This window comes from Butyricicoccus sp. OF10-2 (assembly GCF_003481925.1).
GTDB lineage: Bacteria > Bacillota > Clostridia > Oscillospirales > Butyricicoccaceae > Agathobaculum > Agathobaculum butyriciproducens.
The window spans coordinates 1-112,906 of the sequence record NZ_QUMC01000006.1; the positions used below are offsets into that span (position 1 = coordinate 1).

At 56.3% G+C, this 112,906-nt stretch carries 100 protein-coding genes, 1 tRNA gene, 11 pseudogenes, 2 riboswitches and 1 other annotated feature; of the genes and pseudogenes, 80 read left to right on the forward strand and 32 right to left on the reverse strand.

The window, feature by feature from the left end; genetic code table 11:
* Positions 1–239 precede the first annotated feature (239 nt).
* The 22 genes and pseudogenes from DXB00_RS04790 (at position 240) to DXB00_RS04895 (ending at position 16,200) form a co-directional block, all read left to right on the forward strand.
* A tRNA-Lys gene (locus tag DXB00_RS04790) sits at positions 240–315 on the forward strand.
* A 197-nt stretch (positions 316–512) separates the two neighbouring features.
* Positions 513–758, forward strand: coding sequence for a hypothetical protein (locus DXB00_RS04795; RefSeq protein ID WP_119214575.1), 246 nt, complete (start codon positions 513–515; stop codon positions 756–758).
* 156 nt (positions 759–914) lie between these two features.
* Positions 915–1,385 carry a VOC family protein gene (locus DXB00_RS04800; RefSeq protein ID WP_118359680.1) on the forward strand — a complete coding sequence of 157 codons (471 nt, stop codon included), beginning with the start codon at positions 915–917 and terminating at the stop codon, positions 1,383–1,385.
* 2 nt (positions 1,386–1,387) lie between these two features.
* On the forward strand, positions 1,388–2,110 hold the full coding sequence (locus DXB00_RS04805) for an alpha/beta fold hydrolase (protein ID WP_158581254.1): 723 nt from the start codon (positions 1,388–1,390) through the stop codon (positions 2,108–2,110).
* A 5-nt stretch (positions 2,111–2,115) separates the two neighbouring features.
* Entirely contained in the window at positions 2,116–3,282 is a 1,167-nt protein-coding gene (locus DXB00_RS04810; RefSeq protein ID WP_119214577.1) for an aminotransferase class I/II-fold pyridoxal phosphate-dependent enzyme, read from the forward strand.
* Positions 3,283–3,291: 9 nt separating this feature from the next.
* Complete coding sequence (locus DXB00_RS04815; protein ID WP_110436655.1) at positions 3,292–3,675, forward strand: VOC family protein; 384 nt, start codon at positions 3,292–3,294, stop codon at positions 3,673–3,675.
* A 12-nt stretch (positions 3,676–3,687) separates the two neighbouring features.
* Positions 3,688–4,443, forward strand: coding sequence for an exodeoxyribonuclease III (locus DXB00_RS04820; RefSeq protein ID WP_119214578.1), 756 nt, complete (start codon positions 3,688–3,690; stop codon positions 4,441–4,443).
* A gap of 213 nt (positions 4,444–4,656) precedes the next feature.
* The gene (locus DXB00_RS18120; protein ID WP_119214579.1) at positions 4,657–4,800 is read left to right on the forward strand and encodes a CPCC family cysteine-rich protein; all 144 of its coding nucleotides are present in this window, start codon (positions 4,657–4,659) and stop codon (positions 4,798–4,800) included.
* A 502-nt stretch (positions 4,801–5,302) separates the two neighbouring features.
* Entirely contained in the window at positions 5,303–6,457 is a 1,155-nt protein-coding gene (locus DXB00_RS04830) for a D-alanyl-D-alanine carboxypeptidase family protein (RefSeq protein WP_158581255.1), read from the forward strand.
* Positions 6,458–6,604: 147 nt separating this feature from the next.
* The gene (locus DXB00_RS04835; protein WP_117490610.1) at positions 6,605–7,015 is read left to right on the forward strand and encodes a hypothetical protein; all 411 of its coding nucleotides are present in this window, start codon (positions 6,605–6,607) and stop codon (positions 7,013–7,015) included.
* Positions 7,016–7,357: 342 nt separating this feature from the next.
* Positions 7,358–7,615, forward strand: coding sequence for an AtpZ/AtpI family protein (locus tag DXB00_RS04840; protein WP_158557226.1), 258 nt, complete (start codon positions 7,358–7,360; stop codon positions 7,613–7,615).
* Positions 7,616–7,619: 4 nt separating this feature from the next.
* A complete protein-coding gene (locus DXB00_RS04845) occupies positions 7,620–7,994 on the forward strand; it encodes an ATP synthase subunit I (RefSeq protein ID WP_110436662.1) in 375 nt (124 codons plus the stop codon).
* Between the two features lie 4 nt (positions 7,995–7,998).
* Entirely contained in the window at positions 7,999–8,721 is a 723-nt protein-coding gene (locus DXB00_RS04850) for a F0F1 ATP synthase subunit A (protein WP_242988059.1), read from the forward strand.
* Between the two features lie 54 nt (positions 8,722–8,775).
* The gene (atpE, locus tag DXB00_RS04855; protein ID WP_117490611.1) at positions 8,776–9,033 is read left to right on the forward strand and encodes an ATP synthase F0 subunit C; all 258 of its coding nucleotides are present in this window, start codon (positions 8,776–8,778) and stop codon (positions 9,031–9,033) included.
* A gap of 126 nt (positions 9,034–9,159) precedes the next feature.
* Positions 9,160–9,663: a F0F1 ATP synthase subunit B gene (gene atpF, locus DXB00_RS04860; protein ID WP_118645701.1), complete on the forward strand. Its 504-nt coding sequence runs from the start codon at positions 9,160–9,162 to the stop codon at positions 9,661–9,663.
* A 6-nt stretch (positions 9,664–9,669) separates the two neighbouring features.
* Entirely contained in the window at positions 9,670–10,218 is a 549-nt protein-coding gene (gene atpH, locus DXB00_RS04865) for an ATP synthase F1 subunit delta (RefSeq protein WP_118729773.1), read from the forward strand.
* Between the two features lie 5 nt (positions 10,219–10,223).
* Positions 10,224–11,728 (forward strand): annotated as a pseudogene (gene atpA / locus DXB00_RS04870) (F0F1 ATP synthase subunit alpha).
* 21 nt (positions 11,729–11,749) lie between these two features.
* The gene (gene atpG, locus DXB00_RS04875; protein ID WP_118729774.1) at positions 11,750–12,613 is read left to right on the forward strand and encodes an ATP synthase F1 subunit gamma; all 864 of its coding nucleotides are present in this window, start codon (positions 11,750–11,752) and stop codon (positions 12,611–12,613) included.
* 111 nt (positions 12,614–12,724) lie between these two features.
* On the forward strand, positions 12,725–14,122 hold the full coding sequence (atpD, locus tag DXB00_RS04880; protein WP_118729775.1) for a F0F1 ATP synthase subunit beta: 1,398 nt from the start codon (positions 12,725–12,727) through the stop codon (positions 14,120–14,122).
* Position 14,123: 1 nt separating this feature from the next.
* Entirely contained in the window at positions 14,124–14,525 is a 402-nt protein-coding gene (gene atpC, locus DXB00_RS04885; RefSeq protein WP_110436669.1) for an ATP synthase F1 subunit epsilon, read from the forward strand.
* A gap of 160 nt (positions 14,526–14,685) precedes the next feature.
* Positions 14,686–15,396, forward strand: a complete 711-nt coding sequence (locus tag DXB00_RS04890; RefSeq protein WP_118729776.1) for a YoaK family protein — start codon at positions 14,686–14,688, stop codon at positions 15,394–15,396.
* A 3-nt stretch (positions 15,397–15,399) separates the two neighbouring features.
* Positions 15,400–16,200 carry a Cof-type HAD-IIB family hydrolase gene (locus tag DXB00_RS04895; RefSeq protein ID WP_118729777.1) on the forward strand — a complete coding sequence of 267 codons (801 nt, stop codon included), beginning with the start codon at positions 15,400–15,402 and terminating at the stop codon, positions 16,198–16,200.
* Between the two features lie 135 nt (positions 16,201–16,335).
* Here DXB00_RS04895 and DXB00_RS17050 read toward each other — a convergent pair whose 3' ends face one another.
* From DXB00_RS17050 to iolE, 3 genes and pseudogenes are all read right to left on the reverse strand, one after another.
* Positions 16,336–16,989, reverse strand: coding sequence for a Gfo/Idh/MocA family protein (locus DXB00_RS17050; RefSeq protein WP_242989729.1), 654 nt, complete (start codon positions 16,987–16,989; stop codon positions 16,336–16,338).
* A gap of 5 nt (positions 16,990–16,994) precedes the next feature.
* Entirely contained in the window at positions 16,995–17,351 is a 357-nt protein-coding gene (locus tag DXB00_RS17055) for a Gfo/Idh/MocA family protein (protein ID WP_243107162.1), read from the reverse strand.
* Between the two features lie 58 nt (positions 17,352–17,409).
* Positions 17,410–18,308: pseudogene (iolE, locus tag DXB00_RS04905) on the reverse strand (myo-inosose-2 dehydratase).
* Positions 18,309–18,985: 677 nt separating this feature from the next.
* Between iolE and DXB00_RS04910 the strand changes: the two are divergent.
* From DXB00_RS04910 to DXB00_RS17060, 7 genes and pseudogenes are all read left to right on the forward strand, one after another.
* Positions 18,986–19,633, forward strand: a pseudogene (locus tag DXB00_RS04910) (AraC family transcriptional regulator); the annotation flags it as partial.
* Positions 19,634–20,003: 370 nt separating this feature from the next.
* Positions 20,004–21,494: an oligosaccharide flippase family protein gene (locus tag DXB00_RS04915; RefSeq protein WP_243107163.1), complete on the forward strand. Its 1,491-nt coding sequence runs from the start codon at positions 20,004–20,006 to the stop codon at positions 21,492–21,494.
* 379 nt (positions 21,495–21,873) lie between these two features.
* Entirely contained in the window at positions 21,874–22,074 is a 201-nt protein-coding gene (locus DXB00_RS04920) for a DUF1858 domain-containing protein (protein ID WP_110436676.1), read from the forward strand.
* Positions 22,075–22,137: 63 nt separating this feature from the next.
* Positions 22,138–22,824 (forward strand): tRNA (adenine(22)-N(1))-methyltransferase, encoded by a 687-nt coding sequence (locus DXB00_RS04925; protein WP_118729780.1) that lies wholly within the window; start codon positions 22,138–22,140, stop codon positions 22,822–22,824.
* Positions 22,821–23,597 (forward strand): Nif3-like dinuclear metal center hexameric protein, encoded by a 777-nt coding sequence (locus DXB00_RS04930; RefSeq protein ID WP_118729781.1) that lies wholly within the window; start codon positions 22,821–22,823, stop codon positions 23,595–23,597. Before DXB00_RS04925 ends, DXB00_RS04930 begins: the two co-directional genes overlap by 4 nt.
* A gap of 12 nt (positions 23,598–23,609) precedes the next feature.
* Positions 23,610–25,163 (forward strand): Rqc2 family fibronectin-binding protein, encoded by a 1,554-nt coding sequence (locus DXB00_RS04935; protein ID WP_243107164.1) that lies wholly within the window; start codon positions 23,610–23,612, stop codon positions 25,161–25,163.
* Positions 25,160–25,387: a hypothetical protein gene (locus tag DXB00_RS17060; protein ID WP_243107165.1), complete on the forward strand. Its 228-nt coding sequence runs from the start codon at positions 25,160–25,162 to the stop codon at positions 25,385–25,387. Before DXB00_RS04935 ends, DXB00_RS17060 begins: the two co-directional genes overlap by 4 nt.
* 79 nt (positions 25,388–25,466) lie before the next feature.
* On the opposite strand, the gene dapB is transcribed toward DXB00_RS17060, so the two are convergent.
* From dapB to asd, 3 genes and pseudogenes are all read right to left on the reverse strand, one after another.
* Entirely contained in the window at positions 25,467–26,231 is a 765-nt protein-coding gene (gene dapB / locus DXB00_RS04940; RefSeq protein WP_117750876.1) for a 4-hydroxy-tetrahydrodipicolinate reductase, read from the reverse strand.
* 15 nt (positions 26,232–26,246) lie between these two features.
* A pseudogene (dapA, locus tag DXB00_RS04945) lies at positions 26,247–27,136 on the reverse strand (4-hydroxy-tetrahydrodipicolinate synthase).
* Between the two features lie 18 nt (positions 27,137–27,154).
* Entirely contained in the window at positions 27,155–28,237 is a 1,083-nt protein-coding gene (gene asd, locus DXB00_RS04950; protein WP_118729784.1) for an aspartate-semialdehyde dehydrogenase, read from the reverse strand.
* A gap of 221 nt (positions 28,238–28,458) precedes the next feature.
* Positions 28,459–28,641: riboswitch (Lysine riboswitch) on the reverse strand.
* A gap of 94 nt (positions 28,642–28,735) precedes the next feature.
* Here asd and DXB00_RS04955 point away from each other — a divergent pair.
* The 5 genes and pseudogenes from DXB00_RS04955 to brnQ all read left to right on the forward strand — a co-directional run bounded on the left by DXB00_RS04955 (position 28,736) and on the right by brnQ (position 34,071).
* Positions 28,736–29,983 (forward strand): SpoIID/LytB domain-containing protein, encoded by a 1,248-nt coding sequence (locus DXB00_RS04955; protein ID WP_119214581.1) that lies wholly within the window; start codon positions 28,736–28,738, stop codon positions 29,981–29,983.
* Positions 29,984–30,039: 56 nt separating this feature from the next.
* A complete protein-coding gene (locus DXB00_RS04960; RefSeq protein WP_119214582.1) occupies positions 30,040–30,441 on the forward strand; it encodes a hypothetical protein in 402 nt (133 codons plus the stop codon).
* Between the two features lie 81 nt (positions 30,442–30,522).
* Positions 30,523–31,548: a tRNA preQ1(34) S-adenosylmethionine ribosyltransferase-isomerase QueA gene (gene queA, locus DXB00_RS04965; protein WP_119190778.1), complete on the forward strand. Its 1,026-nt coding sequence runs from the start codon at positions 30,523–30,525 to the stop codon at positions 31,546–31,548.
* Positions 31,549–31,571: 23 nt separating this feature from the next.
* Positions 31,572–32,713, forward strand: a pseudogene (gene tgt / locus DXB00_RS04970) (tRNA guanosine(34) transglycosylase Tgt).
* 74 nt (positions 32,714–32,787) lie between these two features.
* A complete protein-coding gene (brnQ, locus tag DXB00_RS04975) occupies positions 32,788–34,071 on the forward strand; it encodes a branched-chain amino acid transport system II carrier protein (RefSeq protein WP_118729787.1) in 1,284 nt (427 codons plus the stop codon).
* 67 nt (positions 34,072–34,138) lie between these two features.
* Here brnQ and DXB00_RS04980 read toward each other — a convergent pair whose 3' ends face one another.
* From DXB00_RS04980 to aroF, 8 genes are all read right to left on the reverse strand, one after another.
* A complete protein-coding gene (locus DXB00_RS04980; RefSeq protein WP_119214583.1) occupies positions 34,139–35,959 on the reverse strand; it encodes an S-layer homology domain-containing protein in 1,821 nt (606 codons plus the stop codon).
* Complete coding sequence (locus tag DXB00_RS04985) at positions 35,956–37,140, reverse strand: phosphodiester glycosidase family protein (protein ID WP_119214584.1); 1,185 nt, start codon at positions 37,138–37,140, stop codon at positions 35,956–35,958. Before DXB00_RS04985 ends, DXB00_RS04980 begins: the two co-directional genes overlap by 4 nt.
* 100 nt (positions 37,141–37,240) lie before the next feature.
* Positions 37,241–38,626, reverse strand: a complete 1,386-nt coding sequence (locus DXB00_RS04990; protein ID WP_119214585.1) for a shikimate kinase — start codon at positions 38,624–38,626, stop codon at positions 37,241–37,243.
* A gap of 3 nt (positions 38,627–38,629) precedes the next feature.
* Positions 38,630–39,901, reverse strand: coding sequence for a 3-phosphoshikimate 1-carboxyvinyltransferase (gene aroA / locus DXB00_RS04995; protein WP_118729790.1), 1,272 nt, complete (start codon positions 39,899–39,901; stop codon positions 38,630–38,632).
* 15 nt (positions 39,902–39,916) lie between these two features.
* Positions 39,917–41,047 carry a prephenate dehydratase gene (gene pheA, locus DXB00_RS05000; protein WP_118729791.1) on the reverse strand — a complete coding sequence of 377 codons (1,131 nt, stop codon included), beginning with the start codon at positions 41,045–41,047 and terminating at the stop codon, positions 39,917–39,919.
* The gene (gene aroC, locus DXB00_RS05005; protein WP_118729792.1) at positions 41,040–42,134 is read right to left on the reverse strand and encodes a chorismate synthase; all 1,095 of its coding nucleotides are present in this window, start codon (positions 42,132–42,134) and stop codon (positions 41,040–41,042) included. The genes pheA and aroC overlap by 8 nt, the downstream gene beginning before the upstream one ends.
* A gap of 12 nt (positions 42,135–42,146) precedes the next feature.
* Positions 42,147–43,190, reverse strand: a complete 1,044-nt coding sequence (gene aroB, locus DXB00_RS05010) for a 3-dehydroquinate synthase (RefSeq protein ID WP_118729793.1) — start codon at positions 43,188–43,190, stop codon at positions 42,147–42,149.
* A gap of 139 nt (positions 43,191–43,329) precedes the next feature.
* Positions 43,330–44,346, reverse strand: coding sequence for a 3-deoxy-7-phosphoheptulonate synthase (aroF, locus tag DXB00_RS05015; RefSeq protein ID WP_118729794.1), 1,017 nt, complete (start codon positions 44,344–44,346; stop codon positions 43,330–43,332).
* Between the two features lie 78 nt (positions 44,347–44,424).
* Positions 44,425–44,675: a binding site (T-box leader), on the reverse strand.
* 290 nt (positions 44,676–44,965) lie between these two features.
* Here aroF and DXB00_RS17065 point away from each other — a divergent pair.
* The 21 genes and pseudogenes from DXB00_RS17065 to tyrS all read left to right on the forward strand — a co-directional run bounded on the left by DXB00_RS17065 (position 44,966) and on the right by tyrS (position 62,739).
* Positions 44,966–45,861: pseudogene (locus tag DXB00_RS17065) on the forward strand (stage III sporulation protein AB).
* The gene (locus DXB00_RS05030; protein WP_158581256.1) at positions 45,855–46,373 is read left to right on the forward strand and encodes a stage III sporulation protein AB; all 519 of its coding nucleotides are present in this window, start codon (positions 45,855–45,857) and stop codon (positions 46,371–46,373) included. Before DXB00_RS17065 ends, DXB00_RS05030 begins: the two are co-directional and overlap by 7 nt.
* A gap of 13 nt (positions 46,374–46,386) precedes the next feature.
* Positions 46,387–46,581 carry a stage III sporulation protein AC gene (gene spoIIIAC / locus DXB00_RS05035; RefSeq protein ID WP_110436696.1) on the forward strand — a complete coding sequence of 65 codons (195 nt, stop codon included), beginning with the start codon at positions 46,387–46,389 and terminating at the stop codon, positions 46,579–46,581.
* 14 nt (positions 46,582–46,595) lie between these two features.
* Positions 46,596–46,970, forward strand: a complete 375-nt coding sequence (locus tag DXB00_RS05040; RefSeq protein ID WP_158581257.1) for a SpoIIIAC/SpoIIIAD family protein — start codon at positions 46,596–46,598, stop codon at positions 46,968–46,970.
* Entirely contained in the window at positions 46,967–48,079 is a 1,113-nt protein-coding gene (locus DXB00_RS05045; protein ID WP_119214590.1) for a stage III sporulation protein AE, read from the forward strand. The genes DXB00_RS05040 and DXB00_RS05045 overlap by 4 nt, the downstream gene beginning before the upstream one ends.
* Positions 48,076–48,552, forward strand: a complete 477-nt coding sequence (locus tag DXB00_RS05050) for a stage III sporulation protein AF (RefSeq protein WP_117490660.1) — start codon at positions 48,076–48,078, stop codon at positions 48,550–48,552. Before DXB00_RS05045 ends, DXB00_RS05050 begins: the two co-directional genes overlap by 4 nt.
* The gene (locus DXB00_RS05055; protein ID WP_118729796.1) at positions 48,549–49,094 is read left to right on the forward strand and encodes a hypothetical protein; all 546 of its coding nucleotides are present in this window, start codon (positions 48,549–48,551) and stop codon (positions 49,092–49,094) included. Before DXB00_RS05050 ends, DXB00_RS05055 begins: the two co-directional genes overlap by 4 nt.
* Before the next feature lie 30 nt (positions 49,095–49,124).
* Positions 49,125–49,655 (forward strand): SpoIIIAH-like family protein, encoded by a 531-nt coding sequence (locus DXB00_RS05060; RefSeq protein WP_118729797.1) that lies wholly within the window; start codon positions 49,125–49,127, stop codon positions 49,653–49,655.
* 103 nt (positions 49,656–49,758) lie between these two features.
* Positions 49,759–50,205, forward strand: coding sequence for an Asp23/Gls24 family envelope stress response protein (locus DXB00_RS05065; protein ID WP_117490664.1), 447 nt, complete (start codon positions 49,759–49,761; stop codon positions 50,203–50,205).
* Between the two features lie 156 nt (positions 50,206–50,361).
* Entirely contained in the window at positions 50,362–50,841 is a 480-nt protein-coding gene (gene nusB, locus DXB00_RS05070) for a transcription antitermination factor NusB (RefSeq protein WP_117750856.1), read from the forward strand.
* A complete protein-coding gene (locus tag DXB00_RS05075) occupies positions 50,834–51,763 on the forward strand; it encodes a DNA-binding protein (RefSeq protein WP_110436704.1) in 930 nt (309 codons plus the stop codon). Before nusB ends, DXB00_RS05075 begins: the two co-directional genes overlap by 8 nt.
* Before the next feature lie 77 nt (positions 51,764–51,840).
* Positions 51,841–53,115: an exodeoxyribonuclease VII large subunit gene (gene xseA, locus DXB00_RS05080; protein ID WP_118729798.1), complete on the forward strand. Its 1,275-nt coding sequence runs from the start codon at positions 51,841–51,843 to the stop codon at positions 53,113–53,115.
* 1 nt (position 53,116) lies between these two features.
* Positions 53,117–53,353, forward strand: a complete 237-nt coding sequence (gene xseB, locus DXB00_RS05085; RefSeq protein ID WP_117490672.1) for an exodeoxyribonuclease VII small subunit — start codon at positions 53,117–53,119, stop codon at positions 53,351–53,353.
* Positions 53,350–54,234 (forward strand): polyprenyl synthetase family protein, encoded by an 885-nt coding sequence (locus DXB00_RS05090; protein WP_118729799.1) that lies wholly within the window; start codon positions 53,350–53,352, stop codon positions 54,232–54,234. The genes xseB and DXB00_RS05090 overlap by 4 nt, the downstream gene beginning before the upstream one ends.
* Positions 54,235–55,072: 838 nt before the next feature.
* A complete protein-coding gene (locus tag DXB00_RS05095; RefSeq protein ID WP_199677294.1) occupies positions 55,073–55,657 on the forward strand; it encodes a hypothetical protein in 585 nt (194 codons plus the stop codon).
* 45 nt (positions 55,658–55,702) lie between these two features.
* Complete coding sequence (dxs, locus tag DXB00_RS05100) at positions 55,703–57,580, forward strand: 1-deoxy-D-xylulose-5-phosphate synthase (RefSeq protein WP_118729800.1); 1,878 nt, start codon at positions 55,703–55,705, stop codon at positions 57,578–57,580.
* Positions 57,555–58,376: a TlyA family RNA methyltransferase gene (locus DXB00_RS05105; RefSeq protein WP_117490678.1), complete on the forward strand. Its 822-nt coding sequence runs from the start codon at positions 57,555–57,557 to the stop codon at positions 58,374–58,376. The genes dxs and DXB00_RS05105 overlap by 26 nt, the downstream gene beginning before the upstream one ends.
* Positions 58,373–59,224 (forward strand): NAD(+)/NADH kinase, encoded by an 852-nt coding sequence (locus DXB00_RS05110; protein ID WP_118729801.1) that lies wholly within the window; start codon positions 58,373–58,375, stop codon positions 59,222–59,224. The genes DXB00_RS05105 and DXB00_RS05110 overlap by 4 nt, the downstream gene beginning before the upstream one ends.
* A 101-nt stretch (positions 59,225–59,325) precedes the next feature.
* Positions 59,326–59,712, forward strand: coding sequence for an arginine repressor (locus DXB00_RS05115; RefSeq protein WP_243107166.1), 387 nt, complete (start codon positions 59,326–59,328; stop codon positions 59,710–59,712).
* 18 nt (positions 59,713–59,730) lie between these two features.
* Complete coding sequence (gene recN, locus DXB00_RS05120) at positions 59,731–61,410, forward strand: DNA repair protein RecN (RefSeq protein WP_118729802.1); 1,680 nt, start codon at positions 59,731–59,733, stop codon at positions 61,408–61,410.
* Positions 61,411–61,515: 105 nt separating this feature from the next.
* Entirely contained in the window at positions 61,516–62,739 is a 1,224-nt protein-coding gene (gene tyrS / locus DXB00_RS05125; RefSeq protein ID WP_119214591.1) for a tyrosine--tRNA ligase, read from the forward strand.
* An 85-nt stretch (positions 62,740–62,824) separates the two neighbouring features.
* Here tyrS and DXB00_RS05130 read toward each other — a convergent pair whose 3' ends face one another.
* Positions 62,825–63,739, reverse strand: a complete 915-nt coding sequence (locus DXB00_RS05130) for an AEC family transporter (protein ID WP_117750848.1) — start codon at positions 63,737–63,739, stop codon at positions 62,825–62,827.
* 43 nt (positions 63,740–63,782) lie between these two features.
* Between DXB00_RS05130 and DXB00_RS05135 the strand changes: the two genes are divergently transcribed.
* On the forward strand, positions 63,783–64,637 hold the full coding sequence (locus DXB00_RS05135; protein ID WP_158557221.1) for a LysR family transcriptional regulator: 855 nt from the start codon (positions 63,783–63,785) through the stop codon (positions 64,635–64,637).
* Between the two features lie 12 nt (positions 64,638–64,649).
* On the opposite strand, the gene DXB00_RS05140 is transcribed toward DXB00_RS05135, so the two are convergent.
* A complete protein-coding gene (locus tag DXB00_RS05140; RefSeq protein WP_117750846.1) occupies positions 64,650–65,648 on the reverse strand; it encodes a D-isomer specific 2-hydroxyacid dehydrogenase family protein in 999 nt (332 codons plus the stop codon).
* Between the two features lie 5 nt (positions 65,649–65,653).
* Entirely contained in the window at positions 65,654–66,847 is a 1,194-nt protein-coding gene (locus DXB00_RS05145) for an aminotransferase-like domain-containing protein (protein WP_110436717.1), read from the reverse strand.
* Between the two features lie 307 nt (positions 66,848–67,154).
* Here DXB00_RS05145 and DXB00_RS17070 point away from each other — a divergent pair, with 307 nt between their 5' ends.
* The 4 genes and pseudogenes from DXB00_RS17070 to DXB00_RS05155 all read left to right on the forward strand — a co-directional run bounded on the left by DXB00_RS17070 (position 67,155) and on the right by DXB00_RS05155 (position 70,150).
* A complete protein-coding gene (locus DXB00_RS17070; protein WP_243107167.1) occupies positions 67,155–68,690 on the forward strand; it encodes a GTP-binding protein in 1,536 nt (511 codons plus the stop codon).
* Positions 68,687–68,809 (forward strand): annotated as a pseudogene (locus DXB00_RS17075) (hypothetical protein); the annotation flags it as partial. The gene DXB00_RS17070 and the pseudogene DXB00_RS17075, both read left to right, overlap by 4 nt.
* A gap of 50 nt (positions 68,810–68,859) precedes the next feature.
* A complete protein-coding gene (locus DXB00_RS17080) occupies positions 68,860–69,654 on the forward strand; it encodes an NYN domain-containing protein (protein ID WP_243107168.1) in 795 nt (264 codons plus the stop codon).
* A 70-nt stretch (positions 69,655–69,724) separates the two neighbouring features.
* Positions 69,725–70,150, forward strand: a complete 426-nt coding sequence (locus tag DXB00_RS05155; RefSeq protein ID WP_110436718.1) for an RrF2 family transcriptional regulator — start codon at positions 69,725–69,727, stop codon at positions 70,148–70,150.
* Between the two features lie 168 nt (positions 70,151–70,318).
* Here DXB00_RS05155 and DXB00_RS05160 read toward each other — a convergent pair whose 3' ends face one another.
* The 4 genes and pseudogenes from DXB00_RS05160 to DXB00_RS05175 all read right to left on the reverse strand — a co-directional run bounded on the left by DXB00_RS05160 (position 70,319) and on the right by DXB00_RS05175 (position 73,571).
* Entirely contained in the window at positions 70,319–71,374 is a 1,056-nt protein-coding gene (locus DXB00_RS05160; protein ID WP_119214592.1) for an oligosaccharide flippase family protein, read from the reverse strand.
* A 358-nt stretch (positions 71,375–71,732) separates the two neighbouring features.
* Positions 71,733–71,912 carry a phosphatase PAP2 family protein gene (locus tag DXB00_RS18125; RefSeq protein ID WP_119214593.1) on the reverse strand — a complete coding sequence of 60 codons (180 nt, stop codon included), beginning with the start codon at positions 71,910–71,912 and terminating at the stop codon, positions 71,733–71,735.
* 23 nt (positions 71,913–71,935) lie between these two features.
* Positions 71,936–72,307, reverse strand: a pseudogene (locus DXB00_RS05170) (phosphatase PAP2 family protein); the annotation flags it as partial.
* Positions 72,308–72,383: 76 nt separating this feature from the next.
* The gene (locus tag DXB00_RS05175; protein ID WP_199667432.1) at positions 72,384–73,571 is read right to left on the reverse strand and encodes a cation:dicarboxylate symporter family transporter; all 1,188 of its coding nucleotides are present in this window, start codon (positions 73,569–73,571) and stop codon (positions 72,384–72,386) included.
* Between the two features lie 239 nt (positions 73,572–73,810).
* On the opposite strand from DXB00_RS05175, the gene DXB00_RS05180 reads away from it, so the two are divergent.
* The 4 genes from DXB00_RS05180 (at position 73,811) to DXB00_RS05195 (ending at position 78,793) form a co-directional block, all read left to right on the forward strand.
* Positions 73,811–75,445, forward strand: coding sequence for a VanW family protein (locus tag DXB00_RS05180; RefSeq protein ID WP_118729807.1), 1,635 nt, complete (start codon positions 73,811–73,813; stop codon positions 75,443–75,445).
* A 20-nt stretch (positions 75,446–75,465) separates the two neighbouring features.
* Complete coding sequence (locus DXB00_RS05185) at positions 75,466–76,398, forward strand: DUF975 family protein (RefSeq protein ID WP_158578341.1); 933 nt, start codon at positions 75,466–75,468, stop codon at positions 76,396–76,398.
* A gap of 181 nt (positions 76,399–76,579) precedes the next feature.
* Complete coding sequence (locus DXB00_RS05190) at positions 76,580–77,452, forward strand: mechanosensitive ion channel family protein (RefSeq protein ID WP_158578342.1); 873 nt, start codon at positions 76,580–76,582, stop codon at positions 77,450–77,452.
* 183 nt (positions 77,453–77,635) lie between these two features.
* A complete protein-coding gene (locus DXB00_RS05195) occupies positions 77,636–78,793 on the forward strand; it encodes a Gfo/Idh/MocA family protein (RefSeq protein ID WP_118729810.1) in 1,158 nt (385 codons plus the stop codon).
* Positions 78,794–78,877: 84 nt separating this feature from the next.
* Here DXB00_RS05195 and DXB00_RS05200 read toward each other — a convergent pair whose 3' ends face one another.
* Positions 78,878–80,035 carry a DHHW family protein gene (locus DXB00_RS05200; protein WP_118729811.1) on the reverse strand — a complete coding sequence of 386 codons (1,158 nt, stop codon included), beginning with the start codon at positions 80,033–80,035 and terminating at the stop codon, positions 78,878–78,880.
* A 13-nt stretch (positions 80,036–80,048) separates the two neighbouring features.
* Positions 80,049–81,425 carry an MBOAT family O-acyltransferase gene (locus DXB00_RS05205; protein ID WP_118729812.1) on the reverse strand — a complete coding sequence of 459 codons (1,377 nt, stop codon included), beginning with the start codon at positions 81,423–81,425 and terminating at the stop codon, positions 80,049–80,051.
* A gap of 206 nt (positions 81,426–81,631) precedes the next feature.
* On the opposite strand from DXB00_RS05205, the gene DXB00_RS05210 reads away from it, so the two are divergent.
* The 4 genes from DXB00_RS05210 (at position 81,632) to DXB00_RS05225 (ending at position 86,046) form a co-directional block, all read left to right on the forward strand.
* Entirely contained in the window at positions 81,632–81,853 is a 222-nt protein-coding gene (locus DXB00_RS05210; protein ID WP_117487955.1) for a hypothetical protein, read from the forward strand.
* A complete protein-coding gene (locus DXB00_RS05215) occupies positions 81,808–82,971 on the forward strand; it encodes an S-layer homology domain-containing protein (RefSeq protein ID WP_119214595.1) in 1,164 nt (387 codons plus the stop codon). The genes DXB00_RS05210 and DXB00_RS05215 overlap by 46 nt, the downstream gene beginning before the upstream one ends.
* Before the next feature lie 147 nt (positions 82,972–83,118).
* Positions 83,119–84,438: an MATE family efflux transporter gene (locus DXB00_RS05220; RefSeq protein ID WP_118729814.1), complete on the forward strand. Its 1,320-nt coding sequence runs from the start codon at positions 83,119–83,121 to the stop codon at positions 84,436–84,438.
* A gap of 840 nt (positions 84,439–85,278) precedes the next feature.
* Positions 85,279–86,046, forward strand: a complete 768-nt coding sequence (locus DXB00_RS05225) for a tRNA threonylcarbamoyladenosine dehydratase (RefSeq protein ID WP_118729815.1) — start codon at positions 85,279–85,281, stop codon at positions 86,044–86,046.
* Positions 86,047–86,090: 44 nt separating this feature from the next.
* Here the strand turns inward: DXB00_RS05225 and DXB00_RS05230 are convergent, their stop codons facing one another.
* Together DXB00_RS05230 and DXB00_RS05235 are read right to left on the reverse strand one after the other, a co-directional pair.
* A complete protein-coding gene (locus tag DXB00_RS05230) occupies positions 86,091–86,507 on the reverse strand; it encodes an acyl-CoA thioesterase (protein ID WP_118729816.1) in 417 nt (138 codons plus the stop codon).
* Between the two features lie 528 nt (positions 86,508–87,035).
* The gene (locus DXB00_RS05235) at positions 87,036–90,767 is read right to left on the reverse strand and encodes a phosphoribosylformylglycinamidine synthase (RefSeq protein WP_199677295.1); all 3,732 of its coding nucleotides are present in this window, start codon (positions 90,765–90,767) and stop codon (positions 87,036–87,038) included.
* A gap of 445 nt (positions 90,768–91,212) precedes the next feature.
* On the opposite strand from DXB00_RS05235, the gene rpe reads away from it, so the two are divergent.
* The 3 genes from rpe to DXB00_RS05250 all read left to right on the forward strand — a co-directional run bounded on the left by rpe (position 91,213) and on the right by DXB00_RS05250 (position 94,921).
* Positions 91,213–91,896, forward strand: coding sequence for a ribulose-phosphate 3-epimerase (rpe, locus tag DXB00_RS05240; protein WP_117750831.1), 684 nt, complete (start codon positions 91,213–91,215; stop codon positions 91,894–91,896).
* Between the two features lie 76 nt (positions 91,897–91,972).
* Positions 91,973–92,770 carry a hypothetical protein gene (locus tag DXB00_RS05245; RefSeq protein WP_118729817.1) on the forward strand — a complete coding sequence of 266 codons (798 nt, stop codon included), beginning with the start codon at positions 91,973–91,975 and terminating at the stop codon, positions 92,768–92,770.
* A gap of 564 nt (positions 92,771–93,334) precedes the next feature.
* Positions 93,335–94,921 carry an ROK family protein gene (locus tag DXB00_RS05250; RefSeq protein WP_119214596.1) on the forward strand — a complete coding sequence of 529 codons (1,587 nt, stop codon included), beginning with the start codon at positions 93,335–93,337 and terminating at the stop codon, positions 94,919–94,921.
* A 127-nt stretch (positions 94,922–95,048) separates the two neighbouring features.
* Here DXB00_RS05250 and ftsH read toward each other — a convergent pair whose 3' ends face one another.
* The 3 genes from ftsH to DXB00_RS05265 form a co-directional block, all read right to left on the reverse strand.
* Entirely contained in the window at positions 95,049–96,887 is a 1,839-nt protein-coding gene (ftsH, locus tag DXB00_RS05255; RefSeq protein WP_118359499.1) for an ATP-dependent zinc metalloprotease FtsH, read from the reverse strand.
* Positions 96,884–97,339, reverse strand: coding sequence for a MarR family winged helix-turn-helix transcriptional regulator (locus tag DXB00_RS05260; protein WP_118729819.1), 456 nt, complete (start codon positions 97,337–97,339; stop codon positions 96,884–96,886). The genes ftsH and DXB00_RS05260 overlap by 4 nt, the downstream gene beginning before the upstream one ends.
* Before the next feature lie 163 nt (positions 97,340–97,502).
* Entirely contained in the window at positions 97,503–97,844 is a 342-nt protein-coding gene (locus tag DXB00_RS05265; protein ID WP_158575149.1) for a phenylpyruvate tautomerase MIF-related protein, read from the reverse strand.
* Positions 97,845–98,100: 256 nt separating this feature from the next.
* Between DXB00_RS05265 and DXB00_RS05270 the strand changes: the two genes are divergently transcribed.
* Positions 98,101–99,087, forward strand: a complete 987-nt coding sequence (locus DXB00_RS05270) for an alpha/beta fold hydrolase (protein WP_118729820.1) — start codon at positions 98,101–98,103, stop codon at positions 99,085–99,087.
* A 45-nt stretch (positions 99,088–99,132) separates the two neighbouring features.
* Here the strand turns inward: DXB00_RS05270 and DXB00_RS05275 are convergent, their stop codons facing one another.
* Complete coding sequence (locus tag DXB00_RS05275) at positions 99,133–100,341, reverse strand: MFS transporter (protein WP_118729821.1); 1,209 nt, start codon at positions 100,339–100,341, stop codon at positions 99,133–99,135.
* Between the two features lie 262 nt (positions 100,342–100,603).
* Positions 100,604–102,046: a nicotinate phosphoribosyltransferase gene (locus tag DXB00_RS05280; protein WP_118359491.1), complete on the reverse strand. Its 1,443-nt coding sequence runs from the start codon at positions 102,044–102,046 to the stop codon at positions 100,604–100,606.
* Positions 102,047–102,298: 252 nt separating this feature from the next.
* Between DXB00_RS05280 and DXB00_RS05285 the strand changes: the two genes are divergently transcribed.
* The 8 genes and pseudogenes from DXB00_RS05285 (at position 102,299) to DXB00_RS05320 (ending at position 111,286) form a co-directional block, all read left to right on the forward strand.
* Positions 102,299–103,552 (forward strand): argininosuccinate synthase, encoded by a 1,254-nt coding sequence (locus DXB00_RS05285; RefSeq protein ID WP_118729822.1) that lies wholly within the window; start codon positions 102,299–102,301, stop codon positions 103,550–103,552.
* 70 nt (positions 103,553–103,622) lie between these two features.
* Positions 103,623–105,016, forward strand: a pseudogene (gene argH / locus DXB00_RS05290) (argininosuccinate lyase).
* Positions 105,006–105,926 carry an N-acetyl-gamma-glutamyl-phosphate reductase gene (gene argC / locus DXB00_RS05295; protein ID WP_119214597.1) on the forward strand — a complete coding sequence of 307 codons (921 nt, stop codon included), beginning with the start codon at positions 105,006–105,008 and terminating at the stop codon, positions 105,924–105,926. Before argH ends, argC begins: the two are co-directional and overlap by 11 nt.
* 34 nt (positions 105,927–105,960) lie before the next feature.
* Positions 105,961–107,154 (forward strand): annotated as a pseudogene (gene argJ / locus DXB00_RS05300) (bifunctional glutamate N-acetyltransferase/amino-acid acetyltransferase ArgJ); the annotation flags it as partial.
* Between the two features lie 43 nt (positions 107,155–107,197).
* A complete protein-coding gene (gene argB, locus DXB00_RS05305) occupies positions 107,198–108,070 on the forward strand; it encodes an acetylglutamate kinase (RefSeq protein WP_118729825.1) in 873 nt (290 codons plus the stop codon).
* A 65-nt stretch (positions 108,071–108,135) separates the two neighbouring features.
* A complete protein-coding gene (locus DXB00_RS05310) occupies positions 108,136–109,317 on the forward strand; it encodes an aspartate aminotransferase family protein (RefSeq protein ID WP_118729826.1) in 1,182 nt (393 codons plus the stop codon).
* Between the two features lie 113 nt (positions 109,318–109,430).
* Positions 109,431–110,345 (forward strand): ornithine carbamoyltransferase, encoded by a 915-nt coding sequence (gene argF, locus DXB00_RS05315; protein ID WP_118729827.1) that lies wholly within the window; start codon positions 109,431–109,433, stop codon positions 110,343–110,345.
* A 109-nt stretch (positions 110,346–110,454) separates the two neighbouring features.
* Positions 110,455–110,586: riboswitch (FMN riboswitch) on the forward strand.
* Between the two features lie 88 nt (positions 110,587–110,674).
* Positions 110,675–111,286 (forward strand): ECF transporter S component, encoded by a 612-nt coding sequence (locus tag DXB00_RS05320; RefSeq protein ID WP_110436750.1) that lies wholly within the window; start codon positions 110,675–110,677, stop codon positions 111,284–111,286.
* A 210-nt stretch (positions 111,287–111,496) separates the two neighbouring features.
* Here DXB00_RS05320 and DXB00_RS05325 read toward each other — a convergent pair.
* Both DXB00_RS05325 and DXB00_RS17910 read right to left on the reverse strand, forming a co-directional pair.
* Positions 111,497–112,689, reverse strand: a pseudogene (locus DXB00_RS05325) (IS256 family transposase).
* A 132-nt stretch (positions 112,690–112,821) separates the two neighbouring features.
* The coding region (locus DXB00_RS17910; RefSeq protein WP_330427911.1) for an IS3 family transposase at positions 112,822–112,906 on the reverse strand (85 nt) is incomplete at its 5' end.

The following is a 112,906-nucleotide window of genomic DNA, read 5'->3' on the forward strand; positions in this document are numbered from 1 at the left end:
ACAAGGTTGATAGGTCAGGAGTGGAAGTGCAGTAATGTATGGAGCGGACTGATACTAATAGGCCGAGGGCTTGACCTTAAATGTTAGGTAACCTCGAAAGATAGCTTGCGAGTAGGATTGTTCAGTTTTGAAGGTGTAAAGACCTTCTAAAAAGTTTTCTGAGAGAGAAAACAGCGAAGAAGATAGCGCGTGAGCGCAGGTAAAGCTTCTTTTGCATACTTTCTCTCGAAGAAAAGTATGCACCATTAGCTCAGTTGGTAGAGCAACTGACTCTTAATCAGTGGGTCCACGGTTCGAGCCCGTGATGGTGTACCACGAAACCCGAGTTTTCTAACGAGAACTCGGGTTTTTGTTATGTCTTAATTTAATTTTACGCTTTTGTATCTCTTTTCCTTGTGTTTGTTAAAACTGTAATCCGGCTGCCGCATGACGATTGACAAGCCGCATTCTCTGGGGTATGATAAGCACAAGGCAGGATAATTATTTACGGAATTGCACAGGGAGGGAATGCAATGCTGTTCAAAACAGAGCTTACCGAAGTCTCCACCATGGAGGAGATGGACAAAATCGTCAAGGCACTCAGCGTGAAAGGCATAGATGCGGCCACGAAAACAATCGATCTGATGAGCGGCGGACTGTTCGAAAACCGACGTTCGTCCGGCACGTTCGGCATGAATGCCGAGGCGAGAGTCGTTTACAAAATCTACGTTAAACGTGCGGAGCTGGAGCCTGCAAAGAGCGTTCTGGCGACAATCTGATTGCAAGAAGGGAATGAAGTAAAATTCATTCCCTTTTTCTATGCCTACTTTACCGATTCATCAAAATGTGATAAAATAGAAGCCAAACAGAAAATTTAGTTTCTATTCCGAGCGGATTTTCCGCTTTTGGTTTGGGTTGATGGAGGCTGCACTATGATAAAGTTCCGAATGCCGCTGCTGGCGGTGCGTGATGTGGAGATTTCAAAGAAATTTTACCATGATCTGTTCGATCAGGAGGTTGTGCTGGATTTAGGCGGAAACGTGACGTTTTCCGGCGGCTTTTCCGTTCAGCAGGATTTTGACAGGCTGACCGGCGTGCCCAAATCCACGATCCTGCACCAGTCGCACAACATGGAGCTTTACTTTGAGGTGGACGACTTTGACGCGTTCACGGAAAAGCTGCGCGGACACCTGGACGTGGAACTGGTGCATCCGCCGATGACGCATGCGTGGCAACAGCGTGTGGTGCGCCTGTACGACCCGGACTGGCACATGATCGAGGTCGGTGAGTCCATGGAGCACATCGCACTTCGCTTGCTGGACGAGGGCCGTTCCGTGGAGGAAACCGCCGCTCTCATCCATCACCCGACTGATTTTGTGGAGCAATGCAGAAAGGGTTTGAAATAGATATGTTCGGTTATGAACCGGAATTCGTCGTGTGCGGCGATGCCCGGATTGCTTATTACGATGTCGGCCGAGGAAAGCCGCTCGTGCTGCTGCACGGCAACGGCGAGGACAGCTCGTACTGGAACGCCCAGATACCCGAGCTGACCCGCTTTTACCGCGTTATTGCGGTGGACAGCCGCGGGCACGGCGCCTCCGGGAGCGGCGGGCACGGCCTGTCGTTTGAAATGATGGCGGAGGATCTCAAAACCGTGCTGGACACGCTCGGCGTGAAGAAAGCGCACTTCCTCGGCTTTTCGGACGGCGGCAATCTGGCGATCAAATTCGCACTGACGTACCCGGAATATATAGATAAACTCATCCTCAACGCGGCTAATGTGGAGATGTTCAGCGGCGTTAAACCGCAGGTGCAGCTGCCCATTATGGCAGGATACGGTGTTGCTGCGGCGCTGAGCCGTTTCAGTAAAAAGGCGGCGCGTCGAAGGGATGTGCTCGGACTGATGGTGCACCCGTACGGGGTGACGATGAACGATTTGGAGCGGCTGACCATGCCGACCCTCATCATCGTCGGTGAGCACGATTCAATACGCGAAAAGCAGACAAAGGAGATGGCCTCGCACATTCCCCACTGTGCAGTGGAGGTTTTCCGCGACGGCGACCACTTTGTTGCAGCAAAGCAGCCGTCCCGCTTCAACCGGACGGTTATAGAATTTTTACTTGGGAGATAATCAGCATGAAATTCATCAAAGCGGGAGAAATCGCAGACAGCAATATTTTTAACAAGCTCGACGAGCGCAAGAAGTCGCTCCTCGAAGGCGGCATGGACGTCATCAATCTGTCTATCGGCACGCCGGATTTTCAGCCGGGCCGGCATGTGATGGAGGCTGTCAGCCGCGCTGCGCTCGACCCGGATATGTACAAGTATTCGCTGAACGAAACGCGCGAGCTGCTCGACGCCGTAGAAAACTGGTACAAGCGCCGCTATGACGTCACGCTTGCCGACGACGAGATCATGGCTGTGTGCGGCTCGCAGGAGGGCATTGCACACGTTGGCTTTGCCTTCGCCGGCCCGAACGACCTGATCCTTGCACCGGACCCGGGCTACCCGATCTTCTCGTTCGGCCCGATGATGACCGGCGCAACGGTCGGTCTGTACCCGCTGTACGCCGAGAAAAACTGGCAGCTGGACTTTAACGACATTCCGGAGGACGTGGCAGAGCGTGCAAAGGCGATCGTTGTTTCCTATCCGAACAACCCGACCACCGCCGTTGCCGACCGCAGGTTCTACGAAAAGCTGGTCCTCTGGGCGCGTGAGCACAACATCATCGTTCTGCACGATAACGCGTATTCCGACATTATGCTGAACGGGGAAAAGGGTCTGTCCTTCCTGTCCATTCCGGGCGCGAAGGAGGTCGGCATTGAGTTCAACTCGCTGTCCAAGACCTACAACCTGACCGGCATGCGCGTGTCCTTCGCACTCGGCAACCGCGAGGTTATCAGCCGTTTCCGCGCGTTCCGCTCGCAGATCGACTATGGCATGTTCTACCCGATCATGGCGGGGGCGGCTGCCGCGCTCAACGGTCCGCAGGATGTGGTAGAGAGCAACCGCACCGGCTACATGGCACGCCGCGACGCGCTGTGCGGCGGTCTGCGCTCGATCGGCTGGAACGTGCCGGATGCACAGGGCACCATGTTCGTCTGGGCGAAGATTCCGAAGCGCTTTGCGTCCTCGGTGGACTTCGCCATTGAGCTGATGGAAAAGACCGGCGTTATCGTGGTTCCGGGCAGCGCCTTCGGTGCGCAGGGCGAGGGCTACGTCCGCATGGCGCTTGTCGTTCCGCCCGAGCGCATGGCAGAGGCGGTTCGCCGCATTGACAAGAGTGGTATTGTAAAGGAGTGAGTTTCTGTTATGCAGATCGACCATATTGCACTGTACACGCGTGATTTAGAGCGCCTGTGTGAATTTTACACCAAATATTTTGACGGTACGGCGGGCAAGCTGTATCAGAATGAGGAGACCGGCACGCAGGCGTGCTTTGTGTCCTTCGCTGACGGCGCACGGCTTGAAATCGTGACCCGTCCGCAGTTTGAGGACGCCGAGCATTCGCGTCTGTGGACCGGCTGGGCGCATACGTCGTTCAAGGCGGGCACCCGAGAGAACGTGGACGCACTGACCGAGCAGATGCGCTCGGAGGGTTATGAGATCACGGATGGCCCTGTCGTCGGCAAGGATGGCTGCTACGGCAGTTTTGTGCTCGACCCGGACGGCAATACCGTCCGCATCGTAGCGTAAAGGAGAACGCAAATGAAGCTGATTTCATGGAATGTAAACGGTCTGCGTGCGTGCATGGGCAAGGGTTTCCTTGATTTCGTCGCCGCCGAGCAGCCGGATATGCTGTGCCTGCAGGAGACCAAAATGCAGCCGGGACAGGCTGATGTGCCGCTCGAGGGCGGCTACCGCGAATACTGGAACTCGGCAGAGAAGAAGGGATACTCCGGTGTGGCGCTGTTTACCAAGACCGAGCCGCAGAGCGTTGCTTACGGTCTCGGCATTGAGGAGCACGACCACGAGGGTCGTGTCATCACCGCTGACTACGGCGAATTCTACCTCGTTACCGTGTATACGCCCAACTCGCAGAATGAGCTGAAGCGTCTGGATTACCGTATGACGTGGGAGGATGCCTTCCGCGAGTATCTGGTAAAGCTGGATGCGGAGAAGCCGGTCATCGTGTGCGGCGATATGAATGTCGCGCATCAGGAAATTGACCTCAAGAACCCCAAGACCAACCGCAAGAACGCAGGCTTCACCGACGAGGAGCGCGGCAAGATGACCGAATTGCTCGCCGCAGGCTTTACGGATACGTTCCGCCATTTTAACCCCACGCTCGAGGGCGTGTATTCGTGGTGGAGCTACCGTTTCCACGCCAGAGAGAAGAACGCAGGCTGGCGTATCGACTATTTCCTCGTGTCCAATCGCTTTGCCCAGCGGGTCAAGGACGCGCGTATCCTGACCGACGTGTTCGGTTCGGATCATTGTCCGGTGCTGATCGAAATTGAATAAGGACGAGTATGCCTTTCTGCCGGAGGCGTTTTTCGACGGCGTGCAGGAGCAGGAGGACGAGGAGGTGCTCGACCCGTACTTCCGGCCGGATGCCATATCCGAGGACGAGGAACCCGAGCCGGATATGAGCTGGCTGCCGGAAACACCGACCGAGCCGTGTCCGTGCTGCGGCGCAGAGATTCCCGAGAATCCTCGTGGGGGTATATCTGCCCCATGTGTGGCTGGGAGATTGATTACGATGTCGAAGGCGAGCCGGATAAGCCGAGCGACCAGAATCATGGGCTGTCGCTCACCGAGGCCCGGTGGAATTTTCATTCGTTCGGTACGGTCGCACCGTGGAAGGTAATGGAGAATTGAAAATGGAGAATGGAGAATGAACTCGATGGGGGCGCGTTCTCCATTTTTTTCATTCAGAAATAAATTCACTTTCCGTCAGATCAGTCAGAAATGCAGAGTGCTCTGCTCTGTTACTCTTTTCTTCTCTGCTCTGGTCTGCTCTACTCTACTGTACTGTACTGTTCTCTGCTCTTCTGTACTCTTCTCTGCTCTGTGTACTTTCTCGCCAAGAAATGCCCATTTCTCGCCAAGAAATAGCGATTTCTCGCCAAGAAATCCGGAACACTGGAAGATCAATACAATTCTTTGCAATATGCAGGCGATTCACACGGCGTGGCACCCCAGGGTGGCCTCTCTTGCCCTTCGGGCAATTCACCTTCTGAGGGCACCACACCCTGCGGAAAAACTTTACCGTTATATGCGCAGCGCGACTGAAGGCTGCGCAAGGATAGCGCAATTCTCCATTCTCAATTTTCAATTACTGCATAATTGCGTTCCGCCGCACATAAGCTATGCTGAAAGGGTGAGTGGATGTGCGGAAATTGATCTGTGCCGCTTTGCTCAGCGTCTGTTTACGGTGCAGGCGGCGGCGCTGCCCGAAATGGGCGCGCTCTACGCGAAATCTGCGGCGCTGTATGCGGCAAACGGGCAGGAGCTTTACGTCTATAACGCCGACGAGCAGCTGCAGCCTGCGTCGGTGACAAAGATTATGACCATGCTGCTGGCGATGGAGGCGCTCGAGCGCGGCGAGGTGACACTGGACACGATGATAACCGGCAGTGAGTACGCCTGCTCGATGGGCGGCACGCAGATCTGGCTGGAGCCGGGCGAGCAGCTGACGCTGGATGAAATGCTCAAGGCGATTGCAGTCGGTTCAGCGAACGACTGTGCGGTTGCGGTGGCGGAGCATCTGGCGGGCACAGAGGCCGCCTTTGTCGAGCGGATGAACACACGCGCACGCGAACTCGGCTGCACGAACACAACGTTCATCAACGCCAACGGACTGGACGGCGAAGGTCAAAAGACGCTGACCTCGGCACGCGATCTTGCGCTTATTTCCTGCGAGCTGCTGCGCCACCCGAAGATACTCGACTACACCGGCATCTGGATGGACACCGTGCGCGGCGGCAAATTCGGTCTGGCGAACACGAACAAGATGCTCAAAAGCTATCAGGGTCTGACCGGACTCAAAACCGGCTACATCCGCGAGGCCGGCTTCTGCATTTCTGCAAGTGCCGAGCGGGATGGACTGAGCCTTGTAGCGGTTGTGATGGCGGCGCCCACCAAGGAGAACCGCACAGCGGACGCGACCGCGCTGCTCAACTACGGCTTTGCCAACTTCACGGCGTACACGCCTGCGGCGGAGGACTTGGAACCCATTCCGGTGACGCTCGGCACCGCGGAGACCGTGCAGCCGGTGCTCGAGGGCAGCGACTCGTTCGTGATTGAAAAGACGAGAGCAGGGGATATGCAGACCGCGTTCGACCTGCCGGAGACGCTCGCCGCGCCGATACAGGCCGGTCAGCGGTTGGGCGAAATGACGGTATCCGCCGGCGGAGAGACGGTTTTGACCGTTCCCATCATCGCTGAAGCCGGTGTGGACGCGCTCGGACTGTCCGGGCTGCTTATTTCCTTTGTGCGCGGCCTTGCAGGAAATGTTGTAAAAGATGCAAAATAACGTCAAAATTCGGTGTTTTCCGAACGAAATTGGAAAGGGTGAGAAATTTACCATACAAAATGACGGAAAGTTTGCAATTCGGACTTGTGATTTTGGCTAAACTATGGTACACTAATAGCAACCTCAAAGGTTGGGAGGATAAAAACTATGGTAAAACTTATTATTGGCGGTACCGGTTCCGGTAAGACCAAGGAGCTTATTGATCAGGTCAACGCTGCAGTAAAAGAAGAAAAGGGCAGTGTCGTTTGTATTTCCCGCGGCAACAAGCTGACTTTCGATATCTCGCATGACGCGCGTCTGATCGACGCAGCGGATTATCCGGTTAGCGACATCGCAAGCCTGCTCGGCTTTGTCGGCGGTCTGCATGCCGGCAACTACGATATCACCCGTGTCTTCATCGACGGTCTGTACAAGATCATCGGCGGCAAGGACGCAGCCAAGGCTGAGGAGTTCCTCACCGCTCTGGACGCATTCTCTTCCAAGCACAGCGTAAACTTCACCGTTTCGCTCAGCGAGGAGCCGGAGTCTGCTACCGAAGACATGAAGCGTTTCCTGTAATCCTTAAACGGAAATACATATCGCAAGCACAAAAAAGCAACGATGAAAATCGTTGCTTTTTTCTTTTGCCCGCAGTCGTGCTGGTAAGAAAAAACAATGGGGAATGCTGCGTCTTTTTCCCTTTGTGATAAAAAAGACAATCTGGCATTTTGTATATACTTAATAAGAATAATTTATGCAGAATGTATGATACGACACAAAGTCACAAAAAATATTTAGCTTTTCTGAGCAAAAGTATTTTACTTTTTGGGCAAGTTGTTTATAATAAGTAATATAGCGTGCCGAGAGAGCACGCTGCATTTTGTACAATGTTGCTATGGCGTTCATGAAGGGGGAATGCGATTGCAAAGAGGGAAAGAAGGCTTTAGTGTGCTGCGCTACCTGATCTATTTTTCTCAGGTAGGCTTCACAGTGATCACACCGCCGGTGCTTTGCTGCTTCGGAGCGATATGGCTCCGCAACCGGTTCGGTTGGGGCAACGGTGTGGTGATTATCGGAATCCTGCTCGGTATCGCGGTTGCAGCCTGCAGCCTGCGTGACTTTCTGCGATTTACCGAGCGCAAAGCCAGAGAAAGCGCAGAGAAAGAAAAGGAGCTGTGACGGAATGCACATCGTTTATGAGGAAACGAAGCGCATGCTGCGCGGCATGCTCCCGCTGGCGCTGGTGACCTTCGGTGTGTTCGCTCTTTGCGGACAGGGTATCGCTCGGTCCGGCGCAAGCGTTCTGCTCGGTACGGCGTTCGCGCTGCTGCTGTTCTACATGATCGGCAGGAGCACGGTAAGGGCAACCGCCTTTCCGCCGGCACAGGGCATTCGCATTACGCGGCGCGGCTATGTAGTTCGCTACATGCTCACGGCGGTGTTCGTTATCGCGGCGATCAAGCTGCCGTATCTGAACGCAGCTGCAGCGGTCATCCCGCTGTTTTTCACCAAGGCGCTGCTCCTCTGGCGCCACGCAGTTCAGCGGAAAGGAGGTTAAACGGTTGAACGTCGAAATAAACGGTCCTAAAATACTGGGTTATTTGTTCGGCAATACCAATCTGCCGATCACGGAGACCATGAGAAACTCATGGATCATCATGGCGTTTATCCTGTTCCTGTGTATCTTTTTAACACACCGCATGCAGAAGATCCCCAAAGGCAAGCAGGCACTGGCCGAAAAGGCGGTGCTGATGATCGACGGTCTGGTCGAAAGCACGATGGGAGAAGGCTGTCAGGCTTTCTCGCCGTACATTATGACGCTGATGATGAGCTCGCTGTTCGGTTCACTGGCCAGCCTGTTCTGGATGCGCTCTACCACGGCAGACCTGAACACCACGCTCGGCTGGGCGCTCATCACGTTCGTGCTGATCACATTCAATAAGATCAAGTACGGCGGCATCAAGGGCTACCTCAAAGGTTTCCTCGAGCCGATCTTCGTTATGGCGCCGCTTAACGTGCTCAGCGAGATCGCAACGCCGGTCTCCATGTCGTTCCGTCACTTCGGCAACATGGCAGGCGGCCTTGTCATCACTACGCTGATCATGGGCGCACTCAAGGTGCTGTCTAATGCGGTATTGGGTTTCCTGCCCGATAATATCGCGCTGCTGCAGATCGGTCTGCCCGGTGTGCTGTCGCTGTATTTTGACTGCTTCACGGCCTGCATGCAGGCGTTCATCTTCAGTATGCTCACCATGGCTTATGTAGGCGACGCACGCAACAGCTGACGTGAAGAAAAAACAAATTCCAATTTCGTTATCTGAATTAGGAGGAAGAAAAGTATGGATCCCAAAGCATTCGTAGCAGGTATGTCCGCTCTTGGTGCAGGTATGGCAATGATCGCCGGCCTTGGCCCTGGTATCGGCGAGGGTTATGCCGCCGGTCAGGCGTGCTCCGCAATCGGCCGTCAGCCGGAGGCACAGGGCGATATCACCCGTACCATGATCCTTGGTATCGCAATGGCAGAGTCCACCGGTATTTACGCGCTGGTTATCGCGCTGATCCTGCTGTTTGCCAATCCGTTTGTTAGTCAGTTTTAAGGGAAGCGTCAATATCCCAACTGGGTTTGCCAGTTGAAATATTGCCTCTTTATAGACCGTGCGTATTGAGCGGTCTATGATTGAAAAGACGAAACGGATTCTTCCGTTTGGGAAGGAGGTAAACCAGTGACAGAAGCATTATATGAAGCGTTCGTCAGCATCGGCTGGTGGGAGATCCTCGTGACGATGTGCAACACGCTCATTACGTTCCTGATCATCAAGAAGTTTCTGTACAAGCCGGTGCGCAAGATGCTCGCTGCCCGCAGCGAGGAGGTACAGTCCATGTACGCCACCGCCGAGAAGGCGCAGAGCGAGGCTGAGCAGATGCGCAGCGAATATACCGAGCGTCTGTCCAAGGCGAAGGAGGAGGCTGCCGAGATCGTCGGCTCCGCTACCCGCCGTGCCGCAGAGCGCAGCGATGAGATCCTGCGCGAGTCCTCGCAGCAGGCATCCGCTATGGTCAAGAAGGCCGAGCGCGTCATCGAGCAGGAGCGCATCAAGGCGCACAAGGAACTCAAGGATGAGGTTGCGGATCTGTCCGTGATGATCGCCTCCAAGATCGTGGAGCGCGATGTAAAGCCGGAGGATCACGAACGCTTTATCGAAGACTTTATTGACAAGGTGGGGTGAGCAAACATGGCGGATATGGTAAGCGAGCGCTACGCACTGAGCCTTTACGAGGTCGCGCAGGACGAGAAGCAGGAAAAGCTGTATCTCGATCAGCTGATCGAGGTGTGTGCGGCGTTTGACAGCGAACCGGATTTCCTCAAAATGCTCACAACGCCCTCTATCGCGGCGGAGGACAAACGGAATGTCCTGAAAGCTGTGTTCGAGGGACGTATCGAGCCTTTTCTGCTCAATTTCCTGATGCTTGTAACGGATAAGAACCGCATCGGTCTCATCCACGAGATGTGTCAGGCGTATAAGGAGCAGTATTATTTTGAAAACGGCATCGTAGAGGTGCTGGCGGTCACGGCAGTGCCGATGAGTGCGGCGCTGACCGACAAGCTGCGCGGCAAGATGGAACAGGTTACGGGTAAAAAGGTAGAGCTGAAATGCTCGGTCGATCCGAGTATTATGGGCGGCATCGTTGTGAAAGTCAACAACGAGCAGTTCGATACCAGCCTGCGCACCCGTCTGGAAGAGCTTGCAGCACGGTTGACCGGTACACAGGAAAGCAGGTGATTTTTATGGAATTGCGCTCCGAAGAGATCAGCAGCATTATCAAGGAGCAGATCACGCATTATCAGAGCCAGATCAAGCTGACCGACGTGGGCACGGTTGTTACCGTCGGTGACGGTATCGCGCATATCCATGGCCTTGAAAACTGCATGGCAGGCGAGCTGCTCGAATTTCCGGGCGGCGTGCAGGGCATGGCGCAGAACCTCGAGGAAGAGCTGGTCGGCGCGGTTATCCTCGGCTCGGATCAGAACATCCGCGAGGGTGACACGGTAAAGCGCACCAAGCGAATCGTAGAGGTCCCGGTCGGCGAAGCCATGCTGGGCCGCGTTGTTGACGCACTCGGCAAGCCGATTGACGGCAAGGGCGCTATCGAAACCAAGGAGAGCCGTCCGATCGAAATGCCCGCACCGGGCATCATCGAGCGTGCACCCGTTAATGTGCCGCTCCAGACCGGTATCAAGGCGATCGACTCCATGATCCCGATCGGCCGTGGTCAGCGTGAGCTGATCATCGGTGACCGTCAGACCGGCAAGACCGCGATCTGTCTGGACACCATCATCAATCAGAAGGGCACCGGCGTTATTTGTATCTATGTAGCAATCGGTCAGAAGCGTTCGACCGTTGCACAGGTTGCAGAGACGCTCGCTGCCAACGGCGCGATGGATTATACCTGCATCGTCGCCGCAACCGCATCCGAGTCTGCACCGCTGCAGTACATTGCGCCGTACGCGGGCTGCTCGATCGGTGAATTCTTCATGCACAAGGGCAAGGACGTTCTGGTCATTTACGACGATCTGTCCAAGCACGCGGTAGCTTACCGTGCACTTTCCCTTCTGCTTCACCGTCCGCCAGGACGTGAGGCTTATCCGGGTGACGTATTCTATCTGCACTCCCGTCTGCTCGAGCGTGCAGCGAACATCCAGAACGGCGGCAGCCTGACCGCACTCCCGATCATCGAGACGCAGGCAGGCGACGTTTCGGCGTATATCCCGACCAACGTAATCTCCATTACCGATGGTCAGATCTTCCTCGAGACCGAGCTGTTCAACTCCGGTATCCGTCCGGCGGTAAACCCGGGTATTTCGGTATCCCGCGTCGGCGGCAACGCGCAGATCAAGGCGATGAAGAAGGTTGCCGGTACGCTCAAGCTGGCGTACTCGCAGTTCCGTGAGCTGCAGGCGTTCTCGCAGTTCGGCTCCGACTTGGACGCGGACACCAAGAAGCGTCTGGAACAGGCGCGCGCATCGTAGAGGTGCTCAAGCAGCCGCAGAACAGCCCGATTCCGGTCGAGAAGCAGGTTATCATCATCTATGCCGTTGTTTCGGGCGCACTGCTTGATATTCCGGCAAATCAGATCAGCGAGTTCGAGAAGGAGCTGTTCTCCTTCGTGGACAGCGTTTATAGCGACATTCCGGAGTCCATCCGCACCACCGGCAAGCTGGAGGACGATGTGAAGGAAAAGCTGACAAAGGCAATCGAGGAATGCAAGAGTAAGTTCCTTTCCGAGCACTAACGCGAAAGGGAGGGACTGAAAATGGCTTCCGGAAATATGAAGGACATCAAGCGCCGTATCAAATCGGTGCAGTCCACCATGCAGATCACCAAGGCGATGGAGCTGGTCGCGTCCTCCAAGATGCGCCACGCGAAGGAGCGTGCGCTCGGCGCAAGACCGTACTTCAACGCCCTGTACCAGACGATTACGCATCTGGCAGGTGCAACGCGCGGCAGCGAATCGGTTTATACCAGACCGCGTGAGGTCAAGAACAGCCTGTACATCGTCATCGCGGGCGACCGCGGACTGGCAGGCGGCTACAACGCCAACCTGTTCAAGCTCGCCGCTGCCGAGATGCAGGGCAAGCAGGCACAGGTCATCACCATCGGCAAAAAGGCGCAGGAGCATTACGCAAAGCGTCCGGTAACGGTGGCGGCGGACTATCCCGGCATTGCCGAGACCATGCGCATCAGTGATACGCATCCCATCGTGGAGGACATGCTGAAGCTGTTCCGCGAGGGCAAGGTGGATGAGGTTTTCCTGTGCTACACGGAGTTTATCTCCCCTCTGCAGCAGGAGCCGAAGTGCCTCAAGCTGCTGCCCGCGCACTTTGATGCGGCAGACAAGCAGCCGGCAGGCGCTCATGTTCTGACCGAATACGATCCCTCGCCGGAGAGCGTGTTTGATGCAGTCATTCCGGAGTACCTGTACGGCGTGCTGTACGGCGCGGTAGTGGAAAGCTACTGCTCCGAGCAGTCGGCGCGCCGCATGGCAATGGAGGCTGCGTCGGATAACGCGGGCGAGATGATCGAAAATCTGAATCTGTCCTACAACCGTGCGCGTCAGGCAGCGATCACACAGGAAATTACAGAGATCGTGGCCGGCTCGGGCGAGGTAGGAGCTTAAAATAAGTTAGGAGGTAGGAGTGCTGCGGTATGCTTTATTCGCAGCAGACTCGATACACCAAAGGGAAACTCCACACTCCTAACTCCTCACTGAATTAAGGGAGTTTTGCCAATGAGTGAGCAGAATATTGGCACCGTTGTCCAGATCACCGGACCGGTGCTTGACATTAAATTTGCCGCTGACGCGCTTCCGAAGCTGCTGAATGCTATTACGATCGACAACCACGGTCAGATCATCACGGTCGAGGTTGCGCAGCACATCGGTCAGGATACCGTGCGCTGCATCGCAATGGAATCCACCGACGGCTTGGTGCGCGGCATGAAGGCAGTCGATACCGGCAGCCCGATCACGGTGCCGGTAGGCGACAAGAACCTCGGACGTATCTTCAACCTGCTCGGTCAGCCGGTGGACAACAAGCCGGCGGTCGAGGGCGAGGAGCGCTGGCCGATCCATCGTCCGGCACCGTCCTACGAGGAGCAGCAGTCCACGACCGAGATCCTCGAAACCGGCATCAAGGTCGTTGACCTGATCGCGCCGTTCGCCAAGGGCGGCAAGATCGGTCTGTTCGGCGGCGCAGGCGTCGGCAAGACCGTTATCATCATGGAGCTGATCAACAACATCGCAAAGCAGCACGGCGGTATTTCGGTATTCACCGGTGTCGGCGAGCGTACCCGTGAGGGCAACGACCTGTACAACGAGATGCAGGAATCCGGCGTTATCAACAAGACTGCGCTGGTTTACGGCCAGATGAACGAGCCGCCCGGAGCGCGTATGCGCGTTGCACTTTCCGGTCTGACTATGGCGGAGTATTTCCGCGATGTCGAGGGTCAGGATGTGCTGTTGTTCATCGACAACATCTTCCGCTTCACGCAGGCCGGTTCGGAGGTTTCCGCGTTGCTCGGCCGTATGCCGTCTGCCGTAGGCTATCAGCCGACGCTGGCAACCGAGATGGGCGCGCTGCAGGAGCGAATCACCTCGACGAAGAAGGGCTCGATCACGTCCGTACAGGCTGTTTATGTGCCTGCCGATGACCTGACCGACCCGGCTCCGGCTACCACGTTCTCGCATCTGGATGCAAAGGTCGTTCTGTCGCGTGATATCGCATCCATGGGTATTTACCCGGCGGTTGATCCGCTGGATTCGTCCTCGCGTATCCTGTCGGCGGACGTTGTCGGCAAGGAGCATTACGAGGTTGCCCGTGCGGTGCAGTCCATTCTGCAGAAGTACAAGGATCTGCAGGATATCATCGCCATCCTCGGTATGGATGAGCTGTCCGACGAGGACAAGCTGACCGTAGCGCGTGCCCGTAAGATCCAGAACTTCCTCTCGCAGCCGTTCCACGTTGCAGAGCAGTTTACCGGTATGGCGGGCAAGTATGTGTCGGTCGCTGAGACCATCCGCGGCTTCAAGGAGATTCTTGAGGGCAAGCATGACGATCTGCCTGAGTCGGCGTTCCTGTTTGCCGGCACGATCGACGAGGTAGTGGAGAAGGCTAAGAAGGGGGCATAATATGGCTACCTTTCATCTCAAGGTGCTCACGGTCGATAAGCAGTTTTTCGACGGTGAAGTGGACCGTATCGTGGTTCGCACCTCACAGGGCGATGTCGGCATCCTGCCGAACCATGTGCCGTATGTTGCGGCGCTCGGCGTCGGCGGTCTGACCATTATCCGGAACGGCGAACGCCGTGTAGCGGCGGTTTCGGGTGGTTTTGTGGATGTTTCGGCAGAGCAGACGGTCGTGCTGGCGCGTACCTGCGAGTGGGCCGACGAAATCGACGTTGCCCGTGCCCGTGAGGCCGCAGACCGTGCGAAAGCGATTCTGCAGAAAAAGGCCGGCGACCGTGAAATGGATATCGCACAAGGCAAGCTGAAAAAGGCGGTAAACCGTATTCGCATCGCGGAGAGCAAATGATACAATTTCCGGCAGAGGAATTGTATCAGTATCACTGAATAATTCGGCATATTGACCGAATATAAATCCCTCGATTTGATTGAATCGGGGGATTTTTTGTGCTATAATAGCCGCTGGAAGACAAAAAAGTTCTCTGCTGAAGTGAAATGGGGGAATTTCCATGAAACGAGCGCACGGGCAGATGTCGGAATCGCTGCTGTTGGGCGCACTGCTGGCTATGGCCGGCGGTTTTTTTGACGCATATACCTATCTCTGCCGCGGCAAGGTGTTTGCTAACGCGCAGACCGGCAATATTGTCCTATTCGGCGCGAATATTGCCGAGGGCAACTGGCTGCGGGCAGCCGAATATTTCCTGCCGATTCTGGCGTTCGCACTGGGCGTTGTGGCGGCGGAGATTGTCAAGCGGCGGTACAAAAAACGCCAGAGCGACATCAACATTCACTGGAGACAGATTGTCGTGCTGGTCGAGATCGCGCTGCTGACCGCAGCGGCTTTTATGCCGCAGACGCTGAATACCACGGTCAACATTATGATCTCGTTCATCTGCGCGATGCAGGTCGAGTCGTTCCGCAAGGTGCGCGGCAGCGCATTTGCAACCACGATGTGTACAGGCAACCTGCGTTCGGGCACAGAGCAGCTTGTGATCTGGGCACAGACCGGCGACCGGAATGCGATCCGCAAAACGCGCAACTATTACGCAATCATCCTGTTTTTTATCCTCGGCGGTGCGATTGGCGCACTGACGACCGCGAGAATTGGCGAAAAAGCGCTGCTGCTGACCTGTATCCCGCTGAGTCTGGTCTTTGCAGTCATGTTTGTCGAGGAAGAACATACGCTCGAGGCGGAGGAGACCGCCGGAAAGGAACGGTAAACCATGTCGATCAAACTGATCGCCGCAGATATGGACGGCACGCTGCTGTCCAGCCGCAAGCAGCTGCCCAAGGGCTTTTTTCCGCTGGTGCGCACACTGAAAAAGATTGGTGTACGCTTCGCACCTGCATCCGGACGGCAGTATTACAACCTGTACGAGCAGTTCGGTGAGATAGCGGACGAGCTGATGTACATCAGCGAAAACGGCGGCATGGTGTGCGACGGACGCAAAATCGTGTCGTTCGAGGCCATGCCGCAGCAGCTGGTGTGCGCGGCTGTGGAGCTGGCGCGCGGTCTGCCGAATGTGCACGCAATCGCGTCCATGCGGGACGGCGCAGCCTACGAGGACGACGATCCGGTGTTCGTGGAGAACATGGCGATGTACTACGCACGTCGCAAAAAGGTGCCTGATCTGCTTGAAGCCGTGCAGCAGGAGCCGGTGTGCAAGGTGGCGCTTTTCTGCAAAAATGCGGCGGAAACCAACGTGCTGCCGTACTATCGGCAGATGTTCGACGATAAGCTGCAGGTAGCGCTCTCCGGCGCGGACTGGGTGGATTTGATGCGTCTGGGGCTGAGCAAGGGCGTGGCCGTGGGCGTTATGTGCGATAATCTGCACATCACATCCGCGCAGTGCATGGCGTTCGGCGATTATCTGAACGATGTGGAGCTTCTGCGCTCGGTGGGCGAGTCCTACGCGATGGCGAATGCACATGAGCGGCTCAAGAAGGTCGCAAAGCATGTTTGTCCGTCCAATGATGAGGACGGCGTGTGCCGCACGATCCGCAGCGTGCTGGCGGTGGAATAAACAGCGAAACCCGGGAATCGAAGGATTCCCGGGTTTCTTTTTGAATTAGGCTGTATTTGTATTCTGTTTGGAGACTTGAATATAAATAAGAGAGAATAAATTGAATGTGGAATAAGAATGCGGTTTCGAGAACGATTATTCGAGGGTCAGCTTCTTGTCGGTCAGGAAGGACTCCTTGCAGCGGAAGGCGATCTTGGTGGACTGGGTGCCGTCGATAACGCCCGGAGTTGCCTTGCGGCCGGTTGCTACGCAGTCGCAGAATTCCTCAATCTCAGTGATGTATGCATCGTGCCAACGGGTGATGAAGTCCTGATAGCACTCGCGGCATACGCCATGCTGGCTCATAACCTCTACGAGAGAGTCGGTCGGAACGGATGCGATACGCAGGGTGCCGCGGGTACCAACGATTTCGGTCTCAACATGAGAGCCGTGAGCTGCTGCACGACCGGCAAAGAAGAATGCCATAGCATCGTTTTCCATCTTCATCAGGCCGGAAACGTTGTCGCCGTCGTCCCAGTCCTTGTACTGCTTGAACTCATAGCAGCCGCCGGTAGCCCACAGCTCCTTGACCTCGGAGCCGGTCAGCCAGCGAATCAGGTCGAAGTCGTGAATGGACATATCGATGAACTGACCGCCGGAGCGCGGAGCGTACTCGAGGGTGCCCTCGATGATGGAGATCGGGTCCTGCGAGTAGCAGCGAACCAGAATAACATCACCGATGTCGCCGTTCTCCATCTTCTTCTTAGCTACCTGATAGGAGTGGTCATAGCGGCGCATGAAGCCCAGCATAAAGGTCAGCTCCGGGTGAGCGGCGATGATGGCCTCGGCCTCCTTGCACTTTTCAACCGTGTCAGCCAGCGGCTTTTCGCAGAAACGTGCTTGCCGGCATCCATCGCAATCTTGATCATCTCAACGTGAGAAGCGGTGTTGGTGATGATGGCAACGGCCTCAACGTTCGGGTCAGCGCACAGATCCTTCGGGTCGTTGTAAACGGCGGTTACGCCCAGTTCTTCAGCGACCTGCTTTGCGCGGTCGAAGTTTGCGTCTGCGATAGCTACCAGCTCGGAGCCCGGAACGCGGTTTGCAATGTTGCAGGCGTGCTCGTAACCCAGACGGCCTACACCGATGATACCAATCTTCAGTTTTTTCATAGTAATACCCTCCTTTGTGATCTTTTCTTGCTCTTTTTATTAAAAATAATGGGTTAACTCACAGTCCGGTGTGCTCCTTGACGTAGGCGCGGGCCATGCGGGCGTACTCGAGCGGATTTGCGATAGCCGGATCCTGCTCAGCCTCTACGACCAGCCAGCCTCGTAGTTGTACTCGTCGAGCAGCTTGAATACGGTCGGGAAGTCTACGCAGCCTTCCGGATCGCCGGGAACGGTGAATACGCCTTCCGGAATCGAACGGAGGAAACTCTTGTTCTCAGCGTAGCACTTGTCCATTGCAGGCTTGCGGACATTTTTGAGATGGACATGGCCGATGCGGTCGTGGTGCTTCTTGAGAATTTCGATCGGGTCCTCGCCGGAGAAGGTGAGATGACCGGTATCGTAAATCATGCTGACGTACTTCGGGTCGGTCATAGCGAGCATACGGTCGATTTCGTCGGTCTTCTGCACGGTAGTCGTCATGTGATGATGGTACACGATCTTCATGCCGCTGTCATAAGCGATCTTGCCGAGGTGATCCAGACCCTTGGTCAGTACCTCCCACTCATCGTCGTTCAGCACCTTCTTGTTGGAAAGCGGAGTGTTCCACTGATGCTGAATGGAGAACGACTGATCGGACGTGTTGATAATCGTAGCGCCGATCGACTTCAGGAAGTTCATGTGGTCAACGAACGCACGCTCGTTCTGCCACATCGGCAGTTCATTTAAGTAGGTGCTGATCCAGCCGGTGATGGCGGAAATACCGCGGCGGCCAAACTCCTTATTCAGAATCGCCGGATCACGCGGGAACTGGCAGCCGATCTCGGTGCCAACATAACCGGTCAGAGCGATTTCACTGATCGTCTGCAGGAAGCTGTTTTCAGCACCCATCTCCGGCATGTCGTCCTCGGTCCATGCAATAGGCGCGATACCGATTTTAACCTTTTTGGGATCTAACATAATGCTTCGTCCTTTCATTCTTGTTGTATCTCACAACTGAGCTGTGAGATTCTTTCTTCTCTTTGTGCTTATAGTTTAGCAGATATGGCGAACGGTTTCTTTTAGATTCTTGGCTTGATTCAAAAAACGGAAACTTTTTTTCGGACACCCGAAAATCCCATATATATAATATATTAGAGGTAAAAGCGGCGGTAAAAATGCACAGTATTTTTTCGGAGCGGGTTTGAGGCTGTGCGCTTGTTTTTATAAATCCTGCTTTTTGCCGGTCGGAGACCGGCGAATCGGCAGGTTTGTGAAAGCTGAAAAACCGCAGAGAAACACACGCAGGATTCTCGGTCGGATATGCTATACTATAAATAAGCGAGAACAAAAAACAAGAATCTGCGAATAGCAAGAATCTATAATTATTCTCAGCCCGACCGCAAAAAAGCACGATATACGGCGGTCTGCAAAAGCAAATATGTGCTAGCGCACAACGGACCCGTGTGCTATACTTTTATAAGAGTAAAATCACCGTCAGAGAAAGAGAGGAGCTGCAAAAAACTATGCCGAAGGCAAGCCTGAACGTACAGTGCTTTGTAGAGAAGGAAGTTAAATCAATTTTTGAGGGGGAGAATCAGCCGAAGCTGCTTTACGTCAGTGAAATCCGACCGGATGCCAGTGCGCATCCGCGTGTCATGCACGCGCATGAGGATTTTGTCGAGCTGATTCTCATTTGCAGCGGTTCAAGTGAATACCTGATTCACGATAAAAAAGTCATCATCAAGCCGGGTGATCTGCTCGTATACAACGCAGGCGTGGTGCACGACGAGGTTTCCGGTCCGGATATGGAGGTCGGCAGCTACTGCATTGCCGTCGGCGGGCTGCATATGCCCGGTCTGCGCGAAAACGCACTCATTCCGGATGATGCGGGCTATGTATTCCCGACCGGCAAGTATTTTGCTGATCTGCACTGCCTGTTTGAAATGATGTTCCGCACCCTGTCGGCAGGCGAGCCGAATGCTGAGTTGTTCTGCAGTTCGCTGATGCACGCGCTGCTGATGTCGGTGCTGACGGTCACCGCCGGTTCTCACGCGGAGTCGGAAAAGCCGCTGGAGGAGCCGCACATTCTCGGCAGACGAATTAAGGAATATATTGACAAGCATTATATGGAGCCGATCACGCTGCAGAGCATGGGTGAGGCGCTGCACATCAGTCCGTATTACTTATCGCATGTTTTCAAGCAGATGAGCGGGTATTCGCCCGTGCAGTATCTGCTGCGCCGCCGCATTGGTGAAGCACAGACGCTGCTGATCACGACCGACCTGTCCATCACGAGTATCGCGGAGAGGGTGGGATATGACACGCAGAGCTATTTCAATCTGCAGTTTACCAAAAACGTCGCATGCCGCCGAATAAGTTCCGGCAGAATTATATTGTGTCCACCGGCATCGAGGAGAAGCCTAAGCGCAAACGCAAGTAAAAAATCCCTGTACAGAGTGAGAATTCTGTGCAGGGATTTTTTTAATGAGGAAAACTGCGGAAAAGAAGCATTCTCGTGGACAGAGCAGGCGGTTTGCTGCGGGAGTTTTTGTACGCATATTCCATCCGAAATCCGCATAGAATTTCGTGAAATGGGGTCATGCTGTGCGGGTCAGAAAAGGAACGATTTTATACGCGGCAGGTGTGCTCGCGTGCGGAAATGTGCTGCTGCAGGTGCTCGGATTTGTCTATCGCGTGGTGCTCAGCCGCTTTGCGGGTGCGGAAGGTCTGGGCGTGTATCGGCTGGTCAATTCGGTGTATTTAGTATTGAATGCGGGCTGTCTGTCCGGCGTGACAACAGCGTGTTCGCGGCTGAGCGCGGCGTGCGAAGCAAGAGGGGAGAGCCATCGCTTAGGCGCGGTTTTGCGGCTGGCGTTCCGCGCCTTTTTTGCGCTGAGTGCGGCCTGCACAGCGGTGGTGCTGCTGTGCGGCGGCAGTATCGCGGCAAATCTGCTCGGTGACGGACGCTGTGCGCGCGCGTTTCCGTACATGCTGCTGTGTCTCGCACTCACTGGCGTGGAAAATATTTTTAAATCGCTGTTTATCGGACTGGAAAAGGTGCAGTACACGGCCTGCTCCGAGGTCGGGGAGCAGCTTATCCGCATATTCGCGGTCAGCTTTCTGCTGTACGAATATGGCAGCGGCGACTATGGCAGAATCGCCATGCTCATCTTCGCGGGCATGGTTTGCAGCGAAGTGTTCAGCGCACTTTTCCTCACGCGGCTGTTCCGACGAAATATGCGGCATATTCGCTTCACAAGACCGGATAAGGAACTTTACGGTCATTTTTTCGGCATTGCCGCGCCATTATCGGCCTCGGCGCTGATCGGGAATATGCTTGGCTCGGCAGGCTCCGTTTTGCTGCCGCAAAGGCTGATGGCGGCCGGTCTGGACTATGAGCAGGCGCTGTCCGCGCTCGGCGTGATCTCGGGCATGGCCATGCCGCTGCTGCTGTTTCCGGTCGCGTTCGTCAGCTCGGTCTGCACGGCGCTGCTGCCCGCCGTCACGGCAGCGCAGGCAGTCGGTGAGCAGGCACGCGTGCGTGTTTTGACCGGCCGTGCCGTTACGACTGTGGGTCTCATCGGCATACCGGCAACTGCTGTTCTCGTGCCGCTGGCACCGCAGCTGAGCGAGCTGTTTTTTCGCCAGCCGCTCACCGGCGGCTACGCCGCGCTGCTCGGCGCGGCAGCCGTGGCGGCCTACTACCAGATGGCGACCGGCAGCCTGCTCAATGCGCTCGGTCTGCAAAGGTGGAACGTGGCAACCGCCATCTCTGCGGAGCTGTGCCAGCTTGCGCTGCTGTACCGCTGGTGCGCAAGGCCAACGCTCGGCATTTACGGCTACCTGCTTGCCATGTTTTTGACCGGAGCGAGCGCCGCTGCGGTCAACCTTGCCATCCTGCACCGGCGAACAGCGTTCCGCCTGAAACCCTTCCGGCGGTTCGGCGTGCCGCTGCTCTGCGGCACTGCGGTTTACCTGTGGACTCGCTTTTTCGCGCAGACATTTGTCTGCCGGTTTGATAACCCCGTGACCGCCCTCGCGGCAGCACTCGTGTCAGCTATCATACTGTATTTGCTCGTGCTGAGGCTGCTTGGCATCCGTCTCGGGCGGTATCTGGCACATCGCGTGGAAAATCCGGCAGTCCTTCCAGTATTCTTGTGGTAGGAAAATAGAGAAGTGCTATCAGTGTGAAGATTGGAGAAAGGGTAACGGGTTGCCGCTGTGCAGGCGCCGGCTTTTTCGTTGCAGGAATAAAAAATGAAAACAGAGCGCTTCACAGCAGTGAAACGCTCTGTTTTTGTATGGGTATCATCGGATTTGCGTGCTCCGGAGCCTCATGCAGCCATTGCTCGAAAATCCGGATGAAGCAGTTCCGCAGCAGCCGGAGATGATTCGCACAGCGGGAACTTCTCGGTGAATACATGATTTGTCTGCTTTACGCAGTTTTCCGACCGATTTCACAGGGAATACTATTTACTACTTGAATAGTACGGATTTTTGCGGTATACTATAAACAAACAAAAAGCAACAGGAGGTTACTATCATGGCTGCTATTACGAAGAAGTCCACCATTGGTGAGGTTCTGAATATGAACATCGAGACCGCTCGTTTCTTTATGGAAATCGGCATGCACTGCCTCGGCTGCCCGGCATCTCAGGGCGAGAGCATCGAGGAGGCCTGCATGGTACACGGCACCAATGCAGATGAACTGGTTGCCAAGCTCAACGCTTTTCTGGGCGAATAAGTCGAGTGAGTAAGAAAATTAGAGCTGGCATTGTTTGCCGGCTCTGTTTTTTTGGAGTTTTACATGGAAAGTATGATTTTAACACCGCGGCTGGCCTGTATGGCGGCTCTGGTGCCGCAAAATGCTCGATTGGCGGATATCGGAACGGATCACGGCAAGCTGCCGATCTCACTGCTGCTGGATGGGCATATTGCATCGGCTATCGGCTCGGATATCCGTTCAGGACCGCTGGCACATGCGGAGCGCAATGCGAAAGAGCATAACGCATCCCTGTCTCTGCGGCTTGCGCCGGGACTGGAGGCCGTGCGGGCGGAGGAATGCGACACCGTAACGATCGCAGGCATGGGCGGCCAGACCATCTCAGAGATTTTGACTGCCGCACCGTGGACCGCCCAAGGTGACCACCTGCTGCTGCTCCAACCGATGACCATGATTGCCGAGCTGCGCCGGTGGCTGTACGCGCACGGCTACGCCATCGAGCATGAAACGCTGTGCCGCGAGGACAGACGGCGTTACGTCGTTCTCAGCGTACGCGGCGGTGCACCGAAGCGGGAAATACCGCTGAGCGAATGTGCGGTTTCTCCGGCCTTGCTGCGTGCAGAAGGCGCTGCCGATTACCTTGAGCAGCTCTATCTGCGGGAGAAAAAGGCACTGGACGGCATGGAACAGGGTACATCGGAGAACAAGCGTCTCGCGTACCAGCGTGCGCTGGTGCAGTGCATCCAATCTGCAAGGGAGGAACTGAAATGACGACAGTTCAGGATATTTTGACATTTATGGAGGGTCTTGCTCCCTACGAGCTGGCGGAAAGCTGGGACAATGTCGGCCTGCTGTGCGGCGATCGTGTGCAGGAGGTCACGAGCGTGCTTTGTGCGCTCGATGTGACAGAAACGGTCGTGCAGGAAGCGGCTGAGCGTGGTGCGCAGCTTGTTGTTGCACACCATCCGGCGATCTTCACTTCGGTCAGCCGTGTGACATCGGACGATACGACCGGCCGAGTGCTGCGTTACGCAATCAAGCACGATATTTCTATTATCTGCATGCATACTAACGCAGACTGTGCGGAGGGCGGTGTCAATGACGCGCTCGCATCCGCGCTGTTCCTCACCAATGTGGTGAGCATGGAGGCCGGCGAGAACGGCATGCTCGGTCGTGTGGGCGATCTGCCGCGCGAAATGCAGCCGCGCGAATTTGCACTCTATGTCAAGGAATGCCTGCGTGCGGGCGGTGTGCGCTTCTGTGACGGCGGCAAGCCGATCACGCGCGTAGCGGTCGGCGGCGGTGCCTGCGGCAAGCTGATGGACTATGCAGTCGCAGGCGGCGCACAGGCGTTCGTCATCGGCGACTGCAGCTACGATCTCATGCAGCGTGCGCAGGCCATCGGTCTGTCTCTGGTGGATGCAGGACACTTCCCGACCGAAAATCCGGTCGCGGCCGTGTTCGCCGATAAAATCACAGCCGCATTCCCGCAGGTGCTCACCGAGGTTTCCGAGCGGCACGCGGACTGTATCCAATTTGTTTAAGGAAGAATTGATATGCCATTAGATGCGATCTGCCTGCGGGCAGTGACAAATGAACTCAATAACGTACTGGCAGGCTGTCGTGTAGAGAAGGTCTATCAGCCGGACCGCGATGAAATCGTGCTGCAGACACGCGGCGGTCAGGGAGGCCCACGCCGACTGCTGCTGTCGATCGCGGCAGGTGCGCCGCGCGTGCATTTTATTGACGCGGCTCGAGAGAATCCGGCGGCGCCGCCGATGTTCTGCATGCTGCTGCGCAAGCATGTGCAGGGCGCAAAGATTGCGGCAGTGAGCCAGCCGGCGGTCGAGCGTATGCTCACCATCGAACTGGATACGACGGATGAAATGGGTGTACCCTGCAAAAAGCACCTCATCTGCGAGCTGATGGGCAAGCACTCTAACGTCATCCTGTGCGGCGAGGACAACCGCATTATTGACGCTCTGCGCCGTGTAGACGGCGACCTGTCCGGCAAGCGGCAGGTTCTGCCCGGTCTGTTTTACCGCATGCCGCCCGCACAGGACAAGCACGACCCGTTCACGGTTTCCGGCACGGGACTTGCCGCCGCCGCATCGCAGGCGGAAGAAGGGCAGACGCTCGACCGCTGGCTGCTCAGTCAGCTTCTGGGTTTTTCGCCGCTGCTCTGCCGTGAACTGTCCTTCCGCGCGACCGGTGACGCAGCCAAGCCGATCGCACGCATGACGGATGAGAACCGTCAGCAGCTCGGCAAGGTGTACGACGATTTCATGTCGTATGTCGAGGATAACCGAGCCAAGCCTTTCCTGCTGACCAAGGTCGAGGACGGTGCGGTGTTCGACTTCACCTTCCTTCCGGTGACGCAGTACGAGGGTCTGATGAATGTCACGCAGGCGGACAGCTTCAGTGCGCTGCTTGCAGCCTTCTTTGAGAAAAAGGGTAAGGCTGAGCGAATGCAGCGCCGCACCGGCGACCTGCACAAGACCGTCACAAATGCCCGCGACCGCGTGGCCCGCAAGCTGGCGGCGCAGAAAAAGGAACTCGCGGCTACACACAACCGTGAGCAGTACAAGCGCACCGGTGAACTCATCACCGCGAACCTGTACCAGCTGGAAAAGGGCATGAACAAGGCGAAAGTGGTCGATTACTACGCTGAAAACTGTCCGGAGGTTGAAATTACGTTAGATGTGCGGCTGACGCCGCAGCAGAACGCACAGAAATATTTCAAGCTGTACAACAAGGCCAAGACCGCCGAGGAAGTGCTCACACAGCAGATCGAGCAGGGCACAGCCGAGCTGGATTATCTGGAAAGTGTTCTCGCTGCTCTCAGCGAAGCCGAAAACGAGCGTGATCTTGCACAGCTGCGCGAGGAGCTCACGCAGTCCGGTGTGCTCTCTGCCAAGCAGACGCGCAACAGGAAGCTGCGCGGCAAGCCGGTGCAGGCCAAGCCGTTCCATTATCGCACGAGCGACGGATTTGATGTATTTGCAGGCAAAAACAACCTGCAGAACGATCTTTTGACACTCAAACTGCGTTCAAGAGCGATATCTGGTTCCACACGCAGAAGATTCACGGCTCGCACGTTATCCTCGTGACGGACGGCAGGGAGCCGACTGACGAGGCCATGACCGAGGCTGCCATGATCGCAGCGTACCATTCGCGCGGCCGTTCGTCCTCACTGGTTCCGGTGGACTACACGCCCGTCCGTCAGGTGAAAAAGCCCGCAGGCGCGAAGCCGGGCATGGTCATCTACCATGTGTACCAGACCGCGTATGTCACGCCGAACGAAGCCGAAGTAGAAAAGCTCCGCGTAGAATAAAAATAAACCGCTCTCGAACTTTCAAGAGCGGTTTTTACACGAAAAAAGGGATTCTGTCAGAAACAGAATCCCTTTTGCTTTACTTGTGGGATGCGATAACGTCGCTCATGTCGTACATACCCGGCTGGGTGCGCTCGGCCATGAAAGCGGCTGCATCAACCGCACCGACCGCGAAAACCTCGCGGGACAGGGCGGTGTGCTTAATCTCGATGATCTCATCGCGGCCGCAGAACAGCACGCTGTGCTCACCGACGATGGTGCCGCCGCGGATGGCGGAGATACCGATCTCGTGCGCCGGACGCTTTTCGCGGCGCTCGTGACGGTCGTAAACGTACTCCGCGTCATAGGGGAGTGCGCTCGCAACTGCGTCAGCCAGCATGAGAGCCGTGCCCGAAGGAGCATCCAGCTTCTGGTTGTGGTGCTTCTCAATGATCTCCACGTCGTATTTGTCACCCAGAACAGCGGCGGACTGCTTGAGCAGCTCGCTCATCAGGTTGATGCCAAGCGACATGTTGCCCGAACGGAACACCGCGATCTTTGCAGAAGCCGCACGGATGCGGTCCAGCTGCGCCGCAGAGTGACCCGTGGTGCAGATAACGACCGGCGTGCCGTGCTGCTCGCAGTAATCGAGCAGGCGCTCGGTAGAAGCGGCGTTGGAGAAGTCGATGATTACATCGCATTCGCCGGTAAACTCAAACGGATCGGCAAAAATCGGGAAATCTGCATACTGCACCGTATTGATATCAAATCCCGCAACGATCTCCATACCTTCTCTGCCGCTGACAATGTCGTTGATGACATGGCCCATACGGCCGCAGCAGCCGGAAAGTGCAATTTTCAACATCTTTTTATAGCTCCTTTAGATCTTGCAGCCGGCGTTTTCCAGCTCGCGCTTGATGTACGCGATGTGCTCCTCGCTCGGCTCAACCAGAGGCAGGCGCAGACCGCCGACCTTCCAACCGAGCAGCTCCATAGCCTTCTTGACCGGAATCGGGTTGACTTCGCAGAACAGCGAGTCGATCAGATCGTGATACTGCAGCTGCAGCTTAGCAGCTTCCGGATAACGGTTGTCAAAGCACAGCTGAGTAATGTCGTGTGCAACCTGCGGTGCTACGTTGGACAGCACCGAGATAACGCCCTTGCCGCCGAGAGACATCAGCGGAACGATCTGGTCGTCGTTGCCGGACCAGACATTCAGGTTGTCGCCGCACTTAGCCATGGCCTCAGCCAGCAGGCTGAAATTGCCGGATGCGGCCTTGAGACCATTGATGTTCGGATGCTTGGACAGCTCATACAGGGTATCGGCGGTAAAGCATACACCGGTGCGGCTCGGTACGTTGTACAGAACGATCGGCAGATCGCAGCAGTCTGCGATTGCGGTGTAGTGTGCGATCAGGCCGCGCTGCGTAGTCTTGTTATAGTACGGCGTAACCGACAGACCGGCATCTGCGCCGCATTCAGCTGCAAACTTGGTCAGCTCAATGGCGTATGCGGTGTCGTTGGAACCCGTGCCGGCAATGACCGGAACACGATGGTTGACATACTCACAGCACCATGCCAGTGCTTCGCGGTGCTCCTTATCGTGCAGGTAGATGCCTCACCGGTGGTGCCGCAGACAACGATGGCATCCGTGCCGTGTGCGATCTGGTGGTCGATGATCTTGCCGAATTCCTCGTAATCGACCTCACCGGTGGACTTGAACGGTGTGATAATAGCAACCGCAGCACCGGTAAAAACAGGCTTCTTCATAATAAAACGGTGACCTCCTTAACGGTCCATGTAGCCCTCGGCGCAAAGCAGCTCTGCCATCAGAACAGCGCCGCCTGCTGCGCCGCGCAGAGTGTTGTGCGACAGGCTGACAAACTTGTAATCAAAGATGGTATCTTCACGCAGACGACCGATGGAAACACCCATACCATTCTCAAGGTTGCGGTCCAGCTTGGTCTGCGGACGGTTATCCTCTTCAAAGTAAGTAAGGTAGTGCTCCGGAGCGGACGGCAGGTTCAGTTCCTGTGCGCGGCCCTTGAAGTTGTTCCAGCGCTCGATCATAACTTCCTTGCTCGGCTTGTTCTTAAACTTGACCGAAGCGGCAGCCATGTGGCCGTCAGAGCATGCAACGCGCAGGCACTGTGCGGAGATAACCGGAGTGGTCGCAGACTCGATGTGGTCGCCCTCGATGTGGCCCCAGATCTTCATCGGCTCCTTCTCGCTCTTCTCTTCCTCGCCGCCGATGTACGGAATAACGTTGTCTACCATCTCGGGCCAGGTCTCGAAGGTCTTGCCGGCACCGGAGATCGCCTGATAGGTGCAGACGGAAACCTCGGTCGGCTCAAAGTCCATCAGAGCGGACAGCGCCGGAACGTAGGACTGGATAGAGCAGTTGGACTTAACGGCGATAAAGCCGCGCTTGGTTCCCAGACGCTTGCGCTGTGCCGGAATGATCTCGGCATGGTCAGCGTTGATCTCCGGAATGATCATCGGAACATCCGGGGTACCGCGGTGAGCGGAGTTGTTGGAGCAAACCGGGCACTCGAGCTTTGCGTACTTCTCCTCAAGGGCGCGGATCTCGTCCTTCTTCATATCTACTGCGCAGAAGATGAAATCAACCTTGGAGGCGATCTCCTCTGCGTCGGCAGTTGCGTCGTACATAACCATGTCCTTGTACTTGCCGGGCATCGGAACGGTCATCTTCCAGCGGCCCTCACAAGCCTCGGCATAGGTCTTGCCCTTGTTTCGGCCGGATGCAGCGAGTGCTACGACGTCGAACCACGGGTGGTTTTCCAGCAGCAGGGTGAAGCGCTGACCGACCATACCGGTCGCGCCGACGATGCCTACTTTGTACTGCTTCATGTTTATCAAATCCTTCCAAAAGGTATTCTAACAAAGAAATTATGTGATGAAAAACATACAGAAAGAATATCCAGAGGTGACTTCGGATGATTCGGCAAGAGCAATTTCCCGCAAAGTGCCGCAAACGAATTGTACAGAGTTACCTCAAAAGAAAAATACCGGTTGAAAAACCGGTATGATCTATACTATAATAGAGGGAGCGGAACAAACCGCTGCGCTCTAAACAGAATAGCTCTCCACCGGCGTTTCCGCTGATGACAGACGCTGGGATATTTTCCGACGGCGTCCAGCACGGCCTTTCCGCAACAAGCACCGGCTTCGGCGGAGGTCCCTTTCCCGGGTGATTATCGGGTCTGCGGACCCTTCCAACCGGTACTGATGAAAACCGCACCTCTATCTGTATTGATACTTTCGCTTTTTATTTTAGAATATACCCTTGAGTTTGTCAATAAGAACAAGGCGAAACAAGGATAAAAAATAAAACAGGAGTTGATAAAAATGAAAAAGCTGTTATCCATGCTGCTTTGCGCCGTGATGACGGTCACCTGCATCGGTGCTGTTCCGGCACATGCAGCAAACAGCGATACACGCCTGCGTGTCGGTCTGACGATCAGCGGCGCTTCCACCTTTGCTGCGCCGCAGCTTGAAAATGTCAGCGGCTGCAAAACCGGCTACACGGTCGGCACCGTCAGCGGCACCGCGTTCTCCGGCAGCAAGTCGATCACGAGCAGTGCGCTGACCGTCAAACTGGTGAACGATGCCTTTCAGGTCAGCGATACCGACAGCGGCTCGGTGCTGTATACGTCCGCAGCGGGTGCAGACCATATCGCCATTCGTCCGAACAGCACGCTGACGTGGTTCAAGGGCTACAAGTGGTACGGCGATTTTGTGTACCGCCGCGCATCGAACGGCAGCATCACTGTTATAAACTATGTGGGTGTGGAGGATTATGTGAAGGGCGTGCTGCCGTATGAGATCGACCCGGACTGGCCTGCCGAAGCGCAGAAGGCACAGGCAGTCTGTGCTCGTTCGTTTGCACTCGGCACACACAAGCACGGCGATGAGTACGATCTGTGCAACACCACGAACTGTCAGGTGTATCTGGGCGCCAACCGTGCAACCGAGGCTTCTGATGCGGCAGTAGATGCGACCAAGGGTGAAACGCTGTCGTACAACGGCCGCTCGGTCATTGGTTATTTCTATTCGTCGGACGGCGGCGCAACCGAGGACGCAGCGAACGTCTGGGGCGGCGATTACGCGTACCTTAAGGGCAAGGCTGACCCGTATGAGGACCCGAGCAAGGACAGATGGACGGTGACGCTCACCGCCGATGAGATTCAGCAGAAGGTGAATGCCGCAGGCTACTCCATCGGCAAGGTGGCAAATGTGCAGGTCACCAAGCGCACCGCAACCGATAACGTAAACGAAGTGACGGTGACGGATACGAGCGGCAAGTCGGTTACGATTTCCAGGAGCAGCGTCCGCACAGTGTTCGGTCTCAAGAGCATTCGCTACACGATCACGCCGGTCGGCGGCTCGGGCAACAAGACAAGTCTGCAGGTCAAGGCTTCGACGCATAACGTCAAGGTCAACGGCAAAAACGTATCTCCGCAGGGGTATTACATTGTAAACGGCACGCAGTATGGCAACAATTATTTCAAGCTGCGCGATATTGCATATCTGCTGAGCGGCACCAAAGGCCAGTTCAATGTCCGCTGGATAAGGAGAATGAACGCATTCTCCTGACCTCCGGCACGGCGTATGAGACCGTTGGCGGTGAGCTTGCGGATTCGTCCACGGCGGTGGAGAAAATCGGCAAATCCACCTCGACGATCGTGCTCGACGGCGAGGAGATCACACTGGACGGCTACATCATCAACGGCAACAACTACTACAAGCTGCGCGATATCGGCAAGGCGATTGGCTTTGACGTTGATTTTGACAACGCAAGCAGCACTGTGCTTGTCAAAACCACGAGCGACTATTCCGGCGATGACGAGGACACAAACAGCGGTAATTCGGGCAATACCGGCTCGAATACCACGCCGACCGTTACCAATCCGACCAGTTATACGTTCAGCGGCTCCGGCTGGGGACACAGCGTCGGCATGAGTCAGTGGGGCGCTTACGCAATGGCGCAGAAGGGCTTCACCTATGACCAGATTCTGAAATTCTACTTTACCGGCATTGAGATTGCCGAGTAATCTATAAAAAAACACGCAAGGGAGGAAAAACGGCAGGGACGCTCAAGGCGATATTGCCTTAAAAGCGTCCTTGCCTTTGTGATGAAGAAAAGCGATTTTTATTTTGACTTGCCCGAACGTCTGATTGCCCAGCATCCGCTGGAGCAGCGCGACGCGTCCCGTTTGATGGTGCTCGACCGCAGGGACGGCTCGGTGACGCACCGCCATTTCCGCGATCTGCTGGAGTACGTTCAGCCGGGCGACTGCATGGTGTTCAACAATTCCCGTGTCATTCCGGCGCGGCTGATGGGCCACGCTGTCGGCCATGTTACGCCGATCGAGGTGCTGCTGCTGACCGACAAGGGCGACGGCCTGTGGGAATGCTTGACGCGTCCGGGCAGAAAGACCCGCACCGGTGTAGAGCTGACCTTCGGTGACGGCCTGCTGACTGCAACCGTTGAGGCGGTTCAGCCGGACGGCAACCGCCTGATCCGTTTCCACTATGAGGGCATTTTCCTGGAAATCCTCGACAAGCTCGGCACCATGCCGCTGCCGCCGTATATCAAGGAAAAGCTGGATGATCCCGAACGCTACCAGACGGTTTACTCCAAAACACCGGGCTCTGCAGCTGCACCGACCGCCGGCCTGCACTTCACGACCGAGCTGCTTGACGCGCTGAAAGCCAAGGGAGTAAAACTGGCGTTCGTGACGCTGCATGTCGGTCTGGGTACGTTCCGCCCGGTCAAGGAGGATGAGATCACCGACCACATCATGCACTCCGAGTATTATATCATGGACGAAGAGACCGCGGGAATCATCAACGATACGCGTGCCGCAGGCGGCAAGATCTGGGCGGTCGGCACAACAGCCAGCCGCACGCTGGAGACCATCGCGGCTGACGACGGTACCGTGCGCGCACAGTCCGGCTGGACGGATATTTTCATCTATCCGGGCTATAAATTCAAGGCGGTCGATCATCTCGTGACCAACTTCCATCTGCCGGAGAGCACGCTGATGATGCTGATTTCGGCATTTGCGACACGAGAAATGGTCATGAATGCGTATCAGGAAGCCATTAAGGAAGAATATCGTTTCTTCTCGTTCGGCGATTCGATGCTTTTGTACTAATAAAAACAGGATAAGAGGGAATTATGGAAATCGGAAAATTTAACCTAATCAAAACCGAGGGCCGCGCCCGCCGCGGCGAGTTCTGCACGGCACATGGCGTGGTGCAGACGCCGGTATTCCAGAATGTCGGCACAGCGGGTGCTATCAAGGGTGCGGTTGACGCGTTCGATCTCAAGGAGCTTGGCTGCCAGATTGAGCTGTCCAACACCTATCATCTGCACGTCCGTCCGGGCGACCAGATCGTCAAGCAGATGGGCGGTCTGCACAAATTCATGCGCTGGGACGGTCCGATGCTGACCGACTCCGGCGGCTTTCAGGTGTTTTCGCTGGCGACCCTGCGTAAGATCAAGGAGGAAGGCGTAACCTTTCACTCGCACGTTGACGGTCGCAAGATTTTCATGGGACCGGAGGAGAGCATGCGCATCCAGTCCAACCTCGGCTCGGACATTGCGATGGCGTTCGACGAGTGTATCGAGAACCCCGCGCCGCGTGAGTATGTCAAAAACTCCATTGACCGTACCACGCGCTGGCTCAAACGCTGTAAAACCGAGCTTGACCGTCTGAACACGCTTCCGGATACGGTAAACCCGCACCAGATGCTGTTCGGTATCAATCAGGGCGGCACTTATGACGACCTGCGTATCGAGCACATGGAAGCGATTGCGGAGCTGGATCTGCCGGGTTATGCCATCGGCGGTCTTGCCGTCGGTGAAAGCACCGAGGTCATGTACCATATTCTCGATGTTGTTCTGCCGCATGCGCCCGAGCATAAGCCGCGCTACCTGATGGGTGTCGGCACACCGAGCAACATTATTGAAGGTGTCGCTCGCGGCATTGATTTCTTCGACTGCGTTATGCCGACCCGCAACGCGCGTCACGGTCATCTGTTCACGCATAACGGCGTCCTGAACATTATGAATGCCAAGTACCAGACCGATGACCGCCCGATTGAAGAAGGCTGTCAGTGCCCGACCTGTCAGCGGTTCAGCCGCGCTTATCTGCGCCACCTGCTCAAGAGCGGTGAAATGCTGTCTCAGCGGCTGCTCGTCATGCACAATCTGTGTTCTACAACCACCTCATGCAGGAAATCCGTGACGCACTCGATAATGGCATATTCGAGGACTATCGCGCAGAATACAGCGAAAAAATGAGCAAACGCATCTGACCCGGATGCAAACCCGAGCGCCATTGTCCCGCGATGATGGCGCTTTCACTATTCATAAGGAAGAGAGAACTGCTATGCAAAAGTTAAACCGAAGGAGCCTGCTTTTGGTAGGTTTTACACTATTTTCTATGTTTTTCGGTGCCGGAAACCTGATTTTCCCGCCGTATCTCGGTGCACAGGCGGGCACTAACGCGTGGCTGGCCTTTATCGGATTTGCGTTCAGCGCGATCGGTCTGCCGGTGATTGGCGTGATTGCGGTCGCGCGTGCAGGCGGGCTGTCCGAGCTGGCCGGGCGTGTGCATCCGCGATTTGCGCAGATATTTGCGCTGCTGGTTTACCTGTCGATCGGTCCGTGTCTGGCCATCCCGCGCACGGCGAGCACATCGTTCCAAATGCTCGCGCCGCTCATTGGTGGAGATGCAATGCGGCAGCTGATTTACTCTATCGTGTTCTTTGCGGCAGCGTTTTTCGTTGCACTGCACCCGGAAAAGCTGACAAGCTGGCTCGGACGCATTTTGTGTCCGACGCTGATCGTACTGATTTTCGTGCTGTTTTTCGGCTGCCTGTTTCATCCGGTGGCAGAGCATTACGGCGTGCCGACCGCAGACTACGCTTCGCTGCCGGGCCTGACGGGCATTCTGAATGGCTACCAGACAATGGATACGCTGGCGGCACTCAATTTCGGCGCGGTTATCGCGCTGAATATTCGGGATTACGGTATCGAGGACGAACAGCAGGTGCGCCGCAGCACCATCCGTGCAGGCTGGATTGCAGGCGCAATGCTGCTTCTGGTTTACGCGATGCTGACGCACGTTGGCGCGCTGTCCGGCGCGGCATGGCCGGGCGGCTCGACTGGCGCGGACACGCTGAGCAATATTGCCAGAGGTCTGTTTGGCCCGGTCGGGCAGGTGCTGCTTGCCGCAATTTTCGTTATTGCATGCTTCAATACCTGTGTCGGCCTGATTGCCTGCGTCGGTCAGTATTTCCATGAGCTGCTGCCGCGTATTCCGTATCCGGCCATTGCGGCGTTTTTTGCTGCGGCCAGCATGATTATTTCGAATATCGGTCTGGCGGGTATTATCCGTCTGTCCACGCCGGTGCTGAACGCGATTTATCCGGTCGCTATCGTGCTGATCGCGCTGTCGTTCCTCCCGAAGCCGGAGAAACACGGTGCGGTTTACCGCCTCTGCATTGCCTTTACTGCGGTGCAGAGCATTGCCGCGGCATTCCCGATTCCGGTCGTGTCGCCGCTGCTGCGGGCACTGCCACTGAACGCACTCGGCTTCGGCTGGCTGATACCGGCTGCGGTCGGTCTGTTGATTGGCTTGCTGGTTCCGAAGAAAGCTGAAAAGGCATAAGAAAACACCCGTCAAGATTCTTCTTGACGGGTGTTTTTGTTGTAAAACTGCGGTTGCGCGGCAGCTATCAGAACAGAGCCAGAATTTTCGCAATCTCACCGCGGGTGATATTGCCGTTCGGTCGGATAGTACCATCCGAGTAACCGCCGATGACACCGGCGGAAACGCAGGTCTTGACCTGCTCGGTCGCCCACGACGGAATCACGGACGCGTCCGTATAATTCAGGCTGACCGCCGCATAGCCGCGCGGCAGGCAGCGGCCGATGACCGTCATAACCTCAGTACGCGTCATGGTGGCCTGCGAGTTGAAGTATAGCTTACCGTTGCTGCTCGAGCCGTTCATAATGTTCGCACGCGAAACTGCGGCAACTGCGCCGCGTGCCCAACTTGGGATGCTGTCCTCATCAGCAAAGCCGAGCGTGCCGGAGGTGCTGGAGGTATCCAGATTCAGCAGACGCGCCATCGTCACCGCGAACTCCTGACGGGTCAGGTTGCGGTTCGGGCGGAAATAGGTGCTGCCGTTTGCGGTTTCGCCCTTCATGATGCCGCGTGCGCTCAGCAGGGAAGCATAGCCGTTCGCCCAGTGCGACGCGGTGTCCGCGAACACGTTGGATGCCGAACCGGCGGTTACGGTCGCACAAACGCGCGTGCGGTTGCCTGCATCATCGGACACGTCGGCAGTCACGGTATGCGTGCCGGCAGACAGCGTGCCGGTCGTAATGGTCATGGTCGAGCCGCTCATCACAGCTGCACCGGAAACGGCTTTGCCGTCCACCTTGACCGCAATATTGCTTGCGCGGACCGGATATTTGCCGTTTTCCATGGTGGCAGTGCCGGAAAGCGCGGCATTTGTGCCGATGCTGACCGTTGCCGAGGTCGTATTCAGCTTGACCGACGGCGCATCTGTATTCGTCACCGCATGATCTGCGCTCAGTACGATCTGGTCGAGGTACAGCGCCGAGCCGCCGGAGCCTGCGCCGGATTTGTCAAACCGCAGACCGGTGAACTGCTGTGCGCCGTCCGGCACGCTTGCCGTCAGCTGTTTCCAGCTGTTGCCGGTTGCAGCGGACAGGGGAGCGGTCAGCTCATTGCCTTCCGCGTCGGCAAACACCGCCGTGAGCGTGCCTGCCGTGTTCCTGCTGTGCGCCCACAGTGTCAGGTGCTTCATGCTCGAAGCATCAGCCGCCGGAGCGAAAATCGTAAAGCCGTCCGTACCGGTGCCGTTCCACATCGCCTGGAGCGAACCGGTGCCGCGTGCCACCGAGGTGTAATCCGTCACCCGCGAGAGCGTTACGCCGTCCGATGCGGTCAGATTGTTCAGACCGTTTTCAAAATCCGCAACGGTGTAAGCGCTCTGCGCATCGCCCATACCGACATTGATTGGAATGGACTTGCTTACGCTGCCATACGAGCAGGTGAGCGTGCCGGAGGCCATCCGGCTGCCCGCAGTGAACACGCCGTCCGCATTTACCGCACCGACATCGCCGGACACGCTCCACTTGAAGCAGGAATCCGCAGCTCCCATCGTATGACCGAGGTGATACGCGAGCGCATCCACGTTGATGCTCTGGCCCGGTTTGACCGAGATAGAGCTGAGCGCTTTGCCGCCGCTCTGCAGTGCGATCGAGTCCACACCGGTGGTGATGCACACGTTCATCGAGCCGGAAACCGCGCCGTTTGAGCCGGTAATGGTCGCGCGACCGGCCTTGCTGCCTGCGGTGAAGGTTTGGCCGGAGACCGTGCCCAGCTCATCATTCACCGTGTAGCTGAGGTCGGTCGGTGCGTCCGCCGAGGCGTAAGACGCATCTGCACCCTTGACCGAGAACCAGGTACTTCCGCCCGGGAGCACATAGCGGTGGCTGGGCGTAAGCACAGCATGAGCCGTCACACCGTCCGACGCGATGTTGTTGACAAAGAAAATGTAGTTGGCGCACGCACGCTGCGAGCGTCCGACGGCTGGGAGATCAATGCTGCGGTGCTCTCGCCGGGATTGCGGACCGCCATCGCGGAGGAGCCGCCGCCATCCAGACAGATGGCGCGGACACAGCCGAGATCCTTCAGCTCCCGACCGAGTTCTGCCGCCGTCAGACCGACGCTGTACGAGGGCTGGTTGCCGTCGATTTCATACAGAACAACCGTGCCGTCCGCCTTCACGCCGACTGCGCTGCGTGCTCTGCGGGTCGAGCCTGCGTCAATGCCGTCGGTCGTGATCGTGCTGTTGTCCATCAGCAGCTTGCCGCCGACCGCATACTGCACGTCGCTCCAGCTGCTGTCGTTCGCTGCGATAGACAGTGTGACTTCCTCGCCAACCTCGAAATCCACCCACGAGGGCACATTTGCGCCATCCGACTTGGTGAGCACCATCTGGTTTTTTGTGATCGTAATGGGACTGCTGCCCGTGCCCTTGTTCACGACCTTGAGCTTGACCGAGCCGTTGACCTTGACCGGTGTATCATCCACGCGCTCGAGGATAATGCTCGTGCCCTTGGCCGCAAAGTGCGTCGAGTCATCGTAGTTGTGATCGAGCAGGTACGCGCCAGCCGTCGTGCGCGTCTTGTTGAAGTAAGACACGTTGACCGTGCCGCTCTTGCCGCTCACGCGGATGCCCATAGTCGGGCGGCCGAGGACAGCTGTGCCGTCCTGCTTGAAGCCGACCGCATACTGCCAGGCATCGGACGAAATGAGCTCGCCGCTGTCGATGACCAGACCGATCGGAATGCCGGTAGACATAACGAAAAAGTCTGCATTCATGCCGCCAAGCACGGTTTTTCCCTGGTTCTGCAGATATTTCACCGCATTTGTGATGGTGGCCTTGCTGCCGTACAGCTGCTCATCGGCGTAGACCATGAGGGGCGTTACACCGGTGTTCGGCGAGTACGTCAGCACGTTCGCGCGTTGCAGACCGGCACTGTTTTTGCCCTCGGTGCGGCTGTACTGCAGACCGCTGCCGAGGGAGTAGGTGTAGCTGAAGCTGTTGTCGAAAACGGCTCCGGCAGCGCCTGCGCATAGCTGCAGAGCGGCAAGCGCGGCTGCAATCAAGCGATAGGGACGTTTGACTGATGTTCTCATAATCCTTTGAGTTCCTCCTTTTATTGCGGGTGTGAAAAAAGGGACATACTTTTCAGTATGTCCCTAATTGTAAACGCATTTGGTGGATTTGTCCAGTGCCTTACACGCTCTTTACTACTTTTTCCAGAACCTCGGACAGCTTGGGACTGCGCACCGCAATATCGGCCACTCGATAGTAGAGCGCCTTGCGCGCATTGTACAGGCGGTGTGTTTCTGCCTGCTTGTCCGGCTTATCGAGCAGCGGGCGATTTGTGGAATAGGAAAGGTTCTTCATAATGCGGTAGAACGGTGTGTCGAGCAAGATGAGCAGACCGGTCTCCTTGACAGCCGCCACATTCTCCGGACGGAGGACAGAGCCGCCGCCGAGCGCAAGTACGATGCCGTCTCTTTGAGACAGCTCTTTAATATACGCGGTCTCGCGGTCGCGGAAATAGGCTTCGCCCTTTTCGGCGAAAATCTCGGAGATTTTCTTGCCTTCCTTCGCCTCAAGGTAGATGTCCGCGTCAATAAATTCCAGTCCGGTCAGACGCGCCAGCTTACGGCCGATAGTGGTCTTGCCGCTGCCCATAAAGCCGCACAGCACCAGATTTTTCTTGCCATGCTTCTCGTGCAGACGCTTGACCGCCATTTTGCCGTAGGTGCGGCGCAGAATGGTTTCGTATGCCTGCGGCTTGAAGGTCACGCCGGTCCAGATAGTCTGCGCATGCGCCGCCTGCATGACCAGCATGAACAGTCCGTCGCGTGTTTTGGTCTTGCGCGGATTGGCGAGCTTCATGGTCGAGGTCACCGGCGGATTGTAGATTGCATCGAACACATACTCGGTCTTGTGCGGCAGATAATGCAGCGGAGCCGCGTTTTCCTTCGGGTACATGCCCACCGGCGTGGAATTGAGCACGATATGAATATCGCGCGGAATGTGCCGGCGGCTGAACACGGAAATGCGTGCGCCCGGAACGGCATCGGTCAGCTGCTTCTGCAGCGCTTCGGCCTTCTCGAGGTTGCGTCCCGTGATGATTAGGTACGCGCCCTGCGTCACGCAGTGGTATGCCATCACGGAAGCCGCGCCGCCATAGCCGAGCAGCAGCACCTTTTTGCCCTGGAGCGATACGCCGTCACGGTTCAGCGACTCCGCAAAGCCGAGGATATCCGTGTTGAAGCCGGTCGCCTTGCCGTCCGCAAAGCGGACTGTGTTGACTGAGTGCAGGTCGCGGGCAGCGGTGTCAATCTCATCGAGCAGGGGGATGACAGCCTTTTTGTGCGGAATCGTGCAGTTGATGCCGCCGAGCTTGCGCTTGGCCAGCTCGAACGCTTCCGGTAAATCCTCGGGCGGCACGGCAACGCCGATGTAGTCCGCGTCCTGACCGGAGGCCTCGAACAGCTGCGCGTGCAGCTCCGGGCTCATCGTGTGACCGAGCGGCCAGCCAAACAGGGCATAGGTGGTCTTTTTCGGCTCGAAAGCGCGAAATTCGTCCATGGAAAGCAGCATAACTCAGTCCCCCAGACGTTCGAGGGTGTTGAAGAAATCGGGGTAGGAGATGGCAACGACCTCCGGCTTGTCAATGCGGCTTGCGCCCTCGGCTGCCAGACCGAGCACGGCAAGGCTCATCGCAATGCGGTGGTCCTTATAGGTCTCGAAGGATGCGCCGTGCGGTTTGGCACCGCCGTGAACGATCATGCCGTCATCGGTCTCCTCAACGTCCACGCCCGCCTTGGTCAGCTCGGTGACCATAGCGGCAATGCGGTTGGACTCCTTGACCTTGAGCTCCTGCGCGTCGCGGATAACGGTCTCGCCCTCAGCGAATGCAGCGGCTACCGCGATAACCGGCAGCTCGTCGATCAGGCGCGGGATGATAGCGCCGCCGATTTCTACGCCGTGCAGCTTGCTGTATTTGACGGTCAGGTCGCACACCGGCTCAGCCTCATCGCGGAAGTTCGACTCGGTGATGTCCGCGCCCATATCGCGCAGAACGTCCAGAACGCCCGTGCGGGTCGGATTGACGCCTACGTTTTTAATCGTCAGCTCACTGCCCGGAATGATCGCACCGGCAACGAGGAAGAACGCCGCGGACGAAATATCGCCCGGGACGGCAATATCGACCGCATGGAGGTCCTCCGGCGGGTCGAGCGTGATGGTGCTGCCGCTGGTTTCGATTTCAACGCCGAGTGCGCGGAACATGCGCTCGGTGTGGTCGCGGGAGGGAGCCGGCTCGATAACGGTCGTCTGACCCTCGGCGTACAGACCTGCCAGCAGGATGGCGCTCTTCAGCTGAGCGGATGCTACCGGCAGACGGTATTCAATACCGTGCAGCTCGCTCGGGAACAGGGTCAGCGGGCAGAAATTGTCGTTCTTGCCCTCGATGGACGCGCCCATTTCACGCAGCGGCTTCATCACGCGGCCCATCGGGCGCTTCTGGATGGACGGGTCGCCGCTCATGGTAACGGTGAACGGCTGACCGGCCAGAATGCCGCACAGCAGGCGGGTGGTCGTGCCGGAGTTGCCGGTGTACAGCGCTTCTGACGGCGCTTCGAGACCGTGCAGACCAACGCCTTCCACGATAACCTCGTCGTCGGTGATATTGATCTCGACACCCATCTTGCGGAAGCAGTCAATGGTGGACAGGCAATCCTCACCCATCAGAAAGCCGGTGATGTGGGTGGTGCCGTTGGCAAGTGCGCCGAGCATAACGGCACGGTGCGAGATGGATTTGTCGCCCGGCACGGTAATTTCACCGCGCAAAGGGCCGCAGGGTTGAATTTGCATGGGTTTGTACTCCTTTTATTCGTTAGGCACGCAATAGCTGCCGATTACTTTGATATAGGGAAGCTCCTCATGAAGCTGATACAGCAGGGACTGCACCGCATGGTCGCGCATGTTGCCGGTGAAATCGACATAGAACACATAGCACCACGGGCTGTCCTTGAGCGGACGCGAGTGGATTTCGGTCATGTCGATGCCGTAGTGCGCGATGGTGTCCAGCACGGTGATGAGCGTACCGGACGCGTTCGGGATGTGGAACGCGATCTCGATACGGTTGTCCTCCGGCTGACAGGTCAGCGTTTTGCTTACCGCGATAAAGCGCGTTTCGTTGTGCTGCATGTCGTTGATGCCCTCGGCGAGGATATCGAGACCGTAGCGCACAGCCGCCTCCTGCGAGCAGATGGCAGCAAGGCTCTTGTCGCCCTTTTTCTGCACGTTCTGGGCCGCAATGGCGGTGTTTGCCACCTCGATGGCCTCCAGATCGTGCTCGGAAATGAAGCTGTGGCACTGCGGCAGCGCATGGGGATGCGAGCAGACGCGCTTGACGTCCTCGAGCTTTGTGCCGGGCACCGCCGCCAGACAGTGCGAGATTTTCTTGATGTACGAGCGGTTGATGTACAGGTCGTAGTCGAGCAGGAGGTCATAGACTTCGCTGACCGTGCCTGCGGTTGTGTTCTCGACCGGCACAACGCCGATATCGGCCTTGCCGTCGCGGACGGACTGGAAAACCTGCTCCCAGGTGGGTACGTTCTGCGGTTCGCAGCTCGGGAACAGCGCACGCGCGGCCAGCTCCTGATACGCACCCGGAACCCCCTGATAGAACACGGTTTTCGGCTTTGCAAGCGTTTCTGCGGGATAGAACGGGAACTTTTCCGGCGTCTGACGCAGAATCTCACTGTACTGATACTCACGGCTCGCGCGGATCATGCTCTGCAGAAGGGAAACATACTTGAGCTGCAGCTCCTCCTCCATACCGGCGGAGCGCTTCTCAACGATTTCCGCCTCGCGGTCGGGCTTGTAGATTTTATCATCCGACTGCGCCTTGGTCTTGGCGACCTCAAGCGCGAGCGACATACGGAGCAGAAACAGCTCTCGGATAGCGGAGTCAACGCGGTTGATGTCCTGCCGGATTTCGGAAAGTTCACGCATGATAACCCTTCGCCTCCCTCAGAAGATCTGCCAGTGCAACGGCGCAGGCGGCCTCGACCACCGGCGCGGCACGGGTGACGATGCACGGGTCGTGCCGTCCGTGGATGGACAGCGGCTCGACCTTGCCGGTGCGGATATTGAGCGTATCCTGCACCATGCCGATGGACGGCGTAGGCTTGATGCACGCGCGGACAATGAGCGGCATGCCGCTCGTAATGCCGCCAAGGATACCGCCGTTGTTGTTGGTTTCGGTCTTGACAACCCCGTTTTCCTCATAAAACGGGTCGTTTGCGTGTGAGCCGCGCAGCGCAGCGAAGGCAAAGCCTGCGCCGAACTCCACGCCCTTGACAGCGGGCACGCCGAACAGGATAGAGGACAGGCGGCTTTCCACGCTGTCGAGCATCGGGCTGCCGATACCGGCCGGCAGGCCGACAGCTGCGCACTCGATGACGCCGCCGACCGAATCCTGTTCCTCACGCGCTTCCTCGATAGCGGCCAGCATGGCCTCGAGTGCACGCGGGTTGTTGACCGGATATTCGGCGTTCCGCAGCGCATCCAGCTGCTCGGCGGTGACTTCTACATCATCAAACGGCATATCCTGAATCTGGGCGATGGACTGGATGTGCGAACCGACCGTCACACCCTGCTCCTTGAGCCACAGCTTGCACAGCGCACCGGCAAACACCAGCGGAGCTGTCAGCCGGCCGGAGAAATGGCCGCCGCCTCGCGGGTCGTTGCAGGAATCGTAGCGCAGCATACCCGTGTAGTCCGCGTGACCGGGACGCGGCTGCGCCGCCAGTTCGGCGTAGTCGTTCGAGCGCTGATTGGTGTTGCGGATGACGGCACAGATGGGCGTGCCCGTCGTTTTGCCATTGTAGATTCCGGACTGAATCTCCGGCCTGTCCGGCTCCTTGCGCGCGGTGGACTGCTTGTTGCGGCCCGGTGCGCGGCGCTCCATCTCGCGCAGGACAAACGCCTCGTCATACGCCACACCGGACGGGAATCCGTCGATCACAACGCCGATGCCCGTGCCGTGCGATTCACCGAAAATGGAAATTTTGATTGTATTGCCCCAGGTAGAACCCATGCTTCTCCCTCCTTACAGCTTCAGAACGTCTTCGTGCAGCTTTTCTGCATCAATCGGGGTGATTTCTGCCCGACCGGCTTCGCGCACGAGAATAAAGTTGACCGTTGCGCCGAATTTCTTTTTGTCCGACAGCAGAGCATTAAAGATGGCTTCGCGGTCGTAGTTCAGCTCGGTCGGCAGACCGATGTGCTTCAACAGGTCGATGAGCGGCGCGGTCAGATCCTCGTTGCCCAGCAGAGCAGAGAGCCGCATCGCGGCCACCATGCCGATCGCCACCGCCTGACCGTGAGTGAGGTCGGTGTAGTTGCCCAGTTTTTCTGCTGCATGGCCGATGGTGTGGCCGAAGTTGAGAATCATGCGAAGTCCGGTGTCGTGCTCGTCGATGGCAACTACATCGCGCTTGATCTTAACGCACTCGTAAATGATATTCTCAATGTTGGACTTGTAGTCCGGCTGAGAAACCATCGTCAGGATTTCCCGGTTGGAAATATAGCCGTACTTAACGACCTCGGCCATGCCGTCCGCAAAGGTGCTGTCCGGCAGGGAAGCGAGCACGTTCGGGTCGATGAGCACGAGCCGCGGCTGATAGAACGCGCCAACGAGGTTTTTGCCCTCGGGAAGATCCACGCCGGTCTTGCCGCCGACCGAGGAATCCACCTGCGCGAGCAGCGTGGTCGGGATTTGACACAGCGATACGCCGCGCAGGAAGGTCGCTGCGGCAAAGCCGGTGATGTCGCCGACAACACCGCCGCCGAGCGCGATAATCAAATCCTTGCGGGTCATGCCGGCGGTCAGCAGATCATGGTAAATGCCTTCGACCGTGGAAAGCTGCTTGTGCTCCTCACCGGCGGGAATGACCGTGTGTGTCACCGGCAGGGAGAACTGCTTTTCCAGCTTTTCGAGATACAGCGGCGCCACCGTTGAATCCGACACGATATGCACGCGGCTGGGCGAAAAGGTTTCGAGGATTACCGCGCCTGCACGGTCCAGCAATCCGGTTTCGATATGAATTTCGGACACGCCGTTCGCGCCCGTCAGACTCAGCGTTTCTGCCATTTTTACAACACCCTTTTGGTTGAATTAGTAATTAGGAATTCGTAATTAGTCGGTGCGAAACCGGATTACTGATTCCCGTATATTTGCGAAAGAGGTCGGTGGAACACCGACCTCCGGCTATGTTACATTATAATATGTATCAGATTTCTCTGTCAACTGCCGCTGCAACAGCGCGCAGTGCGTTCATGGTGTGGTGGAACGAATCGTAGGTCAGCGACTGTGCACCGTCAGACAGAGCGTGTGCAGGATCGTTGTGAACCTCGATCATCAGGCCGTCCGCACCGGCTGCAACAGCAGCCTTTGCCAGCGGCTCGACCATCCAGTAAATGCCGCCTGCATGGGACGGGTCAACGATGACCGGCAGATGGCTCATGCGCTTGAGCACCGGAACGGCGGAAATATCCAGCGTGTTGCGGGTGTACTTCTCGTAGGTGCGGATGCCGCGCTCGCAGAGGATAACGTTCTCGTTGCCGCCCGCCATGATGTACTCGGCGCTCATCAGGAACTCTTCCATGGTGTTTGCGAAGCCGCGCTTGAGCAGGATTGGTTTGCGGGTCTGGCCGAGTTCTTTCAGCAGCTCGAAGTTCTGCATATTGCGTGCGCCGACCTGGAAGCAGTCGCACTTGTCCATGAAGATGTCGATGTGCGCCGGATTGGTGATCTCGGTAACGACCGGCAGACCGGTTGCCTCGTGCGCCTTGTGCAGCAGCTCGAGGCCCTCGGCCTTCAGACCCTGGAAAGAGTACGGGGAAGAGCGCGGCTTCCACGCGCCGCCGCGGAGAACGGTCGCGCCGTCTGCCTGCACATGCTTAGCCACGTCGATGATCTGCTCCTCGCTTTCAACCGAACACGGACCTGCCATAACGACCAGCTTCTTGCCGCCGACAACAACGCCCGGTGCAATCTCAACGACAGAGTTGTCCGGATGGAACTTGCGGTTTGCCAGCTTGAACGGCTCCTGCACCTTGATAATGTTCTCAACCTGCGGGTCAAGCATGAGTGCGTCCTTGTCAACAGCGCCGGTGTCGCCGACCAGACCGATAACGATGGTGCCCTCGCCGTAGATCGGGTTTGCCTTTACGTTCCAGCGCTCGATATGCTGGGACAGCTCCTCAACGTGCTCATGGGTCGTGCCCTGCTTCATAATGATGATCATGTTGTGTATCTCCTTTATATAGGTGGTGTTTGCTGTTTGTCACGGCGGAATGGGTATAAAAAAAGCCCTTCATCCACAAAGAGGGACGAAAGACAAACGGTTCCGCGGTACCACCCACATTCGGCATCATAATGCCGCACTTTTTCGGATACAAATATATCCTATCCCTGTAACGGAGGAAATCCGTCAGCGCCTAATTCGATCGGGTTCAGCGCCGCAGCTCAGGAGGGAACTTCATCGTACCGGCGTCTGCGTCCGTTTCCAGTCATGCCGGACACTCCCTGAAAGCCGCACTTGGAACGATTACTTTCCTCTGTCATCGCTTTGTGCAATATTTGTGTTTATTATATCGCTGGACGGGCGAGTTGTCAATGACTGATTTGACATGGTTCAATGAAAAAATGCATAAATTTTCATATATTCTGACAAGCCCCTGGCCTTCCGCACGTCAAGCGGATGCGTAATGAACCACCGCGGGGCGGGATGAGGTCATCCTGCCCTGCAATACAGATTGGCAATGAAGGATAATGGTCAATCACAACATTCATTTTCCATCCTCAATTCTCAATTTGCCATTCTACTTTGGTAATCTGCGGCATAGTCTATAGTGGTGATGAAAATGGACAAACGAAAAGCGGCCTTCCGGCAGGCGATTTCGTGCCTGCCGCCGATACGGCGGGCACAGCTGGAGCGGCTGGACAGGCCGGAGGACATCGAGGAATTACGCTTTCGTGCGGGACAGCCGCCTGCGGCGAGAACCGCCGTCGGAGAGCGGCCGCTCCCGCTTGAGGCGGTCGCATCGGCGGAGCTGCGCGAGATGCTCAGCCGCGCCGCGCAGTATTCCGTGCATAGTTATACAGACAGTCTGCGGCACGGCTTTCTGACGTTATCCGGCGGGCATCGGCTGGGCATCTGCGGCACAGCCGCCGAAGAGGACGGCCGCGTTCTCGGGGTGCGCGGCCTGAGTTCAATCAACCTGCGCATTGCACATCAAGCCGAGGATTTACAGGCGCAGATTGCCCGCTGGATAGGAACGGACGAGCGCAGCCTGCCTTGCTCCTGTCACCGCCGGGATATGGCAAAACGACCTTGCTGAGAGAGTGGGTGCGCTATTTCTCCGACCGCGGTTTCACTGCCGCGATTGCGGACGAGCGCAGCGAGATTGCCGCTCTTGCGGACGGTGTACCGCAGCTTGCGGTCGGGCGCTGCACGGATGTGATGGAAGGCTGCTCGAAATGGCAGGCGGCGGTCATGCTGCTCAAAACCATGTCGCCTGCCCTGCTCGCTCTTGATGAAATTACTGCGCCTGAGGACGCAAAGGCGGTATCGCTCTGCACGCACTGCGGAACGGCAGTGATTGCGTGTGCACACGCGGCCGGACTGGATGATCTGCGGCAGCGGCCGATCTACCGTGAGCTGCTCGCACTCGGCGCATTTCATCAGGCGGTTATTATCGAAAAACGGGACGGACAGCGGGTCTACCGCATGGAACGATGGGAGGAGACGAAATGTTAAAGCTGATCGGTTCGGTGATGGTGTTCGGCTCATGTGCGGCGCTCGGACTGTCCGCGCGGCAAAATCTGCGGCGCAGAGTGGCGGCGGCAGACGCTATGCTGCTTGCGCTCGGTCTTATCCGCAGCGAGATTTCCGGAAGACGGACACCTATGCCGGAAATTGTCGGTCTGCTGGCGGAAAACGAGCAGCCGATTATCCGCAAAGTCTTTCGCACGCTGCAGCGCCGCCTGCGGGAGCAGAACGGCCTGTCGCTCGGCTACCTGTGGCGCAGCACCTTGCGGGACTGCCGCGCACAGGTCGGACTTGGCACGCAGGAGTGTGATATTCTGTGCGACGCCGCAAACTACTTAGGCCGCTACGATGCGGACGAGCAGCTGACCGGTCTTACGCAGGTGGAGCGGCGGCTGGCGGCTTCGCGGGAGGCGGCACAGGAGGATTTGGCAAATCGGGGGAATCTGTACCGGACCTGCGGCATTGCGCTCGGTTTGCTGGTGATTCTGGTGCTGATCTAAGCGGAGGAAAACGATGGATGTTGATCTGATTTTCCGCATTGCGGCGGTAGGAATTTTAGTGGCGGTGCTCGGACAGCTGCTCTCCCGCTCGGGCAGGGAGGAGCAGGCGCTGATGACGACACTCGCGGGTTTAATTGTCGTTTTGATGCTGATTGTTCAGGAAATCGACCGCCTGTTCACCATGATGAAAAATGTATTTGGGTTTTGAAGATGGAATTAGGCTTGATTTGCGGCATTGTCCTTGCGGCGCTCACGCTGTCGCTGGTGCTGAAAAAGGACGCGCCCGCTATCGCGTTTCTGCTGGTGCTGACGGCAGGCGTGATCCTGCTTTTGCGGGTGTTCAGCGCAGCCGGAAGCGCGGCGCAGCGGTTTTCCGGTCTGCTCTCGCAGTGCGGCTTGGATTCCGCGCTGTATCTGCCGGTGTGCAAGGCAGTCGGCGTGGCGGTCGTGGTGCGGATTACATCTGCGCTTTGCCGGGACGCCGGTCAATCCGCGCTTGCCGCCAAGGTGGAGATTGCAGGCGCTGTCCTGACGCTTTCTGTGTGCCTGCCGCTTTTCGAGCAGGTGCTCGACCTTATTACGGAGTGGGCGGTATGAGCAAATGCAAACTGGCGCTGAATGCTATTCTCGTGCTCCTGCTGTTCCTGCCGTTCGCGCATGCGGCCGTGAGTGAAGAACAGGTGCAGTCAGTCGGCGGCAGCAGTCTGACTGACGCTATGCCGAACAGTGCGCGGCAATACCTTGACGGCGTATCGCCGGAAAACGCGGACACGCTGTCGGATTCGGTCTCCCGCGTGCTGGAAAACATGACCTCGGACAGCCAAAGTGCGATTCGGACTGCACTTGGCGGACTGTTGCGCGTAGCCGTGATTGTGCTGCTGGCCTCGGCGGCGCGCGGCTTTTCTGCGGCGGCGGGCGGCGAGGCCAACGACTGGATCGACATGGCGGCGGCACTTGGCTGTGCGGCAGTGCTCCTGCGGGATTTCACGGGTGTGCTGTCGCTCTGCCGCGACACGCTCGACCAGATCGGCGTGTTTTCGGGCACGCTCCAGCCGGTGCTCGCCACTGTACTTGCGACCGGCGGCAACACGGCGACCGCAACGGTTTTACAGGCGGCGACCATGGTGGTGTTTGATCTTGTGATACGGCTGGTGAACGCCCTGCTTGTTCCGGCGGCGTGCGCGTATCTTGCTATCACGGCGGTGGATGCTGCGGCAGGCAACGGCATGCTGCGCGGCATCGCGGACGGCATAAAAACCCTGATCTCGGGTGTACTTAAACTCATTTTAACGCTGTTCACCGCATATCTTGCGATAGCGGGCGGTGTTTCCGGCAACGTGGACCGCATGACGCTCAAGACCGCGAAACTTGCGGTGTCCGGTGCGGTTCCGGTGGTCGGCGGTGTGATTTCGGACGCGACCGAAACCATGTTGTCCGGTGCAGCTCTGCTGCGCGGCTCGATCGGCATTTTCGGGATGCTGTGTATAGCGGCTATCTGCTTTGTGCCGTTCGTTCGGGCGGGAGCAAGCTATTTGTGCTACAAGGCGGGTGCAGCCGTGCTCTCGCCGCTGTGCTCGGACGGCATGAAGCGGTTCCTCGAAAACGTAGGCACCGGCTTCGGTCTGCTGCTCGGCATGCTGAGCACCTGCTGTATGATTTTATTCCTCGAACTCGTGTATATGGTGGCGATGGTGAAACCAATATGACTGAATTACTGCAAACGATATTACTGCGCGTGACGATCGCGGGAGCCGTGTCCGCGGTGGCGCTCAAGCTGGCAGGCGGCGGAGCCTTAAAAGAGGTTGTGCGGACAGCTGCCGGTCTGCTCATGCTGCTGGCGCTCCTACAGCCGCTGGCGGGACTGCACTTGCTGTCGTGGAACTGGCAGAGCAGCGTCTCGCAGAGCGACTTAGACGAAATGCAGGCGCGCAACATGCAGACCACGATGAGCACGGTCGCGGCGAGCATTGCGAAGGCGGTGCAGCAGCGTGCAGAGGAAGCCGGTATTCCGTGCACGGTGAATGTGGAGATGGCAAATGACGCGGACGGACTGCTGCAGGTCGATAAAGTAACCGTGTACTACGACAGTACAGCGGCGAATCGCCTGTCCGAGCTGCAAAGTCTGCTGACCAAGGAATGCGGCGTACCCGCAGAACGACAGGAGCTGATTGCAAGATGAAACTGCCGGATAACGAAAACTTAACTGCCGTCAAGGAGAAAATCCTGCCGGTTTTGAAGAAATACCGGGCCGTGCTGGCGGTATTGCTCGCGGGCGTGCTGCTGCTCACCTCGGGGCACAGCGGAAACACGGAGCAGGTGCAGACCACAAGTGCGGATACAACGGTTTCGCAGTCGTTCGACCTGAACGACTTCCAGCAGGAGCTGCAGGCGCGGCTTGCCGCAATTTCCGGCGCCGGACGTGTGGAGCTCATGCTGTCGCTCGACCAGACCGAGGAATCGGTCTACGCGGTCAACACCCGCCAGACAAGCGGGAGTGACAGCCGCAGCCGGGAAAGCGATGTGAGCGTGGTCTCGAACGGCAGCTGCGGCGAAACGCCCGTGACGGTCAAGCGCGTTCTGCCGGTATTCCGCGGTGCGGTCGTGCTGTGCGATGGCGCGGATGACGCATCCGTTCGGCTGTCCGTCACACAGGCGGTGAGCACGGTGTGCGGCATCGGCGCAGACAAAGTTACGGTTCTGAAAATGCAATCCGATACATAAGGTATAGCAATTCGTTAGGAGGGCAGGCAGATGAAGAAGATCAAAAAACGCGGAGCGGTCTACGGTGTGATCGCGCTGCTGCTGTGCGCAGCGGCTTATCTGAACTGGAGCTACGTTGACACGCCGGAGGACCTTCTTGCGGCGCAGCAGACCGACACGCAGGCGGATACGCAGACCGATGCCTCGGCGGACAGCACCACCGGTGAGGGCGATTATTTTGCATCCTCACGGCTGACGCGCACGCAGGCGAGAGACGAAGCGGTGAGCACGCTCAAGGAGCTCAGTGAGAGCGATACCGCAGACCAGAGTGCAAAAGACGATGCGGCGGCACAGATTTCCGCACTGGCAGACGACACGGTGGCCGAAGCCAATATCGAGAGCCTGATTCGCGCCAAAGGCTATGAGGACGCAGTTGTGATGCTCGGTGACAGCAGCGCGAATATCGTGGTAGCGCCGCCGGACGGCGGTCTGCAGGCCGAGGACGTGGCTGTTATCCGCGATATCGTTATCTCGGAGACCGGCATGACGGCAGGGCAGATCAAAATTGTGGAAGCGTCTTAATAGACAGCGTGTATTTTTACTTTGCTTTTTACACAAACTGTGCTATAATGCTCTTAGACAATGCCGGATGATGGGATTGTCTCAAAAAAGGAGAGTGAGCACTATGGCAGATCACAAGGAGTACTGGTCCACCGAAAGCGATCAAGGCTCTATCCGTATCTCTGAGGATGTTGTTGCGTCTATCGCAGCACTGTCGGCCTCGGAAACCAAGGGTGTCAGCGGTTTGTATTCCAGCCTGACGAGCGACATTGTCGGCTTTATCAGTAAAAAGAATTTGTCCAAGGGCGTCCGTATCGAACTCGGCGACGATGATACCGTTAAGGTAGAGATCGGCTTCCTCGCACTGTTCGGCTACAACATTTGTGATGTGGCAAAGGAAGTGCAGGAGAACGTCAAGTCCTCGATCGAGTCCATGACCGGTCTGCGCGTTGTCGAGATCAACGTGCATGTCGGCGGCGTGACCTTCAAGCCGTCCGCTTCGGTTGAGGAAAAGGCCGAGCCGGCACCGTCCGAGACCGAAACTCCGGCGGAGACGGTAGACGCTGAGTAACATGAGCAAAACAGGCATGGCTGCGGCTGTGCCTGTTTTTCTGTTGCCCGGTTTTATGAAATATGGAATACCGCCTTGCGTTTTGCCCGAAAATAGGATAAAATAGTTATACTGAATAGTAGGCGAAATTTGCGTAAATATAGGAGGTCCTGCTGCATGAGTGTGATGAGCAGAACAAAAGCAAGAGAAATTGCGCTGCACCTGATCTTTGAGATGGGGTTCCAGCAGTTTGAAGAAGAAAACCTGAACGAGCGACTGGATGAGGAAATCATGAAGTCCATCAGCGGAGATATCGCACTGTATGCGGGCAAGCTGAGTGAGGAACAGACCGCGTATATCCGCGCGGTGGTAAAGGGCGTGGCAAACGACCTGCCGGTGCTCGATACCATTATCGAGGCCAATTCCAAGGGCTGGTCGCTCAACCGTCTGTCCCACATGACGATCGCGGTACTGCGTCTGGCGCTCTTTGAGATGCGCGATGTAGACGACGTTCCGGTCGGCGTAGCCATCAACGAGGCCGTTGAGCTGGCGAAGAAGTACGACACCGAGGATGCCGCTTCCTTCATCAACGGCGTGCTCGGCTCTGCCGCCCGTGCAGAGTTCCCGCAGGGAAAGCAGGAGAGCACCAATGCCTGAGCGCTTTCTGGGAATTGATACGTCCAACTACCGCACGTCGGCAGCGATTTACAACGCCGAGACCGGCGAGTGGGTCAACCGCGGCGGACTGCTGACCGTGCCGGAAGGCGCGATCGGTCTGCGCCAGTCGGATGCACTGTTCCAGCATACCGTGCGTCTGCATGAAAAAATCGAGGCTCTGCCGCAGGGAGAGGTGCGCGCCATCGGCGTCAGCACCCGTCCCCGCGCGGTGGAAGGCTCGTATATGCCGTGTTTTCTGGCAGGAGAGAGCGTCGCGCGGAGCGCGGCGCATTTGCTTTCCGTGCCGCTTTTTACCGTTTCCCATCAGCAGGGACATATCGCGGCGGCAGCGCTGTCGGCGGGAAAACTCGACCTGCTTGACGGCGAATTCCTGGCGTGGCACCTGTCCGGCGGCACGAGTGAGCTGCTGCATGTGAAGTGCGGCGCGGACGGCCTGCCGGACTGCACCTGCATCGGCGGCACGACCGACCTTGCAGCCGGTCAGCTGCTCGATCGCGCGGGAAATCTGCTTGGTCTGCCGTTCCCGTCCGGCGGCGCACTGGACGCGCTGGCGCTCACCGCCGAGCCGGAAAAGGGTTTCAAACCCAAGGTAAACGAGTGTAAATTCTCGCTCTCCGGTATGCAGAATCAGGTAGAGAATAAATTCAAGACCGCCGAACCGAAGCAGATGGCGCGGTTCGCGCTCGAAACTGTGGCGAATGCCGTTATCAAAGCCACCGAGCAGGCGCGCGAGCAGTATCATTGCCCGATTTTGTGCGCAGGCGGCGTCATGGCCAGCCAAATCATCCGTGCCCGCATGAATAAGCGGTTCGGCGGGGAGGTCTCCTTTGCGGAGCCAACGCTCTCTGGAGATAACGCAGTGGGCGTGGCAGTGCTGGCGGCAAAACTCTGTAACAGATAGGAGGTAGGAGTTAGGTGGTAGGGATGGAAAATGAACCAAACTCCTCAGTCCTGCCTCCTCACTCCTAACTTGTTGGAATGGCAACGATTTACACAGTATCTCAATTAAACAATGAAATAAAGGACTTGCTCGATGCGGTTCCCGGCTACCGCGGGTTAATGGTGCAGGGCGAAATCTCGAACTACAAGGCGCATTCGTCCGGGCATCACTACATGACGCTCAAGGACGAAAATGCGGCCATCAATGCGGTCATGTTCCGCTCGGACGCGATGCGGCTGAAATTCCGTCTGCAGAACGGCATGAAGGTCATCGTCAAGGCGCGCGTCAGCTCGTTCCCGCGCACAGGCGCGGTGCAGCTTTACGTCTCCGAGATCATTCCGGACGGTGCAGGTGCGCTCAACCTTGCGTTTGAGCAGCTCAAGGCTAAATTGCAGGCGGAAGGCCTGTTCTCCGAGCGGTATAAGAAGCCGATTCCGACCTGTCCGGACAGTATCGCGCTCGTGACCTCGCCGACCGGCGCGGCAGTGCGCGATATGATACGCATTCTCGGCCGCCGCTGGCCGCTGGCAAAGGTTGTGCTCTATCCGGCGCAGGTGCAGGGACAGGGCGCGGCGGAGAGCATTGCACGCGCGATCGCTCTGGCGAATGCCATCGGCGAAGCAGATGTCATTCTGTGCGGTCGAGGCGGCGGCTCGATGGAGGATTTGTGGGCGTTCAATGAGGAAGTGACTGCCCGGGCGATTTTTGCCTCCGAGATTCCGGTGATTTCCGCGGTCGGCCACGAGCCGGATTTCACGATTGCGGACTTTGTTGCCGATCTTCGTGCGCCTACGCCGTCCGGTGCGGCGGAGCTTGCCGTGCCTGACAGAGCCGAGTACGCGCTGAACTTACGCACACTGGATGCACGTCTGCACACGGCGGCGCACCGCAGAACAGAGCAGCAGAGAAAGCTGCTGGACGGTCTGCAGGAGCGGCTGTCGAACCGCACACCGATGAAATACATCGAGGAAAAACGCCTGCTGCTGACACAGACCGAGGAACGCCTGCTTTCGGCGGTTCCGGCGCGGCTGGAGACCGAGCACAACCGACTGAACGGACTGCGGCAGCGCCTGCTCACGGCAGGACAAAGCGGTCTGCACCGCTGTAAACTACGGTTCGCACAGACTGTGGCGACACTCGACGCAATGAGCCCGCTGCGCGTTCTGGGCCGCGGCTACGCGGTAGCGACCAAGGGCGCCAAGCATACGGTCGTAACCGATGCAGCGGCACTCAAGCAGGGAGACACCCTGCATATTCAATTTGCAAAAGGTGCGGCAGACTGCCGCGTGACCGATATCGAGGAGGACAAGTAACATGGCGGAAAGAACATTTGAAAGCCAGATGGCACGTCTGGAAGAGATCGTGCGGCTGCTCGAGCGCGGTGAAGCACCGCTGAACGAAAGCATGAAGCTGTTCGAGGAGGGCACCAGACTGTCCGCGTCCCTCGGCAAGCTGCTGGACAAGGCCGAGCAGAAGGTCACCGTCATGCAGGAGAACATGCAGGGTGAACTCACAGAGCAGCCGTTTGCGGCAGAGGAGGAAGCAAAATGACGTTTTCCGAGCAGTTAAAGGCAGATATTGCGCTCATTGAACCTGCACTGGAGAAATACCTCTCGCGGGAGACCGGCGAGGGTTACGACCGCATTTTCGAGGCTGCAAAGTACTCCGCGATGGCAGGCGGCAAGCGCCTGCGCCCGGTGATCGTGCTGGAATTCTGCCGCCTGTGCGGCGGCGATATCGAGAAGGCGCTGCCGTTCGCGTGTGCGCTTGAGATGATCCATACCTACTCACTCATCCATGATGACCTTCCGTGCATGGACAACGACGACTTGCGCCGCGGCAGACCGACCTGCCACAAGGCTTTCGATGAAGCGACGGCGGTCCTCGCGGGTGACGGACTGCTGACGGCGGCTTTTGAGACGGCTTCGGCGGCAAAGGATGTTCCGGCGGAGACCATCGTGCGCTGCATTCGTATTCTGGGCGAAAACGCGGGCATGAATGGCATGATCGGCGGTCAGGTGCTCGATATGGGCGCCGAGCACCGCAAAATCTCGCTCGACGAGCTGCGTCTGCTGCAGAAGCTGAAGACCGGGTGCCTGCTCCGTGCGGCGTGTGAACTCGGCTGTGCGGCTGCCGGTGCGACTGACGAGGACACCCTCACTCGGGCACGCGCTTACGGCGAAAAGCTGGGTCTGGCGTTCCAGATTGAGGACGATATCCTTGATATCGAGGGAGATGCCGCAACACTCGGAAAATCCATCGGCAAGGACGCGGCCAGTGAGAAATCCACATTTCCGTCTTTGCTCGGTCTGGAGGAATGCCGAGAGCTTGCGGCAAAGCTGACCGAGGAAGCAGTGAACGCGGTAAAACCGCTGAACGGTCATGCATTCCTTGTCGAACTGGCACGCAGTCTGACCGGCCGCACCAGGTAAGACGCATATTCACATAAAATTTACACACATTTCTTGAATATTTATGCGTTCTGTGTTAATATAACAGATAAGTGACGTAGTATCCTAGTCAGTTCATGCGATTCCCAAGACGGGCCTAAAAATCCGTAGACGGGCATATCGATGAAGTCTCTGGTGTTTGCTTCTTACGCCCAGTTTGGGGTGGATGCTGGAGGTTAAGGCTTGAGGGCGCGCTTCAATGGCATGAAGTACCGACCCTCTTGCCGTGGAGACCCGTGACTGTCGGATGCCTATAGCATTTCATAAGAGATTGATGGACGTCCAACGGCACGGGATGAAACCTGCAATGCGGTGCAGCGGAAGTTACAAAGGATTGATCACCGACGTAAGGACCAAAGTGCTGTGTGCAGTGTAGCCTGCCTTGAGTGGCCATGGTGAATAAGGTATCCGCCTGCGGTTTCCCGGCCAGGAATGCCGCGGGAATTGACTTTTGAAACCATGTCTGCAAAAGAGGCTAAGAATCGTTTTGACTGTAGTGGAAATCACCTAGGCTATTCTAACGAGGCAGACCGTGGATTGCAGTGCGGACTCAGTGGCAATTCGGTCCCGAACATGGTAACATCTCGGCACGGACTTTAATGGGAAACCCCCTTGACGGCGACGCGAGGCAGTCCGCGGGGAAAACCAACCGAACCTCAAGCCGCAAGATTTACTCGGTCTGCCGTCACTTACCCTATAAAAGAAAAGCCGTCTTTGCGGCTTATGATAGACGCTCCGGCGGCGGAATTTGCGGTTTGCCGCAATTTTCTGCTATTATGGAATAAATCCGGGGCAAAAATCGGTGAAGGAGTTATCTTCAGTGGATACGACCGACAAACAAAAGAAAAAACCGCCGCAAAAGCCCAAGGCTGTTAATACCGCATGGGTCGGCTTGATCACCGTCATCAGCTTTGCGCTGAGCGTTGTCATGTCCTATATCTCGAACGAAGCATTGGCCAGTGCGGGCACGATTCTGTCCTTTGCTGTGCTGCTGCTCTTCATTGCGCTCGGCATTGTGTTTGACATGATCGGCGTAGCATCCACCTCGGCGACCGAGAAGGAATTTCACTCGATGGCGGCCCACCGTGTGCGCGGCGCGCGCGAGGCGGTCTGGATGGTGCGAAACGCAGAGAAGGTTTCCAGCATCTGCAACGATGTGGTGGGCGATATCTGCGGCATTATCTCCGGTGCGACCGGAGCACTCATTGTTGCACATATCACCTCGGGGGTGAGTGCGGGACTCAAGGTTGTGGTATCGCTGCTGATTACCGGTCTGATTTCGGCACTGACCATCGGCGGCAAGGCAGCCGGCAAGGGCATCGCGGTAATGTGCAGCAGCAAGGTGCTGGCGCTCTGCGGACGCGTGCTGTCCGTTCTGCCGCTCAAGCTGGATAACCGAAAGTAACGATATAAATACAGATAAACTGCCTTTCCAAAGGTGGGGATATTGATGAAGCAGAAACGATACGGAATTTTAGACAATATAAGCAGTCCTGCCGATTTGCGCGGACTGTCGTACGACACACTCGGCGTGCTGTGCGCTGCGCTGCGCGAGTTCATTGTGGACTCGGTGTCGCAGACCGGCGGTCATTTGGCGTCCAATCTGGGCATTGTAGAGCTGGCTGTCGCACTCGAGCGCGAGTTCGACTCCTCACGCGACCGCATCATCTACGATGTAGGTCATCAGTGTTATGTCCACAAGATCCTGACCGGTCGGCGCGACCGCTTTGACACGCTGCGGCAGTACGGCGGTCTGTGCGGCTTTATGAAGCCGGAGGAGAGCATCACCGACCCGTGCATCACGGGACATGCCTCGGATTCGGTTTCGGTGGCGCTCGGCATGGCGCATGCACGCACGATTAAAAACCAGAAATACCACGTTGTCGCGGTCATCGGCGACGGTGCGCTGACCGGCGGCATGGCATATGAGGCGCTGAGCAGCGCCGGCACCTCGCGGGAGCCGTTGCTCGTGGTGCTCAACGACAACAATATGTCGATCGCCAAGAATGTCGGCGGACTCAGCCGCCATTTGTCGCGCCTGCGCGTCAGCCCGCAGTATCTGCGTGCAAAAACCCGCATCAAGGAGCGGCTCAGCCGTATTCCGGGCGGCGGAACGATCACGCGCGCGGTTTCGCGCTTCAAGGCTAAGATCAAGCGGGCTGTCCTGCCGACCTCGCTGTTCGAGCAGATGGGCTTTACCTATCTCGGTCCGGTGGACGGTCATGACATCAAGAGCGTGTGTGAGTTCATCGCACTGGCGAAAAAAATGAAAAAACCGGTTCTGCTGCACGTTATGACACAGAAGGGCAGAGGATATGCCCCGAGTGAGCAGCATCCGGAGAAATACCACGGCGTTTCCAAGTTCGACCGCGTAACAGGCGCACCGCTTGCCGCGAAGAAGGAGGACTTCTCTGCGTTCTTCGGCAAAGAGCTTTGCGCACTGGCTGAGAAGGACAACCGCATTTGCGCGATCACAGCGGCTATGCCGTCCGGCACGGGACTGACCCGCTTTGCGGAGAAATTCCCGGAACGCTTTTTCGATGTCGGCATCGCCGAGGAGCACGCCATCGGTATGGCGGCCGGTATGGCGGCACAGGGACTGGTGCCGGTAGCGGCCATTTACTCGACCTTCCTGCAGCGCGCTTATGACCAGATCGTTCACGATATTGCAATCGAAGGTCTGCACGTTGTCCTGTGCGTGGACCGCGCGGGCATTGTCGGCGCGGACGGCGCAACGCATAATGGTGTGCTGGATATCGCGTTCCTGCGGTCTGTCCCGGGCGTGAAGATTTTCTGTCCGTCCGACTTTGCAGAACTCCGAGCTATGCTGTCCCGTGCGATTTACAGGGAGACCGGACCGGTCGCTATCCGTTACCCGCGCGGCAGCGAAGGCGCGTACCGCAGGGAGCTGTCAGCACAGCCGCTCGTGTGCGTACACGAGCAATCCGGCAGCGAGGTGACGATCGTCACACACGGCATTATGGTCAATCAGGCAATCGATGCCGCGGAAATCCTCATGCACGAGGGCATCCGCGCACAGGTTTACAAGGTAAATGAAGTCGGCAGCGGACTGGAACAGGCGTATGCCGAGGAGAAGGAAAAACTCGGCGGCTGGTGTGTCGTTGCGGAGGACGTTGTGCCGAACGGCAGCGTCGGCGAGTGGCTTGCCGCGCACCGCAGCGAGCGTACCGATCTTCTGAACACCGGCAACCGCTTTCTGCCGCACGGCGGCGTAAACGAGCTGTACCGTCACTGCGGCATTGATGCCGAGGGCATTGCGGCATATATCATGAAAAATCGGAATGGGAAGGAGAACAGCGTTGGCTAAGAAGAGACTGGACGTATTGCTGTTTGAAAAGGGTCTTTGTCCCTCGCGGGAGCGTGCAAAGACTGCGATTATGGAGGGAATCGTTTACATTGCAGGCCAGAAGGCGGGCAAAGCAGGCGATATGGTTGACGAAAACGCCGAACTGGAGGTTCGCGGCAACGAGAACGCATTTGTGTCCCGCGGCGGCAAGAAGATCGAGAAGGCGCTCAACTACTTTAACATCGACCCGACCGATCTGGTCGTGATGGACGTTGGTGCATCGACCGGCGGCTTTACCGACTGCCTGCTGCGCCGCGGTGCGCGCAAGGTGTATTCCATCGACGTCGGCTATGGCCAGCTGGCGTGGAGTCTGCGTCAGGATCCGCGTGTCAAGTGCATGGAGCGCACCAATATCCGCTATGTAACGCCAGATATGCTGGAGGAAACGCCGTCGTTCTGCGTCATCGACGTGTCGTTTATTTCCCTCAAGCTGGTGCTGCCGGTCGTTTCCAGCCTGCTGACCGAGGACGGCCATGTTGCCAACCTTATCAAGCCGCAGTTTGAGGCCGGCAAGGGCAAGGTCGGCAAAAAGGGTGTTGTCCGTGAGCCGGAGATTCACCTTGAGGTGCTGCAGAATTATGTGGAAAACGCGCATGCGGCAGGCTTTAAGGTGCTTGATGTGACGTTTTCTCCCATCAAGGGCCCAGAGGGCAACATCGAATTTCTCGGCTATCTGGCAAAACAGGGCGAGGAGCACATTCCGGATCTGGCAGACGTTGTCCGTCAGGCACATGAGGAGCTGGACGCAAAGGCATGATGAAGAACATTTTCATCTATCCCAATCTGCGCAAGGACAGCGCACGCGATATCCTGCAGCCGGTGTGCGATCAGCTGCGGCGTGACGGTGTGCGGCTTATGCTGCCCAAGCAGATGCGGGTCGTGCCGCCCATCATTGAGGATGCGGATTACATGCAAACCGAGGACGCCGTGCAGTTTGCGGATATGGCGGTCGTGCTTGGCGGAGACGGAACCATGCTCCGTCTGGCGAGAGAGGCGGCGCAGAATCAGCTGCCGCTGCTCGGCATCAATGTCGGTCACGTCGGCTTTATGACCGAACTGGAACCGGCTGAGCTGCCCAAAATGGAAAAGCTGTTCACCGGTGAATTTTCACTGGACAGCCGCATGATGCTGCATGTTGCTGTGCAGCGCGGCGGGCGTATCGTGTATGAGAACGACGCGCTCAATGATATTGTTATCGCAAAGGGCACCGCGTTCCGCGTGGTGCGCGTCGGCATTTCGGCGGACAACGAGGAGGTCACCCGCTTTAACGGTGACGGCGTGATCGCGGCAACGCCGACCGGCTCAACGGCTTACGGTCTGTCGGCAGGCGGCCCGGTCATTGAGCCGAGCGCGGAAAACATCGCTGTTATTCCCATCTGTGCGCACGCACTGGCGGCGAAGTCGTTCGTGTTTGCGCCCGAGCGCAGCGTGTCCATCACCGCAGCCTGTGAGGGCGGCAGTGAGGTGTTCATCTCGGCGGACGGCGGACAGGGCTTTGCCGTGCGGCCGGATGATCGGGTCATTATCACCCGTTCCGACCTGCAGACGCGGCTGATTCGTCTGAAAGGCAATAGTTTTTATCGAATTTTACAGCAGAAGCTGTGAGCGGCGCTGCTATAAGAGAGGAAAACGCGAACGATGAAGTTTCAACGACAGGCAAAAATCCTCGATCTCATCGACCGGTTTGAGATGAAACGCAGGAGGATTTGACCGCACATCTGCGGGCACTCGGCTACAACACCACACAGGCGACCATTTCGCGCGATATCAAGGAGCTGCGGCTTATCAAGACGCTCTCCTCGGAGACCGGTAAGTACAAGTATACCTCCTCGAACGCCGGTGCGGCGGATAGCTTCACCACGCGTCTGCGCAACATTTTCCGTGAATGCGTCACGGATATTGATGCGGCGCAGAACATGGTCGTCATTAAAACACTGCCCGGTCTGGGACAGGCGGCGGCAATGGCGATTGATGCCATGCGCGCACCCGATGTGGTCGGCACGCTTGGCGGCGACGATACCGTATTCGCCGTTATGCGCGATAACGACAGCGCGCAAAAGTTCTGCAAACAGGCAAGAGACATTCTAAAGTAAGCGAGGGATAAGGCGGCAATGCTGCAATTACTCCACATTGAAAATATAGCGGTCATCGAACGTGCAGACATCGAACTCGATAAGGGTTTGACCGTGCTTTCCGGCGAGACCGGCGCGGGCAAGAGTATCGTTATTGATTCGATCGGTGCGCTGCTCGGCAAGCGCGTCAGCCGCGATTTAGTGCGCTCGGGTGCGCAGAAAGGCTTTGTCAGCGCGGTATTCACCGATCTGCCGCGTGCTCTGCGCGAACTGCTTGACGAGCTTGCACTTTCCGGTGACGAGCCGGACACGCTGTACGTCCAGCGGCAGATTTCCGCAGACGGCAAGAGCACCTGCCGCGTGAATATGAAGCCGGCCAGTGCAGCTGTCCTGCGGCAGCTGGCGCCGTACCTGATCGACATTCACGGTCAGAATGACGGTCAGAAGCTGCTCGATGAAGCACATCACATCGAATATCTGGACGGCTACGCAGGCTGTGCCGAAATACTCGAGCGATACCGCCCGAAATATCAGGCGCTGGTGACACTCCGGCGGGAGATTACCGCGCTGGAGACCGGCGAGCAGGAACGCCTGCAGCGCATCGACATGCTGACCTTCCACAAGGAGGAAATCGAGCAGGCGGCACTTAAACCCGATGAAGATGAGGTGCTTGCACAGCGCAAGGCGTATTTCGATCACGCGGGCAAGATTGCGGGCGCACTCGAGCAGGCGCGTATGGCGCTCTCGGGTGACGATGAAATTGCGGGTGCGTGTGAATTGCTCGATCAGGCGGCAAACGCCATCGAGAGTCTGCGCGAAGTGTCGGACGCCTTCGACGGCATGGCCGAGCAGGCAGAGGAAGTGCGTCTGCTGGCGGCAGACCTGCGCGACAGCGTGGCAAGTCAGGGGGACAATCTGGACTTTTCTCCGGCAGAGCGCGAGATGGTCGAGCAGCGCTTGGATGAAATCTACCGTCTGAAGCAGAAATACGGCGGCACGATTCCGGAAATCCTCGCGTACCTTGAGAAGATAACCGCCGAGCTGGATACGCTCGAGAACGCGGACGACCGCAGGGAAGAACTGTGGGAGCAGTACCGCGGCATGCTCGCGGAGGCCAAGGGCATCGCGGCGGAACTCACCGAGCAGCGCCGCAAGGCTGCCAAGCAGCTGGAGGGCGAAATCGTGCGCGAGCTGAGCGAACTCGACATGGATAAGGTAAAAATGCGGGTTGCGGTCCGCACCGGCACCAAGCTGTCCGCGCACGGCTGCGACACCGTGACATTTGAGATTTCGGTCAATCCGGGTGAGCCGGAAAAGCCGCTCTCCAAGGTGGCCTCCGGCGGCGAGCTAAGCCGAATTATGCTTGCGCTTAAAAACGTATTGACGGCGGGCGAAGATGTTGGTATGCTGATCTTTGACGAGATCGACACCGGCGTTTCCGGCCATGCGGCTCAGCAGATCGGCCGCAAGCTGTCTGCCATTGCGAAAAAGAAGCAGACACTGTGCGTTACCCATCTGCCGCAGATTGCCGCTATGGGCGACCACCACCTGCGCATTTCCAAATCCGTGCGGGACGGCCGCAGCTACACCGATGTCAGCCCGATGGACAGAGCACACCGCGTAGACGAAATTGCACGTCTGCTCTCCGGCGAGGAAATCTCGGATGCAGCACGCCGCAACGCAGAGGAACTGCTCGACGCGGCCGGACAGGGAGCGTGAACCCGTGGTAATCATAGACGAACGCAGAAAAGAGCGTGCTCCATAACGGTATTCGGACTCTTTTATCATAGAATGCAAACAAATTGAAATACAGGAGACAGAATAATGCAGCTTTACGACGAACTGAAAGCGCGCGGTCTGATCGCGCAGGTAACGAACGAAAAAGAGATCAGCGAGATGATCAACAACGGCAAGGCAACCTTCTACATCGGCTTCGATCCGACCGCGGACAGCCTGCATGTTGGCCACTTTATGGCGCTCTGCCTGATGAAGCGCATGCAGATGGCAGGCAACAAGCCGATCGCGCTGATCGGCGGCGGCACCGCTATGATCGGCGACCCGTCCGGCCGTACCGATATGCGCTCGATGATGACTGTCGAGACCATCCAGCACAACTGCGACTGCTTCAAGAAGCAGATGGAGCGCTTCATCGAATTCGGTGAGGGCAAGGCGCAGATGGTAAATAACGCCGACTGGCTGATGAACCTCAACTACATCGAGTTCATCCGCGACATCGGCTCGTGCTTCTCGGTCAACAACATGCTCCGCGCCGAGTGCTTCAAGCAGCGCATGGAGAAGGGTCTGAGCTTCCTCGAGTTCAACTACATGCCGATGCAGTCCTACGACTTCTACTACCTGTTCAAGAACTACGGCTGCAACATGCAGTTCGGCGGCAACGACCAGTGGAGCAACATGCTCGGCGGTACAGAGCTGATCCGCCGCAAGCTGGGCAAGGACGCGCACGCGATGACCATCACTCTGCTGCTCAACTCCGAGGGCAAGAAGATGGGCAAGACCGCTTCCGGCGCCGTTTGGCTCGATCCGAACAAGACTTCTCCTTACGATTTCTACCAGTACTGGCGCAATGTGGACGATGCGGACGTGCTCAAGTGCATCCGTATGCTGACCTTCCTGCCGCTTGAGGAGATCGAGGCGATGGACAGCTGGGAAGGCGCACAGCTGAACCGCGCGAAGGAAATCCTCGCATACGAGCTGACCGCTCTGGTACATGGCAAGAAAGAGGCCGAAAAGGCACAGACCGCTGCCAAGGAGATCTTCGTTTCCGGCGGTGCGGCTGCCAACATGCCGACCACCACGCTGACCGATGCGGACTTCACTGACGGCCAGATCGGTGTGCTGACGCTGCTCGTGAAGTGCGGCCTCGCGTCCTCCAACGGTGAGGCGCGCAAGCTAGTGCAGGGCGGCGGCGTATCGCTTAACGGTGAGAAGGTCGCGGACTTCAAGCAGCAGCTTGCCAAGGACTTCTTTAACGAGGAGTGCATGATCAAGAAGGGCAAAAAGACCTTCCATAAGGCAATTCTTGGCTAAAAAGCTGTCGAGGGACGATCTTTCCTGATAGACGCAAAGAAGCGGCGTGAACGTAGGGTTCACGCCGCTTTTTATATCTGGAATTTTAAGAGAGAAATCGCTCTGCCACCAGCATGACCAGCGGCAGCGTCGCCACGGACAGGATGGTGGACAGGCATACATACGACACCGCCTGCCGGTAGTCCTGATCGAACTTCTGCGCGAAGATAGCTGTGCTGCTGGCAACAGGCGTTGCGGCTGCGATCAGCGTAATCAGCGTGATCTCGCCGCGGGCAAAGGGGAACAGCAGGAAGATGAGCACCGTCACCGCCGGAACGACAAGCAGGCGCACGGCAGAGACAACGTACAGCCTTGCACTCGCGAACAGGTCGCGCAGGCGCACCTTGGACAGATAGAAACCGAGAATAATCATCGCCAGAGCAGTATTGGCATCCGCGATGTAGCCGATCGTGCCGGTGACGACCGAGGGCAGCGTCGGCTGAGCCACAAACAGGATGAGACCGATTACCATGGAGATGAAAACCGGATTGACGAACACCATTTTCAGATTGATGGTTTCCTTTTTGCCTGATATAATAACAATACCGTACGTCCACTGCAGCAGATTGACAAGCGTGCTGTATGAGACAACGTAGAACGCCGCCTCCGCGCCGAATACAGCTGTGACAAGCGGAATGCCGATGAAGCCGGCGTTGCCGAACGCGACCGCAAAGTTTTCAATCCGGTGCCGAGTGCCGCAGGTGAGGTACGCCACGCCGATGGACGCGATAAATGCGATCACCGCGATAACAGCCGAAATGCCCATGGCACGTAGCTTGTCCATGCTGAACTCGGACATGTAGCTGCGCAGGATAACGCACGGAATGACCGCATACAGCAGCACGTTGGATAGATCACGGCTACCCTGTTCGGTTATCATGCCGCGGCGGGAAAGAAGCAGGCCGAGCATCATCAAAAGAAACATGATGATCGTCTGCTGAAGCAGAATTTGAGTAATCATAAGGGAAATTTTCCTGTACTTTCATAGAATGGAGGGGAACGCAATGGAATTATACCAGCTTCGGCAGTTTGCCGCCGTAGCCAAATACGAAAATATGACGCGCGCCGCCGAGAGCCTGAACGTGGCACAGCCCGCTGTATCCAAAACCATACGGAATCTGGAAAGCGAGCTGGGAGCCGAGTTATTCGAGCGAACGGGAAAGGGATTGCGCCGCACCGAGCAGGGAGATATCCTGCTGCGGTACGCACGGACGATACTGGAAGCCGAGCGCGACGCACGCGGCGAAATCGAGGAGAGCCTGCACCGGACAGGTGGTCTGTGCATCTGTGCGCTGTCGTGCGCGGAGCGTATCAGCGAGATACTCGCGGGGTTTTCCGCCGAGTACGGCAATCTGGATCTGCGCATCAGCAGTACGCCCGAGGGCAGCGACCTGCTGCTCGATTCCGCGGTATCGCGGGACGAGGTGCCTGCAGGCGCCGTCCTGCTGTACGATGAGGAGATGTGCGTGGCTGTGCCCGAGGGACACCGGTATGCCAATCGGGAAAGCGTATCGCTGACAGAACTTGCCGACGATCCGTTTATCGCGCTGAGCAATTCGCAGTCGTTCCGGCAGATTTCCGAGCATATTTTCCGATCAGCAGGTATGGAGATGCACGCCGCTATCGAGTGTGACAGCGCGGCCTTGCAGATCCGACTGCTGTCGTGCGGCATGGGTGTTGCACTGGTCGCGTCCGGCGAGTGGCGGCAGGTCTGCGAGGACGCAGGCGTGCGCCTGCTGCACATCAAGGACGCACAGTGCCGCCGGTATATCTATGTGCAGACGCTCGGACGGTTCCGCACGCAGAGCATTCGCGCGTTTACTGCGTATTTGGAGCGGTATTTTGCGCAGATGGCGTAAATCCGCGACAGGTCATGCGGCATGTACCTCGAGAGGAACTTTTTCACCGAGTTCAAACTGATGCAGGCTTTCGAGCGAGCACTGAACCATATCGAACACCGCCTGATCGGTGAAGAACGCAACATGCGGGGTAACGATAGTGTTCTGGAAGGATTTCAGGATGATGTAATCGTGGTTGGTGACGCGGCTGTTGTAATTGTGATCGACGCGGATCACGTCATCCTCACCCTCAAAGCAGTCCACGCCGACCGAGCCTACACGGCCGGACTCAATGCCGTCGATCAGAGCACGGGTGTCGATCAGAGCGCCGCGTGCGCAGTTGATGATGACAACACCCGGCTTCATCTGCTGAATAGCTTCGGTATTGATCATGTGGTAGGTGCTGTCGTTGAGGAAGGTGTGCAGCGTGATGACATCGGACTGCGCATACAGCGATTCGAGCGAAACGTACTCCACGCCCATCTGCTTCATTTCCTCGGACGGGAACGGGTCATGTGCGATAATGCGGCAGCCAAAGCCGGACAGATTGTGAATGACGGCCTTGCCGATACGGCCGGTGCCGATGACGCCGACGGTCAGGTTCTGCATCTCCATGCCGCGGGCCGCACCGGATGCGCCGAGCGAGTAGTCTGCGGTGTGCGAGCGGAACATGATGTAGCCGGCCTTGCGGATGCACATCAGCATGAGCATAACCGTGTAGTTGGAAACGGCATACGGCGAATATCCGGCGTGGGATACGCGAATGCCGAGACGCTCTGCAGCTTTCAGGTCTACATTATCGTAGCCGATGGTGCGCAGGGCCACATAGCGGACACCGTTCTCGGCCAGCTTTTCCAGAATCGGCGCAGGCAGGTCGCAGGTGCAGGAAATGCCGTCGTAGCCGCGGGTCAGCGCAACATTATCGAGGGTCAGCGTGTCCTTCTGCAGCGTAAGGTCCATATCAAGCGACTGACTGAAGTGATCGAAAAACGCGCGTTCGTCCGGACGGGCGTTGAATGCCATAACTTTCATTTTTATTACTCCTTGATCCATTCGTGGGTGAGCTTGCCGAGAATTTCGATGCCCTTGACGATCTGCTCGTCGGTCGGGGTAGAATAGTTGAGACGGAAGGCGTTGGACACCTGCTTTTCGTCTGCCAGGAACGCTGAGCCGGGCACGCAGAGTACACCGCGCTGAATCGCTTCGCGGACAAACGGCTGCGAATCCATGCCGTCCGGCAGGAAGGCCATGGCGAACAGGCCGCCTTCCGGCTGCGAGAACGTGACCGCCGGATGGAAGGTGCGGCGCATGGTATCGAGCATGAGATTGCACTTAGCGCGGTATACGTCACGCGCTTTGTCGAGGTGCGCGGCAAAATCGTACTTGGTCATGTACTCGTTGCAGACATATTGGAACAGCACGTTAGAGTGTACATCGGTGGTCTGCTTGGCGATGGTCAGCGGCATGGTGAGCGACTTGTTGAACACAAGGAAGCCCAGTCGGAACGCAGGAGCCATAACCTTGGAAAAGCTGCCTGCGTACAGCACGCGGCCTTCGGTGTCCATCGACTTGATGGTTGGCACATCCTCGCCGGAGAAGCGCAGCTCGCCGTACGGGTTGTCCTCGAGGATGGCAATGTCGTATTTGCACGCCAGCTCATACACCTTTTTGCGCTTTTCAAGCGTAGTTGTGATGCCGGACGGATTCTGGAAGGACGGAATCGTGTACAGCAGCTTGGCCTCGGGGTGCGCCTTGAGAGCGGCCTCGAGCGCATCCGTATCCATGCCGTCCTGCTGCATCGGAATGCCGATCAGCTTGGCGCCATACGAACGGAATGTGTTCAGGCAGCCGACAAAGGCCGGGTCCTCAGTCAGAATGACATCGCCTTCGTTTACCAGAACTTTAGTGGTCAAGTCGGCGCACTGCTGACCGCCGGACAGGATGAACAGCTCATTGTTCTCGAAATCAAAACCCTGTGTGCGGGTGAGGTAGTCCTTCATCGTATCGCGCAGCGGCGTGTAGCCCTCGGACAGACCGTACTGCAGAACAGAGACCGGTGCGTTCTTCATGACGTCCGCGATGATGTCCGCAATCTCGGGTACCGGGAAGGTCTCTGCGGACGGGTTGCCGCCGCCGAACGAGATCATGTTCGGGTCTGCGCCGAGCTTGAACAGCTCGCGGATGGCCGAGCCGTGCACATCACTCATACGGTTGGAAATTTCATACTGCATATCTATCGCTCCTGTTAAGATTTGGAATACAAGAAAACAAAAAGGTGCTGAAACCCCTTAGTCGGTAGGTTTCAGCGCCTTTGCTGATGGTTCTATTGTAAACCTGCACAAGAAATTTGTCCAATATCTGTTGTTTATGACGATATAACGGGAAAGAATACATGCTATGCCTTGAAGAATCACGCAAAACCTGCGATAATAGTAGGAGTTAGAATCACTCGAACATGAAAGCGAATTTTGCTATGAAACATATCTGTATTGGCATCACGGCGCACGTTGATGCCGGAAAACCACTCTGTCGGAAGCCATGCTGTATCAGGCGGGTGCGCTGAAAAAATTAGGCCGCGTGGATCATCAGGATGCGTTCCTCGATACGTTTGCGCTCGAGCGCGCGCGCGGCATCACAATTTTCTCCAAGCAGGCGGAGTTCTCTCTGCCGCACACCGAGGTGACACTGCTGGACACGCCCGGTCACGTTGACTTTTCGGCGGAGATGGAACGCACACTGCAGGTGCTCGACTGTGCGGTGCTGGTCATAAGCGGCACGGACGGCGTGCAGGCGCATACGGAAACGCTGTGGCGGCTGCTGACGCGGCAGGGAATCCCGACGTTTCTGTTCATCAACAAGATGGATTTGGACGGCGCAGACCGAAATGCACTCCTGCAGGAGCTGAAATCGCGGCTGGACAGCGGCTGTGTGGACTTCACTTCGACGGACACAATGGCAGAGGAGCTTGCCGTATGCGATGAAGGTCTGCTCGAGCAGTACCTCGAGACAGGAATGGTGGATGACAGCCAGATCGCACAGCTGGTTGCGGAACGAAAAGCGTTCCCGTGCTACTTCGGCTCGGCGCTCAAACTGGACGGCGTGGACGCGCTGCTGGATGGTCTGGAACGATATCTTCCTGCACCGCAGTACGGCGCGGACTTCGGTGCGCGCGTGTTCAAAATCGCGCGTGACGCACAGGGCAACCGCCTGTCATATCTCAAAATCACCGGCGGTGCGCTGTCCGTGCGCGAGCAGCTTTCGGGCGGCGAGGACGGCGGCTGGCAGGAAAAAGTGAGCGGCATCCGCATCTACTCGGGTGAAAAATTCCGCACGGCTGAGCGCGTCGAGAGCGGCATGGTCTGTGCGGTGACAGGACTCACGCACACGCGTCCGGGTATGGGTCTTGGCGCGGAAGCCGGTGCACTGCCGCCGGTGCTCGAGCCGGTTCTCGGCTATCGCGTGTGCCTGCCAGAAGGGTGTGACGCACATGTCATGCTGCGCAATCTGCGCCAGCTCGAGGAGGAGGACCCGCAGCTTCGGGTGGTGTGGAACGAGCGGCTTGGCGAGATTCACCTGCAGCTAATGGGGGAGGTGCAGCTGGAAATCCTCACCAGCGTTATCGCGGAACGCTTCGGCGTGGATGTGACCTTTGATGAGGGCAGCATCGTCTACCGCGAGACGATCACCGAGCCGGTGATCGGCATCGGCCATTTCGAGCCGCTGCGGCATTACGCCGAGGTGCATCTGCTGCTTGAACCGGCAGAGCGCGGCAGCGGCATTCAGCTGTCAACGGCGTGTCCGACCGATGTGCTCGACCTGAACTGGCAGCGATTGATCCTCACGCATCTGGCGGAAAAACCGCATTTAGGCGTGCTGACCGGTGCACCCATCACGGATGTGAAGATAACCATCCTGCAGGACGTGCACACGTCAAGCATACGGAAGGCGGCGACTTCCGTGAGGCGACCTACCGCGCCGTCCGCAACGGCCTTATGCGCACAGAAAGCCTGCTGCTTGAGCCGTATTATGCGTTTCGGCTGGAGCTGCCGGACGAGTGTGTCGGACGCGCCATGACCGACATTCAGCGAATGAACGGCACGTTCGAGCCGCCCGAGCAGGGTGCTCACGGTTCGATTCTGACCGGAACGGCGCCGGTTTCCACCATGCGCAACTACTGGACCGAGGTCGCGGCGTACACCAAGGGACGCGGTCGGCTGTCGTGCACGCCGAACGGCTACGCGCCTTGCCACAACGCGGAGGAAGTCATCTCGCAGCTGCCTACGACCCGACCGCCGATGTGGAGAATACGCCGGATTCCGTGTTCTGCTCGCACGGTGCAGGCTATGTTGTCAAGTGGAATGAGGTGCCGGAGCACGCGCATATTGATACTTCAAACGTGCTTAAACCTAGGGAAGAAGAGCCGGAACAAGTCCGCCCGGTGCGTTCCTCCGGCACAGGCGGTGGAGACGGCTTCGGCGGCGACGCGGAACTGCGGGCCTTGTTTGAACGCACCTACGGTCCGGTCAAAAACCGCGGCTTTGAAGCCTTCCAGCAGAGCCGTAAAAAGGCCGCGACGCTTGAGCAGCTGTACGTCACCCGCATTCGTGAGGACGATTATCTGCTCGTGGACGGCTACAACATCATCTTCTCGTGGGACGAGCTGCGCGACATTGCCGCCCGTGATGTCAACGCAGCCCGTGAAGCGCTCGTCAACGTGCTGAGCAATTATCAGGGTGTGCGCAGATGCCATCTTATTCTCGTGTTCGATGCCTATAAGGTCAAAGGCGGCACCGGCTCAATTGAGCAGCGCGGCGGCATCCATATTGTCTACACCAAGGAGGCCGAAACTGCGGATATGTACATTGAGCAGGCGTCCTACGACCTGTCGCGCAAGCACCGTGTTCGGGTGGCTACCTCGGATGGTATGGAGCAGATGATCATTCTCGGACATGGCGCAGAGCGTATCTCCGCGACCGAGCTGCACTGGGAAGTAGAGCAGGCCAATGAGCATATTGAGGCAATTCTGAAAAAATTGTAAACAAAAATCGGTTTGGACTTGAATTCATAGTAAACCTGTGGTATATTAGTAAAAAGGGGAATTTGCAACTATGAAGATTTCAACCAAAGGAAGATATGCGCTTCGTCTGATGATCGACTTGGCGCAGCATGACGCAGGCGGCTACATTCCGCTGCGCGATATTTCCAAGCGACAGCAGATTTCGGCCAAGTATCTGGAGCAGATCGTGGTGCAGCTTTCGCGTGCGGGCTTTGTTATCTCGACGCGAGGCGCACAGGGCGGCTACCAGCTGGCGCGGCATCCTTCGGAGTATACCGTGGGCGATATTCTGCGCATTACCGAAGGCTCTCTTGCACCGGTGGCTTGTTTGGAGCATGAGCCAGTGGATTGTCCTCGTGTAGATGAATGCATTACGCTCAGCTTTTGGCGCGGATTGTATGACGCAATCAATAATTATGTTGATTCGGTCACGCTCGAGGATCTTGTCAATAACGGAACGCTTAATTTTTCCATCTAACGCAAAAAGACAGACGATTTTTCGTCTGTCTTTTTTTCGTTCCAAGAGGATAAGAAACCTTGGTATCTATCCTTTGGGGCCATCCAACCGTCCGGACGGCTCCCATTCCGCATTCGGAGCGCAAAAGAAAAAGGGAACACCCCGCAGGTATTCCCTTTGCATATAAGCTTATGCTCGATGCAGCAGCTTTTTGACACTGAGCAGCATCTCGCGGCTGTTGAGTGCCGCAACTGCGCCGAACAGCGCAATCTGCCAGACGAGCCACAGCGGCGGCTCAAACAGCATGAGCATGGACTGCACGGTAAGCAGAATCACGGTCAGCGCCAAGCGCGGCACCTTCCAGCGGACCGGCATGAACCGCCGGCTGTCAATCGCACGGTACAGGAACAGAGCCACATAGCTGATGAGCGTTGCCAGCGCTGCACCGGTGCCCCCCATCCGCGGGATGAGCAGAGCATTCAGACCGATGTTAATAACCGCGGAGAATGCCGTGGACAGGAAGGACGCAACCGTCTTCTTTTCCAGCAGGTACACGCTTTTCTGGAAGCTGGACAGGCAGTTGAAGCCCGCGCCGACCGCCAGAATCGGGATGAACGTCCAGCCGATATAGTAGCTGGGCACGGCGAGAACTGTCATAGCCAGCTTGGCGCACATTACGCCGCCGGACGCGATGATGAACACGATGGACGAGTATGTGTTGCCGACGTTCGAGAAGAACGTGATCTGCTCCTCCTTGGTGTTGTTGTTGACCATGGATATCTGCCATGCATCAACAAAGATGGACGCGACAAGCGCAATCAGTGTTGGCACACGGTAGGCGATCGAGTAGATGGCGCTGACTGCGGTATCCTGCATGGAAGCGAGGAACACCTGATCCGAGAAGCCGATAATATACACGAGAATCGCATCCGGCACGAGCGGCAGCGAGTACGCCAGCATTCCGCGCCACAGGTGTGTGTCCAGACGCTTGAGTTTGACGTACTTCCACAAACCGGCGATAATGAACAGGCAAACAGTGGAAAGTGCGTCCGAGCAGATGATGGAGAACACATAGCCGAGGATGTTCCAGCGGAACACCTCAGGTAGAGGATGTTCAGCATGATGGTGACGAACGTACGGAAAATGCCGTCGATCGCGTACAGGCGGACGTGACCAAGCGCACGGATGAACTGGCTGCACACGTTCTGCGTGCACGAGGTCAGAACATACAGGTAGATGATCCACTGATACTCAAGCAGTGAGCCGGTAACACCCGCCGAGGTGTTATAGTGGATGAGACTCAGCAGCGGATGGAACGGCAGTGCGATAATAAAGCCGCACAGCACTGTCACGAGCGCAATGGTGAACACGCTTCGCTTGTAATACTTGCGCTCAAGTCCGTAGCGGATGACCGCCTGTCCGATGGACAGCGACACCACCGGGTACAGAATACTGGTGGTCTTGATGATCAGGTCAGCGACACCCATTTCATCCTGCGTCATCATGCCGGTGTAGAAACGCAGCATGAGGATGACGAGAATCTTGGAACTGAACGTGCCTATCGCAAAGATAAAGGTATTGCCGAGAAGGCGTTTGTATTGATTCATTTTTTGCCCTTTCTCAGCCGGAGTGTGTGGCACTGGTCGGTAACGCGGTCGGTCAGCCATGCAGCGATAATGCCGCACAGCACGCCGATGACCGCTCCGGCCAGTACGTCGGTCGGGTAATGGACGCTGGCATACAGCCGCGAAAACGCAATGGCTGCCGCCAGCAGAAAGGCCAGAAAACCGGTTTATAGTGGAAGAAGTACAGCGCCGAAGCTGCCGCAAACGAGCTGAGCGTGTGTCCGGACGGAAACGACCACGGGTCCTCCGGAACGAGCAGCGCCGTCAGGTCGGTGTGGGTGACAAATGGACGCGGCCGCATGACAAGGTTCTTGAGGAACACGTTGCCAAGCAGAAAGCCGACACCGAGCGCGATCAGCATCGCCGCACCGGCGCGGCGTGTTCGCCGGAAGAACAGCAGCAGTACGGCAAGCGTAATCCAGACAGCACCGTAGCTGCCCAGCAGGGAGAACACCTTCCAGACTGTGTCGGACAGACCACCGCGCCAGTGCTCCGAGATGTACGCGAGAACGCCGTAGTCAACTGAATGCACAATATCGAGCAGAATATCCATTTACCGGAATCGCCGCCTTTCAGGAGATTGGAAGTTGTTTTATGACCGGGGGATGGCTATGGAAACAACTTCCCGGTTATTTTTCGGAAGCAGAACGGTCTACCTTGTCCACGATGAGGGCAATCGCCTGGTCACCGGTGACGTTGGTAGCAGTGCCGAAGCTGTCCTGCGAGAAGTGCAGGGCGATGATAAGCTGCTGCATCGGGTCCGTGAAGCCGAGCATCGAGGTGATCAGGCCCAGTGCCGACATAACACCGCCGCCCGGTACACCCGGAGCCGCAACCATGGTAACGCCCAGCATGAATACAAACGGAGCAAACATGGCAAAGGTCGGGGTTATGCCGCTTGCAAGCATGATGCCCATCGAGCCGAGTACGAGGCAGATGGTATCGCCGTTGAGGTTGATGGTAGCGCACAGCGGAACGACAAAGTCGGCAACGTCGTTATTTATATTGTTATTATATGCACAGTTCAGCGCAATCGGAATAGTCGATGCAGACGACTGGGTGCCGAGTGCGGTAAAGTACGCCGGAGCGGCGTTCTTCATGCTTTTGAAGTGGTTCTTGCGGCAGACAATGCTTGCCAGACCAAACTGAGACACGATGTACAGCAGCTGCAGCACAATAATAATGGCATACAGGGAAGCGAACATCTTGACGGTAGCCGCCAGACGGCCCTCGGCTGCGATGTTGGCGAACAGACCTGCGATGTGGATCGGGATCAGCGGAATGATAATGCGGCTGAGTACGCCGGTAACGATCTTCTGCAGATCGCGGAAAACGTTCAGCAGGGAATCGCCCTTAAGGTTTGCCATGCCGATGCCGATCACGAACGCGAGCACAAGTGCGGTCATAACGCCGAACACCGGGTCAACCGTGATGGAGAACAGCGGCTCGAAGGCGTTGCTCTCGAGTACATCGCCGGTGATGGGCTGAATGAGCCCCGGCAGAACGGCCTTGCCGATGAAGAAGGTCAGCAGGCCGGAAATAACGGTTGTGCCGTAGGCCAGCAGCAGGGTCAGACCGAACAGACGATTGGCCTTCTTGCCAAGCTCTGCCATGCCGACCGTGATGAACGACAGGATGATCAGCGGGATCATGAATGACAGGAAGGTCGAGAACAGCGAGGTAAAGGTTGCCAGCAGGCGGATGATGGCAACGAAGAACCCAGTGTCCGCGATGCCGAACCACTGTCCGCACATACCGATGAGGATACCGGCGATGATGCCGATAATCAGTCGAATTAACAGTCCTAATTGTTTCACTTGCATTTACTCCTCTTTTTCACAAAAATTTTAGCATACTAATAATACTATAGCAGAAAAGAGCCGTGATAGCAAGTTAAAGCGACAGATTATGACGGCGTATACCGAATTTATCCGAATTTGTAGTTGCTATCATGAATACAGGGCGCTATAATATAAAGGTATACCTGTCGAATAATGGCGGGTGCATCGAGAATCCAAGGCATATTCCAAGCATAGATTAGTTAAGAGGTATACTCATGGCAGATAAAAGCGCAAACAAACCGAAGAAGGGAGCGCATTTGATCAAAAAGCAGGCCAAAAAGCCGGAAAAACCGGCGCAGGTCATCCGGACGGAAGCGAAGCAGCCGAAGAAGAAACGTCGTGTTCCTATCGGTGTAAAGATTGCCGTCGGCGTTGTCATTGCGGCGGCAGCCGGTGCATTCGGCTATGTGTACTGCTACCCGAATGTTTTTCCGGGTGTGACTGTCGGACCGATCGCGGTCGGGGGCATGAACCGCGATGATGCGGCAAACACCATTGAAGACCAGAGTGCGCCGCTGTACGAGGGCAAAAATGTCACGGTGACGATTTACGGCTCCAACTATGGTATTCCGGTCGATAAGGTGCTGAAAAACGTGGACGGCATCCAGTCCGCCGAGAACGCCTATGAAATAGGCCGCACCGGCAATCCGCTCGAGCGCGTGCGCGATATCATCGGCGCAATGCGCGGTCAAAGAGAGGCGCAGATTGCGGCAACTGTAGATGAGGAAAGCCTGCGCGGCACGCTTAACGAAATCGCGGACACGGCGCTGACCGAACCGGTCAATCCGACCTGGGAACTGAAGGACAGCAATCTGATCGTGCATTCCGGCAAGCCGGGCGTCAAGTTTGACACGGATGCGGTAGAGCAGGCGCTGACTGATCAGATCCGCCTGATGGACTTTGAGCCGTATGAGGTCTCGACCGATGTGACAGCCGCTCCGGCGATTGACGTTGACAAGATTGCAGCCGACATTATCGGTGACCCGGTCAACGCTACCGTCAGCAAGGAGGACGGCAAGACCATCATCGCCGGCAAGGCAGGCGTGTCGTTCGACACCGATAAGGCCAAGGAGATCATTGGCGACGGCTCGCAAGAGACCTACACCATTCCTGTGACGATCACCCAGCCGTCCATCACGGCAGAGACGCTCAAGGCGAAGCTGTTCCACGATACGCTCGCGCGCACGGCGACCAATCTCGACGAGGGCAACGCACCGCGTACGAACAATATCCGTCTGGCAGCTAAGGCCATCAACGGCACTATCCTCAATCCGGGCGATGAGTTTTCCTATAACGGCACGGTTGGCGAGCGCACAGCCGCACGTGGTTATCAGGAGGCGCATGCCTACTCGGGCGGCAAGATTATTGACGAGTTCGGCGGCGGTGTCTGCCAGCCGTCCTCGACGCTGTACATGGCTGTACTGCGTGCCGATTTGAAGGTGACCGAACGGCATAATCATTCGTTTACCGTGTCCTACACACCGCTCGGCGAGGACGCAACCGTGGATTACGGCAATCTGGATTTCCGGTTCGTCAACAATACGGCGTATCCGGTCAAGATTCTTGCCGAGCAGACCGACGGTCAGATGATTATGACCATTGTCGGCACCAAAACGAGCGACAAGACGGTCACGACCCGCACAGAGGTGCTCGAGACCTACAAGCCGGAGACCGTTACAAAGACGGACAGCTCGATGGAGGCAGGCGACAGCCGTGTGGAGACCTCGGGCATCACGGGCTACTCGACCAAGACCTACAAGCAGATTACTGAAAACGGCAAGACGACCGAGGTGCTGGCCAACAGCTCCACCTATTCCAAGCGGGATGAGGTCGTGTACGTCGGTGAATGATAAAGAAAATGGAGAATTTTATGAACAATTTTACAGCTGAGACCCGCAGACAGCTTAAGCGGGAGCAGAAGGCGCGTGTAATGGAAAACCTTGGCCGGTGTATCGGCATCCAGCTGATGTACCTCGTGCCGTATGTGCTGCTGATGGTGATCCTGTACGTTTCCGTGTTCGGCAGAGCGTTCGCGCTCATCGCAGGCGGTGTTTCTGCGAATGATTACCAGTTGATGGCGGCACTCTCGCGTGGACTGAATACGGTATGGTTGTGCATTGCGCTTATGCTGGCGATCACGGGTCCCCTGCAGTTCGGCCTCATGCACTTTTACATCGGCCTCGCACACGGCGAGGATGTAACGGTGGGTACACTCATGTATCCGTTTACCTCGCTGAAAAGTGTCTGGGCGGGCATCCGCATGGTGTTTACGCTGTGGCTGCGCGGCATTATCTGGTCAATCGTGCCGACCGTCATCTATTCGGCAATCGTATTTTCGGTTGCTGTGGCTGTCTCGGATACGGCACAGTATCAGGTGATTGCGGGAGCGCTGCAGGTTGTGTACCTGCTGGTGATGATTCCGATTCGCGTTAAGCTGCAGACTTATAACGCAGGCTGGCTCCTGCTCGCGCAGGATGAGAACCGCAGTGCATGGGCGGCTACGCGTGAGGCTTCATGGGCGTTCCGCGGAAATCTGATGAAGCTGTTTGTGTTCGATCTCAGCTTTACCGGCTGGTATGTACTGATCGCCGTTGTTCTGTGGGGATGTATCCTGCTCGGTACGGTCGGCCTGACTGCGATGAGCACCGGCATGGCGATTGCGGTATTCGCGGCGGCTCTGGTGGCGGCGCTATGCCTGACCGCTGTGCTGAACGGTTTTCTTTCGGCGTATATGGAAAGCTCGTTCGTGCGTGTGTATGAGCATCTGACCGAACCGTCGGCGGAGTTTTATCCGGAAGGGTAAGCATCCTGCCGGGCAACCTGCATTCGTGGAGGTTATGCGGTGATAGCATCAGGAAAACGATAGGATATCATTTATGAACGTGTGAAAAGCCTCGGAGATGTATGCTCCGAGGCTTTTCCTATTGTATCGTACCCGCAGATACGCTATAATAAACCTATCTCCGGAAAGAGAGGGAACCCTGATGTTTGAATGGTTTACAGAATTTATGGAATCGCCGCTGGGAAAGCTGATTTCCACGGGAATACTGGCCGTGGCGGTGCTGCTCCTGACGCTGGCGGCGGCCGGACTGGTCAATCGGCTGATGAAAAAGCTGGTTGATCGTCACCGGAAAACGAACAGCAGTATTGCGACCGTCTTAGGATTTGTGCGCTACATAGCGGTTGCTGCGGTGTACTTTGCGGGCGGCATGGTCATCGTAGGTGCGATTCCGGTGCTGTCGAGTGCGGTGCGTACTCTGCTGGCGACCGGCGGTGTGATTGCGGTGGTTGCCGGTCTTGCAGCACAGGAAGCACTCGGCAGCGTGGTCAGCGGCATGATGATCCTCGCATTCAAGCCGTTTAAGATGGGCGATGTCGTGCGCTATGTCGATAATGACATCACCGGCTGCGTTGAGGAGATCACGCTGCACCATACTGCGGTCCGCACGTTCGAGAACAAGCGCGTCATCATCCCAAACAGCAAGATGAACAGTGCCATCATCGAGAACGCCGACTATGCGGACAGCAAGGTCTGCGTGTTCCTGACAGTGGGGATTACCTACGAAAGCGACCTCAAAAAAGCCAAAGATCTGCTCGCCCGGGAGGTGCGGAAGCAGCCGGTCTTCCTCGATATTCGCACCGAGCAGCAGAAAAAGGACGGCGTGCCCGATGTGCCGGTCGTTGTGCTTGAGCTGGCGGATTCTGCGGTTGTTCTGCGTGCATCGCTGTGGGCGAAGGATAACGCCACCGCATTCGCACTGAAGTGCGCTGTGCTCGAGGGCATTAAGCTCACCTATGACGCGGAAGGCATTGATATTGCATATCCGCACATGCAGGTCGTAAAAAGTGAGGAATGAGGAGTCAGAAGTGAGGAGTGGACGATGGTTTCCTGTGTTGTCGGGCGGTCGGTGATCTCCTGCGCAGCGGTAAATCGCAATCGAAACTCCTGTCTCCTGCCTGTAAGAAATCGCAAGATATTGTAAGACAACCACCCGCATTCCTTTTATAATATGGTCAAAGAGCAAAGGGAGGAACATAAGATGAAGAAATTACGCGTTGGTGTAATCGGCATTGGCGATATCAGCAATGTTTACCTGAACAATCTGAAAAAGTATGACACAGTCGAGGTGGTGGCGTGTGCCTCACGCGGACTGGAGAAGGCACAGCGAAAGGCGGCAGAGCACGGTATTCCCAAGGCATACGCCTCTGGTATGGAGCTGATCGCTGACCCGGATATTGACATTATCCTCAATCTGACGACGCCACAGGCACATTATGAGTATAATCTGGCAGCCTTGAAGGCAGGCAAGCATGTCTACACGGAGAAGCCGCTGGCAATGACGTTTGAGCAGGGCAGGGAGCTTGTTTCGCTTGCTAAGGAGAAGGGACTGCTGATTGGCTGCGCGCCGGACACCTTCCTCGGCGGCCGCTTGCAGAACATCCGGGAGCTGATCGACAGCGGCAGACTGGGCCGCATCACGGGCGGCGGTGCGTGGTTTGTCGGTCACGGGCACGAGTTCCACCATCCGGCTCCGGCATTCTTCTATCAGCCGGGTGCGGGCCCGCTGTACGACATGGGGCCGTACTACGTCACCGCGCTGCTCAGCCTGCTCGGCCCGGTAAAGCGCGTTTGCGCAATGGCCACCAAGGCAGGAGAGACGCGCACCGTGCCGTCCGGCCCGAGCAAGGGACAGGTGCTGCCGGTGGACGTGGATACTCATATCAACGCAATTCTTGAGTTTGTGTGCGGCGCACAGGTGACGCTGACCTGCAGTTTTGACGTCTGGGATTCCGAGCTGCCGCGTATGGAGATTTACGGTACCGAGGGAACCGTTCTCATTAACGAGAAGGACCCGATTTCCGGTCCTAATCTGTTCGGCGGCGATACGCTCATGCGCACGCCCGACCAGTACCGCTGGGCGGATGCCGAGCGCTGTCCGGAGAACGTAAACGCGCCGTGGCCGGTCGTGCCGAACAGCCATCCGTACAATTCGGTCAGCCACGCCGAGAACCCGCGCGGTATCGGTCTGGTGGATCTCGTCTACGCGCTCGAGGAGGGCCGCAAGCCGCGTGCCTCCGGCGAGATGGCGCTGCATTCGCTTGAGGTGATGGAGTGCATCCTCAAGAGTGCACATGAGCACGTCTTCTGTGAGCCAACAACTACATTTGAGCAACCGAAGCCGCTTGATTGGCAGTAATTGAAGTAAAAGCCCGAGAAGAATTTTCCGTTCTCAATTGCACCGCATGTCTACCTGAAAAAGACACCCCAAGGGGTGTCTTTTTTATTCCGCAAGTCCCATCGTGCCGTTGCCTTGGGTGGTGATGCAGGTCAGATCATCGCGGACATACAGCACGACATCAGGCTGATATTTTGCGATATAGTCGAGGATATTCTCGCCGTCATAGTGACGGTAATCCAGACTGCGCATTTCATCGCACGAGGTATACAGGATACCCTCTAAGGGGTTCGTGAACGAATCGCCGACGACAAGCACGCGCGGCAGACCGGGACGGTTTGTCTTGATAATGGTTTCGCCAATGTCGCCGCCCATGTAGTAATCGTACACGTTGTTGAAATTCTCATTGACCACCGTGCTGGCAACCGGCTTGCCGTTATCTTCTCGCGTAAAGGGTACGGGTGTGCCGAGCGTGAAGCGGTACAGCTTGTCATCCGTGGGGTACTCGCCGAGCAGCTTGCGGGAGCGGGAACCGAGGAACGGCCGCTCAATCTGCTCGATGGTCACATCGGTGGTGACAGGTGCGTCTATGCCGAGCGTCTGCAGGTGCTCCATAGTGCGCAGATAGGTCTCATACGCGCCGTAAAAGTTGTAGTGATGGTCGGTTTTGCTGTAATATTTCTCCGAATCGGTACAGAGATAGTCCGCCATGTTCAGGCAGTCAATGCCGCGCGCATCCAGTCCGGCGAGGAAGTCCGTGCGCATGGAATCATCCGTGTAGGTGCCGGACGTGAGGTATGACGGATATTTGTACCGCAAAGCACTGCTCTGCTCGGGAATGGACAGATAGATGAACTTTGCACCGACAGTCTCACACGCCGCGCTCACCTGCGAGAGCGCATCCAGTACGGTCTGCATATTTTCATGGTCATAATCGGTGCGCGGCTTGCCGTGATAGGGCAGCAGCGTATCGCCTGCGATAACCGTGTTGCTGACGACCGGATTGTGCAGCGCAAGCTCTTTGCGGACGTTCAGCCGCAGCAGCGGAACACGGCAGGCAAAGTGGTCGCTGATATAGGTCTCTACATCGGAGAAAAACGTGCCGTCCAGCACGGTCTCGACGCTCGGCACCGGAAAGACCGCCAGCCTGCGGTTTTCGTAAAACGAGCCTTTTTCCTTCGGACTGAATACGCTGACAGCCGAAAAAACGGCCAGCGTACCGCAGAACAGCACGGTTTTGACAATATGCTTCGCGTTTTTCATGTCTCAGCCCTCCTCAGAAGCGGAAGTAGATAAATGGGTTGTAGCTGCTGGCGAGCAGGCGCATCAGGCACAGTGTGAACAGGACAGCCAGCACCGGAAACTCCAGTACACGCCAGATACGGGTGGACTTGAGACGCGGGAACACCGGTGCGGACAATACAACACCGAACAGCAGGTATGGCCAGAACCGCAGCAGATATTCGATTACGAACCGGTTGAGCGGCACCGCCGAGGTGAACATGCTGCCGAGATACTGCACTGCCAGTCCCATCGAATCGCTGCGGAAGAACACCCAGCCGATGACGATAAAAAACAGCGCATAGACATGCTGCAGCACGGACGGCAGGCGCGTAATCCATCCGGCGAGGAATTTCTTTTCCAGAATGAGCAGCACGCCAAAGTACAGACCCCATGCCATAAACGTCCAGTTGGCACCGTGCCAGAAGCCGGTCAGCGTCCATACGGCAAGCAGATTGAAAATATGCCGTGCGGGCGAGCACCGGTTGCCGCCCAGCGGAATGTACACATAGTCGCGGAACCAGGTGGACAGCGAGATATGCCAGCGGCGCCAGAACTCGGTGACTGACTTGCTGATGTACGGGTAGTTGAAGTTTTCGAGAAACTCGAAGCCGAACATTTTGCCGAGACCGATCGCCATATCCGAGTAGCCGGAGAAATCGAAGTAAATCTGCAGCGTATAGCCAATCGCGCCCATCCACGCACCGGCAGCGGACAGCTCGCTCGGTGCATATTTGAATACGCCGTCCGCAATCTGCGCGAACACATTGGACAGCAGTACCTTTTTGCTGAGCCCGAACAGGAAGCGGCTGATACCCTCGGAAAACTGCGCAAACGAGTGTTTTCGCACGGCAAGCTGCACGTTGACATCGTGGTAGCGTACGATCGGGCCTGCGATAAGCTGCGGGAACATGGAAACGTATAGCGCCAGCGAAAACGGATCGTGCTGCGGCGGAACCTCCCGGCGGTATACGTCAATGACGTAGCTGAGCGCCTGAAAGGTGTAAAACGAGATGCCGATCGGCATGACAATGTCCGGCACCGGAATACCCAGTCCGAACAGGCTGTCCGCCGTGCTGATGAAGAAATTGAGATACTTGAACACGCCCAGCAGGCTCAGATTAGCGATAACGCACAAAATGAGCAGTGGTTTTCTGTATGTACTGCGCATGGACAGGCCGAACAGGTAGTTCATCAGTATCGAAAAAATCAGCATGCCGATCAGCCTTGGCTCTCCGTAGAAATAAAAGAACAGGCTGAATAAAAGCAGCACCGCGTTCCGCACTCGGATAAATTTCTGCGGCACGATATAATAGCAGAACAGCGCCGCCGGCAAAAAGAAAAATAGAAAAATCAGACTGCTGAAAACCATGTAGCAAACATCCCTGTATGGTAAAATTGCTGTCAGAAAGGCAAAACAACCGACAAAAAGCACCTTTAGTTTACCATGTTCTGCGCGGATTTGCAATCATGCATCAGATAGCCGCATCGTTTCTGAATTGTTGTTTACTTTTCCTAAGAACCATGCTATAATAAAGAAAATCTATTGGCTTTTTCAATCAAAAGGAGGAAGATAATATGAAAAAGATGAGAATCGCACTGGCATCCATGCTGGTTGCTGCCGGCATTACGGCAACAGCCGGTGCGGCGAACTTCACAAACTGTGCGGACCGCCTGAAGGACGTGGGACTGTTCCAGGGCACGAATCAGGGTTACCAGCTTGACAAGGCACCTACCGTGCCGAGGCTTCGGCAATGCTGGTCCGCCTGCTGGGCAAGGAGGCTGAGGCGGAAAAGCTGACCTACACCGCACCGTTTACCGATCTGAAGGGCTGGGAAAAGCCGTATGTGCAGTACCTGTACGATAACGGCCTTGCCAACGGCATGAGTGAGACTGCCTATAACCCGACCGGCAAGTGCTCTGCACAGATGTATACCACGTTCCTGCTGCGCGCACTCGGCTACTCGGATGCCAAGGGCGATTTTACCTATGCCAAAGCACTGGATTTCGGTGAGCAGGTTGGCCTGGTGGACGATGTCAATTGCAGCACCAAGAATTTCCTGCGTGACAACGTAGTTGCAATGAGCCTGACCGCGCTTGATACCGATGTCAAGGGCAGTGACAGCATTCTGCTCGATAAGCTGGTTGCAGACGGTGCGGTTGACAAGACCAAGGCTGCTTCTCTGGGCGCATTTTTCGCAGACGCGGACACATTCAACACCGCTGCGAAGAACACCTCGGCGGAGTCCAAGATGGCTATGGATATGAACATCAAGGCAAGCGTTAAACTCGGCACCACCAAGCTGCTCGATATGTCCATGCCGATGACGATTAAGGCCGATATGAACCTCAAGGAGCTGGACAAGTCCGTGATGGCATTTGGCGGCAAGCTGAACATGACGATCGACCCGTCTTTGGCGAACAGCGGCGATACCAGTATTTCGCAGGATATTAACTATTACTTCACCAATGGCACTTACTACATGGATATGGGTGCACAGGGCAAGTACAAAATGGCGATGTCCTTTGATGATGTGCTGAACGGCATGGAGATTTCTGCTATGAACAGTTCTGTTCCGGTCAGCGCGATCGAGAGCATTACCAAGGGCAGCGGCGGTATGACCGTTAAGTACAACATGAACAGTGTCTTCAGTTCCGACCTGTTTGACGAGCTGCTCGGCGGCATGCTGGACGGTGTTTCCATCAAAACCCGCGATATGAATGTTACCGCGAAGGCAGTCAATGGCATGCTTACCGATACCGCGATTTCCGGTACGGTTGATATTACAGCAGAGGGCGAGACCATCAGCGCAACTCTGAACGCAGCCGCTAAGGTAACCGCTACCGGCGATGCGGTTAAGATTACGCTGCCGACCGATCTGAGCAGCTATGTCGATCTGCCGACCGAGATTAACTGACGGCTTGACAATTCCGCATCTTTTATGATAAACTTATCTCACTAAAATTTGTGTGGATTTTTACAGCATCTCAAGATGTTCTTTTCGCCGCACGACCGGGATTCCGGTCGTGCGGTTTTTTATTTGCACAAAAGGGAGGAACCGAACGTGAACCAACGCTTTATGCGGGAAAAGCCGATACTGCCGCTGCTGCTCTCAATGGCGCTGCCGATGGTGGTTTCCATGCTGGTGAACTCGCTGTACAACATCATCGACAGCCTGTTTGTTGCAAAAATAGGGGAGGACGCGATAACAGCGCTGTCACTGGTCTATCCGGTACAGAATTTGATAAACGCGCTCGCTATCGGCTTCGGCGTGGGCATTAACGCAGTGATTTCGTATCATCTCGGTGCCGGTGAGATCGACAAGGCAGACGCGGCGGCGACGCGCGGTATTGCGTGCTCAGTTGTTCACGGCGTAGTGAGCATGATCGTGTGCATCACCGTTATGCCGCGTTTCCTGCGGCTGTTCACGGATTCTGAGCAGGTAGCGGAGATGGGTACGCAGTACGCGTCTATCGCGTTCGCGTTCTCGGTGATTATCATGGTCGGTCTCGCGTTCGAGAAGATTTATCAGGCGATGGGCCGCATGCAGGTGACCATGACGGCGCTGCTGTTCGGCTGCGTAACAAATATCGTGCTGGACCCGCTGCTCATCTTCGGTATCGGGCCGTTCCCGCGGCTCGGCATGCGCGGCGCGGCGCTCGCCACCGGCATCGGCCAGCTGGTAACGCTGGCATTCTATCTGGTGATATATCGGCTGCAGCCGGCGTCCGTGCATATCACACGCAAGGGGCTGCACGGCGCTCGAGGCATCACGGCACGGCTGTATGCAGTCGGCATTCCGGCAGCACTCAATCTGGCGCTGCCGTCATTGCTCATCTCGTGTCTGAATGCGCTGCTGGCTGAGCTCAGTCAGGCGTATGTGGTCGTGCTCGGCATCTATTACAAATTGCAGACTTTCCTGTATTTGCCTGCGAGCGGCATTATTCAGGGCATGCGTCCGGTGATCGGTTACAACTACGGTGCGGGTGAGCGGGAACGCGTCAGCCGTATTTTTCAGGTAGCGCTTGCGCTGTGCGCGTGCATTATGATGATCGGCACGGTGCTGTGTCTGGCGTTTGCGTCTCCGCTGATGGCGCTTTTCACCGAAAATGTCCGGACGGTGGTCATCGGTGCACATGCGCTGCGCATTATCTGTGTGGGATTTCTTGTTTCGGCGGTTTCGGTTACGGCATCCGGCGCACTGGAAGGACTCGGAAAGGGTACGGCGTCACTCGTGATTTCGCTGTGCCGGTATACCGTGGTCATTCTGCCGATCGCGGTCGTGCTGTGTAAGATGATGGGTGCGAATGGCGTTTGGCATGCGTTCTGGGTGACGGAGTTTATCTCGGCAGGAGTGGCATTGGTCGCTTGGAAGCGAGTGTAACTACGCTGACGCCGCGCCCGCGCGGTGGGCAAGAGGGTAGACACCTACGGTTTCTACCCTCTTAACTCCCGTTTCCCTTTGTTTCCGAGTCTGGCGCAGACCAGAGATCGGCGACCGCTGCGAAATAGGGAAACGGAAGAGGATTTTTTCTACCGTAGGAGAGCACAGTGTGCTCCCATTGTTTTACCTATTCGCAGTGTCAGATCGTGTTCTGCTACACAGGTCGGCTATTCTACGCTGGGTGCGGCATGACAGTGCCGCACAATTTGTTAGCGCGTTATGATAGATAGGGCCTGCGAAGATAAATTGTACCGAATGCCTAAATTCGTAGGTGCTATGCGGTATAACGTGTTAAAGAATTGCGCAACACGGGTATCCCCCAGGGGACCCTCTCTTGCCCTGCGGGCAATTCACCTTGTGTTGCGCCTGCGTGGATTTAACCGTATGTGTAGCAGTACGCTGTCTGTGAACTGCGAAAAGGCGGAGAAAGACACGCAACGGTAACCCGACTGCCGTTCCCCTTTTCGCAGCGGTCACATGTCGGTAATCTGCGCCAGACTATCCAAGGGAAAGGGGTGATTCACAAGAGGGTGGAAACCGCAGGTGTCTATCCTCTTGTGCGCCCGCGCGGCGTCAGCGCACGTTCCCGCGCTCCGCAGAGCGCAACTCCCCGCTGAGGTTCAGCGAAAAACTTCCCGCCCGTCAGGGACGAAGACGCTTGCGCAGTTCGTGTGTCCCGGTCAATCGGTGCAGGGGAACAACAGCTTTCCTATTGACACAGTAGGCATTCCCCGTTATACTTATAACTAAGCGAAAAACTGAACGAAAGGGAGAAAAAACTTGCTCAATCAATTTTCGAGAACCGAGCTGCTGCTTGGCAAGCAGGGAATGGAGCGCCTGTACAACGCGCGTGTTGCGGTATTCGGCATCGGCGGTGTAGGCGGCTACACGGTAGAGGCGCTGGCGCGTTCGGGTGTCGGCACACTTGACCTCATCGACGATGATAAGGTGTGCCTGACCAACATCAATCGCCAGATCATCGCTACCCGCAGGACGGTCGGTCAGTATAAAGTAGAGGCCGCTGCCGAGCGTATTCACGATATCAATCCGGAATGCAAGGTCAACATTTACAAAACCTTTTACACGCCTGAGACCGCTTCTCAGTTCGATTTCACCCAGTATGACTACGTTGTGGATGCGATCGACACCGTAACCGGCAAGCTCGAGCTGATCGAGCAGGCAACCAAGGCCGGTACGCGCATCATCAGCTGCATGGGTGCAGGCAACAAGATTCACGCCGACAAGCTGGAAGTGACGGATATTTATAAGACCTCCGGCTGTCCGCTCGCGCGTGTTATGCGCTATGAGCTGCGCAAGCGCCGCATCCGCAAGCTCAAGGTCGTGTACTCCAAGGAGCCGGCTATGACGCCCATCGACGATATGGCGATCAGCTGCCGCCAGAACTGCATCTGCCCGCCGGGCACTGCCAGAAAATGCACCCAGCGCAGGCAGGTTCCGGGCAGCACTGCGTTTGTGCCTGCTGTTGCGGGTCTTATCATTGCAGGCGAAGTTGTTAAGGACCTGACCGGCGTGGAGAATAAAGGATAACACAGGCAAAAACCGTCATCTCAAATGCAGAGATGACGGTTTTTTTACTCTTTGACAGTATTTGCAGCCAGTGCCGCGTCAAACTCCGGCCAGCACCGCTTGAGGATAGCCGGTTTGCCCTCGGCGTTGATAAAGCAGTGGCGGCTGTCGCCGGTACAGCGTAGCGTGCCGGTTGCCTTGTCGTAGACATCATAGTGCAGCGTCATGCGCACGCCGTTGTACTGCGTGATAGATGCTTCGATTCGCACGGTTTCGCCGAATTTCGACATGGTTTTGTACTGGCAGGAGACCTCCAGCACCGGACCGCTGTAACCGGTCTCTTCAATGCGGTCGTAGCCAAAGCCGAGCTGCTCGAGCAGGTCCACGCGCGCTTCCTCGAACCAGCGGATGTAGTTCGAATGGTGGACGATGCCCATGCCATCGGTTTCATAGTATTGGACTTTGTGCTCACAGGGGTTCATAAAAATACCTCGTTATTGGAAGAAAGTGAGTTGCGAAGTTTTTTGGATTGCAAGTTTGTTCTTTGACGTTAAAGAATATTTGGATAGATCATGAAAAGACAATTCATAGGAGCTGTTATAGAAACCACGCTCTGTATAAATTTCTGTTGTAGGTGCTCCTGTTATAAATAATCAAGATTATTGAAGGAAACGGCACAAAGATGCGAACAAAATGAGTCGTTCGCATATACAAAGATCAAGCATTCGTGACTATTGACAGGATCAAACTCGGTTCGATATACGCCGAAAGAAAGTCTATTTCGTTGGCAAATATGAGCAAGATGACAATCAAGCTGTGAGAAATCGGTAGTCTCCAATACTATTGGGGAAATGCAGGAGTATCTCGTAGAATTTGCCGCCAATATGGGGATGAACTGATATATCCTAAAATGTCTTGCATGATGCGCTTATAGTATTTTTTAACCGCTTTTTCATATTGTATTTATTGATAGGAAAGCGCCCTCTCCGAGGGCGCTTTCTGCACAGGCTTTACTTAAAGTATTTCACGCCGTTTGCGAACAGCGGCTGATACTTTTCGCCGTAGATATTCTTGCCGACAAACGGGCTGTAACGCTCGGTGTGACCCATCTTGCCGAGCACACGGCCGTCCGGAGAGGTGATACCCTCGATCGCGCACATGGAGCCGTTCGGGTTCCACGCGATGTCCATGGACGGGTCACCGTTCAGATCGGTGTACTGGAACGCTACCTGACCGTTCTTGATCAGGTCGTCAATGATGTTCTGCGGTGCCACGAAGCGGCCCTCGCCGTGAGAGAACGCGATGGAGTGCAGGTCGCCGACATTGCAGGAGGACAGCCACGGAGACTTGACCGACGCAACGCGGGTGGTCGCGTAGCGGCTCTGGTGGCGGCCGATGAGGTTGAAGGTCAGCGTCGGGTCGTCGCCGGTCATCTCGTCACGGATTTCGCCGTAGGGAACCAGACCAAGCTTGATGAGCGCCTGGAAGCCGTTGCAGATGCCGAGCATCAGACCGTCGCGCTTGTTCAGCAGCTCGTGGATGCTATCCTTGATGCCTGCGTCGCGCAGGAAGGACGCAATGAACTTACCGGAACCGTCCGGCTCGTCACCGCCGGAGAAGCCGCCCGGCAGGATAACCATCTGCGCCTTACGGATGGAGTTTTCGAGCTGCTCAGCGCTCTCGCGGAGGGCATCCGCGGAGAAGTTGCGGACTACGACGATCTCAGCTGCGCCGCCTGCATTCTCAACCGCACGGGCGGTGTCGTACTCGCAGTTGGTGCCGGGGAATACCGGAATAACCGCCAGCGGCTTTGCGTTCTTGACCGCCGGAGCGGAAACATTGCGCTCGGTGAAGGAAACCTTGGTCAGATGCTCGTCGGAAGCAGCCGCCTTGGTCGGGAACACGCTCTCGAGCTTGCCCTCGAAGGCATTCGTCAGCTCGTCGATGGTGACGGACTCATCGGCAACCGTGATCTTCTCATCGTCGGTGGTATAGCCGACCAGCCAGTAAGCCGGGAGTTCGGATGCGGCTTCGATCAGGATGCCGCCGAAGTTCTTGAGGTACAGCGCGTCAGACGGGAAGGAATCGTCCATCTTAAAGCCAATTTTGTTGCCGAGCGCCATTTTGCACACGCCCTCAGCGATACCGCCGGTGGACAGCGCCCACGCGGAAACCGCCTTGCCGGACGCAATCAGGTTTGCGACCTCGTTCCACATGAACTTGAGCGTGGTGTAATCCGGCGTGCCGTCCTGATTGTACGGTGAGTCGAAGAAGTAAACCGGATGGCCTGCCGCTTTGAACTCAGGAGAGATCAGGCGGGAAGCGTCCTGCGGCGCGATGGCGAACGAAACCAGCGTGGGCGGTACGTCCATATCGTCGAACGAGCCGCTCATGGAGTCCTTGCCGCCGATAGCTGCCAGACACAGGTTCTCCTGTGCGGTGTACGCGCCCAACAGGGCAGACAGCGGCTTGCCGAAACGCTTCGGGTCCTTGCCGAGACGCTCGAAATACTCCTGGAAAGTGAGGTATGCGGTCTCAAAGTCACAGCCGGCAGCAACCAGCTTAGCTACAGACTCGATTACCGCGGAAGAAGCACCGAGATACGGGTTCTGCTCGGTGAAGTAGGGGTCAAAGCCGAATGCCATGACAGAGGCGGTTTCGCATTGACCGTTCAGTGCCGGCATGGTAGCCGCCATGACCTGCGTCGGGGTCAGCTGATACTTGCCGCCGAAGGGCATGAATACCGAGCTTGCACCGATGGAGCCGTCGAAACGCTCGACCAGACCGCGCTCGAGGCAGATGCCGAGGGTAGAGGCGTGGTTCAGCAGCTTTTCCTTTTCGGAATTGCCTGCCGGAGCGCAGGAGATGGACGGAGTCGGCAGTGCGCCAACCTCTGCGTCAACGTGCTTGGAGCAGCCATTGGTGTTGAGGAAATCACGGGAAACATCCACGATCTTAACACCGTTCCAGGTCATGCACAGGCGGTTCTTGTCGGTAACGGTGGCTACGACAACAGCCTCGATATTCTCCTTGGCCGCAGCCGCAATGAACGCATCGACGTCCTTTGCGCGGACAACGACAGCCATGCGCTCCTGCGACTCGGAGATGGCCAGCTCGGTGCCATCCAGACCGTCGTACTTCTTCGGTACAGCGTTCAGGTCGATGTCCAGACCGTCGGCCAGCTCGCCAATGGCAACCGAAACACCACCCGCGCCGAAGTCGTTGCAGCGGCGGATCATGCGGGTGACATTGCCGTCACGGAACAGACGCTGAATCTTGCGCTCCTCAGGCGGATTGCCCTTCTGTACCTCAGCACCGCAGGTCTCAAGGGACTCCTCAGTGTGCTTCTTAGAGGAGCCGGTAGCGCCGCCGCAGCCGTCACGGCCGGTCTTGCCGCCGAGCAGGATGACGATGTCGCCCGGCTCGGGTACCTCGCGGATGACGTTCTCCAGCGGAGCCGCACCGACAACAGCGCCGATCTCCATGCGCTTTGCGACATAGCCCGGGTGGTAGATCTCGTGTACGAGGCCGGTCGCAAGGCCGATCTGGTTGCCGTAGGAGGAGTAGCCCGCAGCAGCGGTCTGGCACAGCTTGCGCTGCGGCAGCTTGTGCTCGAGGGTTTCAGAGAGCGGCACGGTCGGGTCGCCCGCGCCGGTTACGCGCATTGCCTGATAAACGTAGGAGCGGCCGGACAGCGGGTCGCGGATCGCACCGCCGAGGCAGGTAGCAGCGCCGCCGAACGGCTCGATCTCGGTCGGGTGGTTGTGGGTCTCGTTCTTGAACATGAGCAGCCAGTCCTCGTAGTGACCGTTCACGAGTGCCTTCACCTTAATGGAGCAGGCGTTGATCTCCTCGGACTCGTCGATATTCTTCAGGTAGCCACGCTTTTTGAGCACCTTAGCCGCAATCGTACCCATGTCCATCAGCGTAACCGGGCGCTTGGCAGCCTTTTCCTCGCCGTAGACCTCCACGCGGGCAGCCATGTAGCGGTCAAATGCGTCCTGCACCATCTGATCTTCGAACTTTACGTCATCGATCTGGGTGAGGAAGGTGGTGTGGCGGCAGTGGTCGGACCAGTAAGTATCGACCATGCGAACCTCGGTGATGGTCGGGTCGCGCTTTTCGGTGTCGCGGAAGTAGGTCTGCAGGAACTTGAGGTCGTCCAGATCCATCGCCAGACCCATATTATGCAGCAGCTCAGAGAGAGCCGTCTCGTCCATGTGAGTAAAGCCGACAACCGATGCCACGCTGGTCGGGATAGCGTACTCTACCTTGAGGGTTGCAGGCTTAGCCATCGAAGCCTCGCGGGTGTCTACGGGGTTAATCAGATAACCGCGGATCTTGTCCATGTCCTCAGCAGTGAGCTCGCCTTCCAGAACGTAGATTTTAGCAGCGGCAACGGTCGGGCGTTCGCCGCCGGTGAGCAGCTGGATGCACTGTGCGCAGGAATCGGCGCGCTGATCGAACTGACCGGGCAGCGGCTCTACCGCAAGGATGGTGTGAGCGCCTTCCGGACGGGGGAAGTCCTCGTCGTAGCACACATCAGCCATAGGCTCGGAGAATACGATGCCCTTTGCCTTCTCGTAGGTCTCAGGTGCAAGTCCCTCTGCGTCGTAGCGGCAGAGATAGCGCACATGAGTCAGGTTTTTGATTTCCAACAGGTCGTGCAGGCTGGAGAACAGGCTGCGTGCTTCGACATCGAAGCCGTTTTTTTTCTCGGAATAACAACGATTGACGCTCATGATCGTGTTCGCTCCTTTATTGCATGATACATCTATTCTACCTTTTTCACGCAGATAAATCAATCGGTGAGGGCGACAAAATATTGTTGATTTCGATGGAGAAGTTTTCTATACCGTTAGAACAAATTAGTAATCAGGAATTAGCAAACGGTAATTGACGGTGTGGTGCAGCCTTCTTCTGGGGATAGCTCATTAAAAACGGAAACCGCAGGATGTGACAAGCTGCAGCAGTGGGAAGAAGATGAAACCGTGAGGTGATCTCCACTCCTCACTCTTTTCTTTCAATTTCCAAAGAGGTGTGATATAATGTAAGTCAAGAGGAGGGCGACTGTACATGCCGCCCTCGTATTCAAAAAGACGGCGCCGTGCAAACCGGTTGAACACACAGGCGCGTCTGGTATCAAATTATGCCGTGGAACACTCTGCGGTTACAGGAGGAACTGTTATGGAAATCAAGCTCTCACCGTCTATTCTGTCCGCAGATTTTGCAAATCTTGCACGCGATATTAAAATTGCCACCGATGCCGGTGCGGAATACGTTCACGTTGACGTTATGGACGGTCACTTCGTGCCGAATATCACCATCGGCGCTCCGGTGGTTAAGGCGCTGCGCAAGGCGACCGACAAGGTGCTCGATGTACATCTAATGATCTCGGACCCCGATCAGTATCTGGACGACTTCATCAAGGCCGGCTCGGATATCATCACCGTACACTACGAGTCCAACGGTGATACGCTTGAGCAGCTGAAGAAAATCCGCGCAGCCGGTGTCAAGGCAGCCTGCGTTATCAAGCCGAAAACCCCCGCTGAGGTGCTGTTCCCGCTGCTGCCGTACTGCGATATGGTGCTCATCATGACCGTTGAGCCGGGTTTTGGCGGTCAGGGCTTTATCCCGGAGTGCATGGACAAAATCAAGGCTGTCCGCGCGGAAATCCAGAAGAACGGCTATAAGTGCGAGCTGGAGATCGACGGCGGCGCAAAGCTGAACAATACCGCTGACATCGTAGCCGCCGGTGCAGACGTTATCGTTGCAGGTTCTGCCGTGTTCGGCGGTGACATTGCAGCCAATGTCAAGGGCTTCCATGAGGTGTTCAAAGAAGGCGCAGCCAAGGCAGCCTGGAGCAAGTAATCATATAAGTGTGAACAACCCCCAATCGTTAGCCTGTCTGACCGTTGGGGGTTTTCTAATAGAGATGAGGGATAAAATGAACGAACTGACAAAGCGAATCGTTTCGTGTGTGCTGCTGATGATGATCGGACTCGGGTGCTTTTTCGGTATCTCGGGATGGCAGTCCTCACCGGAGACGCACCGGACGAGCATTGAATACTTAAACGAAAAACAGGCGACTGTGATGAAGCTGACTGCGGCTTCCACGGCAGCGTCCGCAGCTGTTTCGGCTCTGCCGGGAGACACAGGCAGCGCCATCGCGGAAAAGCTGGCTGATCTCACGTCGGATTTTCTGATCGTGCTGTGTGCCATTATGTTAGAGAAATATCTGCTCACCATTACCGGATACGCGGTTTTCCGGTTTATTTTACCGGCAGCGTGCGTGCTGCTCATCGTCCGTCAGTTCCGCAGCAGTGAGATTCTGGCGAAACTCGCATTCAAGCTGGCGCTGTTCGGCATGGCGGTTTGGCTGGCTGTTCCGGGCGGCATCACAGTATCGCGCATGATCGAGGCCACCTATGAAACCTCTCTGTCGCAGACCATTGAGGACGCGCAAAGTGCAGCGGATGATATCGATACCAGTGCGGGTTCGGACTCGGATTCAGACAGCGAAAAGAACGGTTTCTGGTCGGATATCACGTCCTCGGTGCAGAATGCGGTCTCCGGTGTGACGGAAAAGTTTGAAAAACTGCTCAGCAATGTTATGGAGGCACTCGCCGTGCTAATCGTTACCTCGTGTGTGCTGCCAGTGCTCGTACTGCTGTTCCTGCTGTGGATTGTGAAAATGCTCACCGGGATTGACTTCAATCTGCCGAAGCGGAAATCAACGGTGTAATTAAGAGTGGAGATCGGATAGTAAAGATGACGTAGCGATTTACCCTTCTTCACATGATTCTATCTTGTTATTAAAGGTATACCATAGGGGACGCTGGCTTTGCACATCGCCGCTAACCCATCTGCATAGACCTAACCGCTCGGGAGACCATTGGTCTCCCGAGCAACATAAACTCAAACACTTCCTAAAGGGAGTGACAAACGTGGGTTTCAAATATTGTCAGACCTGCAAGGTCAATCCGCCTCAAACCGGCAGCTGTAGGACCTTGTTAAAATAATAAAACCGCCTGAAAAGGCGGTTTTGGTTTTATTGTGTATTAGCTATGGTAAATTAATGTTGCGGGTGTTATTTTACGCTGTGTTTCATCTGGTATATGCATACGCCTGCATTTACAACAGCCGCCAATGGGTGGAATAGAAAGGACAATATTACGCAGCAAATAAACCCTCACATCAATTCCTAACGCTTAATTACTAATTCAGCATTGACAGAACCGCCCACAGAGGATATACTGTATGTAGAAATTAACATACTATTAAAAAGTATTTTGAAAAGAGGTGCACCATGGCAGACACAGGAAAACTCAAGCGGGAGAACACAGCTCTGCTCCGGCAGGCGATGCAGCACGGCTCTGCCGGCAAGAACGATCTTGCGCGGCTGACACATCTCAGCTTTCCGACCGTCAGCCGCATTGTGGATGAGATGGTCGAGCGCGGAGAAGCGCAAGAAATCGGCACGGCAGCCTCCACTGGCGGACGCTGCGCCATGCAGTACCGGCTGAACCCGCAGTACCGGCTGTTCCTGTGTCTGCGGCTGGAGCAGGACACGCTGCACTGGTTTGTGTGCGACCTCGACGGTACACCGCTCGAACAGGAACAGCAGACCTGCTCCGGCGATGTGCGCGAATTTCTCGACACGCTTCTGATGCGTGTTAGGGCGCGTTACCCGCGGCTTGCAGCGGTGATGCTCGGCTTTGCCGGAACAATGCATAACGGCATCGTCACCGAGAGTTTCGGCTACCCTGAGCTGCGGGGCGTAAGCCTTAGTGCGTATCTTCACGATAAAACCGGTCTGCCGTGCATGGCGGCTCGTGATATGCAGGTCGTGGCTGCAGGCTACGCGGCGCAGTACACGCCCGCACCGAAAGCCGCTGTGTGCATTTACATCGGCAAGCTGGGTGCAGGCGCAGGTATCGTGCTGAACGGAAAGGTCTGGGGCGGTGCCGCAGGCTTTGCCGGCGAACTGCATTATCTTCCAATCGAACACAATCTCGAATACGCGCAGAATCACTTTGCAGGCGCGGATATAAGCGACTATTTCACCAAGGTCATCTGCGGCTGTGCGGCGCTCATCAATCCGGACAGGGTGGTGCTGTATGCCGATTCCCGTCTGACCGATAAGGCAGCGCGGATACGCGAAAGCTGTGCGCAGGCGCTGCCGGAGCAGGCTATGCCGACCATAGAGCTGTCTCAGTCCTTCGAGCAGGACTATACCCGAGGTATTTACCTTGGCGAAAAAGATGGAGGAAACCACATGAAATACTTTGTTTTTGACATTGACGGCACGCTGATCGACTCCTCAAAGGTAGATCAGTGGGCCATGCGCACTGCACTTGCCGAGTTCGGCTATGAGTTCACCTACGAGCAGCTGATCTTCTCCTTCGGTATGCCCGGCAGACGCGCATTGGCGAAATTAGGCATTCCGGCCGAGCGGGTTGAGCCAATCATGGCTCGCTGGGAAGCGCTGGCGTATGACCGTCTGGACGAAATCCCGATGTACGACGGCATTCCCGAAACGATAGAGGAACTCAGAAAATCCGGCTGTTCGTGTGGCATTGTCACCTCGCGGACACGTTTGCAGCTCAAGCAGGGGATTGAACCCATTGGCTTCACGCCGTGGTTTGATGAGATCATCTGTGCGGATGATGTCGAGCATCCCAAGCCTGCGCCGGACGCTCTGCTCGAGTGTCTGCGTCGGTTCGGCTGTAAACCCGAGGACGCCGTCTATATCGGTGACAGCGAATATGATATGCAGTGCGCGAAAAGTGCAGGCGTCAAGAGCGTCCTCGCCCTGTGGGGGTGCTCCGAGGCGGAGAAGTTAATGTCGGATATGAGGTTTGAACATCCGGCAGAGATTCTGTCGCTTAGATAAATATAATTGTATATGCTTAGGGGCGGACCAATGTGTCCGCCCTCTCTTTCTGGTCTGTTCCTTGTTGTGGGTATAGGCAAAAAGAAACCCTTCCTCATTACGAGAGAGGGTTTCCTTTTGTACAGATTTACTCGGATTTATGCAGCAGATCCATAAATTCTTCGCCGGTGATGGTTTCTTTTTCCAGAAGGAAGTGCGCCAGACGGTGCAGGGCATCCATATTATTCTGCAGGATGCCGATGGCCTTCTCATGCGCGGTCTTGACGGTGGCAATCACTTCCTCATCAATCTTCGCAGCGGTCTCCGCCGAGCAAGCGAGCGCGGTATCGCCCGACAAATACTGATTCGTCACGGTTTCGAGCGCAACCATATCGAACTTGCGGCTCATGCCGTAGCGCGTGATCATCGAGCGCGTCAGCTTGGTGGCCTGCTCGATGTCGTTGGATGCACCGGTGGTAATCGAGCCGAAAATCAGCTCCTCGGCTGCACGGCCGCCGGTGAGCGTTGCCACCTTGTTCAGCAGCTCGTCCTTGCTCATCAGATTGTGCTCGCCCTCATCCACCTGCATGGTGTAGCCGAGTGCACCCGAGGTGCGCGGCACAATGGTAATCTTGGTGACAGGCGCGGAGTCGGTCTGCTTGGCAGCCACCAGTGCGTGACCAATCTCGTGATATGCAACGATCTCCTTCTCCTTGGCGCTGAGTACGGCGTTCTTGCGCTGCGCACCAGCAATGACGGTCTCAACGCTCTCATCCAGATCAGCCTGAATGACGCTGTTTCGTCCCAGACGAACGGCACGCAGAGCCGCCTCGTTGATAATGTTGGCAAGGTCAGCACCGGAAGCGCCGGAGGTTGCGCGGGCAATCGAGTTGAAGTCGATATTGCCGGACATGTGAACATCCTTAGCGTGCACCTTCAAAATTGCGATACGACCCTGCAGATCGGGCAGTTGCACCGGAATGCGGCGGTCAAAACGGCCCGGACGCAGCAGAGCCGGGTCAAGCGACTCCGGACGGTTGGTCGCCGCCAGAATAACGACGCCCTTGGTGCCGTCAAAGCCGTCCATCTCGGTCAGCAATTGGTTGAGCGTCTGCTCGCGCTCATCGTTGCCGCCCATGCCTGCGCCGTCGCGCTTTTTACCGATGGTATCAATCTCGTCGATGAACACGATGCACGGTGCTTTTTCGCTGGCCTGTTTGAACAAATCGCGCACCTTGGCCGCGCCCATACCGACGAACATTTCGACGAACTCCGAGCCGGAAATCGAGAAGAACGGCACATGTGCCTCACCGGCAACGGCTTTCGCCAGCAAGGTCTTGCCGGTGCCCGGAGGGCCGACCAGCAGTGCGCCCTTCGGCAGCTTTGCACCGATGGAAGCGTACTTGTTCGGGTTGTGCAGGAAGTCCACAATCTCAGTGAGGGCCTCCTTGGCTTCATCCTGACCGGCGACATCAGCAAAGGTCTTGCCGGTCTCGGTCTCGGCGTAAATCTTGGCGTTGGATTTGCCGAAGCTCATCATGTTGCCGCCCATGTTCTTCATCATCTTTTTCTGCAGCCACTGACCGACTGCGATAATGAGCACAATTGGCACAACGTAGCTGATGAGCATGCTCAGCAGGGGAGAGGTCTGGGTCGGAATCTCGGCAGCAAACTTGACATTGGCCTTCAGCAAGCGGCCGACCAGCTCGTCATCCGGGAAAATGCCGGTCTTGTAGAGTGCGTCCTTGCCCTTGTCATTGGTGGCCTCAAAGGTAATTTCCTGATCCTGCTTGTCGTAGGCGATGGTCTGCACCTTGCCGTCGTCCACCATGGCGATGAACTCGTCGTAGCCGACCTCGGTAACCTGCCGCTGCAGCAGGCTCGGAAACAGCAGCCAGTTGAGCATCATAAGCACGAGCAGCATGACCGCATAATAGAAGATCAGCGGTTTTTTGGGGTTTTTCGTCCCTTTTGGGTTGTTATTCATGTGAGTTTCGTCCTTTCGAGTAAATCGTTGAGGTTTTGCTGCATCTTGCGCATCACACCACACAGGGTCTGCATTTCCTGCTCGGAGATACCCTGCTGCAGTGTCAGCGCAAAGGTTTCACAGCGGTGATGGAGCGTTTTGGCAGCAGCGTGTCCTTCATCAGACAGGTGCAGGTGCACCAGACGGCGGTCATTCTCGTCGCGTACGCAGTAGAGCAGACCGCGTCTCTGCAGTCCGTCCACACTGCGCGTCACCAGCGGCTTGGAAACGTTCCACGCCTGTGCAATGACAGTTGCGGTGTCCTGCTCGGGCGCGTTGCGGTACAGAAACAGCAGCACGAACATCTCATTTGGCGTAAAGCCGCAGTTTTCGGTCAGCTCGCGGAAGCAGCTGCGGTACAGCTGACCCGCGTGGAACGCATCGGCGGCAAAATCATGGGGAGAGCCGGGCATGCGGTGTCCTCCTTTCGGCAAACGGTTTACTTGTAAACTATAATAGACCGAAAGCGAGCGAACGTCAATCGTCCAAATGTGAACATTCTGAAAATTCAGACATTCTCAATTCTTCATCCGAAACAAAAAAGACGCCGAGAAACTCTCAGCGTCTTTCTGCGGTTTACTTCATGGTACCGCGGGTGCCCCAGTTGGAGAACTCGGAGTACGTCAGGTAAATGCTGTCATCGTGCAGACCGGTGTGCAGCTCGACAGCATCAAACAGTGCTTCGGTCAGTGCCTTCTTGTTCTCAAACTCGGTCGAACCGTAGCAGCGAACATCAACGTACGCCAGCTTGCGCTTCTCGCCTGCAAAGTACATGGTGTGGTTATCGGAGATGTCAACCATCAGAGCAGCCTCGGTCTTGCCCGGAATCAGGGAAATCTTCTGGCCGATGGTCTTCTTCAGCTCGTCCTTCTGCTCGTCGGACAGGGCCTTGGAGGTGGTAACAGCAATATACGGCATGGGTATATCCTTCTTTCTTTTGGATTGGGCAATACAGCACTGCCCGTGATTTATTTTATTGTAGCACATCGGTCGCTGTTTGCGATATCGTAATCCTGCATAATTTGCAGTCGGGAAAGGTATTTAAAAATCAGCAATTTTTGACAGTGCATTTTTAAATGAACTGTGAACTTTATCAAAAAACAGGTGCACGATAAGTGGATTTGTGGTATAGTATTAACAGCAAAGAAGTACAGTCCATGATCGGGTGTTGCATATGAATATCAAGTGTACGCAAAATATTTACAAAAGTGCCAATGGTGTTTCCAATGTCACCTATTATATTCTTGCTCCTGAAGGAGTAGAGGTGCGCGGTATCGTACAGCTGTCTCACGGCATGTGCGAGTATTTTTCGCGCTATACCGCATTTGCGAAGTATCTCTGCGGACTGGGCTTTATTGTCTGCGGAAACGATCATATCGGACATGGAGCATCGGTCTCACGCACGGCGGATCTCGGTTTTTTTGCCGCCCGCGACGGTTGGAAGTATCTTGTTGAGGATGTCAAGCACCTGACCGACCTGATGCAGCGCCGCTATCCTAACCTGCCGTATTTCCTGCTCGGGCACTCGATGGGTTCGCTGATCGCGAGGCTGTACCTGCTCGATTACGGAGAGAAGCTGTCCGGCTGCATCCTCATCGGCACGGTCGGTCCGATCGCTGCCTCCGGCAGCATCGTACATCTTGCGGATTCGGTAGCACGCTCGCGCGGCATCACCTATCGCAGCGGACTGTTGTCCAATCTGGTGTTCAAGGGCTTCAACAGGAAAATCAAGCAGCCGAAAACCGTGTTTGACTGGCTTAGCCGCGATGAGGCGGTCGTGTCGCTCTATCAGTCGGATGAAAAATGCAATTTCGTGTTTACCGCGACCGGATTCCGCGACCTGTTTACGCTCATCACCAAGGCGAACAATCCGGTGACCTTCCGAAAAACGCCGAAGGACCTGCCGCTGCTGTTCATCTCGGGTGATAAGGACCCGGTTGGGCGGTACGGTGAGGGTGTGCGCCGTACGGTCAATCTGTACCGCGGCAACGGCGTGAGGAATATCGAGGTCATCTTTTATAAGGATGCGCGCCACGAGGTGCTCAACGAGCTTGACAGACTTGAGACCTTCGGAGATATTTCACGTTGGCTGGAGACACACCTTGCCGCAAGAGCTGCAAGGCAGGCTGTCGAGCAGGAGCCGGAAACGGCAGCGGAATAAAAATAAAACCTCTCTCAAAACGCTTGAGAGAGGTTTTTGTGCTTTTTAGGTGCGGGAAACCGCCTTGTTGTGCTGTCTGTCTTTGAAATACCGTGCATTGAGCACTGCCGAGACAACGAGCAGCACGCCTGCGATCAGCAGGATAGCAAAACCCCAGCGGATTCCCGTACGGTTAGCAGCGATGCCGATCGCAGCCGGAGCCATAGCCGCGCCGAAGCCATTGAGCGTAACGTAAATGCCCATGGATGCCGGATAGCGCGAGAACAGGTCTCCGGCGTTGGCTACCGTTGTGCCGTACATGCCGGACATGCATAGACCCAGACCGATCGTTGCAATCGTGAGCACGGGAAGCGTGGTTCCGGTGACGAGCAGCACGAGAAATGCCGCCATGCCGAAGCACATGACCGTGATCATCTGCCACGGACGGAATTTCGCAGCGATCACACTGCACGAGAAGCGGCCGATCAGCAGCGAAACCCACAGCAGGGAAGTGATGATCTGCGCAGCGTCTGCGGCGAGCACGCCGGAATCAATGTAAAAGCTGGTCAGCCAGCCCATCATGGAAGCCTCAACAGCCTCGTAGAAAAAGCAGAGCGCTGTGCACAGCCAGAACAGCTTTTCGCGGAAAAAGTCGTAATCGGTTGCGGATTTCTGCCCGGTTTTCGTGGATTTATCATCGTCCATCTTCATGAACAGGCCGAAGATAAACGAAGCTGTCAGCAGCACAATGGAAATCTCAAGCGCAAGACGCCAGCCGTTTTCACCGCCCAGCTTGTGGCAGGCGAGCACAGCCAGCGGAGCCACACACGCGCCGAACGCATACGCCGCGTGCATCATGTTGAGCGGAGTGGCACTGCCGTTCGCGTATTCGCTCATCACGCGGTTGTTGTAATCCGTGATAGCGCCCTTGGAAATGCCGGTCAGGAACATGGCCGCCAGCAGCCAGACCGGCGAGCCGTTGGTCAGCAGCATGACAAAGCCGACCGCGAATACATAATATAGGATGAGGTACGCGCGTTTGAGTCCCCATTTGATGGCGGCCAGACCGGACAGCAGGCCGATGCCGAGATAGCCGATCGACTGTGCGGACAGCAGCGTGCCGCCGATCTGGTAATCCAGCGCGTAGGCCGCGCGTAAATCCGGCAGCACAGAGCCGAGCATGATGGAGCTCAGTCCCTGTGCGAAATAAACGAGAAGCAGTTCCGCGACAACATAGCGCTTGCTGCGGCTCAGCGAGGATAGAAATGCTTTCATTGGTGTATCCCTTCGATTTGTGTGGAATATGCGGTTTTTTTGACCGCGATTATTAGTATAATCTCCTGTGGTGCGATGTACTACTAAATTCTTGCGATTTACATCTGCGAAAAGATAGCGTGTTTCTGCGAAAAACTGCTGAAACAGGCTGCGTGAGCGAAATCCTGTGCAGGGATGCTCACAGCTTTTATACAATCTTGCGATTGGGCGCAAAGAAACAGCGAACCACTATATTATGGTTCGCTGTCTGCGAATTTGCTTGTTAGATGCGGCAGGCTTCAAGAAGTTCGTTCTTGCAGCTCCACAGCTTTTTGGAAAGATCCACGAAGTAGGTCTGCGGATTCTCGAAACGCTTGATCTGATCCCACAGGGTATCGACCTCACGGATGCAGTACTTGCGGATGTCCTCAACATCCGGACTGTTGTAAATGCACTTGCCGTGCTTGAACAGCTGTACGCGCAGCGGACGAACCGTATAATCGGTAACGATACGCTGCTTCCAGGTGTAGACCGGATGGAACAGTACATACGGCAGAGAAGCGTCGATCTGCTCGTCGTGCACGGTGAGTACGTCGCCGAGCGCCTTGCCGGTCTTGTTGTCGAACAGACGGTACACCTGCTTGAAGTGCGGTGTGGTAATCTTCTCGACGTTCTCGGAAACCTTGATCTTCGGGATGATCTCGCCGTTTTCATCCTCAACGGCAGCCAACTTGTATACGCCGCCGAATACCGGCTCGGACTTGGAGGTGATGAGTCGCTCGCCGATGCCGAACGAATCTACGCGGGCACCCTGCACGAGCAGGTCGCGCACCAGATACTCATCGAGCGAATTGGATGCCATGATCTGCATATCCTCGAAGCCTGCGGCATCGAGCATTTTGCGGGCCTCGATAGAAAGGTAAGCGATATCGCCGGAATCCAGACGGATGCCGCGTGCGCGGATGCCCTTTTCCGCTTCCAGTTCCTTGGCAACGCGGATTGCGTTCGGCACACCGGACTTGAGTACATTATAAGTGTCAACCAGGAATACGCAGTTATCCGGATAAATATCCGCATAAGCCTTGAAGGCTTCGTACTCACTGTCAAACATCTGCACCCAGGAGTGCGCCATCGTACCGCCGGCCGGAATCTTGTAGTCACGGTCGGACAGAACGCAGGCCGTGCCCTGACAGCCGCCGATGTAGGCAGCGCGGGCACCGAGGATAGCGCCGTCGTAGCCCTGTGCCCGGCGGGAGCCGAACTCAAGTACGGTACGGCCCTCTGCTGCACGCGTGATGCGGTTCGCCTTGGTGGCGATCAGGGTCTGGTGGTTGATGGTCAGCAGGATCATGGTTTCGACAAACTGTGCCTGAATCATCGGACCGGCCACCGTTACGAGCGGCTCACCGGGAAATACCGGCGTACCCTCGGGTACGGCCCATACGTCGCATTCGAACTCAAAATCGCGCAGATAATTGAGGAAGGACTCCGAGAAGCACTTGCGGCTGCGAAGATATGCAATATCTTCCTCGGAAAAATGCAGGTTATTGAAGTATTCAATCAGCTGTTCCACGCCTGCCATGATGGCATATCCGCCGCCGTCCGGTACACGGCGGAAGAACATATCGAAGTATGCGCGGCGGTTGCCGATACCCTTTTCGAAGTATCCGTTCGCCATCGTAAACTCGTAAAAGTCAGTGAGCATGGTTAAATTTCTTTCGGTCATTGCGAAAAACGCCCCTTTGCGCACCATTTTTTGTGCGCTTTTATTCATTCCGTGCAATCTGTCTTGACACAGTGCATTTATAATATAATAGTACGTTTTTACAGAAAGTGCAAGCATTATTTATCAAATTCAAATTCATAGTATGCATAAATATGCAATCAGTAAAATAATTATAAATTTTGCTTGCCAAATGAGTATGGCGGTAGTATAATAAAACCATCGAAAAAAACGCAGAATGCGAGGTCGAAAAACATGGAAAAGAAATATAACAAAGTTGTTCTGGCATATTCCGGCGGTCTGGATACTTCGGTACTCATTCCGTGGCTGAAGGAGCATTACGGCTGTGAGGTTATCGCGGTTTCCGGCAACGTCGGTCAGGGCACCGAGCTGGACGGTCTGGAGGAGAAGGCGCTCAAGACCGGCGCGTCCAAGCTGTACATCGAGGATCTGACCAAGGACTTCGTCGATGACTACATCATCCCGACCATGAAGGCGGGCGCAACCTACGAGCAGTACCTGCTGGGAACCTCGTTCGCTCGTCCGATCATCGCAAAGCGTATTGTTGATATCGCGCTGAAGGAAGGCGCTGACGCGATCTGCCACGGCTGCACCGGCAAGGGCAACGATCAGGTTCGTTTCGAGCTGGCTATTCATGCATTTGCACCGCAGATGGACATTATCGCTCCGTGGCGTTTCTGGGAGCTGAACAGTCGTGAGAAGGAGATCGAGTATGCGGAAGCACACAACATTCCGCTGAAGATCAACAAGGAGACCAACTACTCCAAGGATAAGAATCTGTGGCACCTCAGCCATGAGGGTCTGGATCTGGAGCTGCCGTCGAACGAGGCGCCGATCAACAAGCCGGGCTTCCTCGAGCTGGGCGTTTCCCCGGAAATGGCTCCGGACAAGCCGACCTATGTTACCATTCATTTCGAGAAGGGCGTTCCGACCACAGTTGACGGCGAGAAGCTCGATTCCGTTGCCCTGATCGAGAAGCTGAACAAGCTGGGCGGCGAGAACGGCATCGGTATCCTCGATATCGTTGAGAACCGTCTGGTCGGCATGAAGAGCCGCGGTGTTTATGAGACTCCGGGCGGTGCGGTCCTGTATGCAGCACATGCAAAGCTGGAGGAGATCACCCTCGACAAGGAAACCTCGCACTACAAGAATCAGGTTGCTCTCAAGTTCGGCGAGCTGGTTTACAATGGCCAGTGGTACACGCCGCTGCGCAAGGCACTCTCCGCATTCGTTGACTCCACCCAGGAGACCGTTACCGGCGATGTTAAGCTGAAGCTGTACAAGGGCAACATCATCCCGGCTTCCGTAACCTCTCCGTACAGCCTGTACTCCGAGGATATGGCAACCTTTAACGAGGATGACTGCTACGATCAGGCAGATTCCGCAGGCTTCATCAACCTGTTCGGTCTGCCGCTCAAGGTTCGTGCACTGAACGATCAGATCCTGTACAAGAAGACCGGTGAGCATTTCCCGTCTGTTGAAAAGTAAGTAAAAGAAATCATAGGGCGGCACGCCCGTCGTGTGCCGCCCTATGAGTGTTTTGTGAGGTAACATAAATATGGCAAAATTATGGGCAGGACGTTTCCAGAAGGAAACTGATCTGGTGGTAAACGACTTTAACTCTTCCATCCTGTTTGACTGCCGTTTATATAAGGAAGATATCACCGGCTCTATCGCGCACGCTACCATGCTGGGTAAGCAGGGCATCATCGAGGAGCATGAGGCCGAAAAGATCGTTGAGGGTCTTAAGGGCATTCTGAAGGATATCGAGGACGGCAAGGTGGAGTTCTCGCTCGATTACGAGGACATCCATATGAACGTCGAGCAGCTGCTGACCGAGCGCATCGGTGATACCGGCAAGCGTCTGCACACCGGCCGTTCGAGAAACGATCAGGTTGCACTCGATATGCGTCTGTACGTCAAGAAGGAGATCAAGGAGATCATCAAGCTGATCCTTGGCTTTATGAAGGCGCTGACTGTAAAGAGCCGTGAGAATCTCGATGCGGTTATGCCGGGCTACACCCATCTGCAGCGCGCACAGCCGACGACCTTTGCACATTATATGATGGCGTATGCAACATGCTCAAGCGCGACGTATCCCGCCTGCAGGACTGCTACGAGCGCATGGACGAAATGCCGCTTGGCTCGGGCGCACTGGCTTCGACCACTTATCCCATCGACCGTGACTTCGTTCGTGAGCAGCTTGGCTTTGCCCGCCTGACCGACAACTCGCTCGACGGCGTATCCGACCGTGACTACTGCGTGGAGCTGCTCTCCGCGCTGTCCATCCTGATGATGCACCTGTCCCGTCTGTCCGAGGAAATTATTTCGTGGTGCTCGTGGGAGTTTAAGTTTGTCGAGCTGGACGATGCGTACTCCACCGGCTCGTCCATCATGCCGCAGAAGAAGAATCCGGACGTCTGCGAGCTGATCCGCGGCAAGACCGGCCGTGTTTACGGTGCGCTGACCACCATGCTGACCGTACTCAAGGGTCTGCCGCTGGCGTATAACAAGGATATGCAAGAGGACAAGGAGGCTGTATTCGGCGCGATCGACACCGTAAAGCAGTGCCTCGAGGTATTCACGCCGATGTTCTCCACCATGACGCTGCGCCGCGACAACATGCGCAAGGCAGCCTCCCGCGGCTTTATCAACGCAACCGACTGCGCCGACTACCTGACCAAGAAGGGTGTTCCGTTCCGCGATGCGTACAAGACGGTCGGCCGTCTGGTCAACCAGTGTATCAAGGCGGACGAAACCCTCGAGACCATGACCATGCGCGACTTTGCAGCAATTTCCAACAAGTTCGGCGACGACGTATACGACGCACTCGACCTGCGCACCTGTGTTGCTGAGCGTAAGGTCATCGGCGGCCCGGCTCCGCAGGAAGTAACCCGCCAGATTGATAAAATTGACAAGTTCATCGCGGAGGTTGAGGACGATGAAGCCTAAAATTTACATCGACGGCAAAGAGGGCACAACCGGCCTCCAGATTTACGAGCGCCTCGGCGGCCGCGACGACATCGAGCTGCTGCTCATCGATGAGGATAAGCGCAAGGACACCGAGGAGCGCCGCAAGTTCCTCAATGCAGCCGACATTGCGTTCCTGTGCCTGCCGGATGCGGCGGCGAAAGAGGCGGTCTCGCTCATCGAGAATGATACCACCCGTGTCATCGATGCATCGACCGCGCATCGCACCGACCCGGACTGGGATTACGGCTTTGCCGAGCTGTCCAAGGCGCACCGCGAAGCCATCAAGAACTCCATGCGCGTTGCCAATCCGGGCTGCCACGCAAGCGGATTTATTTCCTCGGTTTACCCACTGGTAGCAAACGGTATCATTGCCGAGGACACCGCGCTCACCTGTGCTTCACTGACCGGTTACTCCGGCGGCGGCAAGAAAATGATCGCGGAGTATCAGGACGAGAACCGCGATCCGCGACACGATTCCGAGCGCATTTACGGTCTGAACCTGCACCATAAGCACCTGCCGGAGATGGGCTACATCTGCGGTCTGACGCAGGCGCCGGTGTTCGTGCCAATCGTAGGTGACTTTTACAAGGGTATGGCCACCACAGTTATGCTCCCGGGCGTAGATGCACATCTCGTGCATGCGACGCTCACCAGGCACTACGAGGGTCAACAGCTTGTCACCGTGGCGCCGTTCGGCGGTGAAGAGCCGATGATCTACGCCAACACACTGGCCGGTCACGACAGCCTCAAGCTGATCGTCTGCGGCCACGAGGAGCAGACCATTGTCACCGCACTGTTTGACAATCTCGGCAAGGGCGCTTCGGGCGCTGCCGTGCAGAATATGAATATCATGCTCGGTCTGGATGAAACGACCGGCTTAAACCTCTGATTTCAGCAGGGAGAATTATTATGAAAATTATCGAGGCGGCGTTTGCGCCGCAAAGGGCTTTAAGGCGGGCAGTGTGCGCTGCGGCGTCAAGGAAAGCCGCTTAAATGACGATACCGCAATCATTTTCAGCGAATGCGAATGCACCGCGGCTGCCACCTACACGATGAACCGCGTCAAGGCGGCTCCGCTGTATGTTACCATGGAGCACCTCGAGGACGGCGTAGCACGCGCGATCGTTGCCAATGCGGGCAACGCGAACGCCTGTGCACCGGACGGTATGGAGAACGCTCGCCGTATGGCGCAGGCAGCGGCCAAGCTGCTCGGCGTAGCCGAAACCGATGTTGCCGTTGCATCCACCGGTGTGATCGGTCAGCGCCTCAACATCGAGTGCATCGAGGAGCACTTGCCGGAACTGGTTCTGGAGGACAACGCCTCCGAGAAGGCAAATCGCGCCATCATGACCACCGATACCAAGCCCAAGACGGCGGCTGTTGAGTTCACCATCGGCGGCAAGACCTGCCGTATCGGCGGCATCTGCAAGGGCAGCGGCATGATTCATCCAAACATGGGCACTATGCTGTCCTTCATCACGACCGACTGCGCCATCACGCATGAAATGCTGACTGATGCACTTCAGGAGAACGTAAAGAAGACCTACAACCGTGTAACGGTTGACGGCGACACCTCCACCAACGATATGTGCATCGTGCTCGCAAACGGCATGGCAGGCAATACACTCATCGAGTGGCAGGACGAGGAATATCAGGCGTTCTGCAAGGCGCTCAACGAGATCAACACCCGCCTGGCACGCCAGATCGCCGCAGACGGCGAAGGCGCAACCAAGCTGGTTACCTGCACCGTTAAGAACTCCCGCTCCGAGGAAGCAGCTGAGCGACTGGCCAAGGCTGTTGTCGGCTCCAATCTTGTCAAGGCGGCCATGTTCGGCGCAGATGCAAACTGGGGACGCGTGCTGTGTGCAATGGGTTATTCCAAGGCACCGTTCCGTCCGGAGTACGTTTCTGTGGCGTTCGAGTCCGCAGCAGGCAGCGTAGCAGTCTGCGACAAGGGTGCTGCTCTGGATTTTGATGAAGATCTGGCGAAGAAGGTGCTCTCCGAGAACGAGGTTACCATTGCGGTTGATGTAAATGAGGGCGAGGACAGCGCTACTGCATGGGGCTGCGACCTTACTTACGACTACGTTAAGATCAACGGTGATTACAGAACTTGATTCTTAAAAACGAAGAAAACTCCCGATAAAGGAACGAATTAGTATGGATACTCAACTTGATGCGGAGCTGCGTGCCAATATTCTGGTCGAAGCGCTTCCGTATATTCAGGAATATTACGGTCAGACCGTTGTTGTAAAATACGGCGGCAACGCAATGATCAATGAGGAGCTGAAGGACGCGGTCATCCACGATCTGGTACTGCTCAATCTGGTCGGCGTCAAGGTCGTTATCGTACACGGCGGCGGCCCGGAAATCAATGAAATGCTGGGAAAGATCGGCAAGGAGAGCAAGTTTGTCAACGGTCTGCGCTACACCGATCGTGAAACCATGGATATCGTCCAGATGGTGCTGTGCGGCAAGGTCAACAAGGACCTTGTAACCCTGATCGAGAAGGCAGGCGGCCGCGGCATCGGTCTCGGCGGCATGGACGGCGGCCTGTTTCAGGCGAAGCGCCTGACCGACCGCTCGGGTACGGATTACGGCTACGTCGGCGACATTATGGACGTAGACCCGTCTCCGGTTATCGATGTGCTGCAGCAGGGCTATATTCCGGTCGTTTCGACCGTTGCACAGGGCATCGACGATGAAACCAACTACAACATCAACGCTGATACAGCAGCCAGCAAGCTGGCAGTTGCACTCGGTGCAAAAAAGCTGATTCTGCTGACCGACGTACGCGGTCTGATGCAGGACATTAACGATCCGGACAGTGTCATTCACCGTCTCAAGGTGTCCGAGGTGCCGAAGCTGGTGCGCGACGGCATCATCAAGGGCGGCATGATCCCCAAGGTAGACTGCTGTGTTGAGGCAGTCCGCAAGGGCGTTGAGCGTGCCACCATTCTGGATGGCCGTGTCAAGCATTCGATTCTGATCGAGCTGCTTTCCAAGGTCGGCGCAGGCACTATGTTTCAGTAATTGAGAATTGAAAATGGAGAATGGAGAATGATTCGCTCCGTATCTCCGATAAAAGGTGATACCCTATGACTTACAATGAATTAAAAAGCGAAGAAAATAAATATGTAATGAACACCTATGGCCGTTTCCCGATTGCACTGGACCACGGCGAGGGTGCGACCCTGTGGGACGTTGAGGGCAAGAAGTACATCGACCTTGCTTCCGGCATCGGTGTAAACTGTCTGGGTTATGCCAATCCGGCAATCATTGACGCGATCGATAAGCAGGCGCACAAGCTGATGCATGTTTCCAACCTGTTCACCACCGAGCCGATGGTTCAGGTTGCCAAGAAGCTGGTAGAAAAGACACATCTGGGTGGCAAGGTATTCTTTGCCAACTCGGGCGCTGAGGCAAACGAGGGTGCCATCAAGCTGGCGCGCAAGTACTCGTTCGACAAGTATGGTGAGGGCCGCTTCAAGGTGCTGACGCTCATCAATTCCTTCCACGGACGTACCGTAACCACGCTGAAGGCCACCGGTCAGGAGCGTTTCCACAACTATTTCTTCCCGTTTACCGAGGGCTTTGATTACGCGGTTGCCAACGACATCAAATCGGTACGCGCAAAGGCGGATGATATGACCTGCGCCATCATGATGGAGCTGATTCAGGGCGAGGGCGGTGTTCTGCCGCTTGACCGCGAGTTCGTCAAGGAGGTAGAGAAGCTCTGCCGCGAGAAGGATATGCTGCTTATCATCGACGAGGTGCAGACCGGTATCGGTCGTACCGGCAGCCTGTTTGCCTTCCAGCAGTACGATATCAAGCCGGACGTTGTCACTATGGCAAAGGGTCTTGGCGGCGGCATGCCGATCGGCGCTGTCATGGCGGCGGATACCTGCTGCAACGTCCTGACGCCGGGCACGCACGCGACCACCTTCGGCGGTACGCCGATTGTCTGCTCCGCAGCAAACGTCGTGCTCGATACTGTCGGTGACGGCCAGTTCCTGATGAAAGTGCGCGAAAAGGGCGAGTACCTTCGCAACGGCATCCTGTCCCTTGGCTCGCCGAATATCAAGGGCGTGCGCGGCATGGGTCTCATGCTCGGCATCATCGTTGAGGAAGGAAAGCACTCCGTGTTTGCCAATAAGCTGATCGAAAACGGCGTTCTGGCGATCACCGCCGGCAAAAATGCCGTTCGTCTGCTCCCGCCGCTCACCATTTCGAAGGAAGAAATGGATGAAGCACTCGCTATCATGGCAAAGGTATTTTAATCAAAGGTCTTGACAATTAGTAATTAACGTGATTATCGTACTGGTGCAGCAGCACCCAAATAATTACTAACTACTAATTATTCATTGCTAATTTGCAGAAAGGGTTTATTACAATGAAGCATTTACTGAAGCTGCTTGACTGCTCCACCGAGGAGATCATCGGTCTGCTCGATCTGGCGGATCAGCTCAAGTATGAGAGAAAGCACAACATTTCCCATCGTCACCTGGAAGGCAAGAGCCTTGGCATGATCTTCCAGAAGTCCTCCACCCGTACCCGCGTTTCCTTCGAGACCGGCATGTATCAGCTGGGCGGTCAGGCGCTGTTCCTGTCCAACCGTGATCTGCAGATTGGCCGCGGCGAACCGGTACAGGATACGGCCCGCGTGCTGAGCCGCTATCTGGACGGCATCATGATCCGCACCTATGAGCAGAAGGAAGTAGAGGATCTGGCAAACTACGGCTCTATTCCGATCATCAACGGTCTGACTGATTTCTGCCATCCGTGTCAGGTTCTGGCGGACCTCATGACCATCCGTGAGAAGTTTGCCGTTCTTGAGGGTCTCAAGATGTGCTACATTGGCGACGGCAACAACATGGCAAACTCGCTGATCGTCGGCGGCCTCAAGACCGGCATGAGGGTTTCCATCGCAACGCCGGTGGACTACCGTCCGGACGCTGAGGTTATGGCATTCGCAGAGCCGAACCCGAACTTCTTCATCACCGATGACCCGATGAAGGCTGCTGAGAACGCAGACGTTGTTATCACTGATACATGGGCGTCCATGGGACAGGAAGCCGAGAAGGAAGTCCGCATGAAGGCATTCCAGGGCTATCAGGTCAATGATGAGCTGCTGGCTGCTGCAAAGCCGGGCTGCATGGTGCAGCACTGCCTGCCGGCCTACCGTGAGCAGGAGATCACCACCAAGGTGTTCGAGGAGCACGCAAACGAAATTTTCGAGGAAGCAGAAAACCGCCTGCACGCACAGAAGGCCGTTATGGTTACTCTGATGAGCAGCAAGGAAGACTGATTTCTGATAAAAAGCCGCTTTCGCAAGGGAAGGCGGCTTTTATGTTTTTTCTTGCTGAAGTGTTGACAAGTCCTTTACTGGTGACTATAATAGCAATATAAATAAATCAGTTCTGTTTCAGGGCGGAGTGAAAGTCTCCACCGGCAGTATACAGGCTTCGAGCCTGATAGTCTGCGAGCCGCAAGGCATGATGGGTTAGAATCCCAACCGACGGTTATAGTCCGGATGAGAGAAACAGATGTACCTATCGCTACGTCTGTATGCCTCTGGAGCAATCCAGGGGTTTGTTTTATTTATGGAACAGGACTCCTGAAAGGGAGAAAACAGCAATGACCAAAACCAGCAAGATCACCTACACCGCAATTTTCGCGGCTATCGCAACCGTACTGATGTACTTTGAATTTCCGATTCCGTTCATGCCGCCGTTCCTCAAGGTGGATCTGTCCGGTGCAGTCGTGCTCATCGGTGCGTTTATTTTCGGCATCGCTCCGGCGATCACGATGATCGGCATCAAGGACATCATTCATCTGACCCAGACCCAGACCGGCGGCTCCGGTGAGGTCGCAGATTTCCTGATGCTTTCCACGCTCGTTGTTATTGCCGTGCTGCTGTACCGCGGTCACAAGAGCCGCAAGATGGCTGTCCTCGGCTGTGCAGCTGGCTCGGTTGCTATGGCGTGTGTCGGCATGTTGACCAACTATTTTCTTATCATTCCGTTTTATTCGCAGGTTATGCCGCTGCAGGCTATCTTTGATGCATGCAACGCGATCAACCCGTATGTGACCGGCATGCAGGGCTATCTGCTGCTCGGCGTTCTGCCGTTCAATCTCATCAAAGGCGCAATCCTGACTGCGATTACCATGCTTGCCTACAAGAAACTGAGCGTGTTCATCAAGTCCAAGCAGATCGAATTGCACCACTCCAGACAGCGTGTCGGCTAAGTAAAAAACGAGGTGCTCTCCAGCAAACGGAGAGCACCTTTTTGTTCAATAATCGCAAACAGTGCGGTAACATCTATGATTTCGACAAAGATCTGTATACGAATTGACAAAATGCGTGGCCAAGATTATATCACATGCGTGCATCTAATAGACTCGGTCCCGTCAAGATTTGTGCGCAAAATTGTTTGCAGGTTCTCCGGCTGAGTGAAGTCAGCCGGCAATGAAGGCGTCGTCCAGCGCCGCCTCCGAGTACTTCATGTTCATATATTTTTTCTGCCCCACTGCGTGCCCGCCACATGGCGAAGCCGAGCGAAGACCAGCATCAGAGCAGAGTTGCCGTCAGGGAATGTTCCCACCACGCGGGTTCTGCGGCGGATTTCACAATTCAGCCGCTTGATCACATTGTTGGTGCGGATGCGCGTCCAATGCTCACTGGGAAAATCGCAGTAGGTTAGCGTCTCCTCAATGCCGTCCTCGACCTTCTTGGCAGCCTCCTTCAGCTTCATGGCGCGCAGTTCGGCAACGACTTCTTTAGCCTTCTCGCGGGATGTCTGTTTGCTCTCCCGGGCGTGGATCGCCTTGAGCATTTTTTACCACAATTTTGACCTTGGATTTAGGCACAACAGAGAAAACATTGCGATAGAAATGCACTGTGCAGCGCTGGTATTTGGCGTCCGGGAACACCTCGCCCACGGTCTCCAGCATCCCCATGCACTTGTCGCCGACGATGAGTTTTACGCCGTCCAAGCCGCGTCCGCGGAGCCACTGAAAGAAGCTGACCTAGCTGGCCTTATCCTCTTTCATTCCCTCGGCGGCGCCTAAAACCTCATGGAAACCGTCATCATTCACGGCGATTGCCACCAGAATGGCTACATTTTCATACTCTCCGCCCCAGTTGCGGCGCAGATAGATGCCGTCCACGTAGACATACGGATAGCGCCCGCCCTGCAAGGGGCGGTTGCGCCAGTCCTCGATGTGGACGTAGGCTTTCTTGTTCAACTCGCTGATGGTAGCGGGTGAAACCTTGCTGCCCCACAGGGTCTCGGTGATGTCCTCTACCCGGTGCACGGAAACACGCCTGCCAGGTACATCTCGATGAGGGCCTCCTCCACGCTGCTCTCCCGGCGGCGATACCGCTCGATGATGGCGGTCTCAAAGGACACACCCTTGAGATGAGGCACGTGGAGCGTGACGTCGCCAGAGGCGGTGGTGAGATTCCGGTCATAGTGGCCGCTGCGGTAGCCCTGACGGGCCTCGCTGCGCTCGTAGCGGGCAGCCTGTGTCAGGGACCCCGTCTCCTTTTCCAGCAGCTCATTCCGGGTTTCCTCCACGCTGCTGCGGACCAATTCCTTGTTTTTCCCCTTGATAATTTCCTCATTCAGCTGTACAATTCTCTCGGACATAGTTTGTTGTCTCCTTTCAGAATGGTGTGTGGTAACTTCCTTCTACCAGAGCCTGCAAGCTATGTCTTCTTTTATGCGGTTTTCAATTTGCGCAACTTATTGTACCTTAGGGGGTGCGGACAAAATCTTGGACTATGCCGATAGGCCGAGTTTTTGTCTATACTCCAGCGGACTAAGTCCACCAAGAGATATCTTAATTCGCTTTTCCCGATACCAA

Coding starts and splice junctions, on each gene's coding strand:
- DXB00_RS04795 (WP_119214575.1), top strand. CDS start 513: ATGCTGTTCAAAACAGAGCTTACCGAAGTCTCCACCATGGAGGAGATG.
- DXB00_RS04805 (WP_158581254.1), top strand. CDS start 1,388: ATGTTCGGTTATGAACCGGAATTCGTCGTGTGCGGCGATGCCCGGATT.
- DXB00_RS04810 (WP_119214577.1), top strand. CDS start 2,116: ATGAAATTCATCAAAGCGGGAGAAATCGCAGACAGCAATATTTTTAAC.
- DXB00_RS04815 (WP_110436655.1), top strand. CDS start 3,292: ATGCAGATCGACCATATTGCACTGTACACGCGTGATTTAGAGCGCCTG.
- DXB00_RS04820 (WP_119214578.1), top strand. CDS start 3,688: ATGAAGCTGATTTCATGGAATGTAAACGGTCTGCGTGCGTGCATGGGC.
- DXB00_RS18120 (WP_119214579.1), top strand. CDS start 4,657: ATGTGTGGCTGGGAGATTGATTACGATGTCGAAGGCGAGCCGGATAAG.
- DXB00_RS04835 (WP_117490610.1), top strand. CDS start 6,605: ATGGTAAAACTTATTATTGGCGGTACCGGTTCCGGTAAGACCAAGGAG.
- DXB00_RS04845 (WP_110436662.1), top strand. CDS start 7,620: ATGCACATCGTTTATGAGGAAACGAAGCGCATGCTGCGCGGCATGCTC.
- atpE (WP_117490611.1), top strand. CDS start 8,776: ATGGATCCCAAAGCATTCGTAGCAGGTATGTCCGCTCTTGGTGCAGGT.
- atpH (WP_118729773.1), top strand. CDS start 9,670: ATGGCGGATATGGTAAGCGAGCGCTACGCACTGAGCCTTTACGAGGTC.
- atpG (WP_118729774.1), top strand. CDS start 11,750: ATGGCTTCCGGAAATATGAAGGACATCAAGCGCCGTATCAAATCGGTG.
- atpD (WP_118729775.1), top strand. CDS start 12,725: ATGAGTGAGCAGAATATTGGCACCGTTGTCCAGATCACCGGACCGGTG.
- atpC (WP_110436669.1), top strand. CDS start 14,124: ATGGCTACCTTTCATCTCAAGGTGCTCACGGTCGATAAGCAGTTTTTC.
- DXB00_RS04890 (WP_118729776.1), top strand. CDS start 14,686: ATGAAACGAGCGCACGGGCAGATGTCGGAATCGCTGCTGTTGGGCGCA.
- DXB00_RS04895 (WP_118729777.1), top strand. CDS start 15,400: ATGTCGATCAAACTGATCGCCGCAGATATGGACGGCACGCTGCTGTCC.
- DXB00_RS17050 (WP_242989729.1), bottom strand. CDS start 16,989: ATGCTGGGCTTCATGCGCCGCTATGACCACTCCTATCAGGTAGCTAAG.
- DXB00_RS17055 (WP_243107162.1), bottom strand. CDS start 17,351: ATGAAAAAACTGAAGATTGGTATCATCGGTGTAGGCCGTCTGGGTTAC.
- DXB00_RS04920 (WP_110436676.1), top strand. CDS start 21,874: ATGGCTGCTATTACGAAGAAGTCCACCATTGGTGAGGTTCTGAATATG.
- DXB00_RS04925 (WP_118729780.1), top strand. CDS start 22,138: ATGGAAAGTATGATTTTAACACCGCGGCTGGCCTGTATGGCGGCTCTG.
- DXB00_RS04930 (WP_118729781.1), top strand. CDS start 22,821: ATGACGACAGTTCAGGATATTTTGACATTTATGGAGGGTCTTGCTCCC.
- DXB00_RS04935 (WP_243107164.1), top strand. CDS start 23,610: ATGCCATTAGATGCGATCTGCCTGCGGGCAGTGACAAATGAACTCAAT.
- dapB (WP_117750876.1), bottom strand. CDS start 26,231: ATGTTGAAAATTGCACTTTCCGGCTGCTGCGGCCGTATGGGCCATGTC.
- asd (WP_118729784.1), bottom strand. CDS start 28,237: ATGAAGCAGTACAAAGTAGGCATCGTCGGCGCGACCGGTATGGTCGGT.
- DXB00_RS04955 (WP_119214581.1), top strand. CDS start 28,736: ATGAAAAAGCTGTTATCCATGCTGCTTTGCGCCGTGATGACGGTCACC.
- queA (WP_119190778.1), top strand. CDS start 30,523: ATGAAGAAAAGCGATTTTTATTTTGACTTGCCCGAACGTCTGATTGCC.
- brnQ (WP_118729787.1), top strand. CDS start 32,788: ATGCAAAAGTTAAACCGAAGGAGCCTGCTTTTGGTAGGTTTTACACTA.
- DXB00_RS04985 (WP_119214584.1), bottom strand. CDS start 37,140: ATGAGAACATCAGTCAAACGTCCCTATCGCTTGATTGCAGCCGCGCTT.
- DXB00_RS04990 (WP_119214585.1), bottom strand. CDS start 38,626: ATGCTGCTTTCCATGGACGAATTTCGCGCTTTCGAGCCGAAAAAGACC.
- aroA (WP_118729790.1), bottom strand. CDS start 39,901: ATGCAAATTCAACCCTGCGGCCCTTTGCGCGGTGAAATTACCGTGCCG.
- pheA (WP_118729791.1), bottom strand. CDS start 41,047: ATGCGTGAACTTTCCGAAATCCGGCAGGACATCAACCGCGTTGACTCC.
- aroC (WP_118729792.1), bottom strand. CDS start 42,134: ATGGGTTCTACCTGGGGCAATACAATCAAAATTTCCATTTTCGGTGAA.
- aroB (WP_118729793.1), bottom strand. CDS start 43,190: ATGGCAGAAACGCTGAGTCTGACGGGCGCGAACGGCGTGTCCGAAATT.
- aroF (WP_118729794.1), bottom strand. CDS start 44,346: ATGATCATCATTATGAAGCAGGGCACGACCCATGAGCACGTTGAGGAG.
- DXB00_RS05030 (WP_158581256.1), top strand. CDS start 45,855: ATGTTAAAGCTGATCGGTTCGGTGATGGTGTTCGGCTCATGTGCGGCG.
- spoIIIAC (WP_110436696.1), top strand. CDS start 46,387: ATGGATGTTGATCTGATTTTCCGCATTGCGGCGGTAGGAATTTTAGTG.
- DXB00_RS05045 (WP_119214590.1), top strand. CDS start 46,967: ATGAGCAAATGCAAACTGGCGCTGAATGCTATTCTCGTGCTCCTGCTG.
- DXB00_RS05050 (WP_117490660.1), top strand. CDS start 48,076: ATGACTGAATTACTGCAAACGATATTACTGCGCGTGACGATCGCGGGA.
- DXB00_RS05055 (WP_118729796.1), top strand. CDS start 48,549: ATGAAACTGCCGGATAACGAAAACTTAACTGCCGTCAAGGAGAAAATC.
- DXB00_RS05060 (WP_118729797.1), top strand. CDS start 49,125: ATGAAGAAGATCAAAAAACGCGGAGCGGTCTACGGTGTGATCGCGCTG.
- DXB00_RS05065 (WP_117490664.1), top strand. CDS start 49,759: ATGGCAGATCACAAGGAGTACTGGTCCACCGAAAGCGATCAAGGCTCT.
- nusB (WP_117750856.1), top strand. CDS start 50,362: ATGAGTGTGATGAGCAGAACAAAAGCAAGAGAAATTGCGCTGCACCTG.
- DXB00_RS05075 (WP_110436704.1), top strand. CDS start 50,834: ATGCCTGAGCGCTTTCTGGGAATTGATACGTCCAACTACCGCACGTCG.
- xseA (WP_118729798.1), top strand. CDS start 51,841: ATGGCAACGATTTACACAGTATCTCAATTAAACAATGAAATAAAGGAC.
- xseB (WP_117490672.1), top strand. CDS start 53,117: ATGGCGGAAAGAACATTTGAAAGCCAGATGGCACGTCTGGAAGAGATC.
- DXB00_RS05090 (WP_118729799.1), top strand. CDS start 53,350: ATGACGTTTTCCGAGCAGTTAAAGGCAGATATTGCGCTCATTGAACCT.
- dxs (WP_118729800.1), top strand. CDS start 55,703: ATGAAGCAGAAACGATACGGAATTTTAGACAATATAAGCAGTCCTGCC.
- DXB00_RS05105 (WP_117490678.1), top strand. CDS start 57,555: ATGGGAAGGAGAACAGCGTTGGCTAAGAAGAGACTGGACGTATTGCTG.
- DXB00_RS05110 (WP_118729801.1), top strand. CDS start 58,373: ATGATGAAGAACATTTTCATCTATCCCAATCTGCGCAAGGACAGCGCA.
- recN (WP_118729802.1), top strand. CDS start 59,731: ATGCTGCAATTACTCCACATTGAAAATATAGCGGTCATCGAACGTGCA.
- tyrS (WP_119214591.1), top strand. CDS start 61,516: ATGCAGCTTTACGACGAACTGAAAGCGCGCGGTCTGATCGCGCAGGTA.
- DXB00_RS05130 (WP_117750848.1), bottom strand. CDS start 63,739: ATGATTACTCAAATTCTGCTTCAGCAGACGATCATCATGTTTCTTTTG.
- DXB00_RS05135 (WP_158557221.1), top strand. CDS start 63,783: ATGGAATTATACCAGCTTCGGCAGTTTGCCGCCGTAGCCAAATACGAA.
- DXB00_RS05140 (WP_117750846.1), bottom strand. CDS start 65,648: ATGAAAGTTATGGCATTCAACGCCCGTCCGGACGAACGCGCGTTTTTC.
- DXB00_RS05145 (WP_110436717.1), bottom strand. CDS start 66,847: ATGCAGTATGAAATTTCCAACCGTATGAGTGATGTGCACGGCTCGGCC.
- DXB00_RS17070 (WP_243107167.1), top strand. CDS start 67,155: ATGCTGTATCAGGCGGGTGCGCTGAAAAAATTAGGCCGCGTGGATCAT.
- DXB00_RS05155 (WP_110436718.1), top strand. CDS start 69,725: ATGAAGATTTCAACCAAAGGAAGATATGCGCTTCGTCTGATGATCGAC.
- DXB00_RS05180 (WP_118729807.1), top strand. CDS start 73,811: ATGGCAGATAAAAGCGCAAACAAACCGAAGAAGGGAGCGCATTTGATC.
- DXB00_RS05185 (WP_158578341.1), top strand. CDS start 75,466: ATGAACAATTTTACAGCTGAGACCCGCAGACAGCTTAAGCGGGAGCAG.
- DXB00_RS05190 (WP_158578342.1), top strand. CDS start 76,580: ATGTTTGAATGGTTTACAGAATTTATGGAATCGCCGCTGGGAAAGCTG.
- DXB00_RS05195 (WP_118729810.1), top strand. CDS start 77,636: ATGAAGAAATTACGCGTTGGTGTAATCGGCATTGGCGATATCAGCAAT.
- DXB00_RS05200 (WP_118729811.1), bottom strand. CDS start 80,035: ATGAAAAACGCGAAGCATATTGTCAAAACCGTGCTGTTCTGCGGTACG.
- DXB00_RS05205 (WP_118729812.1), bottom strand. CDS start 81,425: ATGGTTTTCAGCAGTCTGATTTTTCTATTTTTCTTTTTGCCGGCGGCG.
- DXB00_RS05210 (WP_117487955.1), top strand. CDS start 81,632: ATGAAAAAGATGAGAATCGCACTGGCATCCATGCTGGTTGCTGCCGGC.
- DXB00_RS05215 (WP_119214595.1), top strand. CDS start 81,808: ATGCTGGTCCGCCTGCTGGGCAAGGAGGCTGAGGCGGAAAAGCTGACC.
- DXB00_RS05230 (WP_118729816.1), bottom strand. CDS start 86,507: ATGAACCCCTGTGAGCACAAAGTCCAATACTATGAAACCGATGGCATG.
- DXB00_RS05235 (WP_199677295.1), bottom strand. CDS start 90,767: ATGAGCGTCAATCGTTGTTATTCCGAGAAAAAAAACGGCTTCGATGTC.
- rpe (WP_117750831.1), top strand. CDS start 91,213: ATGGAAATCAAGCTCTCACCGTCTATTCTGTCCGCAGATTTTGCAAAT.
- DXB00_RS05245 (WP_118729817.1), top strand. CDS start 91,973: ATGAACGAACTGACAAAGCGAATCGTTTCGTGTGTGCTGCTGATGATG.
- DXB00_RS05250 (WP_119214596.1), top strand. CDS start 93,335: ATGGCAGACACAGGAAAACTCAAGCGGGAGAACACAGCTCTGCTCCGG.
- ftsH (WP_118359499.1), bottom strand. CDS start 96,887: ATGAATAACAACCCAAAAGGGACGAAAAACCCCAAAAAACCGCTGATC.
- DXB00_RS05260 (WP_118729819.1), bottom strand. CDS start 97,339: ATGCCCGGCTCTCCCCATGATTTTGCCGCCGATGCGTTCCACGCGGGT.
- DXB00_RS05265 (WP_158575149.1), bottom strand. CDS start 97,844: ATGCCGTATATTGCTGTTACCACCTCCAAGGCCCTGTCCGACGAGCAG.
- DXB00_RS05270 (WP_118729820.1), top strand. CDS start 98,101: ATGAATATCAAGTGTACGCAAAATATTTACAAAAGTGCCAATGGTGTT.
- DXB00_RS05275 (WP_118729821.1), bottom strand. CDS start 100,341: ATGAAAGCATTTCTATCCTCGCTGAGCCGCAGCAAGCGCTATGTTGTC.
- DXB00_RS05280 (WP_118359491.1), bottom strand. CDS start 102,046: ATGACCGAAAGAAATTTAACCATGCTCACTGACTTTTACGAGTTTACG.
- DXB00_RS05285 (WP_118729822.1), top strand. CDS start 102,299: ATGGAAAAGAAATATAACAAAGTTGTTCTGGCATATTCCGGCGGTCTG.
- argC (WP_119214597.1), top strand. CDS start 105,006: ATGAAGCCTAAAATTTACATCGACGGCAAAGAGGGCACAACCGGCCTC.
- argB (WP_118729825.1), top strand. CDS start 107,198: ATGGATACTCAACTTGATGCGGAGCTGCGTGCCAATATTCTGGTCGAA.
- DXB00_RS05310 (WP_118729826.1), top strand. CDS start 108,136: ATGACTTACAATGAATTAAAAAGCGAAGAAAATAAATATGTAATGAAC.
- argF (WP_118729827.1), top strand. CDS start 109,431: ATGAAGCATTTACTGAAGCTGCTTGACTGCTCCACCGAGGAGATCATC.
- DXB00_RS05320 (WP_110436750.1), top strand. CDS start 110,675: ATGACCAAAACCAGCAAGATCACCTACACCGCAATTTTCGCGGCTATC.